The sequence below is a fragment of the Sulfidibacter corallicola genome, from assembly GCF_017498545.1.
Taxonomy (GTDB): Bacteria; Acidobacteriota; Holophagae; order Acanthopleuribacterales; family Acanthopleuribacteraceae; genus Sulfidibacter; species Sulfidibacter corallicola.
Map to the genome: position 1 here is coordinate 11,559,136 of NZ_CP071793.1, position 115,343 is coordinate 11,674,478.

The window sequence follows — 115,343 nt, forward strand, 5'->3', positions numbered from 1 at the left end:
AGCATCCGTAGGACAGGGGAAAAACGCCCGACTTTTTTTGAGGCTTCAGCCATGTTGATTTCCGCACACAACTAATTCGCCGTCAGGCTTTATTGCGGATCCCCTTCGCCCGCTTTCTCCGCGGGCCATCACAATGAAACGGTTTTCGTTTTCGGCGACCCTTCCCGATTGCGGGAAACCATGACGCCTGCCTAATCGGCCGGCACTACCGAACGGAGGTTTCGACCATGTTTAAGAACCATGCCACTCACGTTGTATCCACAAGAAAATCAGGAGGTTGGCCATGGGCAAGGGACAAGGTTTGCAACTCGTGTTCAATAAGGTTTCGTTCACCTATCCGCGTACATCAAAAGAAGTATTGCTTGATATCAACCTGCAGTTGACGCCCGGTTGGACCGGGTTCGTCGGAGCCAACGGCGGAGGCAAGACGACCTTGCTACAATTGGCCTGCAACAGGTTGCGCCCCCAAACAGGAGTGATCACCGCGCCCGCGCATCACCAGTACTGCCCTCAACGGACCGATGCGGCGCCGGAACACTTTTCAGCGTTTCTGGCATCCCAAAACGCCTATCGCTATATGGACGCGCTGGCCATTGGTTACGATTGGGACCAACGCTGGCATACCCTGAGCCACGGAGAACGCAAACGGGCGCAATTGGCGGTAGCCCTTTGGGTAGAACCGGATTTGCTGGCGGTCGACGAACCGACCAATCACCTCGACGAACACGCCCAACAGTTGATATTCAAGGCCTTGGCCGGGTTCAGGGGCATCGGTTTGTTGGTGAGTCACGATCGCGATCTCCTCGACCGGCTGTGCCTCCATACCGTGTTTCTGGATCAAGGCCGCATCGACAAACGAGTGGGCAATTACAGCGAGAGCACGCTGGAGGTCGAACGAGAAGCCTTGGCGCAAAGGCGGTGCTACGAGCGAACGCGAAAAGAGCGGCGGCGTCTGGAACGAGAAGCGCACAAGGCGCGAGAAGCGGTCGCCCGATCCTCGTCCCGTCTGTCGAAGCGCAACGTGCACAGAAACGACCGCGATACGCGCGCCAAAATCAACCTGGCCCGCCTGACCGGCAAGGACACCGTACCCGCACGCCTCCAAAAGCGCCTGGAGACTCGGGTTCACCGGTTGGCGGCCCGCGAAGGCGATCTGCAACCCAAGAAGGAAGTGTCCCTGGGAATTCGATTCGATGGGCATCGCGGCAACCGACAGATTCTGGCCATCGAACCGGGGAACCTGGTCTTTGGCGACGACAAAGAAATGTCCGGCGCACTCACCTTCCCGGCCCTGGTCCTTCATCGCGGCGAACGCGTGGGCATCAGCGGACCCAACGGGTCGGGAAAAAGTACGTTTCTTCGCTTTCTCCTGGGAAAGTTACCGGCCGGAAAAGGCCTGTTCTATTTGCCCCAGGAGGTCACCAAAGAGCAGGGGATCGCCTTGCTGAAGGAGATCAAGGCGCTGTCCGGACCGGCGCGCGGCCGATTGATGCAGTTGGTCAGCCGATTGGGTTCCGATCCAAAACGGCTGCTCGTCTCTCACTTACCGAGCCCGGGAGAAACCCGCAAACTCATGCTCGCGACGGGTTTGTTGCAACAGCCCTCCCTGCTGGTATTGGACGAACCCACCAACCACCTCGATCTGCCTTCGGTGAACTGCCTGAGCCAAGCGCTGTCCGAAACGGAATGCGCCCTTGTCCTGGTGTCCCACGACGCACGATTGCTGAGCACCCTTGCCGATCGCCGTTGGCGGGTTCGGGGCACGGCACCGAAATTCCACCTGGAGGAATGAACGCTGGAGATCGGGACACCCAACTTTCTTCGCGCAAAAACGATCCCGCGATTCGTGGGGGTCGCCGTCATGCCCGGAGGAAACCTGTCCCGGCTCGCGTTGAAGGTGCGAGCCGGGACAGGCCCATCCCAACATTGCGGTATGCTGGGATGGGCATCATCGCGGTTAACCGAATGTTCGATGGTTCACCGTTCGCGGCCAATCCTGAAAGGATGGCCGGCCGTATGTTTGGACCACCATACATAAAAACGCGGGCCGTAGGCACGCCACCAGCGGGCGTCCTGAAGGGACGACACAGTACAGCGAAGGGTTAAGGAGCCGGAGGCGACGCAACCCTGGTTGTCGGGGGTTCCCGAGCACCAGCCCCAACGGGGCGGAACTATGCGGTCTCTCGCGGAGTTCCCGTCACCTTCGTGGAGCCCTTCGCAGAGCCGCTATGCGGTCCCTCGCGGAGTTGACGTCACCTTCGAGGAGCCCTTCGCGGAGCCGCCCCTTCAGGGCTGGATGCGGGAACCCCAGGCAACCAGGGTTGCGTCGGCGTTGCCTCCTTAACCCTTCGCTGTAATGTGTGACCCTTTCAGGGTCCCTGCTGGTGGCGCGCCTTCGGCACGCGTTTTTTATAAATGGTGGTCCAAACTGACGTCCGCTCGCACCTTCAGCGCGAGCCGGGACAGGCCCATCCCAACATTGCGGTATCCTGGGATGGGCATCATCGCGGTCAACCGAATGTTCGATGGCTCACCGTTCGCGGCCATCCACACATAGGTTACCCACCGGCACCGTCCATCCACACAGGGGTTACCCACCGGCACCGTCCATCCACACATGGGTTACCCGACAACACCGTCCGTCCATTGGGGACATCGCCCTCGACAGGAAATGCTCCGGGTCGCGCTGGATCGTCCCGATCCGCTGGACCTCCGATCGAGGCTCGGGCTCTTCGCCCGAGCCTTTCCGACCATCGCCTACCCCGAAGCCACGTTGCCGTGCTCGCGATCTCAGGTCGCGAGGGTCGCCTCCTCGGGGGATGCCTCGACCGCGGGTTCCTCCTCCGAAGTCCGAAACCAACTGCCCACATCGTGGCCCACATGGACCAGAATGGGCACGATCATCAGGGTGATCGGCGTGGCGAAAATTTCGCCCCAGGCCAAGGAGATCGCCGCGGGGATCAGGTACTGCGCCTGCTCGGAGGTCTCCGACAACAACGGCAGCAAGCCGCACGAGGTCGTCACCGTGGTGAGGAAAATCGCCCGGAACCGGCTGCGGCCGGCTTCGATCAGCGCCTGCCGGAGCGGCACCCCGCGCTCGCGGATCTCCCTGAAACGCGTCAGCAACACCAGGCTGTCGTTGACGACCACGCCCGTGACGGCCAGCATGCCGAAGAATGACAATACACTCAATGGCGCACCGTGGAACCAGTGCCCGATGACGGCACCGATGAAGCCGAAGGGGATCACCGCCATGATGACCAACGGCTTGACGTAGGATTTGAGCGGGATCGCCAGAAGCACGTAGATCAGGATCAGGATGAAGACCAGCGCCCGTTTCAAGCCGCCGCGCATCTCACCCATCTCCTCCAGCTCGCCCGCACCGCGAATCGACAGATCGGGATAGGCACGGACCAACTCCGGCGCGACCTCCGCCTGAATCCACGCGAAGGCTTCGCCCGCACTGATACGGCTCTTATCCAACGCCGCCCGCACCTGCACCACCCGACGGCCGTTTTGGCGGTTGATCGAGGACGGTACGTACCCGGTTTCCAGGCTCGCCACCAGCGGCAACGGCACCCACTCCCCCGTCGCGGTGCGCACCCGCGTATCGAGGATGTCGCGCATATTGCGCCGTCGTTGCTCGCCGAATTGGACCATGATCTTGACCTCCTCGGCACCGCGCTGGATCCGCTGGACCTCGTAGCCGCCGAAGGCATCGCCGATCTGGGCGGCGAGATCGGCCGTGGTCAGCCCCAAATGGCGCGCTTCCGGTTTGAGCCGCAGCCGGATGTTGGGCGACCCACTGTCCAAATCGTGGCGCACGTCGTTCACACCGCCGCGCGTTTCCAGGCGCTTGCAAAATTCCGATACCGCCTGCTTCAGGATCTGCTCCTCGCGCGCCTCCAACTCCACGACGAACCCGCCGCCGGTCTCGAAGGAGCCGCTGAAGGTCAACTCTTCGACCCCCTCCAGGCGACCGACGCGCTCGCGCCAACGATTGAGGGTCTCCATCGTACCCAGTTGACGGTGCGCCTCGGGCTGCAGCTCGGCGAAGATCTCGGCATCGAAGGGTCCGGTCAACGCGGTCATGATGCGGGCGATGGGTGGACGTTCGCTCTTCCCCGCGTCAAGCACCTCGCGATTCAGAGCTTCCGCGGCCTTTTCGATCGTTTCGATATGGGCCGTCGTCAAGTGGAGCGGGCTCGACCCTTCCATCTTGAGGGATACCGAAATGATTTGGCCGGGTACCTCGGGGAAGAACACCGTCCGCACCCATCCCCTGCCCATCGCACCCAGGCCCGCCACAGCCAGTGTCAGGAACAGCAGAAGCGCACTGTAGCGATGCCGCAAAGCCTTGCCCAGCAGCGGTTGATAGAGTCGCCGGTTGATCGCTTGAAGGCCACGCGCGGCCAGCTTCTGTAACCGGCCCCACCAGCGTGCCAGGATGAACGTCGGTCGGCGGTCGAACCGAACCGCGGCCAGGTGGGCGGGCAGGATCAGCTTACTTTCCACCAACGATGCCAGCAACGACACGATCACGACCACCGAGAAACTGGCGAAGATTTTCCCGATGTCGCTGTCGATCAGAAGCAACGGCGCGAATGCCGAAATGGTGGTGAAGCAGCCGAACACGGTCGCCGTGGAGACCCGATGCACCCCGGCGATGGTGCCGGCCTCGGGGTCCGGATTGGTTCCGCGCTCCTCGAAGACGCTTTCACCGACCACGATGGCGTCGTCGACCAAGATACCCAGGACGATGATCATGCCGAAGGTCGTGATGTCGTTGAGCGAATAACCCAACACGCGATCGCCCATGACCACGAGCGCACCGGCGATCGAAATGGGAATCCCCATGGCCACCCAAAAGGCCAGCCGCACTTCGAGGAACAGGGCCAGCAGCACGAACACGATCAACAGGCCCTGCCAGGCGTTGGTAGCCAACAGGGAAAGCCGATCTTTCATGTAAATGCTGTATTCGCCCCAGATATCGATCTGAACCCCTTCCGGCATCTGGGGACGCAGCCGCGCCATCACCTCGTGGGCCGCTTCGCTGACCTCGATGAGGTGGCCCTTCTTGCTCGTAAAGACCTGCATGCCGACCGCCGGATCGCCCTGGAACCGCGAGTACACCGGTTCGGTCGTGAAACCATCGATGATGGCCGCCAAGTCGGCGATCGTCACACTGCTCCCGTCGGCGGCGTTTCGCACCGGAATCGCGGCGAAATCCGCGTAGTGCAGGGCCTTCTGGTCGGCGCGTACGGTCACCTTGCCGGCCTCGCTTTCGATCGATCCGGTTCGGTAGTCCAAGGAGGCGTTGTGGATCGCCTGGGTGACGTCCGTCAGGGATAGGCCGTGGGATCTCAGTTTGTCGTCGTCCACCTCGATCCGCACCTCGTAGGCCCGCAGACCGAAAGTCGTCATTTTGGTAATCTTGGGATGGGCCTGCAGTTCGTCCCGCACCTGGCGGGCGACCTTCTGCAGGGTATCGGTATCCACCTGGCCGTAGACCTGCACCAACAGGGCTTCCACATTGAACTCGTCCCGACTGACAATCGGCCGTTCGGCCCCCTGGGGCAGGGTGGCGATGGCATCGATGCGGGTCCGAATCTCGTTTTGGAAGCGGTCCATGTCGAAGCCACTCTCCTTTCGCGCCCACACGGTGGCGACGCCTTCTTCGGAAAACGAGGCTGTCTTTTTCAATCCCGGCATGCCCTCCAGGGCTTTCACCATCTTGCGGGTGAGCCCGCGATCGACCTGCTCCACGGCCGCGCCCGGATAGATCGTGGTCACGGTGACGGAGCTGGGCGGCAGCGCCGGAAAACCTTCGATACGCATCGTCTGAATCGTGAAGACCGCGGCCACCAGGGCCAGGATCGTGAGCAAGTTGGCGGCGACCGGATTGCGGGTAAACCAAACCGTCAAAGCGTGCATCGATCACTCCCCCTGCCGCGGCTGGACGGCCAAGCCCCGGGTGAACCCGGCGTGGGGCGCGATCGCGATCCGCAAGCCGTTGGCCGCTTCCTGGGGCGGTGCGACGTAGACCGAACCCTCGCCCCAGAAAAGAGCCTTGGCCAGCCAGGCGCGCAGCCGATCCTGACCGTCCACGTACCAGATCAAACCCTGTTTGGTCAAAGCGCCTTCGGGTACCAACAACACGTTTTCCAGTGATTTGCCGGTGATCTCGGCCCGAACGAAGGTCCCGGGCAACAACGGCGGCGATTGAGCGAGCGGGCGTTCCACCCGCAGGTACAGCGTGCGCAAACGCGTGGCGCTTCCCAACCGACGACTGTCGCGCACGGCCGAGGCGCGCCACCGCAGATCTCGCTCCGGGTCGACCAGTTCGATGGTGGCCGACTCGAGCGGCCGCGGCAACAGTGACCATTGTTCCGCATCCAGTTGAACCGCAACCTCGGCCGCGTCCAACCCGACGAGGTGGGCGACCTCGTCACCGGCGAACAGCGAGGCGCCGGGATTGACGAACCGTTCGACGATCAACCCGTCGTAGGGCGCGAGGATGGTGGTCTGTTCCAACTGGGTGCGGGCGTGCTCGACGGCCGACTCGGCCGAGGCGACCTCGGCCCTGGCCGCTTCCACCTGGGGCACCCGCAACACCAGGTCCGATTCGGGTTCGCCCTCGATACCCGATCGCTTCCAGTTCGCGCGGGCCTCGGACGCCTCGCGCTCCTCGCGCAAGAGCTGGACCCGCGCCATGGCCAGGCGACCGCGCGCCTCGTTCAATTGCTGGCGGTAGGCGCTGTCCTCCAGTTGCACCAGAGCCTCGCCCTGGCGAACCTCGTTTCCTGGCAGTAGTTTGGACGAAAGTTCGATCACCCGACCGTTCACCTGGCTCTTCAGCGCGGTCTGCCACAGGGGCGTGACTTCACCCAACGCCGTGATCAGTGCCGGATGCCGGTTCGGCGATACGGTCCGAACGGTGACCGGCATGCCGGTGCCCGCCCGATCGGTGCGTTCGTCGGGCGCGGCCTTCTCGCCTTCCTGGAACACGAACCCGAGCACCAAGAGGGATATCAGGGCGGAGCCCAAAAAAACCAGCCATGTCTTCTTTTTATTGCGCGGCTTGTGGGGCGCGGGTTGCTTCAGCGTATCATTCACGGTGTCACTCCTACCCAAGGTCGTGTTTCGGTGCCCAGACCAGCGGCCAGGGCCAGGTCGATTCGGTTGACCAGACGCGTGGCCTGCAGGTTCTCCCACTGCAAACGCACGCTGATTTCCTGCTCCCGAGCGATCAGCAGGCTTTGCAGGCTGTCCAAGCCCTCGCGATACCTTTTCTCGAAAAAGGCACTGCTGCGATGTGCCTCGCCGAGCGCCGTATCCAGCGATTCGATTTGGGCGGTCAAGGTCCGCTCGCGGTCCAAGGCGTTCTCGACTTCCTCGAGCGCGCGCAGCACGTGCTCGTAGAGATCCATCAGGGCCGCGTCGGCGAGGTTGGCTTCCGCTCGGGCGTTCAGGGCCAGGGCGCCACCGTCGAACAACGGTTGGAACAACGAGCCCAACAGGTTCCAACCCGTGGAGGCCGAACCGAGGCCGTCCAGCCGGGCTGCCTCGCGAAACACCTGACCCGACAGCCGCAATTGCGGGTAACGGGCCTTGTCGGCCGCCGAGGCGGTGGCGCGCGCCGACGCCAATCGAGCCAACGCGGCACGGATGTCGGGCCGGTGAAGCAGGACCGTCGCGGGAACATCCAAACCGGTGGCGCCGATCTCGGGGAGTTCGGTGGCGCCGGGGATCTCGGTTCGGGGCACACGACCCAGCAACACCTCCAAGCGACGTTCGCTTTGGCGCACCGCGTTCTGTTGCGCATCCCGGTCCGATTGGGCCAATGCCGTCTGGGTCTTGGCCGTGGCCAACTCGTCGTAACTGGCGAGTCCGTTGCGGTAGCGCGCCCGCCACATGTCCTCGACCTCCGCGAGCAGGGCCAGGCGACGTTCCTGAACCGCGACGGCGCGACGCTCGGCAACCACGGTCACCCAGGCTTGAATGATGCGCGCGGCAAGGGCGTCGCGAAGGGCGAGCCAATCCGCTTCCTGAGCCTGGTAACCGGTGTCGGCGGCCCGACGTTCATCGGCGAGTCGGCCCCACAGATCCAGTTCCCAGGAGAACGAAAGCGCGGGGCGCAAGGAGTTGGCGGTGCGGGTGCCGCCCGTCTCCGGATCGAGGCTTCGATTGTCGCGGGTCGCCTCGAAGCCTGCGTCGACACGCGGCAGGTGGCGGGCACGGGTGACTCGGGCCAGCAACCCAGAGGCCTCCAACCGCAGCGCGGTGGCCGCGAGATTGGGATTGTTGGCCAGTGCCTCTTCGACCAGGGCAGCGAGTCTCTCGTCATCGATCAGATCGAGCAAGGCGTCGCTGACCGGCAAATCGCCGGCGGGTTCGCGCCAGGTTTGGGGCAATTCGGTGCGCACCTCGGGGGGAAGTTCCAGATCTGCTTCCCTATGGGCGGCACAGCCACACACCGCCAGGGCGAGCGCCAGGCCGGTGAACCTTCCCAGGTGGCGGGTGGTCCATCGAAGGAAGGATTCCAATATCGCCATGCTCAGGCCTCCAGCGAGGGATTGGCGGCGGCCAGAACCAGGGTGGTGATGTGCTTGGCCAGCTTGTCTTTTTTCGCGAAGGCTTGGTTGAAGCCGGGCAGCGTGGCCTCGGTCAGGTGCCCGTAGAGGCCGAAGGTTTCCAGGAGCGCGACCATGGTGAAGACGGCGAAACCGACGTATTCACTGCCTACCGGCTGATCGGTGGCGGCGGCCACGATTTCCGAAGCGAAGGCCGCATCCGGCCTGTAGTACCGCTCGACCACTTCGTCGAAGGCTTCGCTGCCTTCCCAGGCGGCCCGGTTCAGCAGGGCGTTCTGCCAGGTGTCCACGGCATCGTCGCGATACTCGCGCAGGCTTTCCTTGATCATGATGAACAGGGCCTGACGGGGCTTCAGCCGTCTCAGGTCGCGTTGATCGGATTCCGAAATGGAGGCGCCCTCGGCGGCAAAGGCGAGGACCTCGCGGTACAACATGTCTTTCGATTGGAAATGGTAGTTCAGGGCGCTGAGGTGGGTGTCCGCGTGCTTCGCGATGTCGCGGACGGTGACGCCCTTGAAGCCGCGTTCGGCAAACAAGCGACCGGCGGCGTCGATGATTTTGGCGCGGGTCAGTTCCGATTTCTTGGCGGGGACCATGGGAGCTCCTTCTCGAGGGTAGGGGCGTCGAGGCATCTCGAACGCTTGTTTCGAACATTTGTACGAAACACTTGTTCGAAACCCTGAGCATTTTTTTCAAAAAACCGCACAAAATCCACAAACCGCTTCATTTAAAACCGTTATGAATGCAGCAATGGGCCCGAGCTTCATCGAAAATGCTGTTCCGGTCGAGCTCGATCGCGGCCCGCCAGTATGATGCGGGTCATATCGATGGTGCGGACGGAACCGATAAAGTCGGCTCGTTGGACCTCGAACCAGGGGAAATGGTGCTCGTTTGGTAACACATCTCCTTCCGCGGCCGTGGTACTTTCGCCAAAACTGCCGGGTAGGATCTCGACGTAAGGGACGGGAGGTCGAACATGGAATCGGATACGGCTTCGTCGGCGCAGCCGAAAGTCATCACCATCATCGGTGGCGCCGGCGGCATGGGGCGCTTGTTTCGTCGCGAATTGGAAGCGGCGGGTCACGAGGTACGGGTGCTGGACAAGGACGATTGGCACCGCTGGGAACCGTTGCTGGCCGACGTGGATCTGGTGCTCTTGAGCGTGCCGATCGAACACGTGATGGAAGGTATCGAACAGCTTGCGGGAAAACTGGGGCGAGACCAGTTACTGGCGGATGTCACCAGTATCAAGGTCAAGCCGATTCGCAAGATGCGGGAGGTCCACGCGGGCCCCGTCCTGGGCCTGCACCCCATGTTCGGGCCCACCACCAAACGGTTGCAGGGCCAATTGATCGTCGATTGCGGCGGGCGCCGGCCGCACGCCTTCGCGTGGTTCCTGGAGACCCTGCGCGGCTTGGGCGCCAAGATGATCAAGGCCAGCGCCGACGAGCACGACCGCATGATGGCCTTCGTCCAGGTGGCTCGACACTTCGCATCGTTCGCCTACGGCGTGCACCTGTTCGAGGAAAACGCCGACCTGGACCGCATGATGGCCTTCAGCTCGCCGATCTACCGGCTTGAAATGGGCATGGTCGGACGGTTGTTCGCCCAGGATCCGCACCTGTACGCCGAAATCATTTTCTCCTCCGAGGTGGGGAAACAGCAGCTCCGTCACTACCACAACCACTTGGGTGAAATGGTCGAATTGGTGGAGCGGGGCGACAAGGACGCCTTCATCGATTATTTCAAGAACGTGTCGGCGTGGTACGGCGAGCTGGGCCGGCAGTTTCTGGACGAAAGCAGTTACATCATCGACAAGCTGACGGAATACACGCGTGAGCCCGCTGCGGAGGAGGTTTCTTCGTAGCCGCAGGGCAATTCATTTGTCAGTTTTTTACCACAAAGTCGTTGCCCAGGCCGGGGGCCGGATTGCCGGACCACCGGGTTTCAGGTGGGTAACTAATCGAAGCGAATCGTTTGGGAGTTCCCGCATTTGTGAGAGGGGCGTCGTTGCAGTAAGTGCCGGGCCCACCCAGGGCGCCGGGCCGACATTTTTCGACGAACTCCCCGCACATCCGCCTTTTTAGGTTTTTATCTTTATCTTCGAACTTTACAGAGTTTGTTACATATAGATTCCACGGAGATCACAGAGATAGAATAGTATGTCGAAGATGACCTTGCCTCCCTGGATAGGATACAACGTGCAGGTGTTACTGGGAGGTCTGCAGAGAATGTGGACGGAACTTTTACCAGCCTGATTGCGCTTGATACGCGTTGGAATCCACCTTGGCACGCACCAAAAATCCTATTCCTAATGACACTGGCACCACATCAATGAATCAAAGAAAAAATATAGCCGTCCAAAAACCAAAAGCACGAGCTCCCGGGATGATTTCCAGTACCGATGCGGGAGAAGGCCCAGAGCCAAACCAAGGCACAAACACCTAAATTCGAAATGTTTACAACAAGCCCTGTTTGACTCCGCGGCCTCCGCGACCTCCGTGGTAAAAAGCCGAAGTCACCGTTGCTCGGGATGGGAACGGTACTCCGAGGACTCAGGAACCCTTGCCGGACTTGATGAACTTGAGCGTCATGCGGTCGCTCTCTCCGATCGCGATCCACTTGGCTGGGTCGGCGTTCTCACCTTCGTGATAAAGGGTGGGCGGCAGGGTCCAAACGCCGTAGGGGTGATCCTTGGTGTCCTTGGGGTTCGCGTTGATTTCGGACTTGGCCACGAGCTTGAAACCGGCCTTCTCGGCCAAGGCGACGACCACGTCTTCGGTGAGGTAGCCCCGTTCGCCCAGGGGGCCCGTTACGGTTTCGGCGGAATCCCGGTGCTGGACCACGCCAAGAATTCCGCCCGGCTTGAGCAGGTCGTGGAACATCTTGAACATGCCGTCCGGATTGCGGTCGTGGGTGATGAAGTTGTGAACGTTGCGGAAGGTCAGGACCATGTCCGCCGAACCGGGCTCGATCCCTTCCGCCTTGGCGTTCCGGATCTCGGCCGTGCGGACCTTGCTGTAGATGGGATTGGAAGCCAGTTTTTTGTCGAACACCTCGTGGCCGTTCTGGATGTGCTCGTTTTGGGAATCTCGGGGATGGCCCATGGCCACATAGGTCCCCTTTTCCTGGAGGTAGGGCGCGAGCACTTCCGTGTACCAGGCCTTGTTGCCAGGATGGATCTCGACGACCTTCATGTCCGCCTCGATCCCGAAGAATTGGAGGGTTTCCACTGGATGACGGGCGCCGTTGCGCGCCTTGTGTTCCTCGGATCGATGAGCGCCGTTGGCGATGTCCGCGAGGGACCCACCTCCGAATGCCGACACCGCGGCTGCGACACTCAGTGAGAGGGTGAGCAAGATCTTGGTTCCGTTTTTCAACATGTTCCTTCCTTGAATTGGGCTGGTGAGCGAGTTTGGGAATGCTCGCGAACGAAGGAAAAGGTACAGGATTCTTCGGTCAAATCGGTGGAGCGCGGGTCAAACGATGACAAAGAGTTGTCAAGATTTGTAAAGAAGGAGGATGATTGGGTGACGGCCCGCTGTCAGGGTCGATGGCAAGGTGAAGGATATGGCGACGCTGGCGAATCGAATAAAAAAGATGGCTGACCGGCAATCCCCCAGAACGGTGGTGTGGTTGGCTACCGGCCTCTTTTGCCTGCCCCTGGCGGTCCTTCTCCTCATGCAGTACCGCTGGTTGACGCACATGGAAACGGTCAACCGGGAAGCGGAGCGGGCCAACATGAGTCACTACCTGGACATCGTCGCGGAGAAAACAGAAAACCACTACCGGCTCTTGGCAGCGGGCTTGGTACAGGTTCCCGCCGATTTATTGACCGGCGACTTGGCGCCCATCCTCCTCCATTACCGAAGCATCCCGCGCGAAAAGCTGGCGCCGGTCAGCTACCTGTTCCACATGAGTTTCGTGGGAGACCGCGACCGGGAGACCTACCTGTTCGACCCCCAGACCGGAGACTGGGCGGCTCAGGTGCCCGACAGCTACTACAAAAAGGTGAACCTGGCGGGAATTCACTGGTGGGCCTGGCATCAGAAGAAGCTGGATGGGGCACCGGAAGGCCTGGTGACCAGCCACTATCTTCCCAATCAGCCGATCATCATGCACCTGATCCCCGACGAGAACGGCGAGGTGATCGGCCTGGCGGGCATGGTGCTGGACGACGATTATTTCGGCCGCTTCCTGGCCGACATCGTGCCCGACACCCTGAACGCGACCTTCCCCGGACGCGGTATGCGGGCGGAGGTCCTCGACGGCACGGATGTACGGCGGCTGGAGACGGAAACGATCGGAGCGATCGAGTCGGAAGACAAGGTGGTGAGGCCTTTTTCCTGGGTGTTTCAGGACTGGCGCGTGGCCATTCACCGAAACGGTGGGCGAACTTCAGGCCTGGCAGAGACCACCGTCATGGCCAACGGATTGGTTTCGTTGGCATTGGCCATCATTCTGGCCCTGGGCGTGTTGTTCAGTATGAGAACGGCGGTCAACTACCGGCAACTATCCGATATGAAATCCGATTTCGTCTCCAACGTATCCCACGAGTTGCGCACCCCCATCGCGTCGATCCGGGTGTTCAGTGAACTGATGCGCGATGGAAAAATTGGCTCGATGGAGAAGGTCGTGGAGTACGGCACCGTCATCGAACAGGAAACGCGTCGATTGGGTGGTCTCATCGAAAACATTCTCGACTTTTCAAAGATCGAATCGGGCCAGAAGCAGTACGTCCTGGAGGAAACGGACCTGGTCGGCCTGGCGGAGGCGATCGTACAGGGCTTCGAGCAACGGCCGGATTTGGCTGGTATCCGCTTCGCACGAACTTTTCCCGAACAGGTGCCGGCACTTCCCCTGGACCGGGGCGCGATCGGCCAGGCATTGTTCAACCTTCTGGATAACGCGATAAAATACGGACCGGCAACCCAAACCATCGAGGTCGGGGTACGGCTCGAGGAGACTCGGGCCTCCGTGTGGGTCAAGGACCAGTCCGGCGGTATTCCCGTTCACGAGCGGGAACGGGTTTTCGATCGATTTCACCGGGTGCATACCGGCGCCGTCCACCAGGTACGCGGGAGTGGATTGGGGCTGGCCATCACCAAGCACATCGCCGAGGGCCACGGTGGTAGGATTGCACTGACGTGTGAAGAAGGTGTGGGCAGTTGTTTTGAGATCTACCTGCCCTTCGGGGGGAAAGAGCGTGGGTGCAGAGCCGAAAAAACGGGTGCTGTTGGTTGAAGACGATCCGGCCTTGATCCTGGGGTTGAAGGACGGCCTGGCTTTCGAGGGGTTTGAAGTTTTGCACGCACCCGACGGCGAAACGGGATTGGCCATGGCGCGCACCGGGAACCCGGACCTGGTGGTGCTCGACATCATGCTGCCCCGAAAGAGTGGCCTCGACGTGTGCCAGGCCCTGCGTGCCGAGGGCAACACCGTACCCATCATCATGCTGTCCGCCCGCGGCACGGAGATCGACCGCGTCCTGGGCTTGAAGATCGGGGCCGACGACTACGTGACCAAACCCTTCAGCATGGCCGAGTTGGTGGCGCGCATGGAAGCGATTTGGCGTCGCAACGGGTTCCTGAACCAACATCCGGATCGACAGGAACGCCTGCATTTCGGCGATGTCGAGGTGGATTTCGAGGACCATTCCGCCTGGAAATCGGGTCAGCCATTGGCCCTGACGCCGCGCGAGTTCCTGATTCTCGCCCATTTCGCCAAAAACCTGGGCAAGGTCATTTCCCGCAGGGAATTTTTGCAGGAGGTCTGGGAGTACGAGGGCGCCGCCGTGACCCGGACGGTCGACACCCATATGGCCAACCTGCGCAAAAAGATCGAACCCAACCCCGAAAAACCAAACCACCTGATCACGGTTCACCGGTTGGGCTACAAGTTCAAGCTTTAGGATTGGCTTGCGGCAACCGCCTAAAAAATTTCCATTGGTTGCCCGTCGGCGATTTCCGAGCGGTCGCGCCGGCCTGACATGTGTTTTTCGGAATGCTCGCCATTTAAAATGAGGCGGTACCGCCCGATGTGAGCGCCGCTACGCAGAACCCCGGTGGGAGGCAAACATTGAACGACCCTGAATGGCCAAAGGTGAAAGCGTTACTGGACAGGGTTCTGAACCTCGATCCCGACGAGCGTGAAGCCATCCTCGACGATCCCGATTTGGCTCCCGAGGTGGTTGCCGAAGTTCGCGCGCTGCTCGACGTGCCCGACGACGAGCTGGATCGGTTCGAAGAGCCGATCGCCTCGTTCGCCCAGCGAGCGAGCCTACTCTCCCCGGGCAACGAATTGGGTCCCTACCGCATCGAGCGCGAGCTGGGGAGCGGTGGCATGGGAACCGTATTTCTGGCAACCCGCAACGACGGCGAGTTCGCCAGGGAGGTGGCGATCAAGGTGTTGCGGCCCAGCCTGGCCTCCGACGTGGTCGTGCGCCGCTTCCGAAACGAGCGCCAGATCCTGGCGGACCTCGATCATCCGCATATCGCCGCCTTCTACGAGGGCGGGACGACGCCGATGGGCCTTCCTTACCTGGTGATGGAGTACATCGAGGGTCTTCCGCTGCACCGTTTCTGCGACGTCAAGCAACTCGAATTGAACGAGGTTCTCAGCCTCTTCATTGGCATTTGCGAAGCGGTCCATTTCGCCCACAGCCACCTCGTGGTTCACCGCGATATCAAGCCCGGCAATATTCTGGTCACCGCACAAGGCATTCCCAAACTGCTCGATTTCGGCATCGCCCTGCTTCAAGACCGCGAGGCCGGGCAAACGCTGACCCGCACGGGACAAGGCATGCCCCTGACTCCTGGCTACGCGGCTCCGGAGCAATACCGCAGGGGTGGCCTGACCACCGCCTGTGACATCTATTCGCTGGGCGTGGTGCTCTACCAGATCCTGACCGGATCGATGCCCGATACCGGTTGGTCCGAAACCTCATTCGAAACCTATCACATGCCGGATCGACCCAGTAAAACGCTGGACCACAACCAACAGCACGAGGACCTGGTCAAATCTTGGGCCCCACGCGACCTGGTCAACGAGCTGGACTACATCGTCCTCAAAGCCCTGCGCGAGCATGCACAGGACCGCTACCCATCGGTTCAACAACTGGCCGAGGACCTTCGCCGCACCTTGGAAGGGAAACCGGTCGCCGCCCGCACCAGCACCTTGCTCTACCGCAGCCGTCTCCTGATGCGGCGGCACCGGAAAAGCGTGCTGACCGCCGCCCTGATGCTCGTATTGGTCGTCGGCTCGGCGGTGGGGCTCGCCATTCAAAACCGCCAGATCCGCATGGCAAGGGATCGCTCCGAAGCGATCCGAACCTTTATGGAAGGCATTTTTTCCGCCGAACACCGCGACAAAGACGAAGCGGTCATCGATGCCGAGACCCTGCTCGATCGCGCTTCCCTTTCCCTGATGCAGCGATCCGACCTGGATCCGACGACCAAGGCCGCCATGTTGGAGAGTGTCGCCAAGGGTTATTTTGGATTGGGGCTCCAGGAGTCGGGCGAAATGGTGCTGGTGCAGGCCCTTCGCATTACGGTGCGGGCCGACAAGGGGCCCGATGCCTTGGCCCGTTCGATCCGGAGAGCGGCCGAACTCGCGGGTACCACGCCTCATAGCGTGCAACAGTGGCTCGACAACCTCCCCGATCCGCGGGCTTTGGATGGGTCTCCCGGAGAGGCACCCTCCCTCGAACCCATCTACGATTTAATTGATTTGGCGATCGGCCAGTACGCCGATGGTGACGTCGACAAGGCAATCCGCACCCTGCACCGCATCGCCGTCGACCCGGCCACCGCCGACAAGCGCACGCGCGTCGCCTATCGGGGGGCTTTGCGGCAACTCGCATCCATCTACAAACACCGCGGCGATTTGGATTTCCATGCAGAGACCCTGGAACGCTTATTGGAACTGGATGGCTTGATTCACAATATGTTGACGCACCAGTCCTTCAAGGATCTATTCAACACTTACAGGCGAATGGGTCGGTTTGCCACCGCCCTGAAAACCATCGAAACGTGGTTGCCGCGAGTCGAACCGAAAGAGCGCATCGTGATGAAGTTGCAAGGAGTGGTGTTCCTCCTCGATCAGGGTGATCTCGCTGGTGCGGAAGACGTCCTTTCGGATTTGGCCGCCTCCGATCCCATGGTTCGGCATCCGCATATCCGACGCGAATTTCTGGCTTTGAAGGGCGAACTCCACCAACGAAGGGGTGAACACACGCTCGCGATCGAGCAATTCGAGACGTTGCACAAACTTGGCGTGCCGCCGAACAAAACCTGCTATTGTCTGCTTTTTCCCACCTGCTTCAGGGGAATGTTCGGCATGACGAAGTACCAGCTTCTGGAAAGCTACCTGGCCTCGGGAGACCTGGCATCGGCGAGGCGACTCTATTGGGAAGGCTCGGGTTCGCCGGATCGCAGTTCGAGAGAAATGATCCGTGGGCTCTATGATTATGGCCGGGAGTTGGCGGAGTTGCAAAGATGGTCGTCGTCCCAAATGCTCTATCACTGCGCCCTGTTGGCGCACGAACTGGAGGATACGGATGACGACCTCTCCCATGCGATGTATCTGGGTACTTGGGGATTGAGTCTGCGACGGCGACACCAGTTTCAGGTAGCCATCGATCCACTCTCGCGGTCCCTGGCGATTTTCGACGGATTGTCCGACCGTAGCGCGGTAGTAGAACGCGCCCGGAAAGACGTGAGAATCGGGTTGGCCTGGGCATGGACCGAAAGGGGTGAATTCGAAGATGCCCATCGGCTCTTGGAGGACATTTTCGATTCGGGAAAACTCACGACCCATCAATTAGTGGATAGTCAGTACCTATTCAGCCTTTTCGATTTGGAGCGGGGTCGTTATGACCAGGCCGGGTTTATGTTGAGGAATGCGATCAAGTATCAGCAGGAAAGGCGGGATGCCGGCAAAGCGACGGGTGACAACCTTTGGCGCATGCGTCGGGCCTACGTGGGCATGCTCGAAAAGACGGGCCAGTTCGACAGGGCCCGGACCTTCCTTCGGCGGATGGGTGGGTTCCCCGGCCCTCCCAAAGCGGGCCCTTCCAGCCGTTGACGCACTTGACGATCCATTTCCATCTCACAAGGAAACCGAGTTTGGAACAATGATGCGCCCGCCCTTCCGGCAACACACTACAATAGGAGAAGGACCGTGATTCCTGGCAGGGCGCCGTTTTGGCCCAGATTGCCGCGAGAGGTGAAAGGCATGACCCACGAACAACCCGGTGACGAAGCCATTACGCGGCTGTTGGCGGCTTGGCGGGATGGGGACCGCGACGCCTTTTCCCGTGCCATGCCCCACCTTTTCGACCACCTTCACCGCATGGCCCAGCGCCTGTTTCTGGCCGAGAAGAAGGACCACACGCTGCAGCCCACGGCGCTGATCAACGAGGCCTACCTTCGCCTTCAGGCCACTCGCGACATGACCTTTCAAAACCGGACCCACTTCGTCCAATTTGCGGGACAAATCATGCGCCGGATCCTGATCGACCACGCGCGCGCCAAGCTCACCGACAAGCGGGGCAAGGGGGAGACGCCCGTCCCCATCGAAGCGGCGCCCCCGGTTCCGGAGATCACCCGCCTCGACCCTGCCACCTGCTTGGCGATCGAGCAGGCCCTGGCCCAGCTCGAGGACGTCGATCCGAACCAGGTCCGCCTCATCGAAATGCGTTTTTTCCTGGGGATGAACCTGGACGAGATCGCGGAGATGCGCGGCGTTTCCAAATCGACACTGAGCCGCGAGTGGCAGATCGCGCGCCGTTGGCTGGCGCGCCATCTCGCTTCTTCCGAGGGTACCTGAGCCAAGGGCTTACGAGCACGGGTACGAGCACGGGACAGTCACGATTCGCCTTTGACCCATGCCAAATCGGGGTGCCCAATCCGGGACACCCACGAGATCCGCGATCGAAGCACCCACCATTCGCCTGCGAGGATGATGGGTGTCCTCATTCCTCGAGCGCGATGCCGGTCCCTTCGGAGATGCCGAAGGCCTGGAACACCTTGGCCCGCAGCTCGGGTGAACCTTCGAGGCGGAGGCCCTGCGCTTCCAGCCGTTCGAGTGGGACGCCCCGATGGAAGAGTGCCGCCACCGACGGCAGAGTCCCCACGAGAACGAGGTCGGGTTCCCAATAAGTGCCGGACCGCACGGTCAGGTCCCCATCTTTGGCGTGTACCTGGTGCAGGCTGTCTTCGGCTCGGATCTCCAGGGTCCAGGCGCCGACGGTTCCGGTGAAACGGCGGTGCAGGGCGACCAGTGCCCAGCCCACGTCGGTACGGTCCTCGGGGCCCGGCGCATCCATCAGGGGCCAACCCCAGCGGCCCAGAGCCATCAAGACGTCTTTCAGTTCGGCGCCGCGCGGCGTGAGTTCGTAGACCATGCTGCCCGCGGGCGGCGGCAGGCGGGTTCTTCGAATCAGGCCGGAGGCCGCCATGTCCTTCAAACGCTTGGCGAGGAGATTCGTCGTAATGCCAGGCAAACCGGTCATCAGGTCTTTGAACCGACGCGGACCGAGAAAAAGGTCGCGCACGATCAATAGCGTCCAACGCTCCCCCACCACATCCAGGGCCCGCGCGATGCCGCAAAACTGAGCATAGGTCCTTTTGTTGGCAGGCATCGCCACCTCACTTTAAAAATGAATACCGTGCGCTCTCCATTAAAACACCAAACGGGCATCGAGCGTCCAGGCCGTTCAGAACCGCACCCGTTGACGAGCAATGGACATTTTACTTTATTTTTTAATAGTAACTAGTCACAATTAATAAACAGGAGGATGTTATGGCCGATCACGCGAGCGAGCTCTTTTTGGGAACCACCGTTTTGTTTGTCTCGATTGTCGCCGTTGTCGCGATTCTGTTCGTCCTGGCGTTCGGAAGTCACCAGACTCGGCCCTGGTGGCGCCGTCCCCAGACCTGGGCTCTGTGCCTTTGGCTTTTGGCCGGCGGCGCATTGGGAGCCAGTGGTCTGGTCGGCCGCTTCGAGACGGGTCTGCCCTCGTTGCCCCTGGTTCTCGCGGGCAGTTCACTGGCGACCGCCTGCTTGGTGTTCTCTCCGTGGGGCGCCAGATTGCTGCATCTGGTCCCTTGGGTCGTGGGCCTTCAGGCCTTTCGGGTTCCCGTGGAAATCGTGCTCTATCTCCTCCACCTGGATGGCCGGATTCCGGTTCAAATGACCTTCGAGGGTTACAACTTCGACGTCCTCAGTGGCCTGTTCGCACTGGGGTTGTTCCTGAAGTATCGCACCGGACCGATGCCCAAGGCCGCGCTCTGGCTCTGGAACCTGGTCGGGTTGGCGCTGCTGGTCAATATCGTCACGATCGCGGTGCTTTCGGCGCCGCTGCCGATCCGCATGTTTCACAACGAACCGGCCAATACCCTGGTCGCCTTCTTCCCCTATATCTGGTTACCGACTTTCCTGGTTCAGGCCGCCTTCGGGGGCCACCTGTTGGTGTTCCGCTATTTGTTGGGTCGCCACCCGTCGTGAAGGTTTCATGCCCGATCCCCCATTGAACCCGCGACCACCATTCGAAATAAAACTTTTTTAAAACATGACACTTACATAGAAATCCAATTGCACATCGGGTCACTTCCGGCTCCCGAGCGGCGACTGGGAAAAATCCTTGCCTTTCGAATCCCACCCCCGTATTCTGGTTGACGGAGACTGTTTGTCACCGTCACATACAGAGGAAGGTTGGCGTCGATCGCCCCTTGTGGTGTCCATCTTTAGGGAAGAAAATCGGGACGCCACATGGCTTCTTGCAGGCCACTGATTTTCCAGCGCGCTGCATACCCTAAAAATTCCACCGGACAGTGGTCGGGTATGTGTCGCAGTGCCTTCCACCGCGTTTGTTGCCCGACCCCTGTCGGACCAGGGGTATTCGGATGCACTTAGAGACCTTTCAACTGGAACGACGTCAATCACTTTGGGAAAACCGCGTCGCCTACAACCTGACGGAAACGGGCATTCATCCCTTCCGATTGAGAGAACTCCTGAACGAATCGGAATGTGCGGAGCTGCTCGACCTTCATCAGGGCTATGGCCAAACCAACGGCTCCATTCCCCTGCGGGAGTCCATCAGTCGTCTGTACCCGGACTGCCATCGAGACCGGGTGCTGGTGACCAACGGGTCCATCGAAGCCAATTTCGTGGCGATCTGGAGCTTGCTGGAGCCAGGCGACGAGCTGGTGTTGATGCTGCCCAACTACATGCAGATCTGGGGCTTGGCTCGGTCGCTCGGCGTCGAAGTGAAACCCTTCTACCTGAAGGAATCACTGGGTTGGCAACCGGACCTGGACGAGCTGGCCCGCATGATCACACCGAAAACGAAGATGATCGCGGTCTGCAACCCCAACAACCCCACGGGTTCGGTGCTCAGCCAGGAAGCACGGGAGAGGCTCGTGACCCTGGCCGACTCGGTGGGCGCCTGGCTGTACGCGGACGAAATCTATCGCGGCGCGGAGCTCGAGGGACCCGAAACACCGTCCATTTTCGGCACCTACGAGAAGGCCATGGTGTGCGGTGGCCTTTCGAAGGCCTATGCCTTGCCGGGGCTGCGCATCGGTTGGCTGGTGGGACCACAGCCTCAGATCGAGGCCGCCTGGGCCTGCCGCGACTACACCACCATCGCCACCACTGCGGTGAGCAACTATGTGGCGAATCTCGCCTTGGAACCCGCACGCCGTGACCGGATCCTGACCCGCAATCGCCGGATGCTGGTAGAGAACCTGGACCACCTGCAGCGCTGGGCGGAGGCCCAAAACGGCCTGTTCCGGTTCCGGCCACCCAGCGCCGGCGGCATGGCGTTTCTCCATTACGACCTCGCCATCAACTCGACGGACCTAGTGGAACGGGTCAAGCGAGAGACCAGCACCCTGATCGTGGCCGGCGATTGTTTCGGCATGGACCACTGGGTGAGGATCGGGATCGGCTCCGAACCGGATTACCTGCTCGAAGGTTTGGACCGCTTCGAACGGGTTCTGGCCTCCCTGAAAGAGGAGGTCCCCTGATGCACGTCTACCAACGGGACCAGATCGAGGCGGCCTTGTCGGGAGCCGATGTCGTTGCCGCAATCGAGGCCGGCTTCCGCGCCATGTCGCGTGGCGAAGCCGTCATACCACCGGTGGGCGAAATGGTGTTCGATCGTCCACCGGGCGAAGTCCACATCAAGTATGGCTACCTGCGTGGGGACGACTTCTACCTGGTGAAGGTCGCCTCGGGTTTTTATGAAAACCCACAGCGGGGCTTGCCCTCGAGTTCGGGTCTGATGCTGCTGTTTCGGCGCGAAACCGGTCAGTTGGCGGCGGTGCTGAACGACGAGGGATTCCTGACCGACCTACGAACCGCAGCGGCCGGCGCGGTCGCGGCCAAACTGCTGGCTCCCAAGCGAGTGGATCGCATTGGCGTGCTCGGCACGGGAACCCAGGCCCGCTTGCAATTGCGAATGCTGGCGGAAGTGACGACCTGCCGCGAGGTGCTGGTGTGGGGTCGCGATCCGGCCAAGGCGGCCGCCTATCGGCACGACCTGGAGCCGATGGGCTTTCGGGTCGAGATCGCGGATACGACCGCGGAAGTCGCGACCCAATCCGATCTGATCGTCACCACCACCCCCTCCCACGCACCCCTGATCTATGCGGATCAGCTCAAGCCCGGCACCCACATCACCGCCGTCGGCGCGGATACGCCCGGAAAACGGGAACTCGCCCCCGAAGTCCTGGCCCGGGCCGACCTCGTCGCAGGAGATCGCCTTTCCCAGTGCATCACGCGTGGCGAGATCGCCCACGGTTTGCGAACCGGTTGCGTGTGCCTGGATGATTGTGTCGAACTGGGCGATCTGCTGTTGGGATCCCAACCGGGACGACCCTCGCCTCGAGCGATTACGGTGGCAGATTTGACCGGCGTCGCCGTTCAGGACATCCAAATCGCGAAGCTCGCCTACCGAAGGTTGCGCGAACGCGAAGGGGTGCGTCATGACTGAGACCCGCTTGGACCTGGTGGGGGACATCCTCGCCGCCGAACGTCGCATCGGCCCCCATATTCGCGAAACGGCGCTGGAATACGCACCGTTTCTGAGCCGAACGACGGGCGCCGAGATTTACCTCAAGCTCGAGAATCAACAGGTCAGCGGTTCCTTCAAATACCGGGGGGTGGCCAATTTCCTGCTCTCTCTGCGCGAGAAGGATCGGCGCCGCGGAGTGGTCTGTGCCTCCACGGGAAACCACGGTGCCGCCCTGGCCCGCTTTCTGGAAACTTTCGGCGAGCGGGGTACGGTTTTTCTACCGCAGAACACGGAACCCTCCAAGGTCGACGAACTCCGCGAACAGGGCATGGACCTGCATATCGGTGGCGACAACGTGACCGAGGCCGAATCCGAGGCCCGACAATACGCACGCCGTCATCATCGGACCTACGTCCCGCCCTATAACGACCCCCGGATCATTGCCGGCCAGGGAACCATCGGGCCGGAACTGGAGCGGCAGGCAGGCACCTTCGATGTCGTGCTGGCACCGGTTGGCGGCGGCGGCCTGATTTCGGGTTTGGCGGCGTACCTCAAGCCACACCACAACTTGTCAGTCATCGGATGCCAGCCCAAGCACTCCGCCGCCATGGCGGCCTCCATCGAAGCCGGCAGGCTCGTGGACGTCGACCACGAACCGACCCTTTCCGATGGAACCGCGGGCGGTATCGAATCGGGATCCGTGACCTTCGATCTGTGCCGCAGGTACGTGGACGACTTCATTTTGGTCAGTGAGACCGAGATCGGGCGCGCGATGTTCCTGCTCTTGAAGCACCATCAGTTGCTGGTCGAAGGCGCGGCCGCGCTGTCGGTAGCGGCACTCCTCCAACAGAAGTCGCGCTTCTTCGGGCAAAAACTGATCTTGATCGTCAGCGGAAAGCGAATCGGCTTGACGACCCTGGATTCGGTTCTCCAAATCCCCGGCCCGACCTGTGCCTGACCCAAGGAACCCGGAGCCAGGTTCGGAATCGAGCGCCGTGGTGAAAAAAGGCTCTTTCCCATTTCCTGGCTCCCCTTCCTTCCGGAATCCCACATTCCATGACGAGACGGCGAGCGGCCGGCCGCCCGAACACGGCAGCCGGTCAGGACTCGGTATCGTGCACCAACATCCATTGAATTTGGTAACGATCGCACAACATGCCGAAATTGCCTTCCAGCGGCATGATCACATTGCCGCCTTCGACCAGCTTCTCGAACGCCGAAACCTGTCGCTCTTTTTCCGCGAAGGTCACGAACAGGGCGAAGTTCGTGCCGTGGACCAATTCCTGGTTCGGCATATTGTCGGAAGCGCGAAAACGGACCTCACCTACGCGGAACTCGGAATGAAACACGCGATGACTCCAAGCATTGTCCACCTTCAGCGGAGATTCGCCAACGGTCTGCAAAAAGGCAATTTCTCCGCCCAAGCAGTCACAATAGAAGGTCAGGGCCTCCTTGCAGGTTCCCGGAAAAATCAAATAGGGCATCAACTGGTTCGCCATTCCATACCTCTCGATTCAGGATGATCTGGATGCGCCGAAACGCCGCATCGACATCCAGCCTACCCGTCCGTCACCGAGAAAAATTGTACAAATTCGAAATCCGATGCGTCGGCCCGAACTTTTGGGCGAAAAAGGTCCGGGGCGGGCAGTGGGCCAGCTTCTTGAAGTGGCGAATGAAATGGGATTGGTCGTAAAACCCGGCGATCTGACCGAGCGTGGTCAGGTCCACCTCCGGGCGATAGGCGGCGAGCACGTACTGAAACCGAGCGATGCCTGCAAAGGCCTTGGGTGAGAGACCCACGTGCTGGCCGAACAACTGCTCGATCCGCTTTTGACTGAGGCCCAGTTCTCCGGCGGCATCCCGCAGCGAGAGGGTTCCACGATGGGTGATGATTTGCCCCAACAGGTACTGAATGCGCCGGTCGATGACCAGTCGCGAACGGGTGAACGCATTCAGAAAAAACCGATCGAGCACTTGTTTGATTCGAGCCGGCTGCGCACTCGAGTCCAGTTGCTCCAGAGTCTCCCGAAAGCATCGGCCAAACACCGCTTCGGCCTCCAGGACCGGGGACACCCCTACCTCGGTGCCCATGAGTTTGTAAAGCGCCAGGGGATGGAGCCGCGCCAAGGCCGTGTGAATCCGGCCCAGGGGTCTGATGGAAAGCGGTCGGGGGCTCATGGTCATGATGTTGCTGTCGATGGCCCCGGCAGGGGCGCCACCGGAGGCGTTCTTGATCCATCGATCACCCAGGTTGAACTCGATCATGGGATAACCCAGGGGATACATGCTGGCCTGGCCGACGGTTGGATCGGCCTGGCCTCGCAACACCCAGTAGGAATCCACCAGGTCGGCCAGGCGGGGGTGCGGCATCAACATGACCGAGGAAAACGAGTTTTCGTGAGAATCCATACCTTTGACATCCGCGGCCTTGGCCGGCCTGCTCTGCGAGGTGTTCAAAAAGAGCCTCCTCCGTTTGGTCGATCACCGGGCAAGGCACCAGAACCCGTTTCGGTGCCCGTTGCAATGCGATGGTTTTCAAATCGGGAACTGATCCATAGTGTAAGGGTTTTTTCACGCGGTTCGAACCCGACTTTCCAGGAAGCGATCAAACGACCCGGCGTCGGGTGGGCAGCAGGTCAAAACGTTGGCGGAGTGAGCCAAGATGCAAATTTGCTTGGGGTTTGACACAAAAATGATAATGCTATATCGTTTTCATGAAACGGCTCTTCCATTTTGGGACCTGGCCATCCGCTCCATGGTCCAGGTCCCCTTACTTTGGGAGCCACACAGCCGCAGCGACGCGCCCAACCGGTCCACAAGGTGGTGGAAACAACATGCGACGCCCTTCCAACCAATGCACCTCGGGAGAAGACCACCCCACCTGCTGCGCGACAAAAAGCCCGCACCCAGCCCTGGACGTGCTTGGCGTGGGACTTTCGACACTCTGCCTGGTCCATTGCCTCTTGCTGCCGCTGCTCCCCCTTCTCCTTGCGATGCCCGCCTTGCCGGAGATTCACGACGAGCGAGTCCACACCGGTTTCCTGGTCGTCATCGTGCCGATCGCCCTCGTCGCCTTGTGGCGTGGTCTCAGGCACCACGGCAGGATCGCCGTCGTGGTGTGGGGCGCCCTCGGCACGGTTCTCCTGGTTCTGGGGGCGTTGGCCGAGCGCTTCGGGATGGGGCATTCCGGGACACCCACCGTTTTGGCCGAACATTTCGAGCATTTCGGGACACCCGTCGAAACGTCCCTTACCGTGCTGGGATCCGTTCTCCTTTCCGGCGCCCACCTTTTCAACCGGAGATGCATTCACCGAGCGGCGACAAGAACACTCCAAACTCCGTGAGGCCAAGCAAGTTGCCGGTCTCGAACCGGCACTCGAAGTAATGGGGAGTGCCTGGGGACATCCACAACCAGCGATTGGGGAGCAGCTATTGGGGACACCCACCAATACCAGCTATTGGGGACACCCACCAATGCCAGCTTTCCCCAAGTGTGGGCAGTTCTCGATCGGTCTCCATGATTGAAAGTCCCCTATCACTTCGCCCAGATGACGCAAGGTGTTTATCCTCAACCACTTGAATTCATTTCGACCTGTGTCTTGATGGCCCCTTGCTTCCATGGCGTGTAAAAAATATTTGACCAAAAGTCAAACATGCCATACTTTATGTCCAACAGACACGACTTCGTGTACAGACATTCAGACACGAGGAGATGGACATGTCCTACCAAGAAAAAAGCGTCGTGGCTTCACTCGCGAGCGCCCTGATCGTGTTCGCGTTCTACGCCCTCTACGTGTTCGGCATGCACCAGGAAGGTCGCCTCGTGGGCCCCGAAGCAAGCAGTCTCGTGGGCAAGAGTTCCTTTGTGTTGATGGTGACGACCATCGCGGTCACCGTGGTGGTGCAGGTCGTCCTCTCCGTCATCCACACCGCGGTGACGAGAGAGACCGAAACCATCCTTACCGACGAGCGCGAACAGCTCATCGCCCTCAAGAGCATGCAGGTCAGTTCCACGACCTTCAGTTTCGGTTTCCTGGCTGCGATGGGCATCCTGGCCATCGAGATTTGGGAACCCCACATGGTGTTCCTGCTCATCATCACCTCGATGTTCATGGGCATGATCGCGGGCTACATCGCCAAACTGATCCTATACCGTCGAGGGTACTGAGATGGCCAAATGCAGAATCCGCAACAACATCCGTAAACTGCGCTTCGAACACGACGAGATAACGCAGAAACAATTGGCCGAACAGGTCGGCGTCACGCGGCAAACCATCGTCGCCATCGAGAACGCCAAATATTCGCCCTCCCTGGAGTTGGCCTTCTTGATCGCCAACGCCTTCGACCGACCGCTTCAGGAGGTCTTCTCGTTCGAAGCGGACAGTTGAAACCCTTCAACCTGCAACAGATCGTCAAAGGTTGCCAAAGATTGCCAGGCGCATTGGGCAAGACATGGAATCAATGCGGAAAGGCTCGGTATCATGAAAGCGATTGTTCGTGAAAAATTCGGATCCTCCGACGTGCTCGAATTGAGAGAGGTCCCCCGCCCCAGCCCCAAGGCCGACGAGGTCTTGATCAAGGTCCACGTGACCCACATCAGTACCGGCGACTCGAAAGCCCGCAGCGGCAAGACTCCCTGGCCGCTCATGCGAGTGCCCGCGCGCATGATGATGGGCATCGTCAAACCCAAACAGGCCATTCTCGGCGGCGAGTTCAGCGGGCAGGTGGTCGATGTCGGCGAGCGCGTCAGCCGCTTCCAGATCGGCGACGAAGTGTTCGGCTTTACCGGCATGCAATTCGGTGCTTTTGCGGAATGGGTGGCCATGCCCGAACACGGCATGATCACCCACAAACCCGACAACGTGAGCCCCGAGAACGCGGCGGCCATCGGTCCCATCCACGTCGGCACCTCCCTGTGCTTCATGCAGAAAGCCAACATCAAGCCGGGACACAAAGTGCTGATCAACGGGGCCTCGGGCGGGTTGGGTCGGCCGGCGGTGTTGCTGGCCAAACATTTCGGCGCCGAAGTGACCGGCGTGTGCAGCACGGCCAAGATGGACATGGTTCGGGCGCTGGGAGCGGACGAGGTGATCGACTATACCCAAGAGGATTTCACCCGGAACGGCAAAAGGTACGACATCATTTTCGACATGGCGGACCTCACCCCCTTCGCCAAGTTCAAAGATTCGTTGACACCTAGCGGCATCCACATCCTCGCGATGTTCGGCCTCCGGCACCTATGGCAAATGTACCGAACGTCCGGCTCTGGTGGAAAAAGGGTCATTTGTGGCCTGGGCTCGGAAAGCCCGGAGGTACTCGATTCCATCCGCGACCTGATGGCCGGCGGCGCCCTCGTGCCGATCATCGACAAGATTTTCCCCCTGGAACGAACCGCCGAAGCCAGCCGCTACATCGACAACGGCGAACACCGGGGAAGCGTGTTGGTGTCGATCGACAACGAGATCCCGGCCGAGGCTCGAGCCCGTTCGGAACGGGAATTGGCGGCCGTCTGAAACGAAGCGTCGAGGCGAGCCCTACCCCGAAACCAAAGTCATGGCAAACGAGTTCTGGTTTTCGGCACGACCGCTACCTTTTCAGAACAAACCCCGCAACGGCAACGTTTTCCTTCTTTATCACCGGAAATCCACGAGGATGGGGCGGATATCGCCGGATCCTGCACCCCGCGGGTGAGCGGGACGATGTGCGAAAAAAAAGCGATAATGCCCTTGCGTCCCGAACCCCACCAGGTCCTCGATGAATCCACTACCAGACAGGGAGGAACCGTCTTGAAGATACGACTCGGTTTATTGTTCGCGTTCGCGATGTGGAACATGTGTAGTTGGGCGGCGCTTGCCGGCGACTCCGACGGCAAACCCGATTTAAAGGCCATCACAGACGTGGCCGCCGCAGACAAGGCCGCGATTCTGGCCGCCGTACGCGACTACCAGGAGGGCCAATTCACCTCGAACCCGGAACGTGTGAAGCGGGCACTGCACCCCAACTTGTTCAAATACCGCGTAAAACCGTTACGCAAATCCAGCCAAACGGAAACACTGGACATTCTCAACGCTCAGTGGTTGATCGCCTTTGCTGCGGAAAACGAGGCCTGGGCCAAAGGCCGGTCGGTGCGCGAGTTGAACATCGTCTACCAGGACAAGGCGATTGCCGTGGTGCACGCCGTGGCCGACGACTTCTACGACGTGTGCATGTTGGCCAAAATCAACGGTGCCTGGCGAATTACCGCGGCCGCGTGGGACTTCCACGAGGGATTCGCGGATTGGAAGCGGAAATGATCGAAACGGAGCCATCCATCAGTTGGTGCCCGTCCTGAAACGAAATCCAATTTACAACCCAAGCGGTCCGGCTGGATAGGCACGCGATCAGGCATCAGGTCTCGGCAAGATACCTGTTCATCGGTGATGTGCTGACACCTGATACCTGAGTGCTGATACCAGTTGGTGTTGGCAACCCAGCCGATTCAGAGATACCATTCCCGAAAAATCCTGTTTCTGGATGAACACCAGTTAGACCGCCGCACAAGAAGAAGCTCGGCCAGAGCCGAATAACGACAGCAAATACAGGGACACCCGTGGATTATCCTCGATGGGTGTCCCTTTTTTATGGGCAGGGGAAGAATTAAACAGGAAAATTCAAAACCTTCCTCGAAATCAACCCACTCACACAATGACGAACCAATGTAAAATTATCAAAATTTAAGCTATCAAGGAAATTCGCAACCACTACTTTCCAGTTGGCTGCGCTCCTTCAAATTTTGGATTCGTCCTTTCCCACGAACACCTTTCGTATCGTTTCAGAATGCCGAAAACCGGAGTCGCGACGCAGGCGGTTGTCGCCCGGCGTTGGCGAGCCGGCACTTAAGAATCAATGTCAAACCATATAGGTGTTTTTTGCACAAGGAGTAACGCAAATGAAGACCATGCTCCAAGTCATGTTCTCCGTTCTGTTCTTCCTGAATGTCGGTCCTGTTTGGGCCCAACCCTTTCAGTTGGACGAGTACCTGTGTTACCAGGTCGATCCCCAAAGGGTGGGCGCCAGAGTCGAGTTGTTCGGTCAATTCGACCACGACTGGCAACCGGTATACGTGTATGAGTTCTACAGATTCTGTAATCCCGCCGAAGTGAACGGCGACCCGATCAACGACAAGTTCGCCCACTTGAGCTGGTACCACTTCGATCCCATGGGGGATCCCGAGCCCAAGCGGCGCGTAGTGGTGCAAAACAAGTTCGGGACCTTCGACCTGACGATCGGCGAATCGTTTTGGTTGTTGGTACCCACCGAGAAGATCGAGCCGGGCAGTGAGTTCCCCCATCGTTTGGATCACTACAAGGTCTACGAGGTGTTGCAGGGAGAGCGGGTGAACAAGGACGTGTTCATCCGCGACCAGTTCACTTCCGAAGGAAACGTGGCGATGCGGCCACGCTACTTTGCGGTTCCGGTGGAAAAGCTGCACGACGACAAGCATTTCCCGATCAACAACCCAAAGGACCATATCGTCTTCTACGACAAGGATCCCATCACCCGCAATTTTTATCGACCCACGGTGGACCAGTTCGGTCGCAAGCCGATGAAGACGCGCGTGAGTGAACTGTTGGGCTGCGCATCCGCCAAGTTGTTCTGGGAAGCGTACTGAACCCGGCACGCATGAAACGCTGAAGCGGACGGCGGGGGTCGCGAACGATCCTAAAGATCTCCTGCCGTCCTTTTTGCGCCGTCGCCACCCGGTTTACCACAGCCCCCGGAGGTCTCGACCTCACCGTTTGGAAAACAGCAGGGTCCGCTTGTCTCCACGCACCCGCACAATGCGAAACTGCGTCGGGTTGGCGATATGGCGTTCGAAAACGACCAACGTTTTGCCGCGGGACGCAACGGCCGCGGGCCGCCAGCCTTTCGGTGTCGAAACGGGCAGCGACTCGCCCGGATTCCATCGCATCAAGCGCGGTTCTGCGCCTGCGAACGCAAAAAACCCCATTTTGCCGTCCCAGGTCAAGTCGCGCAGGTTTCCGCGCGGGGAATCCTCGATCCGCCAGGGAAGCGTGCGTACGCCACCGTCGGCTTTCAAAAGGCGAAGGCGATCCCCGTCCAAAAAGTGAAGCGAGCCCTTGCCGTCCCAGGACATTCCGGCGACCTTCCCGATGCGGGCCTGCTTGCCCTTGCCGTCGCGCGTCGCCGGAGCCTTTGCCGCGAGAGGGCCGCCACCGCGATCGCCGGCAAATACTTCCATCGTCTTGCCGGGTTCCCCCCGCATGATGACCGATCCGAAACTCAGGAAGAAACGCTTTTCTCGGTCGACCGCAAACCATTCGAAGGGACCCAAACGCCGCCAGGTGGGCCAAACCGTCTCGAGCACCGGCGCGGCATCGCCTCGGTCGACGCGCCAAATCAACACTTCATACTCGCCCCATCGACGGTAGTCGCGGGTCTCGGCACCGTACAGGACGCCGTCCGGATCATGGCCGAACACGATGCGCTCCGCCTTGGTTTTCAGGGGAAGCCGGTGGGCCTGCCGGGTGGCATCCAGGTAGTACAGAACGGCGTGGCCGGAGGAGTCCCCGATCGTGAAGAAAAGCCGACCGAGTTGGTCGTAGGCCATGTCGACATGGGGTTCGACAGCCGCTCCTGGCAGCAGGCCGACAAAAAACAACAGGGTGGGAAGATACACCGAACACCCTCCCGCCACCGCAAAGCGGCGAAAAACCGAAGCAGACGTGCGCCAAGCATACCAGATTGCGTGGACCGGAAATCGGGAGAAGCGGGCCTGCACTCGTCTTCCGAGCTTTGGAAAACGGAGTCGTTACTCAGGCCGGGGGCCTAGGTTTCAAGTGGGTAGCTAATCGAAGCGAATCGCTTGGGAGTTCCCGCATTTACGCGAGGGGCATCGTCGCAGTAGATGCCGGGCCCGCCCAGGGCTTGAGTTCTCAGGTCTAAACCACTTGATTTGATCAGCTTGCCATTCTCTCCGTTTCACTTTCCGCCCTATTTCCGACAGAACAGTGCGTTACCAAGCTTTTACAAAAGACAGGCTGGTTTTTACAAAGGGAGTTGGTTTTGGTGGCTGGGTCAATTTTTTGGCCTTTGCCCTCAAAAAAAAAGAAAAAGCCCCCTCTGGGGGAGCTTTTGATAAAAGACGATGGAATGTTGGAACTGTTGGGGATTAGGGACGAACCTGAGCGAGAGAGTGGTTGACTTTCGTTTGCAACTCGCGCTTGAGCATGGGCTCCAACTGCTCATGTTCGGCAATCCACTTCTCGATATCGGAGGGTTTGTAGAAAATGCGTCCGTTGCGGCCTCCACCAAATTTGTAGTACGTCGGCCCCCTTTCGAGATAACGCATGTTGCGCAGCTTGCGGACATCGAGGAACGGCCAGCGCTTTGATACTTGCCTCTCGGTCAATAGTTCGTCTTGGCTGGTGTTGGCTCTTTGGAATTGTTCAAGAGTGGTGTCGATGAGTGCATCGAGTTCTTCCGGGGTGGAGAGGATGCGGGCTTTGAGGATGGCATTGACCATGATGTTCTTGAGGACGTAATTTGTTTCTATTTTCATTTTTCCGGCTCCTTCTTCAGCGACATTTGTGGTTGCAGGAAAGTAAACCTTGCAGAGCGGCGGTTCGAATCGGGGAATGGTGGTTTGGGTTCAGTCAGCTGGGATCGATTTAGGCCAATCACTTGTGGTGTTGGTATTTGAAAGTCCCCAGATCTAGAACTGTCGGGCGCCTGAAATAGAGGCGGTCCCAGGATTAAACCGGTGCCACGTTGACCACTGCGGGAAGTCACCAACACTTCGACTTGGAACGGGGGAATCGGGAGGCATCACTCAGACGACTTCATTTTGGTCTTGTGGCCTTTTGTTCGCTCTTCGTTGACGTTGACCCAATACATAGGCTGTTCCGGCCGACGTTCACGCACAAAACGTTTCTCCCGGCGGGTCGCCCGTTTCAGGCGGCGGACACATTCCGGCTGCTCGTACCAAGGGGTTGTTTCCAGTAATACCGGCGGGGAATTTCGAGCCACGAGTAACGCTTTCCGTTCGTCCAGGGCGCGAACTTCCGCAGCACTCAGTAGTGGTACTTCGTAGACCGGATCCAAAGGGCTACGCCAGAAGGCCTCCCCTCGGCGCCTGCCGATGATGCGTTCAACATAATCGGCCGTCTCTGCCTCGGCTGTTCCAAAAATCTTGGTACCGATGCCGCCCTGTAGGATTGTTTTGGCTTGGGAAGCTCCGTAGCGGTCCTCAAGCTGAGAGAGCGACTGCAAGAGAATCGATATCGACACGCGATAGGCCCTAATGGTCGTGAGGGTCGATCCGAAGTTGGGCAAGCTCATATTCCCGAATTCATCGAGGAAACAGTACACGTTCAATTCTTTTTTGCTTGGCAGACGTTGCATCAGAGCGTCAAAAAGTTGGCTCACAAACAAGTCCACCATAAGTTGATACTCACTCGAGTTTGGAGGGATGCACAAAAACACAGCGGTTTTCTCGGTTCGCAACGTTCGGAAATCAACGTCGTTGCTTCCAAGCAGCCGGGCGAAATCGACATCGGCCATCCCTCGAAGTGCGTTGCCGGCAACGGTTACAAAGGTCTGGATACTGCGAGCGTTTCCCTCCACGAACCCGAGATACCGGTTGAACAGGTGATCCTCGCGGTTACCTTGGTTGCAGGTCCTAACCATGAACGAATCAAGGGGGCGTCCGTCACCCCCAAAGTTCAACAACAGCCGATAGACGTTGTGAAGCCCTGAGCATCTCGATCCCCTCCGGATCAGGGCTTCGGCCAAAATGGAGAATATCTCCACTGCGCCGGCTATCCAGAATTTTTCTTCTTCTCTTGAGCTGTCCTTCCAGCCCATGATGACGGCAGCCATTCGGTTGAGGTCTCGACTGGAACGGATATGCGCGAAGGGGTTGTAGCGGTCGCTTGCATCCACATTGGCGGGATTCAATACCACCACGTGGAATCCACGTTGACGCAGGTACCCACCAATCAGGGCGTGAATCTCCCCCTTGGGGTCGGTTACTACGAGGCTGCAAAGGGATCGAGCTAACCGATACAGGTTCGGGATGACAAAAGAAGTTGTCTTGCCCCACCCGGTTCCAGCGATCAATGCACAGTGATTGAAGCAGGATTTTTCGCTCAGTCGCAGCTTGTACCCATCCACCACAAGTCCTCTGTGCCTGTGGGATAAAAGATGGCGCGCCTGCCAGGGCCTGAGAAGCTTTCCGCCCTTACGATTCGTCAAGACGTATCCCACCCCGAACTTCGCGGCACTTTTCACCGCATTCCAAAGCATCTTTTGCTCCTTCTTCTGTTCCTCTACCGGGAAGGATTGGAGCGGCCGACCGGCATGAGAGGGCACATCCAACACCATTGTGGACCAATGAGTTGGCGATTCTTAGAGGCTGGTCGACCCTCTTCAATAGCTTCTCCGGGCAAAGGTGGACGTGCTTTACTGAAGGCTAGGGAGTGGGATCCCATTCCCGGAGATAATCCGGAGAGTCGCGCGTTTTGCGTCGTTGCATCCGGGGGTCGCGTATGGGCTTTTCGATTTTGGCTTGTCTGGGTTTAGTTGCACTCGCTCCGCACCAGGGCTTTGGATCAGAATCCAGATCAGAGAGGTCTTCGAAGCGATCCAGCCAGCGGTTCGGGGAATAACGGCTTCCCGAGACACGGTATACGGCTTCGGCCTGAGGATCATGGGTATCGTATACTTCCGGATCGCGATAGTATTCGTTTTCGGGGTCTTTGGTATTCATGCGCTTCTCCCTTTCTCTTTGTGATTGCATGTGGGCGTCCGCTACGTCGAAGCGACCATCCGGTTCCTGTTGGTCTTCCAGAGCCTTTTCGAATCGAACCCAAAACTGATGCTCGTTCATGGATCGCACCTATTACCGATCCGGCTCAAGGGAGTCCTCGTGTCCACGGGAGCATTCACGCATGCGACGATCCAATGCCCGTAGGTGATCGACGGATCGTGCATGGTGTGTTTGGAGAGTTTGGCTGAGCTCTTCTCTCCAAGACCGCAACCGCTCTTCGTACTGGGCAATCGGGTCGTTGACACGCACGGGTTCTCGGATGGGAGCGGTGCCGGTTTCCATGCGATCGAAACGAAAATTGTTGAGTTGGTCGGTCATCTAGCCCTCCTTCTTGTGGGGTTATCGTTCGAGGTCAAAAAAGCGATCTTGTTCTTTCTCCAGTTCCTTTTTCCGTTGCTTCTGCCGGTCACGCATGGCGCAAAGCTCCTCCCACCGCTGCTTTTCGAGCTTGGATTGGAGGTCCTTGGAGAGATCCCGATTTTGGTTGGATCGAAAACGATCGCGCATGGAGCCTCCCTGCAGGCTGGTATCGGAGCCTGTTAAGTTGCCGAATTCTTTGATGTCGGACGAACCGGGGTTGGATCGATCACTGTCTGCTGACGGCCCGTTTCGCCAAAATTCCTGTCTTTTGGCAAACGCCGCTTCGACTTCCAAGGTCCCAAAGGTGTACTTGCGGCCATCTTCGAGACAGCGCACGCCGGTGTGCTTGCGCCTGTGATACAAAGCGAACCCTTCTTGCGAAAGGGCGGCGTCAAGTTGTTCTCGAGAGCCAGCCACCTCCAAAGCCTCGAGGACGACCTCCTGGACGAGGCGCTTCCGGGACTTGCGTCCAGTTCGACGCTCGTATTGACGGGCATGGTGTTTTATGCGCCCCCTTGCCCGATTCTTTCCAACTCCTGGCTTGGTGAAAATCGCAGGTTGGTCCAGCTCCGGATACCGTTGCAACACATAGGCTTCCATCGAACGCTGTATCTGACCGAAGTCCTTGCGAGACAGCCAGTGCCGCCGGGACTTTCCAACCTCATTGGCGCTGACGACCAAATGAAAATGGATGTGTGGATTGTCCGGGTCAAACTGGTGTTCAGTATGGAGACGACCATACACCAGGCAGCCGGGGGCGCGCATGCGTATGTAATCGCCGACCAGGTCATGCAACATCCGGTATTGCTGCTCCAAGGGGATGGCGTTGCTTACCCGCAGGCTGACCACTTCGTGGTAGAGCCGGTTGCCATTGCGACGACGCTTGACCAGGCGCGAATTTTCCTCGAATTCCACGGTCATCGCCGCGTGATCGCTCCCGAACAGGTTCCATACATACATATAGGGCTTTTGACGAGAGGAGGACGCACCCCGATCGATGTACGTGATGAGCTCTCCGAATGAAGCGGTCTTGCGGGACATTGAGTGAATGATCATGAGGGCTTCTCCGCCAGCGCTCGCAGTTCGTCCATCAGATTCTTGAGAAGGGCAAATACCCGGCCGTCATCGACGACGTAGGCCACCTGCGGAGCGTGTTGCGCTATCTCCCGAATGGCGTTGACAACCTCCCGAACAGCGGTATTGAGACGGACCCACTCTGCCACCACTTCTGGAGGAGTCTCCCGACGATGTGCCATTTCTTTGGCCGCAGCCGTACGAATGAACTCAGAAATCGACATCTTGCGCTGCTTGGCTGCCCGCGCGAGGTTCGTGAATTCACCACGGGCGAACACGACGTTGACCTGCTTGTTGAGGCGTCGGTATCGGCGACGATACCCGGCCATATATGCGCGGCGTTGTTCGTTCACGGCGTCCTTCCTTATCTCCTTGAGTCCGATGGGTTTTGGGACATGAGAAGGCGTGGTTCTGGGTTAGCGTTCTGGTTCACGATCCGGCCCGCTGTCATATTGAAAAAAGGTTATCCTCTCTCGCGGACGCGCCGGATCCCGCGGGAAGAATTGCGGTTCTGACTTGGTGGAGCCCTTACCTTTGCTCCGCTCTTGTTTTCCGGCTCGTTCGCCTTTCGTTTTGTTTCGGTCTTTGCATTGCGGCCTGTGCTTGCACCAGAACCAGGGCTTTTTTTGTTTTGGAGTTGGACCGGTAACGAGCAGGGAGAGCAGTCCCTGAATTTCTTCTCCGATGGTGTGGTTCAGATCATACAAAGCGTCGCGTATCCTCTCTTTCGCATTGGCTGAATGATCGTCGGACATACTTCCTCCTTGTTCCGAAGCCAGCAATTAATGGCGAAATCCGCTCGATTGAAGCGCTTGACTGTAGGCCACTGATAGGCGGCGAAACTCTTCGGCAGCTGCGGCCTGTAGCCGAGGGGAAAGGTGGCTGACGCGATCTGGATGACAGTGCCCGGCGCGGCGCTTGTAGGCGCGTTTGATTTCGTCCGGTGTGGCGTCCAGTGATACGCCCAAAATCTGATAGGGGTCATCTTTGTGGACTCGGTTGTCCCGACCAGTCCGGGAAGTGGTGTTCTCAAATGGCGAATCTTCCTGAGACTGCTCAGAATGGCCGGAGCCGGGATTGTATTGTGCCTGGCCAAAGGCGGGAGCATGGGGGGTCTGGGTCTTCCCATCGGTGATGGTGATTATCGACGCAAAGAATCTCCAGATTGCTCGAGCAATCGAAACCACGAAGCGCCGAAACCCGACAAGGGCCATCCCAATCCATGCCACCGGCCACCAACAAGCGCGGATCAAACATTGAAGGACAGCTCCCATCCCCCCGGTCTGCTCCCGCAACTCGAACCATCGATCCTCCGTCCCGTACGACAATGCCATCAGCATGTCCCGGAGGGCCCAGATTACGCCCGCTGCAGTTGCGAGCATCCACCATCCCGTCGGCATCTCGCCGGTCTCCAGCTTTTGTAGGAAGGGGAGCACGAACACAAACAAAAAACAGAGACGAAGGAGGGTGAATCGCAATACCCTCCAAAGGAGTCCGCCGACGTAGCCGAGAATGAAGAAGAAGGCGTAGACAGCCAACACATCCGTTAACATGACTCCTCCCTGGAGTTTAGCGGGGTGATCGGAACGGTCCCGGAAGGAATTGGCCCGAAGCACCAGGACGCATCAACGAACATTGCGTCCGACGATTGCGGCAGGATCAATCGTTACCCACGCGGAATGATCGGGTGTGTTCCTTCCTCTCGCACCACTCCCAGATCCTGGCGGAAGTGAAAAAGATCTAAAGTAGATTGTGGAGCCAAAACGAATGCGGATCTCGGCTTGGATCGGATCAGAAGTTGGGCCCGCAAAATGGTTGATGGCGATCGGCTGAAACCCTTCAATGGTCATGGGACTGTGGTAGGACACTGTCTCAAACCCGCGTTCCCCAAAACGTCCCGGAGGAGAGACCAGGTCGCGGTGAAAGGTACCCGCTTGCGTGGCCCGATTGCGGAAGCTCAGCTCGCCGTCGTCATCGCTGTGGGTCACATATATGTCGAGGTCTACCGAACCGGTTGAGGACCAGGCAATACCGATTTCCACCGGCTGCGGCTGCCCACTCGGTGATGGCGGAGGTGGATTCTCTGTGACCGGCTGCCACAGGGCTTCTTGCTGTCGGGTCGCTTCCTCGGCCATTGCCGGCGTTTCCATCACGATCGAATCCATTTTGTCGACGCTGGTATCGACCTCAAAGGTGACGGCCGGGTAGTACGCAGATTTCAAGCGAGATAGGTGATCGAGGTTGTTCTTGACCCCGACAAATTTGCCGCCACAAGCGGCAACAAACAGTCCCCAAAAGCGATTGACACCCGCAAGATGGGTATCGATCGCATATTCACAGAAAACCCGTTCGGTGGAGATGATGTGGACGGTGACTCCGGCAAGTGTTCCGGCGCGATTTTTCACTTGGTAGATGGATTCTTGGTCCGACAGGTGGGCATCATTCGGATAGCGGCACGGAGCCATGGAGAAGACGGGGTTGGGGTCGAGTACCAGCGGAAAGCCCACAAAAACGAAGTGAATGTTTTTGCCGGGGAATTCTGCCCGTCGCGTCGAAAGAGCATCGAGCGATCGCAGAAGGTGGGGGGCTTGGTATGATTCAGATTGCTCAGCAGCGAGCGCCCGCAGGAATCTTCCCAAGCTGGAGAACTCTGCGCGGTACTTGGCAGGGATCATCTTCCGGCGCAAAGCGGGAGACTTCGCCCCGACCTGTTCATCAATTACGAAGGTGGCGACCCGGTTGCGGCTCAGCCCCTCAGTAATGATGAGAACGTCTCCGGTTGTAAATGTCTCAAACAGCCAGTGACCCACCAGTCGCTCGACGGCTCGCGCATCAACCGGTGGAGCGAGTGAAAGCTCAACGAGGTCGGTTTTTTCGTTCCCAAAAGAGACGAAGGTTAAAGCCATCAATACCAAGGTGCTCATGATTCACTCCTTATTCAGATCTTTCAACAGGTTGTTTTTCTGTGCGTTGGCGGCTTGTGTGAGTCGCCGGCAGAAGTCGGCGACTGCTTGGGATACAAAGGTGTCTGCCGAGCGAGCTTGCGTTGAGAGATACCGGTCGATCTGGGTAAGCTTGGCTTCTATCGCGATGTGCTCCTCCTCCAAGCCATCACGTTCGCGTTCCAAACCTGCTCGATGAGGATTGCGAACGTGAATAACCGTTTGGTGGTGCCGGCCACGTGAGTGCCAGAGTGAATCCATAGACAACCAAAGGATTCCGGAGAGGAGCCACTCCCACAGTATTTGTAGCGACAGCGTCAGCCGCGGGAGGAACATCCCCGAACCCGGGTCATCAAATAGTCCGGAAGCGGAAGTGTCAGCCATGTTTGCCCAGACAAAACAGAACACAAAGGGAATAAACAGGAGGAAAAAGCCCCCGAACAGGGCTGCGAGCAACTGGCTTTTGGCTTTGGTGGTTTTAAGATGTCCGTGCAAGGCCTTGATCGCAAAGGAACTTAGAACCATCGCCAAGCCGTACACCAAAGAACCGAAAATGGCGGTGAGGTTATCGTCCATGTACGCGAGATTATTCGCCCTTAGGAACAGCGAGACATTGGTGATTCCATAGGCTTGTAACACGCAAAATACCAGCACGTTGAAAAGGAACTGGGCGCGCGAAAGAGCATCCCAGTTGTAGGTGGCTCGTTCAACAACGCGATCGATGGTTTCCGGATTCTGATTGATGAGCGATTGGACGTGTCGGATTTTGTCTTCGGTGAGGGTTTTCTGGTTCGCGAGCCGAGATCTTTCCCCTTGCCAGCGAATAACGTCCGGTTCTTGTTGGTTAGCGATTATCCGACGGTGCTGGCTCTCCACCCGCGCCAGCCCTTCACTTGTTGAGAGGGCGCCCGACACGACTGCATCCACAACGTCTTCGATATACACATCATCTTGAATCGGGAACCCGGTTGCTTTGGATGGCCGGTCAGGATTGGATGGGGACAGCCCTTCGAGATTACGAAGGAAGTCTTCTGTTGAATTAGAAGTCAGTTGTTTCATGCGACCGCTCCTTGAACCGGCCGCACGCACCTATGTCGGCTGTGGATGGACCGGGCCAGTGCATGCCTCGAAAATGTTCTGATAAAAGCTCGTTGTCTCGGTGTTGATTGGGTAGGCGGGTCGACCAAACTGATCAGGTCCAATGGATCGATTGACTGCTAGCGAAAAAGTGTGCTTTATGTCACATAATATCCTGTTGATGATTAATGATGTTTTGGAAAATTCAAATTTATCCGTTTTTAGTTTAAAAGACAGAGTAATCAATTTAGAAGATGTTTGAACGTTTAACGTTAAGTAGCTACTTGCCTACACACCCGAAAAGGGTGAAATGTACGGCTGAAAGCCAAAAAAACTACCCGGCCCTCAAAGTCCTTCCATCCGAATGAAGCGAATACGTGGAGGCAGCTCGTGAATGAAGGGAAGCTATTGGGACTACTTGAGGCATGGCGCATGGGTAAGCCGGGTGCACTGGATGCGCTCTTCGACGCCGTTTATTTCGACCTCAAAAAACAAGCTGGTCATCTGCACCGCAATTTCTGGAAGGGAACCTATTCGGCGAGAACCATCAGCCCAACCAGCATCGTGGCTGAGTTCTATCTACAATTGCTAAAAAAGGACAAGTTTAAGGAATCCTGGTCAAATACCCGTGAATTTTTCGGCCTTGTCCAGGTCGCCATGCTGCGCATCATCCTCAACTACCGGCGAAAGCAGGCGAAGAGACCCGAAGGGAATCGGCTCTCCCTCGAGGAATGGGAACAGTTCAATGGAGGAACAGAGACATGCTTCGACCTCGATTATCTGGCGATCAAAGAGGCTCTGGGGGATCTGAAGCGGGTCGATGCCGACCTCTATCGGGTGGTTGACCTACGACTTCAAAACCATTCATTCAGAGAAATCGCCTCTTTGGTTGGATGCGGAACCGCTACCGCCCAGGCGCGTCTCAAAAAGGCCATGACTTGGCTTCGAACCAAACTCGCGGAGGTGCCGAACCATGTTGTCTGATTCCACCATCGCGAGAGAGCGCCAAGTGATGGCCGCGGTTGACCACGCTGAGGGAATGGACCAAACTTCCGCCGTGGCCTATCTTGAGGAAAGGTTTTTTGGAAATGTCAGCTTGAAGGAGCAGGCCATTCGCCAGCTGCACTGCCGTTGGGAACTGGCTCAAGCCTTGGCGGATTCAGAAATTGGGAACGAGCTTATACCCGGAGCGATTTTTGGGGATATTCGGGTGCTCAAAAAGCTCGGACATGGCGGCATGGGGGTAGTTTATCTGGGTGAGGAGCTGGAGCCCGCACGAACGGTCGCGGTGAAAATGATCACCCCTTCCCTTGTGGGCAGTTGGGGGCAACCACGATTCCAGCGCGAATACCAGGCCCTGGCGCGCATGAACCATGAAAACATTGCTCATTTTTATAGGCTGGGTCAACACGAGGGAATTCCCTACGTGGTCATGGAATATGTGGAAGGCCAGCCGATCACCGAATTTTGTCGGGAACGGAACCTGGATGTGGGCAGCCGCCTTGCTCTCTTCCTTCGGGTTTGTGATGGGGTGGCGCATGCCCACCAAAACTTGATCATCCATCGGGACATCAAGCCGGACAACGTCCTCGTCCAGGTGTCCGACTCGCACGTGAAACTCGTCGATTTCGGTATTGCCAAATTCCTGGATCGGGAAGAGCCTGACTCGGTTATGTCGGAACACCAAAGGCCGCAGCGTCTCACCCATACCGGCCAGTTTGTTGGAACACCGGCCTACGCCAGTCCGGAAGCCCTCAACCGAGAGCCGCTGAATGTTCGTGCTGACATCTTTTCGCTTGGCCTCCTGCTTTACGAGTTACTGGTGGGCGTGAACCCGAGAACCGCGCGGATGGATACCACCGATGACGCCAAACCCACAAACCCTGCGGCCGGTTTCCCCAAACCGAGCGAGCTACGACCATTCCCTGAACGTCGGCAACTGTTTCAGCGACGCGAGCCCCATATTCCCGTCGAACTTGATGCGATTGCGACCAAAGCCACTCGGGAGAAGCCGGACGATCGCTATCAAGAAGTCAGGGAACTTCGTGAGGACATTGCACGATTCCTCCGAGAAGAACCTGTCTTCGCGCACTCCAACACATGGACATACGTGGCCCGCAAGTTCGTTCGCCGCTGCCGATGGCGGGTTTTTGTCGCCGCGGCGATGCTCCTTCTGGCGGTCGCAATTCCCACGGTCCGATACTTCGCGGTCACAAAGGAACAAAAGCAGACCAGGCTTGAACGTGATCGCGCCGAGGCGACGGTGGATTTTCTGATAGACCTTTTTGAGGTGTCGGATCCTGAGAGAGGGGAATTACCGAATCTCACCGCGCTTGACATTGTGGAAAGGGGCGCAAGTGATATCGAGCGCCGTTTTCAGGCGCAACCCGAGGTGAAGGAAATTCTCCAGGAAACCATTGGCCTCGTATTCCTGAGGATGGGTGTTCATGAGAGAGCACTCTCGTTGTTCCTGAAAACACTCAGCAGTCGGCGTGCGCGATTGGGAAAAGAGCATGCCTTTGCAGGCACCTCCCTTGACAATCTGGGTCTGGCCTATCACGAAATGGGTCGATTTGAGGAGGCAGAAAAGTGCTACCGAGAAGCCTTGGAAATAAAACAGGCTCACTGGGGACTCGATGCTCCGCAGGTGGGAACTAATATGAGCAATCTTGCCGGGCTCATGAGAGAGTTGGGCCGGACGGAAGAAGCGGAAGCCCTATATTGGAAAGCACTGCAAATTTTTGAGTGTCACCCGAAAAAAAATGAAGACGACATAGCCAATTGTCACAACAGTCTCGCCATTTTGTATGGTTCAGAACCTGGGGGACTTCCTCTCGCCAGGCGACACCTCCAAAAAGCAATCACCATTCGGGAACGGCTGTACAAGGCCAATCCGAAACTGGCACTCACCTACCACACTTTGGCCGCCCTGCATTATTTGAGTGGACACTTGGAAGAGGCTGTTACCTCTGAACAAAAAGCCGTTGAAATGTTCCGGAAGTTCCATAGAGGCAAGGAAACACCTGGTTTTGCCACGGCCCTTGACAACCTTGGGATCTATTTAATGCGAGCCGGCAGATACCAGGAAGCGGAGTCGGTCATTACCGAGGGGTTGAACCTTCGAAAGGAAATTTGGAACAGCGTGCATCCCGATCAATTACTGAGCCTCAACAAATTGGCATTGAGTCATCGTTTCAACGCTGAATACGAAAAGGGCCTTGAGGTGTTGGAGGAAGCTCGGATCATCGTTGATGAATTGACGGGAGGAGATTGGAGGCATCTGCAGGGCGAACCGCGGGTATTTTGGGGCTGTTGCTTGAATACCAAAGGACTTCTCGAACATGACCTCGGCCAGTTGGATCTGGCTGGCGAGAGCCTGCAAAAATGCTTGAAGTTTTTTGCGCCAGGATTCAAGCAAAAGCCCACCTCTACCTGGAAATTTGATGCGGCTTTGGCCAAGTATTATCTGGAAAATGATCGGATCGAAGAAGCGGAAAGAATCTACGACTCGCTTCTAGAAAGCCGCCTTGAGGTGTTTGAACGCCAGCATGTGGACGTTGCCTTCAGTATTTGGGGCTTGGGACAGGTGGCATTCAAGCGAAGACAGTTACTACAGGCCGAATTGCTCATTTCTGAGGCGCTGATGATGGCGCGCGCCAAGTTACCATCCCGGCATTATAAGATTGCCCGAATGGTCGAACACTTGGCCTTGGTCTCCTTGGCCCGGGGAGATCTCCAACAAGCGGAAAATCGTGCGAGAGAGGCCCTCGATCTATTTTCGGCAACTTTTGGGACGGATCATCCATGGACAGGTGATGCGCTGATGATGTTGGCTCAGATTGAACTGGCTCAGGATCGATTCGATGAGGCTGCTGTATCAGCCCATTGTGCACTGGATATTTTCAATCTGCGGTTGCCGGAACGGCATTGGAAGCAAGGGAAGGCGAAAGGGCTATGGGAGGCTGCCACCTCCAATATGGGCCGATACGCAGAGGTCGAGCCGAATAAACGACCCAAAAGCAATATCTTGCATTACGAAGTTCGCTAAACGGCGGCTTGGTACGAATGGCACAAGAGCAAGAAATCTCGGGATTACGGAAATATCCTGAGAACCATTTGTCCTGATTAATCAACAATCGTTGCTATGGACCAAACTCTCTTAAAACCAGATTTTTAGGTTATGTAAAGACGGTAAAGAGGGGGTGGCTTTACTCATGATTAATCACCATATATCGTGAGGATGTAAGCCGAGTGTATGACAGCATGCCCGGCGTTGGGAAGCGCTTCCCCCAATCTTCTGGGGGTTTTCCATGAAATTTACAACACGATGTCTTCAATAAGCAACACTGCCGCCGGGCAAGAGCTTTGTCCGGGTGAGTGATGCGGCTACGCCTGGCCTTTTCTGCAAGATCGGAAAACAAAAATCCTGTTTCTACCTGCAAAAACGCATCAAAGGTCAAAAGAACCCTGTCACGTTCTTTGTCGGTAACCTTGCATATATGGGGGTGGATCAGGCTCGCAAGAACGCGCGCGCGCTGGCGGCGCAATGCGATCAGGGCAGGGACCCACGTGAAGAAAATAAGAACATGGTGGGGTTTACGGTGCTGGACGCGTGGCAAAAATTCTACGACATCAAAAAGCAGGTGCTTCGCAACTCCACGCTGACTGTGTACCGCCATCTATTTAATAATCACCTTTCAAGGTGGGCGAAACTCGACTTGGAACAGGTAACGGCGAACATGATGGCTCAAGCTGTTTTGGAATCATCAGACATGACGAGTCTTAGAAGCGCAATGAGGCTATTCAATGGGATTTGGGAGCTTAACCGGAATGTCCATCTGCGTTATGGCGTGCCGATGTTGCCCCAAAGCCCTTAAAACCAAATGAAATTTATTTTAGGTGATGCCTGGAAATACGAACCCAAAGAAGGCGCGGTGGTGTGCTTCGAAGATTTGGGTAAGTATGTGGCCTTTTTAGAGTTTTGGATTAAAAACTCGCGGCGAAAATCCGCACTTAGCCATTACCGCGCTTATTTGCTTTGCCTCTTTACCGGGCTTCGTTTTCATGAAGCGGCAACCCTGACTTGGGATTGTGTGAACCTTCAATCGGGCGTGGTAACCATCACCGCTGAACACAGCAAAACCAAGCGTCCACACATGGTGTACCTCACTCCTCATACCAAGGAATTGCTTTTAGAAGCGCGCATGAGATCGCCGGTGGTAAGCCCTATGGTGTTTCCGCCTGTTGGGGGGGGCAAAAGCCCGCACATTGTGTTGCAATCGCATTTAAGCCGTGAGATTGAAAGCACCATTTTGGGCTATCCATTTTCAACTCATGCTCACCGGCGTACCTTTTGTTGTTATGCACAGGTGGGTGTGGGTATTTCATTCCCTGTTGTGCAAAAAATGCTGAATCATTCAGCTAGGGGACAATCGGTAAACGAGCGCAGCTATTTTATGCTCCAGCGCTTTAAACCCGGCGCGTTGCGTGATGAATTTGAGGCGGTTTCCAATGGACTGGTTGAATTGCGCAACGAATGGCTTGCCGAGCATCAAAGCGAGTTATGTTTGCCTGGCCAAGCTGAAGTGGTGAAGCTCGCCAACTGGGAACGTGAACGCGTGGAACTGTTGCCGATGGCGGTGGGGAGCATGTGAACTGATAGTGCCGGTGCTGCATATGCGGCGCTGGTGTTAGCCATTGGGAAAGGAAGCGGTGGAACCAGGTTAACAACGGTAGGTAGTTGACCACATTGCGGCAGGTTGAACCGGGTTCCACATGTATTCATATGTGCAAAAGCCTGTGATTTTCCGTCAAAGAAAATGAAAAAAGCGCGGCTGGGGGAATTCCCGGCCGCGCCTTCTCTGGTTTTCGCTGAGTTTTAGGTGAGGGACAAGGCGATTTGGTTGGCTAGCTGGTCTATTTCAGTGTTGCAAAAACCACGTTCCGTTTGAGTTGCATCATAGGTTAGGCCAGTGTGTTCCTTGGCTTGCGCGTAAAGATGGAAAGCAGCCGAATCGGTTTTGGCTGCCCAACCTTTAGCAAGGTTGGGATTGATATGTTCAAGGTGGCGTTCAATTGCTTCACTTATCCATTGGAAATCTTCCCGTTCCCATTCACCTGCAATTTCGGCTAGAAGAGAGTCGTCAAAGACCGGAGAGTCATGGAGGCAATAAAGCCCATGTGTCTCGGCTAACCCTTGTTCGATGAACACCTGGACGGTGTTTTGACCCCAATAGGCTTTAAAAAGCGGTTTTCGTATGTCGCTGTCTGGATTGTGTTGGCCGATCCTATCCCCGCGTTCCTCAAAGGGATGCCAATAGATTTTTAATCGTGGGTCGTTGTCATTTTTGGCAGGCGGGTTAAGAAAACCTAAGCGTTCCAAAAAGCGAATGTTCGCCGCCTCGCGGATTCCGCCTGAGAACTCCCCAAGGCAGAGCAGCGGCGAGGTGAGATAGGTTCGGTTTTGAATAGTGATTTCGCTGAACACGCTGTTTGCCTCCTGTGTCTCTAGAAGCTGGATAGTGCGGGGGTCCCAGTTGAACGGATAAACGCGGTTACCTCGGCGGTATCCGCCACACTGGGTTGTGGCCATGTGTGTTTTGGCGGCCTGGTCCGATTCCAAAATGAGATAGTTCAGGGTGGCGCCGTTTTGTGTGGCGCGTAGCTGGGTGTGAATGAGCTGAATTTTGCGTGGGCGAATCATGCTTTGCCCTCTTTCGCCTTGCTGTGGAGTTTCCAGGCGGTTGCGATCATTAAGGCGGGGTCGTTTTTGGTTTGTTCCAGGAATGCCTTTTGCTTTTTGGAAGAAAGGGAGTCGAAAACCTGAATGACCCAACTCATAGAAAATACGTCCAGCCGTTGCTTTTTATGTTGCACAGCGCACCCTTTTTCAGTTGCCTTTCGGAATTTGGCTAACCAATCAATGGGGGCGAGTGGGTCATGTAGCTTTTTCATGGCCTCAAAAGCGTTGAGTTCTTCATCCGTGGCTGGTTTAAGGGTGTTGTTGACGCTATCGGCAACGAACCCACCTTTGACCCGGAGAACGAGACCCGGGCGATGCGCACATGTCGCATGCTGAGTTGACTCGAAGTCGGGCTCTGGGCATAAAAAAAGACCCCCAATGGTGGGGGCCTGTGTTTCTCATCGTGTTGTCGTGAGGATTATTCGGTGAATTGAGTTGGGTCTTCGGGGAGGTTCATCAGTTCCATCAACGGCTCCTCGTACAACGCCCAGATCAAACGGTGGATTTCCTCCAACTGTTCGAGGAGGTTCCAGATGATCCAAATCGGTTCAGAGGGTCCCGGCTTGGAACGATCAGTCATGAGCGCCTCCCGCTTCCGCCGCCTCGATTGGGTGGGGATGCTGAGGGGTTCGCAGCGACGGCCCATTCATTTTGATCGTGATGCAATGGTGGCGGAGTCGATCCAACAAGGCATCTACCAAGGGCTTGCGATTGAATAACTGATACCACTTCTCGTAATCGAGATTGGTAGTGATGATCGTGGCCTTGTTGCCGTAACGCATCTCGGTCAACTTGAAGAAGGCATTGACCTGTTCGGGCTTGAGCGAGAGATAACCCAACTCGTCGATCACCAAGAGGTCGTAGGAAGCCATCGACTTCAAAACCCGCGAGGTACTTCGGTCCGCCAGAGAAGCGAACAAATCGTCGAGCATGTCCTGGGCGTTGTAAAAACGGACCCGATAACCGTCGAGCAACGCTTTGCGCGCCAACCCAATCGCCAGACCGGTCTTGCCCGTTCCCGGCGTGCCGATGAATACGACGTTCTGCGCCCGTTTGAGGAAATCCAGGGTCGCCAATGAATAGATGCGCGCGCGATCGACCCCAGGCTGCAGGTCAAACGGGAAACTCTCCAGCGCCCAGTCCCGGGGCAGCTTGGCCTGGCGTGTTCGGTAAGCCATGGCCCGCTCGGCGCGAGCGCGGGACTCTTCGCACAGCAACTGGTACAGCACATCCTCCAGGGGAAGGCCCTCGACCTGGGCGCGGTCGAGTTCGCGATCCAATACCGCAGCCATGCCCCGGAACTTGAGATCTTCCAAGATCGTCTTGAGCTTCAACCTCATTGAAAATCCTCCTCGCCCGCAAGCTGAAATTAATCCCCGGCGACTTCGTCGAGAACCAACTTCTCCAATCGATGCAGATCGAAGAGCCCGTAATGGTGGGCGTGCTGGAGGGCGGTGAAGAAGGCCTCTTCGGGATAGGTTCGAACCAGATGCAACAAGCGCTTCATGGCGTGGACGCCGCGGCCGGGCACGCGTGTCTTCAAGCGGTCGAGGTAAGTGTCGAGGAGTGGGTTGCAACCGCGTAAAAGATCCTCCTGGGCCGAGGTCCCTTGGCGCGATTCCCGGAGAAAGCGTCGCTGGCGATGGGCGTCCAAGGTGATGCGCTGGTCGCGCTTCTCGCAGAGACCGTGTTCGGCGACCAACGCCCCGCGAAAATACACCTTCAGTTCGGAGAGGGTGCGGTGCACCTCCAACCGCTTGCCCACCAACCGTTCGGGCACGGAATAGCGGTTGCGCTCCACGTGAATGTAACCGGTCGTGTCGACCATCCGAAACAGCGACTCGTAAACCGGCGGGCATACTTTCGGAAGCTCGCGAAGCGCGGGCTTCTCCATGAGGTAGGCCGCCTGCGGGGACATGCCGAGCACCCGTTTGACCTTGCGATTGGCGACCTGATCGCACCAGTCCCGAACCGAGGCGTTGAGGTCCTGCAACGACGCAAACGCACGTCCTGCCAGGAAGTTGGTTTCCAGGTAACGGAATGGCCTCTCGACGCGCCCCTTGCGCTCGGGATGGTTGATGCGATGGGCCGCGAAGGCGACTCCGTAGGCGCGGGCGAAGCCCGCCATTTCAGGCGAAATCTGCGCGTTGGCGCCGCTGCCGGCGGCCAGGACGACCGAGGTGTTGTCGATGAGACAGGTGCGCGCGGCACCGTCCAGATCGCGAAACGCATTGGCCAGGAGGCATTTGGCCTCGAATCGTCGAAATCGGCGATAGTAGGCGGCGAAGAGCGTGCGCGAGTAGGCCAGGACCAAGGCGGCACACTGCAGGGTTTGGGTGCGGCCATCGATGAGGACTCGGTGAGGCGAGGTGTCGAACTGCATCTCCTCGCCAGGCTGGAAGGTATACACCCCTTTGCAAATCGGCGGGTTACGCAGGTGAACCTCGCGGAGAAACCGCGTCAGGGTGCTGTAGGCGACCCGAATCCCGTGTTCCTGTTCGAGGATTTCGTGGACACGTGTCCCGTTGCCGCGACAGCGCAAGAAGATTTCGTGGATCAGCTCGCTGTGGCGGTGGAGTCGACTCGTGGCCGGAGGTGGCGCCTCTTCCTTCTGGCGCCGGATCAGGCGCCGAATCGCATTGCGCGAGACACCCGTCTGCCGGCTGATTTCTCGTAATGGCGTGGCCTGTTGGTGCAGTTTCTTGATCTGTTCCTGAATGGGTTGTGACAACTTTGACAACATCGTGCTGTCTCCTTTCCAGTTGTTTCTGCAATGCCTCCCATTCCCGCGTCACCTTCGCGACATCGCGCATCACGGCGGCCCAACCCGCGTCATCCAGACCCTGGCACAGAATCGGAAGCTGCTGACGCAGACTCCGAAGTCCACTTGTGAGACGGCGACAGGTTGTCCGCCACTTGCCCTCGGGTCCCTCGGCGAGTTCGCGACTTTTACGAGCCAGCGCGTGTTCTCGCTTGGCTTCGATCCACAGTCGCGGCTGGTCGACCAAACGCTGTCGCACCACCTGATTGGCTCCTTGGTAGGCATCGAACCAATCACGCCACTCGCGGCTACTGAGCCCATGCTTGGCCGTCGCTTCAATGACTTGGCGAGCATGCGCTGGATGGGCTCGGGCCAACGGCGCCATCACCCGAACGGCGACCCAGGGAGAAAGCCGTCCCTGCATCACCGCCGTGCGGCCTTCCTCGGGCACCTCCGAGACCAACCGCAACCGACTCCGCACCCAACTCTGACTGCGGCCGGATTGCTGCGCGATCGCTTCAGCCGTCATGCCCCGTTCTTCGTGGAGATAGCGCAGGGTCAGGCCTTCTTCGAGTGCGTCCCAGCAACGGCCGCCCATCCGTGCCAGCAGGGTCAGGAGACCCTGAGTCGGGTCTCCCGGCCAGATTTCGCACTGCACCGTGTCACGACGCAGCTTGTCGAGTGCCGCCAACCGACGGTAGCCGTCCAACAGCACCAGTTGGCCGTCGGCGCCTCGAGCCACCGAGACCGGTACAAGTTGGCCTCGGCGATCGAGATCGCGAGCAAGTGCATCGATGGCGGCACCATCGAAGATTCGGTGATGGCCGAAGGGTCGTTGGAGTTGATGGACTTCCAATGCGCGGTGAAGGGGTTTGGTGGCAGTCATGCGTCCCAGCCTAAACGGTGCGGCGGAGGATGGGCACGAGTCCTCATTGACACCGGCGTGTTGCTGGTCGATCAACATCCGGTAATAGCGGTGAATTCATGCAGTCACGCATCCTCATTGACCGCTGCCATACCGCTCACGTGGATCCGTATAAGATGTTCACTTTCAGCAGGTTGGCATCTCGACACGTCCTCATTGACGCGCATTCTGTCGCCCTGCTGTCCCAGAACCTGAATATTCACAGTGAGTTGCTGTGTTGACGCGTCCTCATTGCGATCGCGATGAGATGGTCGGCCTGCTTGGGTTGGTTTACGCGGCTTGGGGACTGGTGCAAACTTCGCCGGAGGGCGCTTCCGGGGTGGGCGGCGGCGCCAGTAGTCGGGGTTTCGAGCCCGCCACACGCGTTGACTTTCGCGATCATTGGCCCGGTAGTCAGGATCTGACTTGCGTTTTTCCTTCTGCCACAAGGATTTGCGTTGACGCTGACATTCTGGCTTGCTGCAGAAGCGTTGATTGGCGTTTTGGGGACGTCGACGGAAGTAGCATCGACATCCACGACACCTTTGTTTGGCCATGCCTGAGCTCCCGGGTTTCGGTAAGCTGGCATTTTCATATGTTCGACCTGACTGCGCCGATGCCGGGTCAGGTTTTGAGCACCCTGCTCAGCAGACGGACCCAGGGTCCTGTACCGAGCAAAACCCGGGTTCGTTTAGGAAAGCGTCAACAGTGTTGCGTGCGGCCTTGTCAGTGTTCCAGTCATCCTGGTATTTGCACCAATGGCGGTAGCTGACGCTGTTTCGATTGACGCGCAAAATGTGGCCGATGGTGCGGTGATTGCCAAATGGAACAATGGCCACCACATCACCTTTTTAAAGGGGTAGGGTTTAGAAGCCTCGCGCGGTTGGCGGCTGGGGTCGTATTGCACGTAGATTTTATCAACGGCGTGGGTGCTGCCGTCTTCCCACTCGGTGGTATAGCTTTTTTTATTCACTTTCACCACGTAGCCTTTGCCAACCGCCCAACCGTGGCGAAGTACCGGGGAACCGACTGAAATGGTGTTGTCTCGCTCAATGCGAAGGGCTTGATATTCGCGCTCGGCATCACCCTTGACGCGCGGAGTTTGGCGAAGACTCTGGGCGCGGCTTTCGAGTGCAGCGGCCTCTTGCCGGTGTTCTGCGGCTTGGTCCATCTTGGCGCGAACGCGATTTCGGTGGTTCTCAAATGCTCGGCCGCGGCTAGTGTGGGTCATGGCCGGCTGAGTCCAAAAGGCATAGTCGTGGTTATTGCTGCCGGTTCTTGCGTGGTTCTCTAAGTTAGTGCCCATCCTGAAACAGGGGTTTTTCAAAATAGGTCCTCTGATTTAGCCCCCTGCTCATTGCGAACTGGTATCAGCAGCCAGGTGTCAGGTCTCAACTAATTACCTGTAAACAAGTGTCTTGCTGATACCTGACGCCTGAAACCTGAAGGCGTGCCCATCCAGGTGAACCATCTCCGAAGTGATGAGTCTTCCCTTTCCGGATGGGCACAAGTTAGAGGCCTTGCCGCGTTTGGATGCGGCGCGCGATTCTAAGCGTTCGGCCTTGCGTGTGTTGTTCTCTGCTCGGCGTTGGCGAATCTCTTCGCGCTCAAGCTCGCGGAATGGGTTCTCTTCCACCGTGAGGGTGGTTTGTTCCGCATCCAACCCGTATTGTTCCACCACTTCGCTGATAGCCTCAAGCTTTTCAATTGGGACATACCAGGTGGGTTCCGGCTCTTTCTCAAAATGGGTGAAGCGTGGCCCCCCGACAGCACGTTTTAATGCGCGCCGGGCGGGGTAGGTTTTGCCGGTAATGGCGATAACGTTGATGTGCATCATGCTAGCCCCTCCTCTTTAGCAGTACGTTGGTTTAAGTGTATGGCTTCGATCAGTGCGTAATTAAGCGCGTGAAGTGCCTCTTTTGATGCCGTTTTAGACAGTGCAGGCCACAAACAAGCACACAAATAGAGATAGTGGGCTTTCTCGTATTCTTCAGGTGGTTTTAGAGTTTCAAAGAGAATTTCGGCTGTAAGGCACTTCAGTGCCGCAGGCATAAGCAAGATTGGCCACTTTTTGACAAATATGCTGTTTGGTGTCCACTCGTGTTTCGCGGATCTCAAAGGCTTCAATGCTGGCTAACAGTGCCCAATCTTTAGGTTTAAAAGAAAAAGGGGCTTGGTGGTGATTAGGAAACACCGAGAACCTGGAATGGTGGCCGCAATTCGGACAACTGCACGGCAAGGTATGGTTAAAGAAGGGGTAGGTGTAAAACTCGTGACATTAGAGCATACATCGAATTTTTTGCACACACTCTCACAAGTACATGTATTTATGTCGGGCCAATCTCGATAGTGCTCATTAATGCCTACTTCACTTTTGGCTTTCGGCTTACTCAATGGTGTCGATTTGTCATTCATGTATACTCCATGTAAGACTAGATAACAAGATGGTGGTGCGTAACTGACCACGATCCTCCCGGTTCGCGACCGTTTGCTGAACAAGATCACGATATGGCCGGTGGCTGTATTCTTCTTAAAGTGTAAGAATAAGGTGTACCTGGTTTGACAGCGTTATTTCTTGCTTCGCACAATAGATCTCTATTTTTTCTTACTGTGATCTTCCTGCCACCGCCCTTTCCATTGGAGAAAGTCAAATTCTTTTTTTTCAAGGTTCATTGAAATCGCGAAAACTGAGTCTAAAATCATCTCTTCCATATCGCTGATTACATCACCACCCACCATAGTTCCGATTATCGTTCCACCATTTACTCCCACTTCGAATTTTTTCCAGTGATAATTGAATCTGCTTTTTATAAAACTGGAAATATATGATTCAGCGCCTTCTTCGCCAAAATGGTTTTCTGGATAAAATTCCGCAAGACGCAACCAAGAATACTCTAGAAAATTTATCAGATCATGATTTGCTTGATTCATTTTTGCGGTAACGCCCGTGTCCCATCCCTTATGAGCTTCTTTGTAAGCAGTTTGTCTAAAGGCTGGTAGAGATTCGATGAAAAGGAAATGAGGGGGATTGCTCCATATACGTCGATTTTTGCTATCTAACTTAGATATTTCCTTGTGCTGATCAAATGAAATACTTTCCTTAGAGTTTGCTAAAGGATTTATTTCATTGATGTGGTAAACAATACCAGGCCCACCGTGGTGGGTTTTTGTTGCCATAAAATAGCCTACAATCGGAAATTGAACAACCCCGGTGCCTCCACCAGAAAGGGGAAGCTTTCTTCCATTCAGAAAATTAAATTTCAAATATTTCTCAACACCGTCATCTATATACGTATCAATTGGGATTTGAATCCCAGGATTGTCTCGAAAATTATCTATTCCAAAAGATTCAGCTACCTTGAAACTTTCTTCAGAAGAAAGACTCATATCTAGAACAGATAAAATTCGAATAACAGATCCAAGATTTTCATCTAAAAAATTGATAAACTTACCATCATCAGGGTAGGTGATACCTATACCTTCCTTATAAATAGATATTTGTGCTGTTGAGATCAATGGATGGTCTGATTTAGAGATAATGCCGAGCGCCTCCGCTTCATCAAGAGAGAGTGTGAGGTTCTTATCTTCAGGCCGGGTGAAGATAAATGCACCTTCATATTGCGGATCAGCCCAGAGTTTGGGTGTAACACGTCGATCATTGTTTACTGAAAAATTCGCAACTTGTTTTTGTATGTACCCAAATATTTCGTAAGTTGAAAGCATTGTACATTGATTAGATGGTTTAGGCAAATTGCGAAAGGAGTTTAAAAAAGCTCTGGTAAAAATACTATATCCGCGTTCTCCTCTATCCCTGAGCACATACGTTTTTTGATTGGCAGTCCCAGCTGTCATAATTGCACGGCTAGTTTTTCCGCTTAAGGCCCCCAATACTGCACTTTTACAGTCCTCAGATCCAGATTTAGCTGAAATTGCAAGTCCAGAAGCACAGCAATCAAAGATTAAAAGTTGATGACTAGCCTTTTTTAGATTTTTGCTCCAAGCATAAATGCTTTTAAGTTCTAGTACCTGGGAACCCCAAAATTGACCTTTCTTTGCTCCACTAAACTGCATATAGCCAGTATGACCTGCATCGTCAGCTCCATGTCCGGAAAAATAAAAAAGGAGGCGATCACCTTCTTTTAAGTATTTAGGTAATACATCTTTAAAATATCTCTCCAACAGATCTCGATTGACGTATTCATCCTTTACAATAAATAGTTCATCAAATCCACCTTCTTTAAGTAAGAATTCCTTCATTTGCTCAAGATCATTATTTACAGATGGTAATTGTGGTGAGATATTTTGATATATACTAACGCCTACTAAGAAGCCAATACTTCTTTTAAAGGGAAGGTGTTTCCCTACAGCGACATTGTACGCTGACTCAATTTGTCGGAAAAACCAAGGCTTCGATTCGCCCTCACGATAGTAGCGAACAACGCCATAATCCATTTTCTCTGTTTTGACATCTTGTCCATAGAGCAATACAGGTGTAAAAATTATTAGCCACATTTTAATCATTTTTATCTCTTTTCTGTTTGGTTCGTTTTTCGAAAAATTCTTTCCATAAAAATCCATTCTCAAATGCGACAAAAAAAACCATCAAACGGGCAGCATCTAGATTGGCCAAATCGATATTGGCGTTTTGTAATGCGCCTAATAGGGGAATGAATACAAGAGGGGAAACGAATATCGGTGAAAGAAAACTGGACCAATCAAATGCAGGTCGTTTCTTTTTTGACTTTTGGAAACGCTGAAAAACAAAACTGGAGAACATGCCAAGCAACATACAAATATATAAGGCCACTACATACCCTAAATCTTCCTCACCTTTCGAAACAGGTTGGGAACGGCCAAAAAGTCGCCATACACAGGCCGCAGCAAGCAATATGATGAATAGATTCAAGCTCAAGAGCTTGAGGTTTCTGCTTCGAGTAAAGCTCAAAACCGACATAAAGACAGTTCCGGCCAGAGAGAAAACTACAATAACTAAGTATATTTTTGGCATCGGTATATCCAAGATTAATGGGTACTCCAGCCTGACGTCAGGCCATCGGGCAGTTCGGCGTCAGGTTGGGGTGAATCCATATTTTCTCACGTTCGGCACTGACGGTCTAGAATAAAGCTTACACATTGCGGCAGACAGAAATGGTTCGTTTTCTTAACAAGGTAATCTCTAAACCTAAGCCAGTTCTGGCCTATAAAGTTTCTTATCCAGAAAACTATGTTTGGATAATCTGTCGCGAATATGCTGTTTGTTTGTCTAGATTCTCACCTGATTTCGCGTTCCGGCCATCGGCTTTTCGCCAAACGGCCAAGCTGTTTTGCAGGGCGGCCAGAGTTCGCCCTCAGCCTCGTTTTGTACGGTTTGTTTCGTCACTATTCATCCTGAATCGTGCTGATTGGGCTTAAGGGCTTTATTCAGCGAAGTTAGCGCATGCTTTGCTGTGTGCGCTAAAAGCGAGTGGGGACGGGTATGACGGTGAATTTTACGCCCTGTTATAGTGCAGATTCGGCCAAGAGGTATTACCGAGGGGCAGATTACTACGACCAGGAAATGGTGGGGCAGTGGTTTGGCCACCTGGCCGACACGCTTGGGCTTAAGGGCGAAGTAGACATGGCTTCCTTTGACCGTTTGTGTGAAAACCGGCGGCCGGACGGCTCGCGGCTGACGCCAAAAACCGTGGAAGGGCGCATGGTGGGGATGGACATTACCTTTAGATCCGTGATTTCCGAACAGCTTACCGGAATTGCAAGGCAGGTGCGCGGCATGACTGAGGAGCAATTTAAAAAGGAGGCTCCCGCTTTAATAAAAAGTGGCGAGACGCGCATTCTAGAATCGGTTCCTGACAATCATGCAAAGCTTCGTGAGGTGTGGCCGGATTCGAAGCGGATTTTTCATTTTGATAAAGAGCCGATGCTACAGCTTGGTCCGCAACAACACCTAGGCGACGATCAAAAACACCGAGATTTGGGACATGATGAGCCGGATTTAGAGCGTTGAAGAGGAAATAGTCAATATTTCTGGCGGAATTCTTGGCCAAAATGCACATAGGAAGGGTGCAGATTAATTGTAAGCCCACCATTGACCACAGGTCGTGTGGCTGGCGCAGTCTGGGTACCCTTCGATATGAAAATGATCGGAGGGCAAGATGGGAAAATTACGTTTGGTTCCGAAGACAACAGAGCCAGGGTTTATCAAAGTGGCGCTTCCCCTGGAACATGAGCCGAAACCGGAAAAGAACCGTGAAAGCCACCTGAGCATCCGTACTCGGCGCGGCACCGTGGTTCACGTCGAACGCACCATGCCGTTGAAGCAGATCGCGCGGCTCATTCGCATGCTGGAAAACGGCCATGGTCTGGGATAGCCGTGTCGACGTCCACGTCTATAACCAACCCACCGACATGAGAAAAAGCCACGACGGGCTCGCCGCCCTGTGCCGCCACGTGATCGGCAACGATCCTCTGGGTGGCCATGTCTTTGTGTTCATGAACAAACGGCGCGATCGCGTGAAGGCGCTCTACTGGGATGGAACCGGGCTGTGTCTTCTCTACAAGCGTCTGGAAACGGGACAGTTCACGAATCTTTGGGATCCCGATCAGCCGCAGCGACTCTCGACGATGGAGTTGAGATTGTTAATCGAGGGAGCAGAACTCAAAGGGAAGTTGCCATTGACGCCTCCGGAGTTTGAGATATAGAAAAAATGTGAATTAATGGATATTGCATGATTTACCTATTTTAATGAATTCGATCATGCGGTAGTATTGCCTTATGATCAAAGAGAACGTTCTCGACTTTGTCGCCAAACAACCCGAACTCGCCAAGAAAGTGGTGCGCAGCCTCGAATCCGAGGTGGTTCGCCTGCAAAAGAAGTTGGCCAAGGCCACCGGCTACGACGGGGAAACCGGTCTTCTGGAAGAGGTCGCCGAGTGGTTGGTGGCGCGGGAACATGAGAACGAAATCCTGAAGGATAAGCTGTACGGCCGTTCCGCCGAGCCCCATCCCCATTCCGATAGTGCCGACTCTTCGCCCAAAGCTAAGTCGCCCTCCAAAAGGTCGCGCAAAAAGCCCCCAAATTCAGGTCGCCGTAAACACAGCGACGAGCTCCCTGTCGAAACCGAAGATTACACGCTGTCCAGCAGCCCTTGCGACCTTCCCGCAGAGGCACCTGCCGACAGCCCTTGCCCTTGCGGATGTGCGCAACCCTTGAAGCCCATGGGTCAGGCCGAAGTGACCTATCAGCTCGATTACAAACCCGCTCAGTTCATCGTTCGCCGAGTGCGCCGCTGGAAATACAGCGGGCCTTGCGGCACCATCCTCACCGCACCGGGCCGCACCACCCTGGTCGACAAGGGTCAATACGGAATCGACCTTGCCGCCGAGATCTGCGTCCGCAAATATCATGATCACATGCCGTTCGAGCGACTCGCTCGGGCTTTTGCCCGCGATGGGTTCGCCATAGCGACCAGTACCATGTGGAACCAGTCGCGGCATGTCGCCGACGTGTTGAGCGACGTCTATGAGGCGATTCGTCGCGACATCGAGTCAGGATTCTTGAGGCATGCAGACGAAACGCGATGGCGGATCATCGAAGGGGTCGACAACAAGACCCAATACGTCTGGCTGTTCCGCAATCAGAACCACGCGTTTTTCACGATCGAGGACACGCGCTCCGGCGAGGTACCACGGCGCGTCATGGGCGGTGCCGCCGGGGCTCTGGTCGCCGATGATTATGCGGGGTACAACGCGTTGGTTTCAGAAAACGAACTCCTACGCGTGCAGTGCTGGGCGCACACCCGCCGGCGCTTTTATGACATCCGCGAATACTACCCGGCTGTCGAGGTCTTCTTGGATCTGGTTGCCGATCTATACCGCCTGGATCGAGGGTTTCGCGCCGGAGCACTTCAGACGGCCAAGCAACGTCGCCGTCTTTGCGAACCCATCATCAAGGCCATCGATGCGTGGCGAAAAAGTCAGACCTGCCTGCCGAAATCTAAAATGGGCCAGGCCCTGGCCTATATGAACGACAACTGGAAAGGGTTGACGGCGTTCCTGGATGACCCGGAGCTGCCACTGGACAACAATCCCGCCGAAAACGCCCTACGCCAGATCGTACTGGGTAGAAAGAACTTCATGTTCAACCCCTCGAAAGAGGGTGCGCGTGTGACAGCGATTCTGTACACCATTTGCGTTTCGTGCGCGATGTGCGGGGTCAACCCGAAAGACTATATCCGAGAAACGGTGTTGCGGATTCGCAATTGCCGCGGCTTCCAGCTTCCCATAGCGTTTGCCAATCAACGTGAACACTGCGACCTCATCTAAGAGAACACGATCGCCGCGTCCAGTTCCGCTACCTTACCATCGACGACCTCGTCTCGCGGAGACGTGGTCAATGGTGGGTTTACCCAAAATCACGCGGCCCGGATCACTGAGCGAGGGGGGAAGATAGGTAACGTACTCTTGGAGGTCAATCGGGACGGAAAACGCACCTGTCGCCGCATCGACCGAGAGCGTTGCGGACTGACCAAGCAGGACATTCCCGCCGGTACAGGTGGCACAGGGAAGCTCATTAGCCTGTTTTCCGGAAGATTGGGCGAAAGATTGGAGCGGGAATGCTCCGACTGTCAAGGTGCAGAACAACACCAGTAAGGTGCGGATGGAACACAATGGTACCAAGAGAACCTCCAAAGAGATGGGGCGTCCCGGAGCTCAGGAGCTCACAGAGGACTTGTATGCGTTTTCTTATTGCCGCGTGCTGGAAAAATAACCCTAAAAAACGGGCTCAAGACCTTAAATAGACCACTTCACGCCCTTGTATATTCTCATAAGTTGGCAGGAAACGGGAGCGTTTTTTGGGAGAGCCGGAAAAATCAGAGTTTCCGGGAACCAAAGATTCTCCTAATCCGGGCAAAAGAAACGAAATCGACCCCCGACTCTAGGCCATGATTTAGGAGGGTCGTCGAACTTCGCGAAATGCTTCACTCAGTTGGAGTGCCGCGCTCCGTCGGTCACCCATGTCAACAAGTATGTCAAGAATGCTCAGATACTTTTGAGCCAAATTCAATTCCATCGGAGCATCACGATGCACAAAGTGCTGTACCAGTTCTGCAATTCGCGCCAGGACAACCGTGTCATGCTCGACAGAGTTCACGGGATTTTTGTCTATTATGGAGAGAACTTGATCCGCAAAGATATTGGCCGGATAGCGTTCTCTTGCTCGTTCACAAAGCGTTAAGAATGAGTCCATAACGGGGAGAGCAAATCCGCCAGCACGTACTAAACGATCAATAATCGGAAGGATTCGATCAATTTCGGACCAGTCACCATTGACATAACGGACGGCATGGTCACTGTGTGGTACAGAAACAAACATTAAGGTATACGTCAGGTCGCGTAAATGAGAACCAAAGAATTGACCTCCCTGGTGCGCATCATGCTTAAAATATGGAGCTTGAAGTATTCGTTCAAGGCAGTGCTGAAGGGTGAGGACCAAGTCGGGAGGAACTACCGGCGAATCATAAAGAAAGCAACAAACGTAGTTGCTCAAAAATTGCGACAGGAGATCCCAGCAATCATCATCCCTAAGCTTCAAAATCGGCTCTAAAAAACGCGCACTCAAATCGTCGAACGGGAGAAATCCCGCCACATACCCGAGATTCGCGCTGAGTGTATTCTCCCACTCAAAAGACCGAGGTGATAGAACGTTTTGCAAGCCGGGTTCCATCCAGGGAGGAGATTTTTTCCGTATTGTCCAATCGAGAATACCTGAAAGAAAATCCAAAATGGAGTTTTTTGCTTTGCTCTTCAAAATGGATTCAAAGGGAATGTGACGGAGAATTCTAGCAGCATGGGTCCTGTGCCAACGGGTGTCAGAATCTCTCCATTCCCCAGTTATATTCATTGAGTCTATGGCGCTAGGGTGCCCATTGTTATCTTGTTGCTCATTTTTCTTCCTTGAATCAACCTTTACCCAGGCCGGCGGTGGCAATGGAAGCGATGGCCACTCGCTTCCATTCACGTAGAAATCAAGCGCTGTGTGAAACAAGACTTGCACCTCATTTGGCGAGTGAAGTGGCTCATTATGGCCGCGGACCTGATCGTATGGTCGTTTCTGAATGTGACAGAGGGATAACGCCAAGAATAAGGCGGACCAAGTCAGTTTGGGATCCTTTTCCCAAAGTCTGCAAGTTTCTTCGAGGGCAACAGTTGAGACGATCTCAAGTGGATGGGCAATCAGCCCAAGAAGGTGCCGCCCTGCGTCACTGAGAGCTGTTTCTTCCTGAATTTCGGCTGAAATACCACGTGCTACATAAATCGCATGGTGCCATGAGGTTGGAGAATTTGGCATCCATCTAGGGCCGATCTTTTCAGGCAACCGAATCGCACGCATTATTACATCGCGAGCCCATTCTAATTCTCCTTGGGATCGACCTACCCGAAAGTGAAGCACCATAGCTCCGATAGAGGCGACCGCCCCCCGACACACACCCAAGAATTCTTCATCGATTTCGTTTGCTTTCTCCTCGAACAAATTATGGACATCGATTTCTCTAGCCAAGGCAATTGCATCTGGCATCTTGAATGTGTCGCCTAGGATCTTCTCTTTAAAAGAGTCCATCGCCCAGAGGCAAAGCTTGATTTGGATCAGCTCTTTTGACACCGCGTCTATTTTGGCAACGATCTCAGGTTCAGCTGCAGAGGGGCTGACATGAATCAAGGAGACCGGGCCCGAGCATCCTTCCGGATGGGAAACCTGGTAATTTTGGGGGTCTGCTAATTCAGAAAATCTGTTAGCTTGAGCAGTGAGGTGGCTCTTCTTTTCCTGATTGGTACGATGTTCTTCGTATTGATACGGCAAAAAATTTTTAAAATCCAAAAGTGCCTTTCTGGTGCGGTCACCAATTGGCTGATTCGAAAAGATAAATAATGACACCAACCAGGAAAGGTCAATTTGGCGAACTTTTCTGGAATTGGCTGTTTGGATGGCCTTAAAGTGTGCCATATCCGCCGGAGGCTCGAAGCCTATAAGGTTGGAAGGAGAAATCGACATTTCCTGGATGCGTCGGTTTTGATCTGCACCGAGCAGACGCTGTGAAGTGACGAGCGGAAACGTTACTTCGGAGACTCGCTCAGTATGAAGAGCAAGCATCGACGCAACACCCAAGATGGCCACACACTTGTTCCCATCAAGTATTTTCTGAATCAACTCATCTACGGGCTTTCCCTGCTTAAGTTCGGCAAAACACCATTCCTCAAGCGCCATAAAACCACAACCTAAAGCTTGGGGCGCACAAGTTGATCGGAACCAAAGGTATTCACGATCAGTACCCCAAAACGTTTGAACCCCCCAGGGAAAGGTTAGTTCTAGCGGTATGGGGGTACCGAAACTATCTCGAGAATATCGATGTTGTTGTCTCCATGCATCAATCGCGTGATTGCACAGTTCTGTAAGGAGTCGTAACGCCTGGTCTGGCGATGACTGGAAAAGCGAAAAAAAGGGCTCCCGAAGCGCCGATTGAGGAACGAAGCATTTAAAGCTTTCGCGGATTGAGTGACCCTTGTTGTCCCAAAAACTGGATACGTCGACACCAAGTGGCATTCCGTTTTCAAGAATCATTCGTTCTTGAGGGGTTCGCTCGGACTCCGGTTTGGCAAGAACCGCCTCGCGCCAAGCCAGGTTTGCACGATGCCGTTGATCTTTACGGGCTTGTCTCTCATCCGGAAGTTCCTGGCGGAGGTAAGCAAGGGAAAGCTCCACAACTAGCTTTGGCAACGTCTGCGCGAGGATGGGAGAGAAAGTAATGATAGTTCTAAATGTATCGTCGTCAATGCGGTTTGATGATATAACTCGCCGGAGGTAGTCGGCAGCAGATGTCGGTTCAGCGAGAGAGGATCGCAAAAGAAGCTGCACCAAAGATTTTTGAAAGATGCAAGTATCGGGAACTTCCGCAAAAATGCCCGAACTCTGCTCAAGTACATCGTGTGAGTTTCTGGACTCAAGATCGCTTAGCCAATCGGCACATTGCCTTAGAAAAGCCCTGGATGTCGAATTCGGAGTACCGGAAAGAGCATTCTCCCAAACCTCAAAAATTGTCAAAATGTTCGGGTAAAGCTTTGATGAGATGTCGGAAATATGACGTAAAAGGAAATCAATGAGGCGACGCCATGCCCAGAAATCGGAGGGCCATCCGAGATATTCGGCGAACCAAGGGTGGTTTTCCAGGGCAAGATCGAAAATCTGAATGTGGGGATTTGGTGAAGTTTTCTCTGCCTGAAACCAAACTAGCAATTTCTCCAAGATTCGAAAATTATCAGCAAAAACAACCTTTTGAAACAGTGTTTCTTTAGCTTCAAATTTTGCATTTCCAAGTGGGCCAAATAGCCATGCACGAAGCCACTGTGATCTTAGATTGGCATCTTGAACTCCAGCCAAATGTGTTTCCCAATCGCTCCCGTTTACATACTCCCACTGAGAAACAAGTTCAACGACGCGTCCAACAACTGGAGGCTCACCAGCGTTTTTGATTTCACTGATCCAATCTGAGCCCCTGTCTGCGAGAACATAGAAAAAAGTCCACTCAAAAAAAATATCGTGGGCAAAGCGAACAGATATACCATTTCGAACACTTTGAAGTATGCCGTCTGCTCTTAATTCATCAATACGTGCAACTGAGGATAATTGGCTTAGATGTATTGGTTTACTCAAGTTTTGTGAACAAGTGGAAGCGAGCTCAAGAAGTTGACACTGCCGTTCAATCGCATTCTGGCCAGTCTCGTCGTACCCTCCTCTGAGCCACCAGTTCTCAATTAAATCGAGTTCCGATTGAGGGGAAATTGTTGGTACTTCTGGATCAGCCAAATGGCTTTGATTGAGTACCTTTGCAAAAAAAGGTCGACGGACAATTCTTTGAACCTGTGGCGATCCGAACAATAGTGGCCTCAAATGTGGTTTTGCTTTTGCCAATTCCTTGGCTTCATCATCGTTCAACTGGTCAACTCGAAGCGTCTCGACCGAGATTCCCTTGGTGAGTATATGGCCTAGCCAAATTTTCAGACATCCAATCTCACTGTCTCGAAGAGAGAAAACGATTCGCCAATTTATCAGAAGTGGGGACTCAAGTATCGCGCGAATCAAGTCAAGAACGATGGGTTGGTGAGCCTTCTGTACGCGGTCTATCGCATCGATAAACAGCAGGGGAGTTCCTACAGCACCGACCTCCACAAGAAAGTGTTCCACAGGCACGCCTGAAAGCCCCTGTGTTGTGGCGAAACTGATCCAGCTATTGCCTTCTAGTTGCTCGGCCTTCAGAAAGAGAACGGGTCCTGACTTCAAGGCACGCTGCACAGCTCGCTTCATTACTACTGATTTTCCGCTTCCTGGTAGACCACGAATCTGGATAACGCGGGCCTTGGTGAGGGAGGTATCTAACTTCTCAAAAAGCGACTTTCGGTCTAGTTTTGTCCCACCAACATCATCGGGGATAAGATTCGCATAGCATCTTGCGAGTTCTGACAGTTTACTTAGGTCTTGTTGGAAGGAAGGTGCGCCACGGAGGCGTGCAATCGGCTCAATTAAGCATACCAGTCGAGCCCGGTCAAATTGACCGCTTTTCCCGCTGATTCCCGAGCTAACTGAACCATTTTGGACCAGACCAAGGGTGCCTTCTGGGATTGATTGGGATCAAGGCAATTCCGAATATGATTTATTGCTTCAGAAGTATTTACAACTCCTTCTGAATGAACGGGAAAAGAGATGAGTACAAAGTGGGCAAGAAATTGGTGAACATCTTCCTGGGTACACACCACCTCACTCATTTCGTTAAGAAGGGAAGTTATATCGCTTTTAGCAGTCCGGATGTCTTTATTGGAATTACCGTCTTTAGCAAAACGGTCTTCGAAATGTTTCGTTGTCAAGCTTTCGCGAGCCCATCCACAAAGGGTGTTCATTGCTCGCTCTTTTGCGGGGGTCACCGTACCAACAACGGCTCCATATCGGTCGACATATTTGCAAAAATCGGCTTTTCGAAATGTCGCCCAACTATCGCGGATAATTTCACGAAAGTCAGTATTGGTTTTTGCTTTACTAATTATGAGCGAACGCTTGACTTGAAGACTGAGTCGCGCGTTATTATGGTTGGTATCTTTAAAGTCGACTATTATATCATCAAGTTGCTCACCAAAATCACGCTGTTGCACAGATACATTGGCAACTACTCGATCCTTTATACCCGGTGCACTCGCCTCAGCGAGTAGAGCAGTGAGGTAAAAAGCGGCGACGTTACCTTCAAACGTAAAACCTTCGCCACCAGAAAGTTCTGGAGATTGAGCCATAGTTTCTCCGTGATTAGAGAGTTGGTAATTGTAGTTGAAGCGTTAGCCTTATAAGGTGTTTTAATTAAATTAGTATTTTGATATCCCCTACAAACCTAGAAACAAATTATCAGTTATCAGGGCTAAGTAAATTTCCTTGATTAATTTTAGTGTATTAAAAGAATTTTCCAAACAGACGACAGAACTATGTAAAATGAAAACCCAAGGGCGTCGCATGCAGACGAAGATAAAAGGAACATCGCATCTTAAAACTTTAAAATCGTAAGCAATATGTTAAATAGCATTAGTTATCATGCATTCCAAAGAGAAAAAACTCAGATGTTAATTCGGATTGCTTAGCGACAAATTCAGGCAACAATTTGTATGAAATTAAAATGCTATACTCCGTGGATACACAGTAACACATGCATAAGCATTGTATTATTATCTAAATGAAAGTTTGGATAATACAAAACCTACATCATCTTTACTTAGCCTAGAGCCACTTGCTAAAGATATAATGGGTTTTTCCTGCTTCTCCCTATTGCGGTAACATATGCTGGCGGAGTGCCAACTTCATCTATTTCTGCGATCCAAGCATCCTGATCTTTGAAAATGTTGAAATACCGCTCCCTCAAAGCAATCTCCTTGACGAATGCGTTAGCTTACATAATAAACTTGAGCTCCGAAAAAGTAAAGCAGATCTCAAAGGCGCAGAGGTTATCTTAATCACCTTGCTTTGGGATTTGAATTTCAAGAAATATTCATGTCCTGGAGTGGCTGCCGTTTTTGCCCAGGGAGGGGGGGGAGGGCGAAAGTTTTTACGACTCGATCCACCGCGGTCGAGTGGTCCCTTGCTCTCTAGCAGTCAGAATGGCCCTAAATATGATCCATTTTCGCCAAATTGATAAACCCTCTCAAAGACCTTTCGAGCATCTTGATCGACAATCCGGCTAGGTATAGTCCTGCCTGCGATGGTGTCCTTCACACCTGGCAAGATCCTGTGTCTGATGGGACTCACTAGCCACAGCCGAATTACCAGAGGTGAGTAATGTTCGAATCGATCCTTGACACCCGTTATGAAGACGTCCAGTGGATTTATGTGCTCTCCAACCCAGCGTATCCCGACTCCGTAGAGATTGGCGAGGTCCACGCACGCGGCCGAAGGCCTGAGGATCGCGCCAAAGAAGAATCAAGTCGTCCCGACGTCAAAGATCCGTTTTCAGTAGAAGGAGCCTGGCCTGTATGGGACAGTCGCCTGGTTGAGCGAGAAGTACATGACCTGCTCTCCGAGTACCGGCATCGCCCCAATCGAGAAATTTTCAACCTTTCCGTCGACCGAGCCAAGGAACACATTTCGGGATATTTACGGGATCACGAAATGGCGGTCGACAGGCCGGGGTGGTTGAGCTTCGAAATTTTGAAGCCCGTCGCCGATTTCACGAAAGAATACGTCAATTTTCTATCAACTGAGGAGGGCCAAGACCTTCCTGAAGAAGTCCGACTGGTTCACATAGGCTGGCTTATCGAGGTAGCTCGATGGCGGTACCACAATTACCTTATGGTTTCGAGGTCGTTACCCATGCTTATTATTTTGGACAATAAAAAACATTTGCCTTTTTGGATTATTGGAAAGGATTCGGCTGGAGTCTTTTTACGGGCAAGTTGTGTTACTTCGTAAATAAAACAAAAGCATTGATCATTGTTTTGATTTATTTGGGGATTCCTCGTGGTGATTTTTTGCCATTTTCAATTAAATGTTCTTGATTTTCTATCTCTGGTTTTTTCTAAAGCACGAGGGTCATTCTGAGGCCTCCCGCACTTTTACAAGTAAACGATAGATATCTTTTCTCAGATTTTATCAATGGTTCGCTTGAAAATATTAAGCCTTCTTGATCAAAGTGGGGAATATTAAGAAAAACCTTTGATTGAAGTCACTTCAAATCCTTTACTGTAAGCAGCTGACAGGAGAGTCCATTCGATGTCATCTTTATGTTCCCAATCCGACACAAAAACTTCGGTATATACTACTTTACCAGAAGAATCTATGACATCACAGATTACTTCTCAATCGATCAAGTTCCATATGTATTCAATAGTATGCATAATTAATTCAGTTATAAAACACCTTCAGAGAAACAAACCTGGATGAGTTCTATTTTATTTCTTTTTCGTGTATTTTCAAGCCCGACCAGGTATGAAAATCGGTTAAGCTCTGCGCCATTCGGAAGTGAGGTATCACACTCAACGCTTCCCAGTATACCTCGCATCGCTGGTGTCAAGAGGAGTCGGCACAGATCGGTGGAGCGCGTCAGCTGCGGATTCTTAATTGGGTCGCCAGGTGATGAACGGTCGTTTTCCGCAGGACGCGCAAGCCAACGCTATTCTGCCTTGGTCCTCTTTGACACTGCGCGCATTGCCGCTTCGCTCTCGGTGTTTGGTAAGCGTCTAATTGTGATAATTAGACCTATTATTCTTTACCAACATGCTTATGTTACCATTTTCTGATCAAGTGGAGCATCGACTCTGCTTTGCTTATACTGAAGCGGACTGCTCCTTCACGGCTCGAACGGTTGCCTTTATGGGTCTCCACATACTATCTGACGATTATTGCTTATGGAAGTATGGTAAGGCCAGGTGATTAACGGTAGGCGGAATGTGGACCGGCGTATTGAATCCTTGATATCAAGAATATGCAATCAATACTCGTGATCATGATATGCCCTACTGGCTGACCGATTTTTACCAAAACCGTTGGGAAAAAATTGGCGGACAATGAGACAATCCCCACAAGCGCAACACGTCCGTACATATAGGATATGAGGATGATGCCAGAAGGGTGACGCGACAAGAGCTTCGGTGACTCCAACTACGGTACCCTTGTGCCACTATTTTATCCTCGATGGGAGGAAAGAAAGGCGCCTTATAGACATCTCCTTTCAGGAGATACGAAAAGGCTGGATGGTCGCGATCGATATTCAGGTTCAATAGGAGACCTTCGGGTCTCTTTTAATTTTTCACTTATCAACTATGGCTTACTCTATCAACCAAAATGGGGCAATCTACAATGGAGATTGCATCGAGGTTCTCAAGAAGTTTCCGGATGATTCGATCGACCTTGTGCTTACCGATCCTCCCTACCTGGTCAACTATCGCGATCGAACGGGACGATCCATCGCCAATGATCGTGACAGCGCTTGGGTGAAGCCTGCTTTCAAGGAAGTTGCCCGAGTACTCAAACCGAATCGGTATTGCATCAGCTTTTATGGCTGGAACAAGATTGATGTGTTCTTGCCGATCTGGCGTGCGTGCGGATTCACCCCGGTGGGTCACTTTGTTTTCTCTAAAAAGTACGCTTCCGGCGGCAAGTTCGTACGGTATTGTCACGAATCGGCGTATTTGCTGGCGAAGGGCTCCCCAGCGAAGCCGGAGGAATTGATCTCGGACGTTCAACCGTGGCGCTACACCGGCAACAAGCTGCATCCGACCCAGAAGCCGCTGGAATCGCTCACCCCGCTGATTAGAGCATATTCCCGCCCAGGGCAAGTTGTTCTCGATCCCTTTATGGGTTCGGGAAGTACCGCGCATGCTGCCGCGAAACTGGAACGCCGCTATGTGGGAATCGAGCTTGATGCAGGCTATTTTCAAAAGGCCAAACATCGACTCATGTCAGGGGACCAACAAACAGAAGGGGGCCTTTAGCCCCTTTTTTTGCGATACCGGCAGCGAACTCAACAAATCTAGACGACGGTATGGGTTGACGCCAGACGGGCTCCCCCTTCTTTGGGGGCTCGTTGTCCGAGCCCATCTCTTCCGATCGTATTTGCCCGTCGGAACCTGTGTTTCTCTCTCAATACCCACCAATTGTACCTCGCATCGCTGGTGTCAAGAGGAGTCGGCACAGATCGCTGGAGCGCGTCAGCTGCGGATTCTTAATTGGGTAGCCAGATGATGAACGGTCGTTTTTCCGCAGGACGCGCAAACCAACGCTATTCTGCCTTGGTCCTCTCTGACACTGCGCGCATTGCCGCTTCGCTCTCGGTGTTTGGTGGCTGTCTTGAGAGAGATTCACTCAAGACGTTTTACCTTTTTACTTTTTCGCTATGAAAAAGCTAATGACCAAAAAAATCCTGAAGGATTTCAGGAGATTGGGGCGTCAAGAAGACGTGGACGATCCCATCGTGGTGTGTAGGTTCTTTACTCCGTTTAACCGTTGGAGCTGGTATCCCATTTCATTCGATGAAGAAGCCGAGGTGTTCTTTGGACTTGTGGACGGCATCGAGGTCGAGTGGGGTTCATTTGCACTGGAAGATTTGGAGGCATGCCGCGATCATCGAGAGCTGTTGATCGATCGCGACAAATATTTCAAACAGGCGCCCATTTCTGTGATTCAACGACAGATAAAAGGAAGATGTATGATGCTATAGATAATCTCATTTCAACTATTTTTTATATAATTATTAGTTTTACTATGATATCTAATATTTTTTCCGAACTCCAGAAACCATTCCATTTCGAAGAGATAGAATGGCGAACACAATCGATTGCCAAGAATGGAAGCTGGGCACGCATGGTGCCCTATGTCGCATCTCGCGTGATCATGCATCGCTTGGACCAGGTGTTTTGACCACTCGGATGGTCGACCGCGTTTGCCGAATGCAGCAATGGTTTGCGGTGCCGCCTAACGGCCATAGACCCTACAAATCCGGATCGACACGCGTTTCGGGAAGACGGCGCTCCCTTTACCGAGACTGAACCCCTCAAAGGGGCGTTCTCAAGCGCCCTCAAGCGCGCGGCTGTTCAGTTTGGCGTGGGTCGCTATCTCTACGAACTGGATAGTGTCTTTTTGCGACTTGAGGATCGACACTACGAGACCAGTGCTCACAAGGACAAGATAAAAATAAAATCAATCACTCCTGCCGGACGAACGGCTCTCAAAGATGCGTACCGTCATGGTCTTATGAGGATCAAAGAGACGCACGACTTGAGAAAGAAATATCGCAAGGAGCCTGAAGCTCAAAATGGAAATCAAGCTGACTCATCATCACAACCGGGGGTATAAACCCGCGGTTGATGATGAATATTTACTTTCTTATCAACCAATCATGACCCGATGAACAGTATATCTTATTCTTGATTCACAAATTTTAGAATCAACCGAATTCAATGGAGACATGTCTCCGAGTGGATTTTGATGTATTATGATGGATTTTTTGACCATGGTTACAGACGAAGCCTCACTTCGTCGCAAACTCCTGATCTTCAATAGCTGCCGACATTGCTACCCTAAGGACGAAGTGAGTACGCTTGCGGTACAACCACTGCCCTTGAATCGTTGGATTTACATGACCGAACGAAACTATTGTGTTCGGTATTTCTCCGATTGGACATTCTGGAAAAACGCGTCTGCTCAAGTGAGCACCATCCGAACCATAGATGGTGCTGTGGTTACGATTCCTGCCGGCGGCTGTGCTGTTCTGGATTGCGGCAAGGCTTGCTATAGATTCCTCGCTTCCGGTGGTACCACCGTGATCCAAAATGGTCGTCAGCTCGAGCCTCTTGCTGATCTCCGATGGAGGCAATTTTAGTTCGCCCCTCTTTTGGGGCAATGATTCCAAAATTGCTACTAGGCTTTTTTATACTGGCTAAATTTGTAAACTATGAAACCTACTTTAAACGACTTCTCTGACCGACTCAGGGAGCAAACCTCCCTAGTAAACGATCTGTTGCATATTTGATTTTTTTCATGGGGCGACATTTACAATCTGTGAGGAAATGAATGAAAATCTGTAGAAGAGGAAATTTTTCAATGGCTCGCTTTCGATGAATATGACTCTTGGATTCGGTCCCATCTTGATATGGCCAATATACCCTACTTGTTCAATGATTACGGTATCTGGATCTGAAGAACGTCATCTGGTCAAGATTGGAGGTATGACATTACCCCTGACCTGATCTCAGCTTTTGGTTGGGAACATCTGTACAGGTCCGATGAGCTATAGCAGGTTAAAGTTTCACGATTATTATATAATATAATTTTACACAATATGAACCGATGAACAGCGTATCTTGTCTTGAATTCGCATGTTTTAAAATCAACCATATTCAACGGTAACATGCACCCAGACGGGTATGGATTCACCATGATGGATCTTCTGAACATGGTTTGGGACGAAGCAACATTTCTTGACAAACTGCTTATCTTTAATGCCAGCCGGCATGGCTATCCAAAAAAAGAAGTGTCACGCCTGTTACGATTGCAAATAGAAAGTTTTCCAATTGCCAATATTCCCGAGGGCTACTGCTTTCGAGATTGTTATTGAGATTGGACGTTTTGGAAGAACGCTTCCGGTCACCAAATCATCAAATACACCATTGATCAGGAAATGGTCACTATACCGTCAGGTGGTTGTGTTGCCCTGTGTTTTGGAAAGGCATCACTTTGATTTCTAGCCTCTGGTGGTGCTGCGGTGATCAAGGATGGTCGTCGACTTAAGCCGATCTCGGATTCTCGATGGAGCGGCAATTAGCCAGCCCCTCTTTTGGGGCGCAAGATTGAGATTTTTCTAGGAACTTCATTCTTTCTAGAAAACGTTTCTAGAAAGCCTAGTGTGTGAAATTTTTGGATAGCCGATTCAATCGGGTTGATCATATTCATGAAGCATCTGTCGACTTGACGGGTCGACAGAAGAGTATCTACTTTATAACCCTAAAACGGACAGTATTCAGGTGTCATTTTACCAACCAAGGTGATTTTGTTTTTGTAGGTATGATACCATTTTGGTCTTTGTTATGAGTTGATTTCCTATGCCATCATTCGGGGATATCGAAACGAATATCGCCTGCTCGCATCGTTTCCTTTAGCCCCTGAATGCTATTGATGACCAAGCCTCTTTTGATCGAGTCTATGCACCGATACCTTTCGGAAAGCACTTTGTCCCGCCTCTCTCAGGAGACCGGAGTTTGAACACGAACCATTACCAATATCATTAGCAATCGACGCAACAAAGTTCGTACCCAAACACTCGATACATTGTACCGATTTTTCGGATTGGAGCGTGATCGGTACTTTCAAGAGCGAATGAAGCAGTGGAGCTCACCGACGCAATCGGTATTGTGAACCTTCATTCGCCTCAAACGTACGGCAAAAACCCTTTCGATTTCCCAGCTCTCAAAGCGATTCAGATGCTCCGAGATGACCCTCAAGCGGCTGGAAGCCGGAGATCGCCTTCCATGGGTTCGGGCCGACACCATGCAAGCCATTTTTGACGAACTGGCATTCACAGAAACAGAGCGCGCCATTACTGAAACCCACATCCGAAGTACTCGCCAGTTGGTGACCCTGACGAAAGCCTATGATCGTGTGCTCTCCACGCCTGGCCACTATCTCATGCCAGAGAATGATCGCTGGCTGAATTTGGATAGGATTTAGCTCCCGAGCGTCTTGATCCCTATTGCCGCCCAAAACGACTGCCGTATTGGGTGTTTATTTGCTTGTACCTTTCCGGCGGGATCAAATTCGGCCGGCAAAAGGCTACTCTCGAAACGCCCATGCCTTGACTTGACCGGCCCGGAAATTATGCACTTTCGAGAACACATTTTTTATGTGATTGCAAATGTATTGGCAGATCGGTACACCAGAGGAGCTTACAAATAACCCCGTTTTCTATGACCAAGAATATGTTGTCCTCAACGCCGGATGAATACCACGAAATGGGCCTCGACCATAAGCACGATTCGTCCTCTCAGGCCTTGACCAAGACGCTCTCGGATTCGGTATTGGAGGCGACCAGTCGCCTTGTTCCGGCACCGGAGCAACACCAGAAGTGGATGCCTCCGGCTTTGAGGAGTGCCATTTGCACTCACCTCGATCGGATTTTGGAGGACTTCTCCTACAACGTAAAAACCAATGGTGTTGCCTCATGGAGCGATCTGCACGAGATTGTTTCTTCAACGTACTGGGATGACACGCTGGTAATCGCTCTGTCACTGGAAGATCGCCTGTCGGCAGTAGAGACACACTGCGATGATGATCTGCCATGAGAGGTACCGCTTGCTCACATTCGAGGCACGATTGAATCTTCAGCAGCAAGAACAGTGGCACGACTCGCTCAAGAGCGAGCGCACACCTTCATCAACGAACTGGAAGATTTCGCCGAGGAGCACGATCTCACCATTGATGACCTCACCGACTCCAATTCCTATGAATGGGCACGACACTTTGACGAATCGTATCCAAATGAACACTGCGCTATTTTCCACTACCGAAACATTGAGGGAGAGGCCATTCATGTTGATGTGTACGAGTATCGTTTTGAATCAGCGACGCTGTACTTCGAGAAGGCAATCGATGATTGAGACGTAGGCAACCAAGCGCGTCAATTTGACGCAAGCTAGTTCGCAGCTCTGCAAGTACTCCCGTCTTCCAAGATCAATGCTTCCAGTTACTTTTATCTTCTTTCTCTTTTTCTATGCCCCAACAAGAAGTCCTCTTATCTCCGAAACCCTCTCAATCACTCGATCATCCCTCATCGGAAGTATCGTTGCCCGGCAACCCCGACAGCCGACAGCTTCAAGATGTCGTCGCAAGCCAAGCGGGAACAACCCTTGACCAAGCTTGTGATTGGTACCAACAGTTGCCACTCGGGCTCAAACAGGCGGTCGCCTCACACGTGGAGGTCATCACCGAAGAGGTGTGGTGGAAGTTTGCCAATCAATGCGTCCTCTCATGGGCGAAGCTCAAAGAATCAGTCAGCGACACGTTCGCCAGAGATCGTCTCGTTGAAGACCTGAGTATGTCCGAACAGTTGGATGCCGTCCTCAACTATTTCGACGGCACCATTGGGTCAACCAGTCTCCCTGACCTCCGAAGATACGTGAGAACCCTCGCAACCATGACCGTGGTGCAATTGGCTGAAAGACGGGTTCGGGAATGTCTCAACGAATTGGAAGAAGGTGTCCGTACCCATGACTTCGACCTCGAACACTTTGTTGAGCACAACCCTCATGGGTGGGCTCGACACTATGGAGAAACCCATCTCCGTGATGGGGGCACCATTTACCATTACCGCAATCTCGAAAATGAACGGGTACATGCAGATGTTCTCGAATATGAGATAGCCGGCTCCCTGTTCATCTTCGAGCGTTTCCTTGAGGACGAAGAAGTCAGTGAATACGAACGAACATTTGATGCGTCTTAGGGTCCATCATGTTGCCAGATTTCGAAATGTTTCTCAGACAACCCCGCTCCCGTCATCACTTTATTTCCTGACCCCATTCTTATGACGACATCCATATCCACCGCCCAAATGACCTTATGATCGGTCGCATCATCCAACCGCATGCCCCAATCTGCCACCAGGGATATTGCCAGAACCTGATTGCCGACCTGCTGCTTTCCCGGCAGGACGTTGCCAAACAGAGCCCTCAGTACGCATCAATCCAGGGTTCTCCGATATTTTTCCGCGTTTTCCTGAATCGGCGGCTTTGAGGCCGGGTTCCCCAGTCACTGGCAGTGTGTCGGCCACTCGGAAATCGATCGATTCGCCGCTTCCATCTACCATTACCATTTCGCCCATCACAACCATGGAGACATCACAACACTCGACCTCACGAGCCTGCCTGACTTCGAACTCTTATGCGGCGGGTTTCCCTGTCAAAGCTTTTCAAACTACGGACACCGCAAAGGATTCCGGGATCCGAGAGGACAGGTCTTCTTCCACTTGGCCCGAGTCATTAAGGCCAAAAAGCCTCGATGGCTGCTGCTTGAAAATGTGAAGAGCCTTGTCTTCCATGATCGAGGAAAAACGTTCCAAACGATCTTGGAGACCCTTTTGGCATTGGGGTATTGCGTGGAATGGAAGGTACTCGACAGTCAAGATTTCGAGGTTCCGCAATCCCGTGAGCGAGTCTTCCTGGTCGGGCATCTTGGAAGACCAACCAAACAGTCGGTATTTTTTGACCCCGCAGCGGCGAGACGCTCTCATGCAAGAATTCAAGTCCCGTGATCGTCAGGGTTGAAATTAACGAATGTCACGCGTTCTTGCCAAGCTCTGGATGAAACCCCAAAAGGGCTTTTTGACCGTCGGTCTGATATTGGAGCCACTAATCAGGAAAAGCCCCAAAACCTTGTCATTCCAGTGCGTGCTCCAAAAACCCGAAATTTGTCCTTTAACAGGCGTCGGTTTCGCCAACCAGGCGATCCAATATTTACCCTTACCACCAGTGATCGCAGTGGAGTCTGGTACCGAGATCAAATCCGTGAATTGACCCCTCTCGAGTGGGAGCGCCTACAAGGGTTTCCGGATCACTGGACTCGATTGGGGCAAGATGTTCACGGCCAAGTGGTTCCCGTATCGAATACTCGCCGGTACAAAGCCCTCGGTAACGCCGTTACGGTGCCGGTCATCCGGTGGCTAGCTTCCCGCCTGAAATGGGTGATGGAAAATGAATAACGAAGGCCGGTTTCTAATCCTGTCGCATGCGAAGGCAGCCCTGCACGATGTCCTTGCAAACCTGAATCGGTTGATGGGGAAACAACCAAACACCGAAAAGGGTTGTATCGCGGAAGACGCCGTCCTGAAGGTCTGAATCGCATTCGTCGATTCTTTGGATGGTACAACCGATGGTAGGCCCTACCGAATGCTCGATGGAAGGTATCTCCTCAACTTCGACACCGAAGACCAGCGTTTGTCGAAGATGTTCACAAAAGGCAATCGATGAAGGGCAACTCTCCAACACAGTGTCTCCTATTTTCTAACGCAATTATCGTGCAGCGAAAGCAAAGCCCTTCCGGGGCAATACCGCACGCCAACCTCTCCAGACTTGATCGTTTCGGTCACCTGGGAGATGTCTTGGCGCGAAAGTGGTTCGGCCGCCTGGTGCCGGCGAAAGAGCGAACCAAACACACCTACCTCGTCGGCGAATCGTGAGCCGGAAAATCCGAACTCCTCAAATACCTCATTCTCGAGCGCCTGGTCGACCGTCAATCGTCTCTGGTGCTCATTGATCCGCATGGGGACCTGGCGAGAGAAGTGACTCGCCATCGCCGGGTTGGTGGCCGAGATGATGTGATCATCCTCGACCCGACACTGACGGAGTCCATCCAGGGGAGTAATGATCGCCATACCGATTTGCATTTTTGCATCAACCCCTTCAACCTTCCCGGCCTCGCCGCCGATACCGCCGATGTCTATGCTCAGCTGCTTGCCCACGCGTTTACAGCAATGCTCGGCGACGGCAATCAGTCGCTCTCACTCCAAATGACGACCTTGCTCCATCCATGCCTTCGTGTGCTGGTGGAGCGCCCGGGATCGACCCTGTTCGATCTCCAGCGGTTCATGCTCAATCACACCAACGAGGACCTCGTTGAATGGGGAAGCCAAAAGGGTCCCAAAGCGCATCGTCGGTTCTTCCGGGAACTCTTTTGCGCAGACGGCTATGCTGCGACCCGTCATTCGGTCGCCACCAAATGCCAACACCTCCTGAACTCGGAATGGTGTACGCGTTTGTTGGCTTCCGGCAAAAGCACGATCAACCTCTTTGACGCGCTCAATTCCGGAAAAAAGATCGTCGTCAACCTCGCGAAGGGCAAAGTAGGTGGTCAAACCGGTCAGGCTTTGGGGCGATTCCTTGTCGCCATGATCGCCGGCGCGGCATTTTCCCGTCACCGACAACCCCGATCCGCTCGTGTGCCCATCCACCTCTTCATCGACGAATGCCACACCGTGATTTCTGAGGACCTGCAAACGATCCTCACCGAAACACGCAAATTCGGGCTGCATTTGACGCTGGCCCAGCAATTCGTGGGACAGGGCATGGACCGCCACCTTCGGGAGGCAGTACTCACCAACTCCGGCGTAAAGGTCCTGGACGGCCGAGCGCGCACCAACCGAGCCAGTCTAAGTACCCACTTCCAACTTCCTCCTGACGAGTTTCCCGATTTGCTCCCCGGTAGTTTCCTGGCGCATGTCGGGGGTCGCAATGTCCGAATCACCTTGCCTCGGCGTTCGCTCGGCCATCGCCAATCGGTGTCGCAGTGACGGTGGGAGCAGGTCGTGACCGAACAGCTTGAGCGTCACTATCGGGCGCCGGACAAAGACAGTGAAGGAGGGTTCCGGTCGAGCTTTCCCGAAGGACAGCGATCCTGGTCACACCGAAGGAAAGTCAGAGGTCGAAGCCCAAAACGTCGACGTCCTAAATCGCTTCCGGAAAAACGGTGGCTGGCTCGGCTGCCGCCTGCACCGCGGTACCTCAAGCGTTCAGGTCAGGACCAATCACCATCCGTAAACGACCCATTTAGCCAGTAATCTTTCCGTTTATGAACACACTCAGTCATACGCAACCGACTTCGGTTGCCGCCAAACCTCAATCTCAACGATCGAAGAGACCAGTCTCCGCCGACCGAAAACACCTCACGCCTCTTCAAACGCAGATACTTGAGAAACTAGCAGTCTTCATGTATTTGACCAACACGCAGTTCCAACGACTGGGCGTGTCTCGCAGCGCTCGCAGTCTTAACGCATTGCTGAATGATCTTGAGCGACGCAAGCTCATTCGAGCCATACGCTTTGACGGAGTTCCCCGACGAGAAACCTTCTACTGTCTCGCAGAAAGGGGCGCATCCTGGCTTGAAGTCGAAATGGGGAACGAGGTCAAGCTCTCTCTTTATCCAAAAAGCACTCGAGGATTCGATCGTGACTTCTTCCATCGCAAACTCACAGTGGACTTCCATATCGCACTTGTGAAATGGATTCGGAAGAAAAATGACCCTTTGGGACAAGAGCAAGGTCATCGCAGCCGACACCAGCCCCTCTCGTTGCCTGTGTTTGATCGGTACTTCGACGTGACGGGCGCTAATCGTACCCATGACCCCATCCGGTCACGACTGGCCGCTAAAACCCGTGTCCTCATCGATCGCAAACGCAAGGTCATTCCGGATGTCAATTTCGTGATGGCCGATCGCCGATGACCACGCAATGAAGTCCTCCACCTCTTCACGCTTGAAGTGGCGAGAGGACGTGACGCTGGTCGCAACCTCGACCAGATCGTCAGACACATGGAGTTGATGAGCCTCGGACACCTCCCGGAGAAGTACGGACTTCACCAATCGTATCGGGTGTTGTACTTGTTTGAAGAGGTGGGACTCGCGAAAACCGTCATGCACCGGTTTGTGGAAATGGTGCCAAAGGTGTGGCGTGATTACTTCCTGTTTGGAATGGCTTCGGAGGTGTTGAGTGACCCGGTGGGAAGCTGGTACACGGGGGATGGGAGAAAGGTGGGGTTGTTGGACGATCATATTTCCTAACTGTTTGATTGTATGAATGTTTGCAACTGATCGAGTCTTGGGCTTGCTGATTTGTTTGTGCAGTTTCTTGCCGATTTGGAGTTTGAGGGGGCGAAACCGGCGACGTTGGCGATGCACCGAGGGAACTTCCGGCAGTTTCAGCATTTCGGAATGACCGATTTAGCTGATTTTCACAAACGCAATATCAAACGCTTTTTGATGGAGCGGAGAACGGCGGGCAATCGGACGAACACCATTCGAAACCACTTGAAGACCTTCCGCCGATTTGGAAGGTGGCTGGAGTGTGAGCAGTTTGTGACGGAGAGTCCCTCCCGAGATGTGCCCTACCCTCGACAAGAGCGAACACCACCGGTCATCCCGACTCTTGAGGAGTTCGTCGAGATCAAGGCTGCGGCGAAGACTGTCTCTTCCAACACTTGGCTTGCTAGACGGTTCGTCTACTTGATCGACTTTTTGGCATTGACGGGGGCCCGGATCACGTCGGCACGACAAGTGCGACTTAGAGACATTGACTGGGGACGAGGGATCATGAAGCTCGATGACCCCAAGAACAACACGTATTACTATTTCCCGATTGATGGAAGACTGGAAAGTCTGTTGCAGAGATTGCTGGCGTTTCGTCGTGAGTATGCCCGAGTCTATTTGAAGCTGGGGGCATTTGAAGAGTCCGAAGATGATTTTTTGTTATTCGGGAAACATCCGAGCATTGCCCTGGGAGACAAAACCATTCGACGGCAATTTGGGCAACTTTCTCAAAAGCTGTGACGACGAGTCCATCCGCACATGCTCCGGAAGTACTTCGCCCAGCAGTGCTACCTTGCCGGACTCAATCAGTACGAGATTCAAGGACTCCTCAATCACTCGGATGTCAAGATGATTCAGGCGTACACCCAGCACGATCAAGGACACTTACGAGCCTCGCTTGATCGGGCGTTTGGGAGTCACCGAGGTGGTCGAATGGCAAGAGGTGGCTTTGGTGCAGGAGCCGTAGCAGATTGAAACAGATCGAGGGGCTGGCAGGGGCGTTAGTAGTTGATCTCTCGGTGCTACTGTGCCTTGCACGTTTAACTTGAAGAGTTTCATGGATCGTGCGACTATATACGACGTCGTATTAAAGAATGGAGGTTGCTGCAACAACCCCCATCCGGTTTGAAGTCACAGGTTTTATTTCAAATAATGACCGCTTCCCGATTGGGAGTGGTCATTTTTCGTTTCTACTCCTGATTTGAGCGGCTTGAATGGTGCTTTGGGATGTGAGCGCGCTTGCTCCTATGTAGCCGCACGCCATAATCAAGCTGCCGATCACTGTTGCAGTGATTGCCGGTGGCACACTGAAGTCGAGGAATATCTCCACCGAAATCACCTCCGTTAGTGGATTATGCGCCTTTTTAGGCAGCCAGAACGGAAGTCACCTAGCCTGTCCGCCCTGACCTTCTTGCGAAACATGAGGCACATTATATCGGAAAGTTTAGACATAGTAAAATCGGGAGACAATCAAGGTTAAACACATCGCTAAGCAGTTTGTATCAAGTCAGCAAAAAGAAATGGTTGCGTTATTTGCATGCAAGAAAAATCAACGACACTCAGGACGGGTTTCTATGCAAAAAACGAGGAACTAACAAGAAAATGTTGTGCTCTTTCAATTCGGCGAAATGTCACGATGCACACCTGCTTGGTCAGACCGGGAACGGAGCTAGTAGTCAAGCACGTCAACGGTCTGCCGGAGGTCTTCGGGGATGAGCTTGGCGTACATCTCGGTGACCTTGGTGGAGCTGTGACGCAGGAGCTTGGAAATCAGATTGATGTCAACGCCTCTGCGAAGCAATGAGGTAGCGTTGGAATGACGAAGAGAGTGATACCCTTTGAAGTGGGGATAGATGGTTTCTTTGATGAATTTGGTCAGCAAATGATAGCGTACATCGCTCAAAGGATTTCACCAACGAGACACAATGAGATAGTAGGAGTCCAATCACATTTTGTCCTTTACGCGAAGGTATTGTTCCAAGTCAAAGGCAACTCGCGAGGAAAATGGCAGAAGCGAAATCCCCTTGTTTTTCTGTCTGGTAATGCGAATGAGCTTCTTTTGAAAATCAATTTCTTCGAGTTTAAGCCTTTTGATTTCTCAAAGGCGCAAACCAAGGCCATATGCGAGTGAGTAAATCGCGATCGCGCGGGTTTTCTCAAAGTCGGAATAGAAAAGAGTACACCGACGCAGGTTTCCAAAGAATTCTTGTACTTCACTTTCCATCATGAACTTGATCCGAGGCTCGTCCTTGCCGGGAAACTCCAAATCAAGGAATGGATTTATCTCAATCACTTTTCGTTTCTTGAGCCAGTTGAAAAAGGCTTTGAGGCTGCGTGCTTTTGTGCGAATAGATTCCGTTCGATTGCCGTGCTCGTTAAGGTGATAAATAAAATCCTGGGCATCCGCTGGAGTTACGGATCGAACGTCGGTTATCTGTATGGTAGTAATGAATCGATTGATACACTCTTTGTGCCAGACGAGTGTCGCTTTGACGCTTTTTTTAAACGTCCTGTGATACTCCAAATATTGGACTAAGTATCCGGAAATATTGTTTTCCATAGAAAAAAGGTTACGACCACCTGCCTTCAGGCTTGTAGTCGTAACCCTTTTTTGAATCGTCGGTTCTTGGCTTATTGGTGGGCCAGGCGGGATTCGAACCCACGACCACCGGCTTAAAAGGCAGACTGTCGCGGAAAATCATTGATTTTGGCTTCACAAAGCCAAAGATTGAAAACAGGGTATGACCACTAGCCTTTAGGCGTTGTGGGCAGAAATAAGTATCGAAACATTACTCATTTTGATATGATTTTCAACCTTATCTTTAAGAAAATCCCACTTTTAATACTAGTTTCGATTAGGTTTGGTTCGCCGCCCTGCTCCGACACCACTTATTGCCTTTAAGGAGCCAAGGACAGTGTTAGTTGAGGGCGATTCCTTTTTCCCTCTGTTTGACTCATTTGGCTTCAGGAATAAAATAATTGCCAAATATCCATAAAACGGATGCCATGAGGAAGCAAGCAAAGTGATTCTCGCTGGTGGAAGTGTTGATCGTCATCATTGTATTGGCCGTTCTCTCAGCACTCGTGATTACCGCTCTTGGGAATTATCAGGCGACACAGCTCAACTCCCGTAGAGTTGCCGACCTCGATCATCTCATTACCGTCGTCAACAGCCACTATGAGATTAACGACACGATTCCCGACCCAGACGGAAACACACGCAAGTTTGACCATAATGGAAATTACACCCACTCCTACACGGATGCGCTCGGTATCAGCGGATACGTCGGGTCGTCCACATTTCCCAAGACCTTCTTGGCGATGCCAATATTTGATCCGTATACAAAACATTTATACGCTTACGGAAAACAATATGGAGAAAAACCACACTTCGATTTCGGCACCATCATCAACCGGCAAGGTGAATATATATCGTATATTACCGGGAACTTTTCGGGTGAATTACTCACCTCACTTATTAAAGATTTCAACAGTCCACATTTTGTTGATGATGGCAGTCCCGATTTTCTCCCCTACGACCCCTACGATCGCCGGGTTACGGGGAGATTTTGACCGATTGACGGTATCGTTTACCTAAACGATCAGGAGCTGGGCGACCCGTCCAGTGTGGTGCTCGTGCAAGGCGACAAGGTCACCGTTCTCATCGAAGGCCGCGCCATCATTTACCTATCTGATGGCTCCGAACTGACGTTGGGCAATGACTACTCGGACACCGAGGTCGATTTCGAACTGCTCAAGGCCTCCGATAAGGGCGGGATCACCGATGTAATACTCAAGCTCGCGGTTGGCGAGGTGTGGGTCAAGGCTCCGGAGTACGCAGACGGGAGCAACTTTCGCATCAAGACCGATTCGGCCTCAGCGGCCGTCAGGGGCACTGTCTTCGGGCTGCGTGCGACTTATGGCGCAGAGGAGGAGGCGTACACCGACATCTACTTACAGGCCGGTGCCTTGCAAATTGCCACCGATGAAGGAACTCCGATTGCGCCAAATCAGGCCAATACACAAAATGGAGTACAGATCGAACTCGATGAAAACGGAAACAGCCTTATCCGAGTCGATGAGGGTGCCGACCCAATTATCTTAGAGATCGACGACAATAACCCAAGCAACCCAATACCAGATGTTTCGGGTGACCTCATGGATGAAGATCAACAAGAACACATGCACCGACAGCTTTCTCAAGGTCTTCGTTTCAACAGTGGAACCAAGCCAATCTTAACAAGCCTTGCTCGTCCGGACTTTAATACACTGGTAGTCGAGGGGGAAAACTTGGGGGCTACCACACTCGAAATTATTCCTCGATTGCATGGGCTGCTTACCCTTGACGCGAACATCTTAGAAGCCTATGGCATCAACCCGGCGGCGCATCAAAACGATATTGTCAGTATTGCGATTGACCCGAATAAATTGCGCTATACAATTACGACCAACATCTTTGCCGATACGCTTTTGCCACTCCTGCAAAGTGATGATTTTCCATATGCTATTACGGCCTATTACCGCCTGTGTAACTACGATGTTTCCGCTGAATGTAGTGGGAAAATTTCAATCTCTTTACCATGAGTCGGCGAACGCTACGACCACGTCCGTCATACACTGCGAGAAACCCTATTACCCAATATGGGGGTCGGGGCTTGCTGGTCACCGGGTGATGAACACTTTTTAACCTTCGGCTGTATTAGTAAGTATGCTGTCTGGCACGCACCATTTGATGACCCCGGAGACGTGTATTTGTACGATCGAGAGGGAACGGCCACGGCTGTTGAAGCCCCGGGCATTGCCGAGTATGACCAGGCAGGAATTGCGCAGGGAGCACCGAACACCTGCGTACCGACAATTGCCGCAACCACCGTGGAGGCATGACCGTTTGCAAATCAGACTTGTCAGCCATTTACTCCCGAAAGCATTGCTCGACTTCATGAGCGCAATTTTTCGTTTGATGTGGATACTTCTTTTCTGATAACGCCAACCGGACAACGTGGTATTTTCATCGACAATGACAACGAGGCAGAACAAGACGGACTCTACTACCAAATCGACAGCGACACACTCGGCGATGAGTATGGCTTTGAGATCGCCGTGCGCGGTTCAGCACTGAAACGCGATACCACGCACTATTTGTGGGATCAGGGAGAGAGGAATAAGGGGTTAGTGTCTCAAGATTTTACTACGAAAACAAATTTAATACGATTCGTCTCAATTCAGAATATTAGCAATGATTTTTATTGATGTGATAACGCCACCTTTAACGCCACTTCGTGTGATCTAGTCGCTCCAACCGAAAGATTGATTGATCACGAAATATATTACATCACTTATTATGTAAACTCTTTTGGTCAAGTTACCGGATGACTAGAGTGACCTAATATTGAGGAAAGTATACAATTTCGCATCCTCAACACCGTGAATGAAGATGGTTTTGCAATCGGTTCTCGGCATCAAAACGGACAGTTTGACTATCAGTGGAACGACATGATAAACAGGCTGTCTGTACTAAGAAATTAATTCCTAGAATGGTCAGGCGACATTGTTTAAGATTATTTGATATCGCGGACTTGTAGCACCTTCCGAATCCTCTATACTATATTCAAAGCTCACATCTCCAGCAATAAGCTCGGTGACTTCTGCAGTAAACTCTGTGCCATTCCATGTCACCGTCCCCCATGTTGGGTTTTCTTCGGTCTTAAGAATAAGCGCTGAATCAGGGTCTTCAGCGTCCGAAACAAATTCTGACATATCTTTCGTAACAATCGTCGCACCACCACCATTAAACGTGGCATCGGCTCCGACAGGAGGTGTGTTGTTTTCGTTGGGCACGGTATGAGTAAAACGCGCCGGAAAGTTGTCGATGCCTCCGTCGCCAACCACGCCATCGAAAATGACCACCTCCAGTGTGTCGCCCTCTGTAAGCATCAACCCTACGAGGATTTCAAACGCATTGCCACTGGGAAACTGGACATTGACCGGTAGTGGGTTTTCGGTATCGCCATTGAGGGTTGCCACGACCCGGGCATTGGTTGGGTCAATCGTAAGGGTATTATCAAAAACACCGGTAATGAATGGTTTTCCATTTATATTGGTATCAAATGGGTCAAAATGTGCCACGGGCGCATTTTCATTGATGGCCTGGGAAAGGTCGAGACTATTGGTATACCCATCATTGTTTAAGTCCGGTCATCCTCCGTGGGTATGTTCGTTTGTAGACCAATAGTCTATTATTTCGCCGGGGGTGGGGAGATCGCCGATCTTTGTTCCGGAGGCAGTGGCGATGGGAGCGACGGTTAAGACAGCCGCACCGACCAGGTTTTTGACACCGTTAATGAGCTGGTGTGTGCGCGACCTGTGGGGCGGTGTTGGGACATGACCGGTGGATTCGAGGGTATTGTTTGACATACGGCATTGATTAACTGTAAAGATGGCTTTATATGGATTTCCGCCTGATTGTCAAGCATTGCCGCAAAGACAAGCCGCTACAGGCATAGTCGGCCATTGTACTTTCCGGATGCGATCAAACAAGAACCCACGACCAAAAAGACCACCGGGCACGTTTGGCGGTCTTTTTGAAGCTGATTTGTCTGGGGAAATGGTGTCGGTGGAGAGGGTCGGCGACTGAATACCTATGATCCGGATCCAACTGAAAACACAAAGTTAATAACCGCATTCACGATAGGGTACGCGGTAATCATACCGATAAATCCGAGTATTGACCACAGAATCACCCTTCGAGCTTGTTTCGTTCTTTCTTCATCTCCACCGTAAACCACAAAAATCATGCCACAAAACACAATGTTTCCAATGGAGAGTATAGCGCCGAGCGTGATGAGGTTGTTGACGACCTTGGTCAGGCGGGCTCGAAGGGAGGTTTCGCCGACACTGGTCAGGCTGTAGTCTTCGATCTCTCTTCCGATCGAGCCTTCCGGCCTGCACCCTTCAAGCAATTCCTTCACGCTTCTCTCCGCGCTGAACTCACAGTCTTCGGATGCCTGCGAGATATTGAACGGCAAAAGCAGAAAACCGATGCAACCAAAAGACACAAAACGAAGAATGCCTGCAAGCATAGGATGAGTGTAATGTGATATTTAGACGATTTCAGAGGGCATTACTGGCTTTGGGAAGTCCCCTTGGCATGTCCCGTTGGGTGGACTTTCCCAGGATTGGCTTGCTCTTTCTTTCTGTACTCGATTGCAAAATGCATTTTTGAAAAGTCGAGATCAAATTTTCCACCCCTGGTCACAAGAAAGCCAGATTGCTTTAAGGCACGCAAAAGGTATAGCTGATCGATTGGCTGACCGTCATCATCAAATTCGCGATACTGGCGAGCGTTTTCTTTCAAGAGCTTCATATCCAATGCGGCCTCCAAATAGCGCACGAGTGCAATACTATTTTTCGGGTGATAATCTCCATAATCAATTTCGCGACCACCATGGATCTCCGGAAATTGTGCCAGCTCGCTCGGCCATTTATGAATAGACTCTGAAGTAAATGGTGTCAACCAAAGCCGGGTCATATCTTCCGCATAGCGTTCGTGAGATTTCATATTGTAGGCGATCATATCGCTCGATTCAGAAAGATCGACCTTGAAGCCAAACGCCGTGTAGCGCAACTCCGGGTTTCCATCGCTATCGCGACCAATCTCAGCGATCTCATTTTTCCCCTTGCCCGCAATAACGAGATTTTCTTGTTCATCACCGGTCACCGCAAACCCCTCTCGTCCGAGAAACATATTTGTCGCTTTTTCCACTTTTTCTCGGTTCTCGGCATCTGAAAAAGACTGCGTGAAGTCTTCCACTTCCTTTTGAGAAAGTGCTTGCATGGCATCCAATGCCGCTTCATATTGGGGTTTCTTTTCAGGGGCAACATTGCCAGCGAGCGCACTGCCAAACAACCCAATCAAAAGAATATCTTGCCGTGTCTCGGGCAACCGTTTGATGTAGGCCTGTTGTTCTTTCGGCAAGGTCGCGAGCTTCTCGGCAAGCAGGGCTTGTGCTTGTTCCTTCCCGCCCAACGCGTCGTAGATCGCTTCAAGTCACTCGTTGAATGTTTCGGTTTTTTCAAGTTTGAAGGACCTTTCTTTCATCTTCGCTTGATCCCCCTCGGTTTCTGAAAAGTCGGAAAAAACCTCCGTGACGTCTTTTGCTGTCAGTGAACGTTTTTGTTGCAGTTCAATTTCCATACGTTTCGCAACAAGGCGAGCCTGAAACTCCTCACCCACTTGAGGGTCAGCCCAAAGCCGGTCAAAGGCTTCCAATTGTCCCGTAGTAGCCAACGCTTCGCGGAGTCTTGTCAGTGTGGCTTCATCAAGCGTGGGTGCGGTGTTTTCGTTCTCCACAGGTGCATCCAACGAAACCGGTGCACCCGCCCAGCCGGTCAGGTCGTCGGTCGAGAGACCGCTCGGCTGATCGTCGGCATCATCATCCAAACGCAGGTCGCGTCCAAAATCCAAATCTTCGAGGAGTTTGGACGCTTCGCGTTGGTCTTGCTGTCGAGCTATTGGTTCTTTGGCAAGTTGCTTTTTCATCTCGGTGCGCGAATCGGCAAGCGCGTTTTGTGCTGCTTGCTCGCGCTCTTCTCGTTGCTTTCTTTGTTCTGGCGATTCTTGCTCATCTCGGGCTGACTCGGGGTCGAGTGGCAATCCACCTTCGATGTCGTCGCGTCCGCCGCCGGATGCGCCTCAAAACTCTACACTCATAACTGTTACGGTTATTGGATATCGTTCGATAGTATTGGATTAATCGTGAACTTGAAGCCAGTGTGCCACAAAGTGGCACAGATTGCAAAAAATGGACATAAACATAGCTCCCGCCACCAGAGGGAGCTATGTGCGGATACGCCTTGGTGGGCTACCGAGAAGCGATTTGGAAATTGGTAAGGTTGGCAACCTCCATGAGCCTTCGATATTCATCAAGATGCATGATATACGCTTCGTGTTCTCGTTCTGGGTCGGACATATTCGCTTCCATATCTCGAGCCATTTTCTGATATTTTTGGAGTGCTTGCTGAACTTGGTCGCGAGTAACTCCTGGCTTACCTTGAACCAGTTGAGCAAGTAGGGTGACCGCTTCCGCTCCAGCCGCACTCACCGGATTTACCTTTGCGTAAACCCCCAACGAATAATCATTTTCAATGTTCCCAATCCTATGGTCTATGAAGCCTTCAAAGAAAGTATCGTTGAGGCTGGCGAGTGTTTGTTTCTCAGTGTCGGTGAGCGCGACTCCAAACACGCGATCAAAATATGCCTGGTTCCACGGAGCGAGTTTCCAAATACGTCCGTCGATCGTGATTTCGCTGGCTCGGTCGGCATAGGGCGACTCTCCGAGTCCGATCATGAGCGTGGCGGCACTATCGGCTCGGTACGCAAGAATGAGTTCATCAGATTGTGCGATTCTGGAAAGCGTAAAGAGGACGGAGGCGTACTGCGTGCAGATTTTGCGGGCGATGTAGGGGTTGATTGCCTGTTGGTTCGCGTCGACGTAGGAGCAGAGGTGGTTGAGTCCGTCGATGAGGCGGGGAAGATCGCCGGACTTGTCCATGCGTTTGAGGGTATCAAACCAGCGCTTGAACAATTCCTTGCTCGCGTCGAGGTCTTTTTGGATTGTCTCCATGTCGACCTGACCATTGTCGAGCTTGAACTTTCCGGCTTCAATGAGGAGAAGATAGTATTTCTTGGAACTGATTGTGAGCGCCTGAAAAACCTTGGGAATGTTATCACGGGTTACTTCTTGACCCTCTGGAAGACCCAACACTGTGCGCATCGCGACCGGTTGGGCTTTCTCAAGCCCTTTTTCAATAAGTGAACCGGGATGATCGAAACCGCCGACCTTGTCGACGTTGTGGAAACGAATGTTGAGCTGTCGCACTGCTTCCGGGCTGTGCTTGAGGGCTGCCATGTACCTCTCGGAGTAGGCACGGATGGTTTCGTTGGAGACGATGCCCTGCAATCCGTTCAGACCACTCACGAATGCTTCCGCTTCAAAGTCTTTTCCTACTATTTCAGCAAACGCTCGGTCAGCGTCGGCGGTGTTCGCCTTGAGTTCGTTGCGCTTTTGGTCGGCGTGATCGTCTAAATCTCGATTTTCGGGATTCGCAGCCAATGAGGGCACAAATGAGGTGGCGACCACTCCTATACCCACGGCGACCTTGTCTGTGGCTGACTTGATCTTTCGCGCACGGTCTTGCACGTCGTTCGCCAAATCGTCCAAAAGTGTCGTCGTCTCCTGCCGAAAGGCATCAATGGTTTCGGCGAGCTGGCCGGTGGATTCGGTTGGCGGGATACCCAGCTCGGTTTGCGCCTCCTCGGTGGCGATGAGATTGATGGTTTTCATGGTGGAGCGTGTTATGGATAAAGTGAGTTTGTTTTTAGTCTTCTTGACCCTGTATTTTACCGATCCACCGAAAAATGCAAGTCTCTCGATTTGGTAACGCATGGCAACCTCCAACGTGAGCAAAAACAAGAAAAAGTCAAGTGCCTTGATATAAAAGCTTTGTCTGGTATATTGGTTACCAGAATTACCATTATGGAAACCAACCATGACCTGACCAGGAACTGGCCAATCCAAGCTCTTCCCGGGGGAATCCATCGGAGAAAGAAGGACCAGAGCGACTATGACGACGCTACTTGAGCGCTTCCTTGCCACCAAACGATCACCGAACACCCGCGCCGCCTACAGAGGCGACATCACTGCATTTTTGGCCAAGTTCGGATGGGGAATGCTGGCATATCCAGACTTTTGCCGGATTTCGGCGTCTCGCATGTCAGATCAGGTCGGAGCCTTCTTAGCTGGCGTTCGGAAGATCGATGAGCACACCGGCCGGGTGCTCAACCCCCAGACCTGGAACCGCAAGCGCAACGCCCTATCTTCCTTCTTCGGATACTTGGTGGACTGGCATCGGTACCCGCGGAATCCGGTGCGAATCTTCAGATTGCTACCAACCCGCCGAAAGAGCAGCACCCAGGGGCTGAATGCTTCCGAGGTGCGAACAATCCTCGACCACCTTCAACACATCCGCGACGATCGGAAGACCGAGAGTTCCGCACGGGATTACCTGGTCGTTTTGTTCCTGTTCCACTACGCTCTCCGACGCAGTGAATTGGTTTCGCTGCAATGGTCGGACTTCCATCCGAGACAAGGCTTTTTCGAAGTGGTTCAAAAGGGTGGAGAACCACGGCTAAAGCCTTTGGTGAACGAGGACTGGGCTGGGCTTTCCGAATTCCGCCAGCGATATCCCTGCGATTGTCCCTATGTCTTCCACGGTGTCCGGCGGCATCCCAAAACAAAACGCTATCACCCGCTCTCGCCAGCGTACATCTTCAAGATGGTGACAAAGGTTGCCTGCGAAGTCTTGCCTTACAAGCACATCACCCCCCACTCATTTCGATGCTCGTTTGTAGGTATAGCTCTTGACCTTGGCGTCGATCCGGTCAAGATCGCGCACGATGGGGGCTGGGCGGACCTGAAAATGATCGGCTACTACGATCCTCGGGATTACCAGCAGGACAGTGCGATTGCTATGGTGGCGTGTCATCAAGGACGGGCAAAGTGACAGCAAGCCGAAGACGACATAAATGGAAAGGGCTTGTTTTTGACTGACTCTAAAGGACTTGGTACAATCAACACGTAAGTGGTTGCTATAATGGTAATTATCGAAACCACGCGAGGAAAAAGCAAGTCGGCCCGAGAATCTTTCGGCCTGAACGAAAGGGAAGGCGGGAAACAAGACCCAGCTCGTCGAGGTTTCAGAGTAGGCCGGCATTAATGTTGCCGATTTCTTGCCACGGGATCGACCTTGTTGCTCTAGATGCAAAACGTTTGCGCGCGATTTAAAACGAATACTTGCGCGAAATTCAATCATTCTTGATAATTTGGATTACCGTCACAAGATTGTAATCCTGTTCAAAATATCGCGTCAACCATTGCCTGATGATTCGACAACATCTATTCTTCAAGGCGTCCCCGGTTTTCTCGATTCCATCACCCTCACCACTCTACGATTTCACCAACGTCGTGAATGGCGTTGTGTTTGAGGTAATCGCGGGTGTCGTAATATTTGACCATTTCGATTGTCGAATGCCCGGTTGCATTGGCAATCGAAACAAGATCATTTCCGCGGGTCAAGGCCAGCTCGACGAAAGCTTTTCTGAACGCATGCGGGCTAAAGCAACTGCCGGGCAGCGCCTTCTTCGTGATGGTTTGGACAATTCCGTAAGCGGAAGATGCCGACAAGGGACGACCGGCAGGTTGTCGAAGACTGATAAAAACCGGCTCTGGAACGGAATGCGAGCCCTCCTTCAACCCGCTACGGTTTAGGCGGAGATGAGTGGCAACCTTCAGATCGATCAATAGACTATGAAGGATCGGTGGTATCGGCAGGTGTTTCTCGGTTCCACCCTTTTGAGTGAGCCGCAGGGTTTTGGAATGGAAATCGATGTTCGACCAGCGAAGATTGACAGCTTCACTTCGACGAAGGGCCAACAGAAAGCAACAGCACAGCAGAGTCGTGTTTCGAAGTTCTCTCCATCCCTGGGTTCGGTATCCGGATAAAAAAGTGAGTAGGATGCTGATCTGGTCGGCGCTCGGGCTTTTGGTGGAGCTTTTTCGTGGCATAGGAGCCGGATCAAGAACTTCGACGGGGTTCCTGGATAACCCATGGGCTTTTTGGAGAAATTGGAAGAAGGAGGAGAGTGCATACAGTCGGCGGTTGACTGAGCGCGGGTTGGTGAGACGCCCTGTGGCGGGATCCGTCTTCTTGCTGGCCGCCACGTATGCTGACACTGTGTCGCAAAGTACTGAAAACGGAAAATCAAGGATGGATCGGCCTTGGCTTGAAAGAGGCAGCAAGTCCTGGGATGCCTTGATTCGATCGAGGAATCCCACAACCTCCCGCCGGTAAGCCCGTATCGTTTCGGGGCTTCGTTTCGTTGACAGAAAAGACTCGAGGAGGGCATCAAGCTGAATTTGCGTGGGGCGTTGTGAGGGCATATGGTGCGGTCAAGAACTCCAGAGGTGGGATCACGGTAATCCAAATTACCGTGAGTTTATGCAAAATCTTGCACCACTCAAAAAAGGAGCACTCACTCATGGATAAAACTTTATGTACCAACGCCTTGCCTTTAGCGTCGTCACATCACGGCGAAAGCCCTTTTGGGTTGCCGTCTCCTGACGCCCATCAAACAGCCGATGATCAGCCGCAATCTGAGCTGCAGGATCCCAAACAACAGCGACGCGTCATCGGGAGGCCGATGAAATATCGCCCCTTTATCGAAGCCCTTGAGGACGACGTAGTCTACACCCCCGCCTCCATCATCGATTGGGGTTATGAAAAAGGTGTCCTCCTCAAGGAACCAGGCTCAAAAGAAGGTCGATCCCAACGCGTCAAAGTCCGGCATTCTCTTGCTCGGTTTTCCAAAAACCACGGCTTCCCTGATGAAGGAGATGGGGTAATTCGGCGAAAGGGACAACAACCTGCACGCGGCTGGAAGGGTAGTCGATGGAAAGCCTCCTTGCGCAAAGTGGAGCCCGGCACTCCCAATCACACAAAGCCTTCTGAGGAACCTCTCCCGACGGCATCTGTGAACAAAACACCGGTCTGCATCCCCGCAATCGTATAGCCAATTGACCTGACCGGCGGAACCTCCACATTCCGAGTATGTTCATTCAAAGACCTGACTGGGTTGCCCGTCAGTCAGGTACAATGCGGTCGCCGTCCCGCCCTTGGACACCCCTTTGGGGTAGAAGATGCAACACCAAGGGTGGGTCGGCGTCCGAATCCTTCACCCGTGAAAGGAAAAATGCTGTCTAGTGGTTGCTCTTTACGAGTCGAGTACTGCGCTAAGCTCCACCCAGACCGGCGGGGTTCCGTTTTTCAAGGGATGGCAGCCCACGAGACTACAGCTTACGTGTGCATCCTGAATTGCTTCGAAGTGCTTCCGGGTGGAGCGTCAATTACCCAGGTGGGATTCGAACCCACTGAAACCATTCCCCTTGGCAGGGAGAACACAACAATCCCGCCGAAAACGCCCTACGCCAGATCGTACTGGGTAGAAAGAACTTCATGCTCAACCGTTCGAAAGAAGGTGCGCGTGTGACAGCGATTCCGTGCACCATTTGCGTTTTGTGCGCGATGTTCGGGGTCAACCCGAAAGACTATGTCCGAGAAACCGTGTTGCGGATTCGTAACTGCCGCGGCTTCCAGCTTCCCATAGCGTTTACCAATCAACGTGAACACTGCGACCTCTGGCCGTTGGGTCTTGTCAGCAACCATGCCTGATAGGCGATGATGTCGCGATCCTTGATGGTGCGGACCTTTCGCGTCGATCCAAAATATTCGTTAATGGTCCGCCATCACCGCTGAACTCGGTTCCACGTATGGAGTATTTCCTTTTTGGGTTGGGCGATCCTCATGATCTGCGCCAAGGTGGAATCTGCTGATTCAGCGGCCTCGACTCCCTTGCGCGATTCGACCCGCTTCTCTTCCAGCCAATTGCGTGCATCCTTCACGGTCTTGAAGGGCTTCTCCGGTCGCTTGTAGCGTTTTTGGCCTTTGGTGTCGAGGTAGGGTAGTACGTTGGCCCCTGCAATTCAACACCCAGCAATGCGCGGCATTGGTGCTCGCCCACTCACGCATGCTCTTCGCCGCCTACTATCGACAATTCCGGCGGTTCGAAGCCAAATGCTTCCTCGCCGATGCGTTTCACTACCTCAATGGCACCGCAAAAACCTGTCTCATCGACAACACTTCGGTCGTCCTAGCCGCCGGGAGCTGTGCCAATGCGCAGATTTCGTCCGAAATGGCGGGCTTTGCGCGGGGGTACGGCGTTACATTCGCGGCCCATCGCATCAACCATCCCGAACGCAAGGGACGTGTCGAGCGACCATTCCACTATCTGGAAAACAACCTCCTGGCTGGGAGCACTTTTTCGTCCTTGGATGACCTTAACGCCTCGGCTTCCGATTGGTGTAACCAGATGGCCAACGACAAAGTCAAGCGATCGATCGAGATGTTTCCGAAGTCCGCCTATCTGATGGAGAAACCCTTTCTCCTTGCGCTACCAAAGGTGTGCCCACTGGTATACGAGTCATTGTTTCGCGTTGCCGATACGACCGGCTACGTCCATGTAAAACGCAACCGCTACTCCGTCCCTGATCGGTTGGAGGGTAAGCGTCTAGAGGTACACCACTACTTCAACGAGTTGAAGGTCTACTTCCGCAGCGAGTTCGTCGCAACGCATCAGATCTGTGAGAAGCGCGATCAGCGGATCGCAGCGGGAGGCGTCTCTGGAGCGGAGAGCTCCATGGGGCTTCAGCTTAGGAGGCTCTGCTTCGCGGTCGTGATCCGCTTCTCGACACCTACCTCGACCAAGCGAAGCCGCGCGTGCCTGGGCGTGGTGTTCATGCGATGGAACGCCTACTACACCTTGTGCGCACCTATTCCGAGGACGTTTTTTACGGAGCTCTGAGGTAAGCCCATCACTACGGGCTGTTCGATCTGAATCGTCTGGAGAAAATGATTCGCGATGAAGTGACCGGCGATTCGGTTCAGGTTGCGGGCGAGGAGGTTATTTTATATTTAAGTATATTAAAACCAAAGTTTTTAAAAAAACCAATTTTGCCCTTGATTGACAACCGAAATCTGGTTCGCTCTACGGGTTACAATACTCAGGGTCGCTTACGTTAACATAGAGCAAGTCACGCACATCTATAAACCCGTCGCCGTTGGGGTCATTGGGGATGGCATAGAGCCAGTCTTGGATAAGTAGATAGAGATCTGTCAAGGTATTACAGCCGTCCCCATTAACATCTCGATAAAGGGGATCGAGAGCAACCAGGATGGTTGTTTGTATAGACACTGTTTCCGTTTCATCGCTAACGGTCAGGTTGAAGCTCGTGGTCGCCTCGGGCAGGGGATCCAACAGAAGAGGGTTTTGGCTGGTGATCGCACCGGTCATATTATTCTCCCATGTAAGGCTAAACGGTGGACGGGAACAGGAAATCCGGGCTTCCAGTAGGGGGGGATCAAGGCCCAGAGCGCCGGGAGATTGGATCATGGCGGCCAGAGGACCATCCGCGGTCAGGGTTACCGGGGTCGATGTTCTGCTGCCGCAAACGTTGGAAACCTCACAAACATACACCTCCTCGTCACTCACAGCCACGGGCCTGAAAGATATGCAGGGGGTTAAAGCAACAGGACTTCCGTTCTTGTACCATTGATAGAAAAGAGGCTCGCTGCCACTTGCCGCGACACACCATGTGAGGTCTTCTCCAGGACAGATAATAATATCACGGGGCTGCAGAGTCAGGGTTACCGGCTCATTGACAGTCAGCATTACTGAATTGGAGGAAAAGGCGCCACATGGGTTGGTGACGATACAACGGTATTCTCCAGCATCAGATTGATTTCCCACATCCAGGACCAGGCTCGGACCAGTGGCATCCGGAATATCGATACCGTCCTTCTGCCAAAAGTAACTCATCGGCTCAGTGCCGGTTACGACGACATTGATGTTGACTTGATCGCCGAGACATGCTGCTTGGCCCACTGGTTGGGAGACAATGTCAATCGGCTCGTGTACAGTCAAGCCTGCAGGGTTGGATATGGAGGCAAAGCATGGATTGGAAACAATACAACGATATGCACCTGAATCGTTTGTTGTCACGGAGTCGATACAAAAATTGGGCTCATTGGCGCCACCTATATCATGGCCATTGAGCTGCCATTGATATGTCAACACATCATTGCTACCGGTAGTCACGCTGAAACATGCTGATTCTTCAGTACAGGCCGTCAGCTCTACTGGATGAGTGACAATCGAAATCGGCTCACTCACGGTGAGTCTTGCCGAATTGGAAGTGAGCGATCCGAATTGGTTGCTGACCAAACAATCGTAACTACCGGAATCGCTCGATACAACTGACGAAATGGTGTAGCTCGGGTTCCTTGCACCTTGAATCTCGAAGCCGTCTTTACGCCATTGGTAGGCAAGATCTCCCGAGGCACGTGCAAAGACAAAAAAAGAGGCCTCACCTTTGAGACAAGCGGAAGCGTCACCGGGCCCCTGCAAAAGTTGAGGAGGGTCCTCGTCAGCTATTTCGATAGAGAATGTTTTTCGGTGGCTGATTTTGTTGGCGCTGGTTACCTGAATGTCAAAGGAATAGAAGCCTGGCTGTACCGGAAGACCGGAAATCTCCCCTGTCTCAGGAGACAACCCCAACCCTGGAGGTAGTGATCTTTCTACGAGGGACCAGACATGAGGATGCACACCACCGTCGGCAACAAGGGCTGCGTGATATGTCTCCCGATTCGACCCCCTTGGCAATGTGGCCGTAAGGATATTGGGCGCCTCCCCCTCGGGCGGGTCGAGCACAGTTGCAAATAGTCCGCCTCCCGCGGTAGAGGTGTGGACTAAGAGGGGGCTATCCGGGGAACGCAATGCCCCTTCCGTCTCACGGGAGATGTGGGTTACCTTGAGCGAGGTCAGTCCACCACTGTAAGGCTGCCAGGCACCATGCTGATTACCCCCTCGAAAAACACCACCGGCAACTTCGGAAGAAAAGCTGGCCAGCAGCGCTCCCGATTGAGGATCAAAGGACAAGGACGTTGCGGGCACGCCTGCCGGCAAACCGGCGTTATGCGGTGTCCAGTGATCTCCCAAATCATCGCTGTAATATACACCGCTGGAACCAGCGATCCAGATCCTTCCGACAAGAACTGGATCTACAATGAGGTCGTTCACCCGATGGTCCGTAAACCCATTTCCCGCCCCCGAAAACCAATCGACCCCACCATTATCTGACCAAGCCACGCCATCCCCTCCGTGCATTCCCACCCAAATACGAGTTCTGCCACCGTTGCTTTGGATCTCCAGCGCTGTCAGTATTTGTGATGAGAGGCCCTGGTTCGAAGATACAAAGCTCAAGCCGCCATCCTCGGAAATGAAGAGGCCGTCCGTAAGCGAAACCAGGTAAATCCTTCGTGGCTTGGTGCCCCGATCGATGGCAATATCGGATATTGGAGCCCGGGTCAGGCTGGTCGGCAACCAGGTCAAGCCTTGATCATTGGTGATATAAAGGCCGTCTTCGGTTCCGGCATACAGTGTATTCGGGTTGTCCGGGTCCAGTTGTAATGCATTGACATAAAAGTTATCGAGCCCCGCGACCCTTGGCTCGAAGCTTTGCCCACTATCCGATGACACCTGCACCCCAAAACCTTGTGTGCCAACATAGATCGTTTCGGTATTGCCTAGCGCTCTCGTTGAAATATTGATCTGGTCGGCAACCGAGCTAAACTGCCTGAGATTATCCCATGTATCACCGCCATCTATTGTGCGATAGACACCTTCCCTGTTGGAGCTGGCATATAGAATACCTGAATCGGTTGGATGATGCACCAAACCATTGATGTCCTGGTTATCAAAAACGCCGTTATCTATCCTAAACCAGCTTTCACCCGCACTCTCGGTTTTATACACACCACCTCCATTATCACAACCAACATAGGCGACCAAGGGGTTTGAAGGGTCTATGGCCACACTGAGGGCTCGGGCACTTAAGAAAAAATCATGCCATAAATCCGTATAAGGATTATAAGAGTGAATTCTATTCGGACCTGCTGCATAGATGAATTCCGGATCGATACCAGATGCTTCGATCGCGAAGTCCGGATAACCTGGCCAGGAAAGGGTTTTTATGAGTTCCCAATTCCTTCCATAATCATCTGTTTTATATAAGGCTCTATCAAAACTTGCTAAAAGTTTCCCTTGCTTAACTTTTGAAAAAATCAAAGATGATTCTGACAAACTGAGCTGTGAGTAAGAACAGGGCCGGCAAGGACTCATCATCTGTTCCCACCTCACTCCTCCATCAATAGAAATCCAAGAAAAGCCATCTTCATCAAGAGAAACCAATCGGTTTTCGTCAAACGGATCCACTGCAAAATCAACGAGTCTTGCCGCTTTGTTGTTCAGGCCGTTGCCAAAACAAGGATTGGGTTGATACCAAGTAATACCCCGGTTATCTGAACGCCATACGCCATCATAATATACGTAATAATATCTATTAGGCTCCGAAAAAGCAATTTCAGGAAGGGTATTAAAATAAGGATCGGATCCCCTTCTGTCAGTTCTAACCCATGTGTTACCAGAAGACCTTGTTAAAAAAACATCTCGACTAGGAATAAGCAATTCTTTTGGGTTGTTTTCATTGATAGCAATTCCACTTAATGGCATGGATAGTAGCCCTGAGTTCTTTTGCTGCCAATTCGCCCCATCATCGTCACTCTGCAGGAGTCCATAATGCCTTGACCATATGAAAACCCTGTTCAGGCCCGGTCCATCGAATACTGGGTCTCGGGGTGACCTTCGAACATTTTCGGTCGTTATATTTCTCCATGAAATCCCGCCATCTTTGCTTAATAAAATACCCTTACTTGTACTTGCCATCATGCGTGATGCGGAATCGTCGTCTCGCACAATGGAGGAAATGCTATAAACGTCTGGAATATACAAATCCGCCCAAGTTTGGCCGTAATCTGTGCTTTTCATGAGTTTATTAGATTCGGAAAGGTATTTTTCATATTTTATTATATCACCCGGATCAGTCTGAGATATTTCAATTTCTTCGTATATATTTTCAACAGGTATATTGTCCCACGTGTGCCCTCCATCTTGACTATAGACACTAATTGAATTATCAGGACAAGATGGGATACAGGAGCCATAGACATATGCAGATAAATACATATGCTCAGGATCAGCGCGATACAAACTCATATTCTGACGAAATCCACCGACGGCGGATGGGTATGGAAGCTTCTCTCCTTGTGATACTATCCCGCTTATGTCAATGGTAGCAACTGTATTGTCTAGAACAACCTTTTGGTCGCGGCATTGCAACCGCCAAAAAAATGCAAAAAGACGCCCATCTGTAGAAAACTCGAGTGCTCCTGCTCGGGTTCGGTAATCGTAATCATCACAAAAGTACCAGTCCTCCCATCGATTTTCGATACGATTAAAATACGCTGGAACACGCCAGTCTCTGGAAGCCCAAATGGATCCGTCAGCAGGAGAAATAGCTAGGTTCGCTTCTAAGTCATAACCAATGGTATCCCATGTTTCGCCGCCATCCCATGTTTCCTTTGTCCAAGTCTCATAACTATGTAGTAGGGCCAGCATGTGCAAAGGGTCACTGGGATCGATAACCAATTCCCTTAATTCTGGATATGAGGTGCCCTCGAAACGCCAGGCACCTTGATTTTCACCAATTACATTCAAATTGTAACTTTTTCGAAAGGCCATCTCATTTTTATCGAGAATTTCTATGGTAAAGGAAAATTCGCCCTCTTCTTTGGTATAACCGATCAATGTACCATCCGGTCTCAGATCGATTCCTTCTGGGAGAATTCCGGACCATAAGTGCCAAGAATAAGGTGGTACACCCCCTTTAGCCAATAACGTTTGACGGAATCGCCTTCCTTTCTGAGTAACTTTTATATGATCACTGATGATAGTTGGGTTTGTGTAAGCAATTACCTGAAGCGTTAGCTCTTTTGAGTGAATTTGGGGTTTTGGGCTTCCATCCTGGACCATTATTGTGAAGCTCCAGTTTCCTTCTTTTTCACCATTGCCGGTAATCAAACCATGACTCAGCTCAAAACCTGGTGGTAGCTCTCCATCAAGGATAGACCATGTATATGGCTTTGTTCCACCAGATGCCACAAGAGAGTGACTATACTCATCATCCATCCGAGCGTGGGCGAGAGCAACGGTCTCAATACGGATATTATGGTGTAGAATATCATTCAATCCCAGAGTTAAGTCCACCTTTCCGAAACCCCATTCAGGGTTGGGGACAAAATCCGTAAAATCGTCTTGCCAAGAGGATTGAATCACCATATTACGAGCTTGAATGGCATCCAAGCCAGGATCTCTGGAAAGTAAGCGGGCAACTAGCCCAGTAACCACAGGAGCCGCAAACGATGTCCCCTCTAGTACCCCGTAGTTGCCCTCCGATGTAGATGAGATGATCAGTGCCTCCGAGTGGTCCAGCTTGTGATGAAGGTAAATTGAGTGTGGGGAGGTCCCGGGAAACGCGGCCCTGCTGACAGCCCCTATCACAAGCTCTCCCGGCGCCGTTGTATCCGGTTTGAAGCGACCATCTCTGGTTTTACCCGGTGAAGAAAACTCGGAGATGTCGCCGATGAACGCCGAGGTATCCGCCTGGTCCGTCCCATTAATATCGGTCCAAGCTGTGCGAAAGCGGGTGCTGTCGATGTGCTCGGCAAAGCTCCCAACCGCGATCCCGTTGTAAGCGGTAGCCGGTTTACCGATCAGATAATGATTATCCGCCGCCCCGGTGAGATAAGGGTCCAGGCCGCCGACGAGGGAGAAATCACTCAACCATCCATGGTAATGGCCACCCGCGTTTATTCGTGCCCCATGAACTTCCAGCCGCCAATCCCCTGCCGCCGGTGCATTGTAAAGGTCGTCGTGAATCATGATGATCGCCTCTCCGCCTCCAGAGTTGCGCCCCATGGTGGACAGGAAAATCCGGCCGAACGGGGTATCACGGCTGACATGTTCGAAGCCGCCGATGCTGACTTGAGTCTTACCATCAGGTGCAGTAATGCGAAGGCTGAGTTGGTCATTGCTGTCGAAGAGGATTTGAACCACAACCAGATCGTTACCCGTGCCCGGCTGGGGAAATGAATACTCGGGAACGTGAAGAATATGCTCGTTCCACTGACCAGTATAGGCCTTACCCTGAAAATGGCGGAACCGGGTGCCGTGATTGTCGGAGGCATTGCCCGCGGCGATGACCACGGCCTTCCCGGGCTTACCCTCTCCGACCAGGGCATCGATGGCCCTTTCTTCGAGGGCTCTACCGTCATGGCCACTGAACATGGTGCCCAATGAAAGATTGATGACATAGGGGTGGGTTCCCGCCATCTCGTCGATAAAGGCCAGGCCGTTGATGATGTCGGAGGACTCAAAGTCGAGCGTGCCCGCATGGCGGGTTCCCTTAACCACAATCAAATCGGCGCCCGGCGCCATGCCCGGCATCTCCGGGGTGCTGCCCGCCGCAATGGAGAGTCCGTGAGTTCCATGCCCGGTGGTGTCGATAGAGGGAAAATCGCTGCTGTTGGCCAGGGCATCGTTGATTTGGGCTCGAGTGAACAAGGTGCCACCAAAAGGACCGGGGCCGTCCAGCAAGCCATCGCCATCCGTGTCTCCTGGTAGGGACAGGTCCAGGATGTATAGAATACGGGTTGTGCCGTCGGCTTTTCGAAAATCGCGGTGGAAAATATCGACCCCTGTGTCCAGGTAACCCACAATTGTGCCTGCTCCCGCGTCCATGGGGATATTGTTTTTTTCAGCACGCGTCGGATAGGGGACGGCGGGACCGGGATGATTTACCGGTCGCCAAATCGCTTTCATCAACTGGCTCATGCGGGCCTGATCCAAGCCCTCCAAAGCGGCTAAGTCATGAAGGCGATCCAACGAAATGGTTCCGCTGTAAATGGATCCAATCCCTGTCTGGATTTTGAAACCCGATTGCGCCAATCGCGCTCTGTCACCGTGGAAATCGATCAATACAGGCAGATAGGTCTCGGAAGGCTTCTTTAAAGCATTGATTCGACCAACGTTACCGGTGAGCCCCGCGACGGTGGACCAGGCCCGCTGCCAATTCTCGGCAGCTTTTTTTTCCGAAATCCCCTTGTTCGTATCTTCCAGCCGGTAGAGGACCCGGAGGGCCGGGCCAAGCCGGTAGACGTAGGAGGTTTCCGTGAAAGCCATGCAGGTGGCGGGCATTGTGATCAACATCCAGACCAGCGGCAGACTCAGAGGTTTTCTTCCCAGTGCAAACAAATAGATCCCTATGTTCAGACACCACATACGTCAGGCTCCCCTTCTTTCCCGCGAGCAGGGCGTATCTCAATCGAGCATCTGTCAAACCTCATGAATCCTCCATTAATGGCTTTTGTACTTATAGGGGAAAAAGGCAACACCAGAGGATCAACTGTTATTTATTTTTTTTAAACTTGATTTTTCAAGAATGGTGATTTTATTATTCTCGACACTTTGATGAGCCAAAAGGGGTAGGAGGAGTATGTTATCTCCTATGAATGAAAAAACTGGAACCATAACCCACCTGCTGCGAGCCTTTCAAGGTGGAGATGATCAGGCATTCTCTAAATTGATCGAGCTGTTCCACCCTCAGCTGGAAGAGGTTGCCAAAGCCTGCTTGGCCGGGGACGGCATGCATGACTTCATGCAAACCCAATCATTGGTTCAGGAATACTTTCTGCGTCTCTCAGCGACCAACCAGCTCCAGCCCTATGACTCGAAGGCTTTCAGGAGCTTCGCTTACAAAGGGATGCGGCGAATTGTGATCGACAAGGCCCGTCGGCAAAGAGCACGTATCAAAACCGTGCCTCCGACAGAAGAAAATGATGCGATGGACCATGATCCCTCCTTCTCAGATGTGGACCGGTTATGGCTGGAACAGGCGTTGGAACGCCTGGATGAAGCGATGCCCGGCATGGGGGTGCTGGCCCAGCTCAAATACCTGGGGTATTCCAAGGTGGAAATTGCCTCGATCCTCGAAATGTCGCCAACCCGGGTCGTGCGTGAATGGAACAAGTGCAAGCTCTTCCTGAAAGCCCTTCTCGTGAATTAATCCCCCCGGAACCGGGTCCGGAGGGATTGGATCAAGTGAATCAACCGGGGTCAGCCCTGATGGTTACCTCCATTTCCATCCGGATCATCCGCCGAACCATCGGTTTCGCTGATGCGGTCTTCGCTCAGGAAGCAGCCACATATGGAAGGACGCTTTGCGTCTCGAACTTTTCTCTTTCTGCTATCCCGGCAGCACCGACATTTGTCGGGGTGCTCGCCAGTGTAGTGGATTCCCAGTGTTTTTTCTTCCTTGTTCTCAAGGTGTGCCGAGGTGGCGACGTTCCAGGACGAGTTTGAAAGAAGCAGGATCAGAATCAGGCAATAAATGAGGCAATTCGATGATGAACAAAGCATGGCATGAACTCCGTTTAGAGCGGGAATCCCCCTTGCTGTCTCTGGGCGCAATGGTTTCGGACGACCTGCCTGGTCGTCGATCAGGACCCGATTCGGCATAAAGGCATCCGCCGCGAAATAGGCCCGGCATCCGGGCGCACCAGAAATGCGCATGCCTCGAATTTTCGGTCCGCATTTTCCGAAAAAAAACTCGAATAACCTATAAAACCTTACAAACAGGAAGCTTACTATCCAGCACACCGAGTCATAGTTCGCCAAAGAGGATTTTGAGACATTTTTCGTGACGCCAAAGCGCGAAGACCACACATAATTGTTGATATGTTAAGGGATGAGCAATCCGACGCGAAAAATGGCCAAAATCCCCTTTGCGAATTTACGGTTCGGTGTACTGGCTCCCCTGTAATTTTTCCCATGCCCGGCATAGCCATTCGGGCTCCGGCAATCCGGATGACCTGAAATGAGCCTCAGAGATGGATAGGAGCTCAGCGGCCTCGTTTCTCCGTCCAAGGAAGATGAAGCAACGCGCCAGGTAGACGCGGTACAGGTGGGTGCGTTGGTCGCCGGCGTCTAAATAGTCCTCTGCATACATCACGGTCTGCCGAAAGAGTGCTTCTGCCTGTTCCGGACGACCCGCCTGCTGATAAGCTTCCCCCAGAGTACACAGCGTATCCAGTGTGGAGCGCGCAGAAATACCCAAGCTCTGTTCCTTGAGCAAGAGGGTGTGTTGCAACAAGGGAATGGCCGCGGTGCTCCTCCCCGATCTCACCATCAGGTCACCCAGGTTGTTGTAGGCACGCAGACTTTGGGGATGGGTAGGAATGCCCCTGCTCTCATATACACCGATGATCTGCCGGAACATCTCTTCGGCACGTTCGAAATATTCAAGGCTGTTGTATAGAACCGCTAAGTTGTTCATGGTGGCCAGGGTTTGTTTGTGATGGGGCCCGAGTGTCTCGCGGCGTGTTTCCAGCACCTTGGAAGCCAGCCGGTCGGCCTCAACCGGACGACCGCTGAGGTAGAGAACCCGCGCGAGGCCGTGCATGGTGCTCAAAGTATGGGGATGGTTTTTGTAGAGCACGGCTCTTCGTGTTTCCAAAACCTTTCGATACCAGCGTTCGCTCTCTGCATATGCACCGCGACCAGCCAGACTGTTGGCCAGGTTATTCTGGGCAACCAGAGTACGGGGATGAGTGGAACCTAGAGAGGATGTCAATGCCTCGATGGCTTCCTCAAGCAACGCCTCGGCCTCCGAAAAACGGTGCAGGCCGACCAGAGCATTGGAGAGGCCCACCATGGTTCCGGCGGTATCCTGATGTCGATTGCCCAGAACCTGCTGTTGGACTGTCAGCAGGTGCCGCGCCATGGGTTCAGCTTCCTCGAAACGCTCCATGCTCACCAGGGTAGAGATCAGCTCGTTCCGGATTCTCAACATTAGAGGGTCGTGCTCGCCATTATGGGCGATCCTTTTTGACAGGAGCCTGTCGAAGAGTACCTCGGCCCGTTCTAAACGGCCCAGACGTCTCAAGGTCCTGGCGAGGTAGTCAGTGATCTCGAGTCGTTCCTCCGGGCTGGGATAGACGCTTCTAGCCGCCATCCGGTCAGCCTGCTCCAGATGGTTCAGCGCGCGATTGTAGAGCCCCCAGCCATAGGCGACCCGACCTAGAATCAAGTGATGAGCGGCATCCATGGGTTGGTGAGCGGGTATGGAGCCGGCAAGCAACTGTTCCATATCGTCGAAGCGTTGCTCTGCATCCCGGTGCTCTAGGTCGGGATCAGGTGCGGCCAGATAGTCCATCAGAAACTGCTTACTCGCCTTGACCCTGTTCAGAGCCAACCCGGTTTCTCGGCGTGCTGTTTCCGCGTTCGACCACATTTGGGTCACTGTTACAAACCCAACAAGAATCAAGAGCCCGAAAATGAGGGTCATGGACACGATAAAAAAATGGCGTGCCAGAAATTTGCGAAATATGTACCAGGGTTTACCAGGGGCGGCGTGGACAGGACAGGCGCATTCATGGCGTTCCAAATCGCCATCGAGCTCCGAGACTGACGCATAACGATCCTTTTTCTTTTCGGCCAAAGCCTTTGCGGCGATCCATGTCAAGTCTTCCCGTACCGCTCGTTTCAGGGCTCCGGGCGTAGTGCCTCTGTTGTGAGCCACCTCAGTCAGGTCGGTGATTTCATCCAGGAGCTGTACTGCTGACGATAGCCTGGAGCGGTGGAAAGTCTCGATTTCTTTCTCGAGTCCCGCTTTCTCCCGCTGTTTCGGGTCGATGATGGGATGGCCTGTCAACAGCTCGATGAGTATGGCACCCAATGAATAGATATCGGTGCGGGCATCGTGGTCTTCCCCACTGTTCAAACCCTCCGGGCTCATGTAGGTCATACAACCGAAGTGAGAAACCGGATCGGCCGCCCACTGGTGGCGCGACCAATCGATTTGCCTGGCAATGCCGAAATCGATGATCTTGGGGACCGCCTTACTGCCGTGAAAAGTGACCAACACATTGGACGGTTTGAGGTCCCGATGAATGATCCCTTTTTGATGGGCGTGTAACAAGCCATCACAAACGCCGCGAAAGAGAGCCACCCGTTGCTCGATTGTGAAGCGGTGGTGATCACAGAAAACAGTAATAGGCATTCCGTCGATATGCTCCATGGCAAAATAGGGGCGGCCGTCCTCGCTGACGCCGGCATGGTAGATCTGGGCGATATTGGGATGGCTCATGATGGCCAACATCTTGTATTCCAGCTCGAAACGATCTACCAATGAAGCGTTGCCCGGGATCTCGCGAACCACTTTGAGGGCAACATCCCGCTCCATGGGTTCGGTCTGATGGGCCAGATAGACCACGCCCATGCCGCCGGATCCCAGCTCTTCAATGATCTGAAAAGCACCTATTCTCGCCGGCGTGGGGGTTTTTGTGCCCGCTTCCTCCGGTTCGGAGCGGGGACCTCTTTCGAAGACGGTGTTGACCACCGTACTGTGAATCGGGTCCATCATATTTCGCCAGTATTCAGCCGACCCACTGCTCTGATCCAACATGGTTGCCAGCTCCCTGGCCAGGTCGGGGTCCTCGAGCCTGGATTGTTTCAGGAATGCCTCTCGATCCTCTCCCTCCAAGGATTCTGCATGAGCAAACCATTCCTGAAGAAGCAGCCATTGTTTATCCCCGCTCACGAATCGGGCTCCAGAGAGCGCTTGTAGATCCAAGCCTTGGCAAATGACCACCTGCGTTTTACCGTGGCGATGGAAATACCCAGACTATCGGCTGTCTCCTGGTTGGTATAACCGCAGAAGACCTTGAGCTGAACAATCTTAGCCATGCAGGTATCCTGGAGCTCCAACTCGCGTAGCAGGCTGTCGAAGAGCAGCCAATCCTCGGCAGTGCCGCAGCCCGAAAAAAGCAACGTCTCATCGGCCGACACCAGGTCTGCATCGCGTTTTAAAGCTTTTCCTCGCCTGGCCTCGTGAATGAGGGCACGCCGCATGGCAATGGAGGCGATCTTGAAGAAGTGATTGCGATCTTGCCAGTCAATTCCGCTCTTTGTCCCCAAGTCCGCATAAATCTCATGCACCAATCCGGTGGTCTGGAAAGGTTTGTTCTTTTCCAATGACATCACGTTATGGGCAATCGCGCGAAGTTCGGCATAAACCTGATCAATCAGGTCTTCGAAGGCGCCTGGCTCGTTTTCTTGCCAGCGACTCAGGAGCTTCGTAATGGAGGATGGCGATCTGCTCATGTTGCCCCTCCCTCCGGTTTTCATCTGATCTTGAAAAAATGATAAGGACGCTTTCTCTGAAAAATCAAGCCGAGAGGAGACAAAAAACACCCCATGCTGATCCTTTCCACTCGTGTTTTTCCCCTGAAAGTATAAATACCCGAGTGGAGGAATCATGAATCATCAATGTGGCAGATATTCCATTATCAGGCCGTTGGGTACAGGTGGAATGGGCGAGGTGTTCCTGGCCCGCGATCCTGTTTCCAACCGTGAGGTTGCGGTCAAGGTGCTGAAAGAGGCAGGTGACTTGAACAAAAAGCTCTTTCTCAAAGAAGTCAAGCTGGCTGCAAGCCTGAATCACGAGAACATCGTCACTATCCATGATGCAGGAGATGAGAAAGACCAGGTTTACGTCTGCATGGAATACATTCGTGGAGAAACCCTGAAGCAAAAGTTGGCGCGGGAAAGTGCCCTGGACAGGGAGCTGGCGCTTCGGATTCTGACCCAGATCGCTGACGCATTGGATTATGCCCACAGGCAAGGTATTGTTCACGGTGATCTGAAGCCTGCCAATATCATGGTGCAAGGTGATCTGAAGGTAAAAATCATCGACTTCGGCGTCGCGCGAGGGGGTCACAGCGCTGTCACCCACGTGTCCGACCAACCCGTCTATATGGGGACTGTAGAATACTCCAGCCCCGAGCAATTATTGGGAAATACTCTGGACGGTCGTGCAGATCTCTATGCGCTGGGGATTCTTGCCCATGAGCTGTTATGGGGAATGCGCCCCCAATTGGTGCCTGATACGAAAGCACTGACCCCCCATGCACATGCCGCCGCACCCAGGACGTACGATGACGGCATCGATGATTTCTTCCTGCGTGCCCTGCATCCAAAACCAGTTTCACGTTTCGAGAACGGCAAGACATTCGTTCGGGCATTGGAGAAAGCACTCAGCGGCCATGACCGGTCGGATTATTGTTTCGTGGGTACGGGCTCGTGGCCCCAAGCGAAGCAGCCCGAAAACTCTAGGCGATCCCGACCGTTCGGCTGGAAGCCCGACAGGCGCCGTATTTTGGAAACTGCGATCGCCGTGCTCGGTATTGTCGTTGCTCTCTGGGGTATGTGGTATCAGGTGGAAACTAAAGAGGAGGGAGTCGACCCGCTCTCAAAACTCCCATCATTGCGGGATGTCAAGGGTTCTATCTTTCTGGGCGATGATCCCGCCGAATATGTAACAGTTGCCCTGATCGGTGTTGATCGATTGGATAATTCCCGCAGCCTCGAACCTCATCATCACGGTCATTTTCGCTTCGATCAGGTGAACATATCTGGTCCCGTGATGCTTACCATCGAAATCCTGGGATACTATCCCCAGACCGTGGTGTTACCCGAGTCCGGTAAGATCATGTTGCAGCCTGAGCAACTGCGCAGACGACCTACGCTGCCGCCGGTGGATATCGTGGGTCACATCACGGTTTCGGGAACGCCGCCCACCCGGGCCCTTATCCGTATTCTGGAAGCAGAATCCCTGGATCAACAGATGCTAGAAAAACGGGATGGCGGTCGCTTCTCTTTCACTGCGGTTCGCGGCTTGAGAGAGCAGCTGCGGTTGGGAATTCTGGTCAATGATTGTTCTCGTGAGCTCTTTCGCACGCTGCCATTTCGCCCCAATGTGCCCATTGATATCGATTTGAGTCTCGACGAGCACTGCCGTGAGGTAGAACAAACATCCTCGTGGGGCGATTTCAGCGGACCCATTCCCGTCGCGCTGCTGGGTTTCCAGAATCTCACTGGAGACGAGGACCGTGATTGGATCGGTGACTCCCTGTTGAGCATGCTGCCCATTCAATTGGGCGCTGCGGGAAGGTTCAAAACCGTCTCCCGAGAAGATACGGCCCTATATGAGAAACACGACCTCACCCAATTGCGGAAAGATGATCTGGATGTCTTTGACCTGGACCGCATCAGGGAAACCCTGTGTGCTGAACTTGTGCTCTACGGCAACTATCAGCGCTCGACAAGCGGTGAGCTCTTTCTCAGCTTTTGCCTGCGTGAAACCAAAACCGCCGCCTATCACAGCCGGTATACCGTCAGTGTGCCCACAGAGCATATGGATCATATCGATAAGCTCGTCGTGGAAACGGATGCTCTGGTTCGCAAAGAATTGGGGCTGCCACCGGTGTCGGCAGAACAGCAGGTACAGGTGCTAAGTGCTTTCTCCAATCACGAGGCCAAGCGATTCTATGCTTTGGGCTCACGAGCACTCCGGGAATTCAAACCTTTTCAGGCACGGGCTCATTATCAGAAGGCGGTAGACAGCGATCCCAAATTTGCTCTGGGTTTCCTCGGTTTGTCTCAGGCTTGCTCAGCTCTGGGCTTTGCGGAAGAAGCCGCGGATTTCGCCGAGAAGGGCTTTATGTTGTCCAAGGCGCTCGATCAGAAGCAGCTCAACGGGGTTTGGGTGAGCCTGCAGGGGCGTTTCCTGGAAACCACCCTTCAATGGGAAAAGGCGGTGGACTATTACACGGTGCTCTGGCAAACATCTGTTCACAACGACCGCCCGGATGGAGATCACGGTCTTTCTCTGGTCCGGGCCCAATTGGGCGGAGGCATGCCCGATAAGGCGTTGGCGACGCTCGATGCAATCAAGAGCCATGATCGTAATTTTTCCACCGTTCTGAGGATCCGGTTGGCGCTGGAGAGAGCACTGGCTCACGGACGAATGGGGGCTTTCGAGGAACAGGAGCGCACGGCTTCACTTATTCTACGCGATCTGGATGATGGGAGCGTCGGAGGGTTGAACACGGCGCCCTTCCGCGCTAGGGTTGAACTCTTGTTATGTGCCGCCAGGGTCATGGGTGGAGGGGCACAGGATCAGTCCTGGCAGCAGCATTGTGACCTGGCAGCCCAGATTTACCAGGACATAGGCGACACAAATGCTCTGGCCAAGGTCAAATCCATCAAAGGCGTTGGCCTGGGTTACAACAACGATCACTTCAGTGCCCTTGCCGCCTTTCAGCAGGCCGAAGCACTTTTCCATGATATCGGCAATCCGAGGGGCCGTATCGAGCAATTATCCAATATTGCGCTCACTCACAGCATTCTCCGCGACCTGGATGGCACCCAACGGGCGAGCAACAAGGCCATCGAACTGGCCAAACAGCTTTCGGCCAAGGGGTTGCTGGCTCACCTCTACCTGAATACCGCGGGAACCTATCTCGAGCTGAATGCCTTCGATCTGGCCGAGGCCATGTATACAGCAGCAATAGGTTCATACAAGAGGCTGGGCACCCCTCTCTATGTGGGTATTGCCCAGGCGGGCATGGGGTATCTCTATCACAACGAGTCTGTTGCCTTAATTGCTCGAGGGGAAAAGGCTCTCGCACGCAAAAGACTTTCCCGTGCGGCCCATTTCTACCGCCTGGGTCTCGAGAGCGGCTGTTTACACGAGCCTGACACTCTTTTCTTCGCCGACAACCTGTTGCGCTATGCCCGCCTGCTGCATGACCTGGACCGCGGTGAACATGCCGCCGACGTGCTGGCCTTTGCACGGCTGCGTTACGACTTGCTGAAAAACGAGGTTCGTGAGCAACAGTTGTTGCAGAGCATTGAAGAATCCCTAAACGGTCCGGACGCCGCACCGAACTGGGTGGCGGTGTTGCTGCCGGGAGACGAAGAGGCGGGAGAGCGATACGTATGCGGCAAATAGGTTTTCATTATATATCAGTGCGGCTTGAGGTGACCCTGTTGGCTATCTCACTCGCTGCTGCCGAGCCCAGTAACCCTCATCATCAGCTGGGGCCCGCAGGTGATGAGGGTAGGTATTTCAATTTCATGGCCAATCCTTGTCCGCTTGTCCGCGATTTCAATGGCGACGGTTGTACCATCGCTGAAGATCTCTACCTGGCAGCACAGCGATGGCTCAAGCCGATAACCGACGATGTGACGGAACGGTGTTTATGGACAGACCTGACCTGCTCTACATCAATGTCAGCTAAAGCACCCTGTCAAAGGTGAGGTAATCAATGAGCTACAACTATTTCCTCCTGATTCTACTGGTCGGCTGGGGCTTGGCAGCCGATGAAATCACCTGTAGCCGGAAATTGGGCCCGGCGCTTCGCATAATCCATCGGTACACATTGCTGCCTGAGAAAAGTAAGACAAGAGGCAGGCAGAATTGGGTCAGACACAGGGTAGCAGCCCTCACAGGCTATCCGCCAGCTTTCAGCGTCTCCGGTGATGCCGTGCTACCGGTTGTCCTGGATTACCACGGTGACCCGGCTCGTCTGGCTCTTAGCGGTTTCCATGCCCAGGCCCGTATCGGCTCTGTGCATACGGGGACCATCGCCGCAGGCAGGCTGTCACACCTGATTGCCCTCGAAGGATTGGACAACGCACGAATGAGTCGGGTAATGAGCCCTGGAAATCAGCAGATCCACGTGCAGAGCAGACTGGAATCGGAGAAAGCACCTCTTGTTGGCGGGGCACCGCTGGACATGGATGTGGGTGCCGGTGTAATTGTGGCCTACCTCGATACGGGAGTGGACATCACTCACAGAGATTTTCGCAATGAAGACGGCTCGACCCGAATTATCTACATCCTCGACCTTTCTCTGCCCGGCGATACGGATGGTGATGGCATTCTGGATGGGAACGGACCATTTGGTGGGACCCTTTTTTCCAGAGCCCAGATCGATCAGGCGCTGAGCAACACAGAAGATTTTCCATCCGTTGATACCACGGGACACGGTACTCATGGTTTGTCCATAGCCGCCGGCAGCAATCCCCTCTTGCCCGGTCTGGCCCCAGGTGCAGATCTGATCGTGGTCAAGGCAACCCGAGTGGAGGGAACACTGGATTTCCATTCCATAGATGTGATCAACGGCATGGCTTTTATCGATGAAGCGGCGGGAGGCCAACCCTATGTGATCAATCTCTCATTGGGAACGATATTCGGCAATCACGACGGCAGCGCCCCCGAGGAAGCGGCCGTCGATGCGCTTACAGGTGTTGGCAAACCGGGCAAAGCGGTAGTGATCGCCGCCGGCAATGCTTCCCAGAACAAAGGCGATCGTTTCAGGCACATCGTTGATAAGGCATTCAACGGCTTGTCAAACGAGCACGTGCTGCATATTCCCCCGTACACCGAACCGATGCCGGGAGAAGGCAATGATCTGGTGGTGATTCATTTGGTCTACGAGGCCAACGATGCGCTGGAAATTTTGCTCACTGCTCCAGACGAAGAGATCAGCCTTCAAGTAGGTGCTTTCGCCCATATCAGCCAGACCACCGAAGCCGGCCACATTTTCATGTCGACCATGGGCGCCAACGGAGGTGCGCGTCAGGCGGTCATCATGATCAGCGAGCAGGATGACGTGACTCCAGCTGCCGGCCATTGGCATATCAGAGTGCAAGGCAGCCGCATAGGAGAGGAAGGCCTGTATCACGGTTGGTTGAGTGAATCTTCGATGGTGGGTGGCGGCTTTCCCCGTTTCGTCGCGCCCGCCGACAATTCCTTTTTGATAGGCAAGCCGGCGGGGGCGTTCAACGGTATTGCTGTGGGTAGCCATGCACATCATGATCCCGGCACCCGGTTTGTGACCCAGTGGATAGACATTAACGGGCGTTCCCGAGTCGACCAGTATGCTGTTCCCGGAAGCATTTCCTCTTTTTCATCTCCAGGTCCAACTCGTGACGGTCGAATCAAGCCCGATATCACCGCACCTGGCGAGCTGGTTCTGGGAGCCGTGAGCAGTCGGGCGATGCCACTGAGTTCGCCCTTTTCCATGTATCGCAATCACAACCTGGAAGATCCGCAGGCATTGCTGACAGCGCCTTTGGGGCAGGCCTTTTATGCCGTCTCCGAAGGCACTTCGTTTGCTGCACCCGTGGTGACAGGATTGGCGGCCCGTCTCCTGTCTCGTTCGGGTGATCTGGATTCGATTCAGATTCGCAATATGTTGCGACATACAGCTCTGGCCGACAAGCAGACTGGGAGCCTGCCCAATGGGCGTTGGGGATATGGCAAGGTAAGCACGGATCTGGCGTTGGATCCTGCCATTCCTCTGCCGTCTGGCCTTTTTATCGAAACAGTTTCCCTGCCAACGACCGCAGAAGGCAGCCAATACCGACAGAGTCTGAGAGCTTTGGGCGGCAGCGCGCCGTATCGCTGGTCTTTAATTGAGGGCACATTGCCTCCAGGACTCACCTTGGGCACCGGGGGGCTGATCTCTGGGATGTGTGTTCAGCCCGGTACTTATGATTTCGTGGTGCGCGTTACCGACAAGGCCACCCCACCTCTCAGTGAAGAACGACCCTTTCAACTGAAAGTACACGTGTTGGAACAGCCCGAAATCGTATCCCGACATCTCGGAGATGGACGTCTGAATCGCTATTACTCCGGCCGATTGGAAGCGAGAGGAGGGGCCGCCCCTTTGACCTGGTCGTTGCAGGGAGGCAAGCTTCCCCCTGGTTTGACATTGAAAGATGACGGCTCGATCGAGGGCATTCCCATCGAAACCGGTTTGTTTGCCATGACACTGGGGGTGACGGATATGGATGGTGCTGGTGATCTTCACAGCTTTACTCTCGATGTCTTCGAGCCCGGAGATCCGGATTGGTACAGCTTGGGGAACCAGTATCTCCAGATCTCGGGAATGAGCTTCGATCCCACAAACCAGGAGCACCTCTTGACCTATTACCGGAAATCACTGATGGGATATATCAAGGAGAGCTGGGACGATGGAGATTCATGGCAGGCGGTCAGTTATATGACGGCATCTGTGGGCGATATCTGGGGAAGTGGAGCCTATGCCTGGATAATAAGCCCTCTGTATCTGTCCATGCGAAACCTGATCAGGCTCGACCTGGAGCGTGGATCTTTTGGAGTCTGGTCTTTTTGTAATGTAGCTACCGGGGGAAAGCTCATGGACCTCACCAGAACCTCCGACGGCCGTACGTTTGTGCTCGGCGATTCCCTAATATGCTCCAATCCACCGTTTTCGGATCCCTATGAGGTAATTTATTCCGAACTTGATACAGATATCTGGCACCGGACCGAGCCTATCGATTTCAATCTTGAGATCGACCCATCCACCCGGGAAGGAAACATAAGCATATTCGACCCGAACCCGGACCATATCTATGTATCCTTCAGAGGCAGATGCCAGGGCGATTGTGACGGTCCCGGCAGCAATCAGACTTATAGGGGCCGGTTATTTTATTCGGCCGATCACGGCAACAGTTGGCAAATGCTGCAGACACCGCTACCGCTTCCACTGGAGGTAACAGTTTCCAGGAACGACCCCGCCGATGTGTTGGCCTTTCCGGTCTGGCCATACTATAACAATGTTCTCTTTCGAAGTCTGGATCACGGTTCTACCTGGCAGATTATATCGATCCCCTACGTCCAGGATATTTACCTCTGCAAAAAATTCGGTGAGCGATTTGTTGCAACCACCGATGAGGGGATGTTTTCCAGCAACGACGGCGGCGCCACATGGACCGAAGTAATGATTCCGGGGATCAACGACATACCCTCGATTCTCGATTTTCACCCTCTCGAACCCCTGTCTTTTTACGTTTATGTAGAAAGTCAGGGTATTTTGAAGACAGAGGATGGTGGCCTGTCCTGGAAATCAAAGAATGGAGGCTTGTTGGATGTACAGCTCAACGGAATGGCTATTGACAGATCGGATCCTGATTCCCTCTTTGTCTCCTCCGTGGACAAAGGCATCTATCTGACAAGAACCGACGGAAAGAAATGGGTTTCCTCGCAAACCGGGTTCCAGAATTACAATTACGGCTCCGGTTTCATCAACACGCTTCCCGTGATTCTGGAAACAGATCCCAATGTGTATGTGTTGAAGAATCCCAATGGATTCTGGGTTTCGAAGAACCGAGGTCTCGAGTGGTTCAGGCCAAATCTCGAATTCGGCAACCGCAATGTCGTCAATAATGGCCGTTATGGACAGGTCGTCGATTTTGCTATTGACCCAAACGATTCCAGCATCATTGCACGTCTGGTCTGGGTGTATCCCGGCAACCCTGCCGTCTATGAGATCGGTGGCCTGTGGGTCTCCGAAGATATGGGGGAAACCTGGAATGAAATCCCGGATATCGACGTGCCGCCGGACCCTTATCAGTCACTCCTGTTTCATTCGGGCGAAGGTATCTCTCGTTTTTCCCGAGCCAGACCCGGGACCTTTTATACCCTGGGGCAAGATGGGTTATATGTTACCGAAGACAGAGGACAACAGTGGTCGTTCCTGAAATCACTGGGGCCGCATTTCTCTTACACCCTGGAGATCTCGGACTCTGCGCCACACTATATTTATGTGGGAGGCCTGACGGGAGTCATGGCCTACGATCCCATAATCGACGAATGGCATCACGGTACGGCCTCTCGCATCAAAAGTCTGGTGGTGAGCCCGAACGATCCGACCCGGGCCATGGCTGGTCTGGTAGGCAGAGGCGGTAATACGGGATTTACCGAACCTGGCGGGCTCATATTAAGCGAAGATGCCGGTCGCAGCTGGTCTACTCTTGCCACCATACTCGACCACCAGAGCATCAGCTCCCTGATCAGTCATCCGACCCGGAGCGGTACCTATTATGCGGCAACCCATCAAGAAGGGGCATTCAGATCTACCGATGATGGTCAGACCTGGGAAAAGCTCATCGACTTCGGCACTGTATCGGATCTGGTGAATGTTTCCGCTGCTTTGGAAGATACCTTACTGATCGGAACGCGAGGCTATGGCGTGCAACTATCCGTGGATGGAGGAAAGACGTTTCTCCCCAGCAGCAATGGTCTGTTGAACCATTATATAAATGCCTTGCTGATCGACACGGAGGACAACCAGACCGTCTACGCGGGAACCGATAAGGGTCTTTTTATTTCTGATGACTTGGCGGCTTCGTGGTCGCCGACTACTTTGACAACCCCACAGATTGCCGATATCGCCATAGACAGGGGTACGAAACCCAGGCGCATCTATCTGGTTTCCCTTACCGATGGGTTCATTTACTCCAACGATGGAGGGCAGACCTATACAACATCGAGTTCAGGGCTCCCTACCCTCAGGCTCACAGGTGTAGAGCTACAGGAGAAAGCCTATGGAAATCGTATCTGGGTCAGTATGATCGGAGGAGATGGGATCGCCTGGTCTGATAATAAGGGTCTTTCCTGGAATGGTGTGTCAGGTCATGGCTCACATGATCGGTGGGTTCTGGATATCATGGTCGATCCGGCTTTACATAACCGTCTCTGGATTGCAGGTATTTCCGGTGTGTTCTATACCGATAATGACGGTGAGCACTGGCATGAGCTCGATCACGGGCTGCCGGCAGGGGTTCCTGTGACTTCATTGTCTTTCGACCCGTTGAACGGAGACCTGTTGGCATCCCTGTATTCCGAAGTAGCGGGAGGTGTTCATCGACTCGGTGGTTTGGGCAAAGGGTGGAGATCCTTTCAGGAGGGATTGACCGAGCCACTGGTCAGCCGACTATCCAGACCCGGGCATCCGAGTGAACGAACACAGGTGGGAACCCGTCCCATCTATGCGGCCACCGCCGGCAAAGGTTTGTTTTCCAGTCTTCTTGCTCAGCCTTCGGAAAATTCGCCAAGC

The 115,343-nt window shown here is 53.9% G+C and carries 86 protein-coding genes and 4 pseudogenes (1 of these 90 running past the window's edge); 48 read left to right on the top strand and 42 right to left on the bottom strand.

Annotated elements, in window-relative coordinates; all coding sequences use genetic code 11:
- Window positions 1-283 precede the first annotated feature (283 nt).
- Window positions 284-1,792 (top strand): ATP-binding cassette domain-containing protein, encoded by a 1,509-nt coding sequence (locus J3U87_RS34125; protein WP_237380545.1) that lies wholly within the window; start codon window positions 284-286, stop codon window positions 1,790-1,792.
- A 998-nt stretch (window positions 1,793-2,790) separates the two neighbouring features.
- On the opposite strand, the gene J3U87_RS34130 is transcribed toward J3U87_RS34125, so the two are convergent.
- From J3U87_RS34130 to J3U87_RS34145, 4 genes are read right to left on the bottom strand one after another with little or no spacing between them, the layout of a single operon-like run.
- Entirely contained in the window at window positions 2,791-5,934 is a 3,144-nt protein-coding gene (locus tag J3U87_RS34130; protein ID WP_237380547.1) for an efflux RND transporter permease subunit, read from the bottom strand.
- Window positions 5,935-5,937: 3 nt separating this feature from the next.
- Complete coding sequence (locus J3U87_RS34135) at window positions 5,938-7,116, bottom strand: efflux RND transporter periplasmic adaptor subunit (protein WP_237380549.1); 1,179 nt, start codon at window positions 7,114-7,116, stop codon at window positions 5,938-5,940.
- A complete protein-coding gene (locus tag J3U87_RS34140; RefSeq protein WP_237380550.1) occupies window positions 7,113-8,555 on the bottom strand; it encodes an efflux transporter outer membrane subunit in 1,443 nt (480 codons plus the stop codon). The genes J3U87_RS34135 and J3U87_RS34140 overlap by 4 nt, the downstream gene beginning before the upstream one ends.
- A gap of 2 nt (window positions 8,556-8,557) precedes the next feature.
- Window positions 8,558-9,190, bottom strand: a complete 633-nt coding sequence (locus J3U87_RS34145) for a TetR/AcrR family transcriptional regulator (protein WP_237380553.1) — start codon at window positions 9,188-9,190, stop codon at window positions 8,558-8,560.
- Between the two features lie 380 nt (window positions 9,191-9,570).
- Here J3U87_RS34145 and tyrA point away from each other — a divergent pair, with 380 nt between their 5' ends.
- Window positions 9,571-10,461, top strand: a complete 891-nt coding sequence (gene tyrA / locus J3U87_RS34150) for a bifunctional chorismate mutase/prephenate dehydrogenase (protein WP_237380554.1) — start codon at window positions 9,571-9,573, stop codon at window positions 10,459-10,461.
- A 688-nt stretch (window positions 10,462-11,149) separates the two neighbouring features.
- On the opposite strand, the gene J3U87_RS34155 is transcribed toward tyrA, so the two are convergent.
- Window positions 11,150-11,977, bottom strand: a complete 828-nt coding sequence (locus J3U87_RS34155) for a class I SAM-dependent methyltransferase (RefSeq protein ID WP_237380556.1) — start codon at window positions 11,975-11,977, stop codon at window positions 11,150-11,152.
- 253 nt (window positions 11,978-12,230) lie between these two features.
- Between J3U87_RS34155 and J3U87_RS34160 the strand changes: the two genes are divergently transcribed.
- From J3U87_RS34160 to J3U87_RS34175, 4 genes are all read left to right on the top strand, one after another.
- Window positions 12,231-13,838, top strand: a complete 1,608-nt coding sequence (locus J3U87_RS34160) for a sensor histidine kinase (protein WP_237380558.1) — start codon at window positions 12,231-12,233, stop codon at window positions 13,836-13,838.
- Window positions 13,801-14,505 (top strand): response regulator transcription factor, encoded by a 705-nt coding sequence (locus tag J3U87_RS34165; protein ID WP_237380560.1) that lies wholly within the window; start codon window positions 13,801-13,803, stop codon window positions 14,503-14,505. The genes J3U87_RS34160 and J3U87_RS34165 overlap by 38 nt, the downstream gene beginning before the upstream one ends.
- Window positions 14,506-14,672: 167 nt before the next feature.
- A complete protein-coding gene (locus J3U87_RS34170; RefSeq protein ID WP_237380562.1) occupies window positions 14,673-17,678 on the top strand; it encodes a serine/threonine-protein kinase in 3,006 nt (1,001 codons plus the stop codon).
- A 150-nt stretch (window positions 17,679-17,828) separates the two neighbouring features.
- Window positions 17,829-18,422 (top strand): ECF-type sigma factor, encoded by a 594-nt coding sequence (locus J3U87_RS34175; RefSeq protein WP_237380564.1) that lies wholly within the window; start codon window positions 17,829-17,831, stop codon window positions 18,420-18,422.
- Window positions 18,423-18,567: 145 nt separating this feature from the next.
- Here J3U87_RS34175 and J3U87_RS34180 read toward each other — a convergent pair whose 3' ends face one another.
- A complete protein-coding gene (locus J3U87_RS34180) occupies window positions 18,568-19,236 on the bottom strand; it encodes a winged helix-turn-helix transcriptional regulator (RefSeq protein WP_237380566.1) in 669 nt (222 codons plus the stop codon).
- Window positions 19,237-19,397: 161 nt separating this feature from the next.
- Here J3U87_RS34180 and J3U87_RS34185 point away from each other — a divergent pair, with 161 nt between their 5' ends.
- From J3U87_RS34185 to J3U87_RS34200, 4 genes are all read left to right on the top strand, one after another.
- Complete coding sequence (locus J3U87_RS34185) at window positions 19,398-20,102, top strand: hypothetical protein (protein ID WP_237380568.1); 705 nt, start codon at window positions 19,398-19,400, stop codon at window positions 20,100-20,102.
- A gap of 398 nt (window positions 20,103-20,500) precedes the next feature.
- The gene (locus J3U87_RS34190; protein ID WP_237380570.1) at window positions 20,501-21,625 is read left to right on the top strand and encodes an aminotransferase class I/II-fold pyridoxal phosphate-dependent enzyme; all 1,125 of its coding nucleotides are present in this window, start codon (window positions 20,501-20,503) and stop codon (window positions 21,623-21,625) included.
- On the top strand, window positions 21,625-22,593 hold the full coding sequence (locus tag J3U87_RS34195; RefSeq protein ID WP_237380572.1) for a Rossmann-fold NAD(P)-binding domain-containing protein: 969 nt from the start codon (window positions 21,625-21,627) through the stop codon (window positions 22,591-22,593). Before J3U87_RS34190 ends, J3U87_RS34195 begins: the two co-directional genes overlap by 1 nt.
- Entirely contained in the window at window positions 22,586-23,572 is a 987-nt protein-coding gene (locus J3U87_RS34200) for a threonine/serine dehydratase (protein WP_237380574.1), read from the top strand. The genes J3U87_RS34195 and J3U87_RS34200 overlap by 8 nt, the downstream gene beginning before the upstream one ends.
- 142 nt (window positions 23,573-23,714) lie before the next feature.
- Here J3U87_RS34200 and J3U87_RS34205 read toward each other — a convergent pair whose 3' ends face one another.
- Window positions 23,715-24,113 (bottom strand): VOC family protein, encoded by a 399-nt coding sequence (locus J3U87_RS34205; RefSeq protein WP_237380576.1) that lies wholly within the window; start codon window positions 24,111-24,113, stop codon window positions 23,715-23,717.
- A gap of 70 nt (window positions 24,114-24,183) precedes the next feature.
- Window positions 24,184-25,071, bottom strand: a complete 888-nt coding sequence (locus J3U87_RS34210; RefSeq protein ID WP_237380577.1) for an AraC family transcriptional regulator — start codon at window positions 25,069-25,071, stop codon at window positions 24,184-24,186.
- Window positions 25,072-25,448: 377 nt separating this feature from the next.
- On the opposite strand from J3U87_RS34210, the gene J3U87_RS34215 reads away from it, so the two are divergent.
- From J3U87_RS34215 to J3U87_RS34240, 6 genes are all read left to right on the top strand, one after another.
- Window positions 25,449-25,958, top strand: a complete 510-nt coding sequence (locus tag J3U87_RS34215; RefSeq protein ID WP_237380579.1) for a MerC domain-containing protein — start codon at window positions 25,449-25,451, stop codon at window positions 25,956-25,958.
- 374 nt (window positions 25,959-26,332) lie between these two features.
- The gene (locus tag J3U87_RS34220; RefSeq protein ID WP_237380581.1) at window positions 26,333-26,782 is read left to right on the top strand and encodes a hypothetical protein; all 450 of its coding nucleotides are present in this window, start codon (window positions 26,333-26,335) and stop codon (window positions 26,780-26,782) included.
- Between the two features lies 1 nt (window position 26,783).
- Window positions 26,784-27,002, top strand: a complete 219-nt coding sequence (locus tag J3U87_RS34225) for a helix-turn-helix transcriptional regulator (RefSeq protein ID WP_237380583.1) — start codon at window positions 26,784-26,786, stop codon at window positions 27,000-27,002.
- Between the two features lie 93 nt (window positions 27,003-27,095).
- Window positions 27,096-28,127: an NAD(P)-dependent alcohol dehydrogenase gene (locus J3U87_RS34230; protein ID WP_237380584.1), complete on the top strand. Its 1,032-nt coding sequence runs from the start codon at window positions 27,096-27,098 to the stop codon at window positions 28,125-28,127.
- A gap of 273 nt (window positions 28,128-28,400) precedes the next feature.
- Window positions 28,401-28,907, top strand: coding sequence for a nuclear transport factor 2 family protein (locus J3U87_RS34235; RefSeq protein WP_237380586.1), 507 nt, complete (start codon window positions 28,401-28,403; stop codon window positions 28,905-28,907).
- Between the two features lie 635 nt (window positions 28,908-29,542).
- On the top strand, window positions 29,543-30,265 hold the full coding sequence (locus J3U87_RS34240; protein WP_237380588.1) for a DUF7450 family protein: 723 nt from the start codon (window positions 29,543-29,545) through the stop codon (window positions 30,263-30,265).
- A gap of 120 nt (window positions 30,266-30,385) precedes the next feature.
- On the opposite strand, the gene J3U87_RS34245 is transcribed toward J3U87_RS34240, so the two are convergent.
- The 10 genes from J3U87_RS34245 to J3U87_RS34290 form a co-directional block, all read right to left on the bottom strand.
- Window positions 30,386-31,294: an SMP-30/gluconolactonase/LRE family protein gene (locus J3U87_RS34245; RefSeq protein ID WP_237380589.1), complete on the bottom strand. Its 909-nt coding sequence runs from the start codon at window positions 31,292-31,294 to the stop codon at window positions 30,386-30,388.
- Window positions 31,295-31,786: 492 nt separating this feature from the next.
- The gene (locus tag J3U87_RS34250; RefSeq protein WP_237380591.1) at window positions 31,787-32,176 is read right to left on the bottom strand and encodes a hypothetical protein; all 390 of its coding nucleotides are present in this window, start codon (window positions 32,174-32,176) and stop codon (window positions 31,787-31,789) included.
- 266 nt (window positions 32,177-32,442) lie between these two features.
- On the bottom strand, window positions 32,443-33,921 hold the full coding sequence (locus tag J3U87_RS34255; RefSeq protein ID WP_237380593.1) for a type IV secretory system conjugative DNA transfer family protein: 1,479 nt from the start codon (window positions 33,919-33,921) through the stop codon (window positions 32,443-32,445).
- Window positions 33,922-34,087: 166 nt separating this feature from the next.
- Entirely contained in the window at window positions 34,088-34,504 is a 417-nt protein-coding gene (locus J3U87_RS34260; protein ID WP_237380595.1) for a hypothetical protein, read from the bottom strand.
- A gap of 279 nt (window positions 34,505-34,783) precedes the next feature.
- Window positions 34,784-35,860, bottom strand: coding sequence for a relaxase/mobilization nuclease domain-containing protein (locus J3U87_RS34265; RefSeq protein ID WP_237380597.1), 1,077 nt, complete (start codon window positions 35,858-35,860; stop codon window positions 34,784-34,786).
- A complete protein-coding gene (locus J3U87_RS34270) occupies window positions 35,857-36,231 on the bottom strand; it encodes a hypothetical protein (protein ID WP_237380599.1) in 375 nt (124 codons plus the stop codon). Before J3U87_RS34270 ends, J3U87_RS34265 begins: the two co-directional genes overlap by 4 nt.
- A gap of 63 nt (window positions 36,232-36,294) precedes the next feature.
- Complete coding sequence (locus J3U87_RS34275; protein WP_237380601.1) at window positions 36,295-36,633, bottom strand: hypothetical protein; 339 nt, start codon at window positions 36,631-36,633, stop codon at window positions 36,295-36,297.
- 27 nt (window positions 36,634-36,660) lie between these two features.
- Window positions 36,661-37,431 (bottom strand): J domain-containing protein, encoded by a 771-nt coding sequence (locus J3U87_RS34280; protein WP_237380602.1) that lies wholly within the window; start codon window positions 37,429-37,431, stop codon window positions 36,661-36,663.
- 72 nt (window positions 37,432-37,503) lie between these two features.
- Entirely contained in the window at window positions 37,504-38,802 is a 1,299-nt protein-coding gene (locus J3U87_RS34285) for a hypothetical protein (protein ID WP_237380604.1), read from the bottom strand.
- A 3-nt stretch (window positions 38,803-38,805) separates the two neighbouring features.
- Complete coding sequence (locus J3U87_RS34290) at window positions 38,806-39,879, bottom strand: hypothetical protein (RefSeq protein ID WP_237380606.1); 1,074 nt, start codon at window positions 39,877-39,879, stop codon at window positions 38,806-38,808.
- Window positions 39,880-40,287: 408 nt separating this feature from the next.
- Between J3U87_RS34290 and J3U87_RS34295 the strand changes: the two genes are divergently transcribed.
- From J3U87_RS34295 to J3U87_RS34310, 4 genes are all read left to right on the top strand, one after another.
- Complete coding sequence (locus J3U87_RS34295; RefSeq protein WP_237380608.1) at window positions 40,288-40,881, top strand: ECF-type sigma factor; 594 nt, start codon at window positions 40,288-40,290, stop codon at window positions 40,879-40,881.
- The gene (locus tag J3U87_RS34300; RefSeq protein WP_237380610.1) at window positions 40,871-43,945 is read left to right on the top strand and encodes a tetratricopeptide repeat protein; all 3,075 of its coding nucleotides are present in this window, start codon (window positions 40,871-40,873) and stop codon (window positions 43,943-43,945) included. The genes J3U87_RS34295 and J3U87_RS34300 overlap by 11 nt, the downstream gene beginning before the upstream one ends.
- 325 nt (window positions 43,946-44,270) lie before the next feature.
- Window positions 44,271-44,774, top strand: a complete 504-nt coding sequence (locus J3U87_RS34305; protein ID WP_237380611.1) for an integrase arm-type DNA-binding domain-containing protein — start codon at window positions 44,271-44,273, stop codon at window positions 44,772-44,774.
- A gap of 6 nt (window positions 44,775-44,780) precedes the next feature.
- Window positions 44,781-45,551 carry a tyrosine-type recombinase/integrase gene (locus tag J3U87_RS34310; RefSeq protein ID WP_237380613.1) on the top strand — a complete coding sequence of 257 codons (771 nt, stop codon included), beginning with the start codon at window positions 44,781-44,783 and terminating at the stop codon, window positions 45,549-45,551.
- Window positions 45,552-45,775: 224 nt separating this feature from the next.
- On the opposite strand, the gene J3U87_RS34315 is transcribed toward J3U87_RS34310, so the two are convergent.
- From J3U87_RS34315 to J3U87_RS34360, 10 genes and pseudogenes are all read right to left on the bottom strand, one after another.
- Window positions 45,776-46,600 carry a hypothetical protein gene (locus tag J3U87_RS34315; RefSeq protein ID WP_237380615.1) on the bottom strand — a complete coding sequence of 275 codons (825 nt, stop codon included), beginning with the start codon at window positions 46,598-46,600 and terminating at the stop codon, window positions 45,776-45,778.
- A complete protein-coding gene (locus J3U87_RS34320) occupies window positions 46,597-46,851 on the bottom strand; it encodes a hypothetical protein (protein ID WP_237380616.1) in 255 nt (84 codons plus the stop codon). The genes J3U87_RS34315 and J3U87_RS34320 overlap by 4 nt, the downstream gene beginning before the upstream one ends.
- A 206-nt stretch (window positions 46,852-47,057) precedes the next feature.
- On the bottom strand, window positions 47,058-47,219 hold the full coding sequence (locus J3U87_RS34325) for a hypothetical protein (RefSeq protein WP_237380618.1): 162 nt from the start codon (window positions 47,217-47,219) through the stop codon (window positions 47,058-47,060).
- Window positions 47,212-47,979: an IS21-like element helper ATPase IstB gene (istB, locus tag J3U87_RS34330; RefSeq protein WP_237380620.1), complete on the bottom strand. Its 768-nt coding sequence runs from the start codon at window positions 47,977-47,979 to the stop codon at window positions 47,212-47,214. Before istB ends, J3U87_RS34325 begins: the two co-directional genes overlap by 8 nt.
- Window positions 47,980-48,008: 29 nt before the next feature.
- Window positions 48,009-49,382 (bottom strand): IS21 family transposase, encoded by a 1,374-nt coding sequence (istA, locus tag J3U87_RS34335; RefSeq protein ID WP_237380623.1) that lies wholly within the window; start codon window positions 49,380-49,382, stop codon window positions 48,009-48,011.
- Window positions 49,383-49,749: 367 nt separating this feature from the next.
- Window positions 49,750-50,364 (bottom strand): annotated as a pseudogene (locus J3U87_RS35525) (ParB/RepB/Spo0J family partition protein); the annotation flags it as partial.
- 631 nt (window positions 50,365-50,995) lie between these two features.
- The gene (locus J3U87_RS34345; RefSeq protein ID WP_237380626.1) at window positions 50,996-51,631 is read right to left on the bottom strand and encodes a hypothetical protein; all 636 of its coding nucleotides are present in this window, start codon (window positions 51,629-51,631) and stop codon (window positions 50,996-50,998) included.
- 72 nt (window positions 51,632-51,703) lie between these two features.
- A complete protein-coding gene (locus tag J3U87_RS34350; protein WP_237380628.1) occupies window positions 51,704-52,141 on the bottom strand; it encodes a hypothetical protein in 438 nt (145 codons plus the stop codon).
- 758 nt (window positions 52,142-52,899) lie between these two features.
- Window positions 52,900-54,825: a caspase family protein gene (locus tag J3U87_RS34355; RefSeq protein WP_237380630.1), complete on the bottom strand. Its 1,926-nt coding sequence runs from the start codon at window positions 54,823-54,825 to the stop codon at window positions 52,900-52,902.
- On the bottom strand, window positions 54,818-55,324 hold the full coding sequence (locus J3U87_RS34360; RefSeq protein ID WP_237380632.1) for a hypothetical protein: 507 nt from the start codon (window positions 55,322-55,324) through the stop codon (window positions 54,818-54,820). The genes J3U87_RS34355 and J3U87_RS34360 overlap by 8 nt, the downstream gene beginning before the upstream one ends.
- A 456-nt stretch (window positions 55,325-55,780) precedes the next feature.
- Here J3U87_RS34360 and J3U87_RS34365 point away from each other — a divergent pair, with 456 nt between their 5' ends.
- From J3U87_RS34365 to tnpC, 4 genes are all read left to right on the top strand, one after another.
- Window positions 55,781-56,308: a relaxase domain-containing protein gene (locus J3U87_RS34365; protein WP_237380634.1), complete on the top strand. Its 528-nt coding sequence runs from the start codon at window positions 55,781-55,783 to the stop codon at window positions 56,306-56,308.
- A gap of 148 nt (window positions 56,309-56,456) precedes the next feature.
- Window positions 56,457-56,672: a hypothetical protein gene (locus J3U87_RS34370; protein ID WP_237380636.1), complete on the top strand. Its 216-nt coding sequence runs from the start codon at window positions 56,457-56,459 to the stop codon at window positions 56,670-56,672.
- Window positions 56,659-57,003, top strand: a complete 345-nt coding sequence (tnpB, locus tag J3U87_RS34375; RefSeq protein ID WP_237380638.1) for an IS66 family insertion sequence element accessory protein TnpB — start codon at window positions 56,659-56,661, stop codon at window positions 57,001-57,003. The genes J3U87_RS34370 and tnpB overlap by 14 nt, the downstream gene beginning before the upstream one ends.
- Window positions 57,004-57,076: 73 nt before the next feature.
- Window positions 57,077-58,627 (top strand): IS66 family transposase, encoded by a 1,551-nt coding sequence (tnpC, locus tag J3U87_RS34380; RefSeq protein WP_237380640.1) that lies wholly within the window; start codon window positions 57,077-57,079, stop codon window positions 58,625-58,627.
- A gap of 625 nt (window positions 58,628-59,252) precedes the next feature.
- On the opposite strand, the gene J3U87_RS34385 is transcribed toward tnpC, so the two are convergent.
- Window positions 59,253-63,650, bottom strand: coding sequence for a hypothetical protein (locus tag J3U87_RS34385; RefSeq protein ID WP_237380642.1), 4,398 nt, complete (start codon window positions 63,648-63,650; stop codon window positions 59,253-59,255).
- A gap of 227 nt (window positions 63,651-63,877) precedes the next feature.
- Window positions 63,878-64,636 (bottom strand): hypothetical protein, encoded by a 759-nt coding sequence (locus tag J3U87_RS34390; protein WP_237380644.1) that lies wholly within the window; start codon window positions 64,634-64,636, stop codon window positions 63,878-63,880.
- A gap of 1,030 nt (window positions 64,637-65,666) precedes the next feature.
- Between J3U87_RS34390 and J3U87_RS34395 the strand changes: the two genes are divergently transcribed.
- The 15 genes and pseudogenes from J3U87_RS34395 to J3U87_RS35490 all read left to right on the top strand — a co-directional run.
- On the top strand, window positions 65,667-66,296 hold the full coding sequence (locus J3U87_RS34395) for a GIY-YIG nuclease family protein (RefSeq protein WP_237380645.1): 630 nt from the start codon (window positions 65,667-65,669) through the stop codon (window positions 66,294-66,296).
- 1,349 nt (window positions 66,297-67,645) lie between these two features.
- The gene (locus J3U87_RS34400) at window positions 67,646-68,317 is read left to right on the top strand and encodes a DNA methyltransferase (RefSeq protein ID WP_237380648.1); all 672 of its coding nucleotides are present in this window, start codon (window positions 67,646-67,648) and stop codon (window positions 68,315-68,317) included.
- A gap of 413 nt (window positions 68,318-68,730) precedes the next feature.
- Window positions 68,731-69,042: a DUF2958 domain-containing protein gene (locus tag J3U87_RS34405; protein WP_237380649.1), complete on the top strand. Its 312-nt coding sequence runs from the start codon at window positions 68,731-68,733 to the stop codon at window positions 69,040-69,042.
- 242 nt (window positions 69,043-69,284) lie between these two features.
- Complete coding sequence (locus tag J3U87_RS35475) at window positions 69,285-69,677, top strand: Rad52/Rad22 family DNA repair protein (protein WP_420038243.1); 393 nt, start codon at window positions 69,285-69,287, stop codon at window positions 69,675-69,677.
- Window positions 69,678-70,758: 1,081 nt separating this feature from the next.
- Window positions 70,759-70,938, top strand: a complete 180-nt coding sequence (locus J3U87_RS34410) for a hypothetical protein (RefSeq protein WP_237380651.1) — start codon at window positions 70,759-70,761, stop codon at window positions 70,936-70,938.
- An 872-nt stretch (window positions 70,939-71,810) separates the two neighbouring features.
- Window positions 71,811-72,047, top strand: coding sequence for a hypothetical protein (locus J3U87_RS34415; RefSeq protein ID WP_237380653.1), 237 nt, complete (start codon window positions 71,811-71,813; stop codon window positions 72,045-72,047).
- 236 nt (window positions 72,048-72,283) lie between these two features.
- Window positions 72,284-72,658 carry a hypothetical protein gene (locus J3U87_RS34420; protein ID WP_237380655.1) on the top strand — a complete coding sequence of 125 codons (375 nt, stop codon included), beginning with the start codon at window positions 72,284-72,286 and terminating at the stop codon, window positions 72,656-72,658.
- Window positions 72,659-72,712: 54 nt separating this feature from the next.
- Window positions 72,713-72,973, top strand: coding sequence for a hypothetical protein (locus tag J3U87_RS34425; protein ID WP_237380657.1), 261 nt, complete (start codon window positions 72,713-72,715; stop codon window positions 72,971-72,973).
- A gap of 185 nt (window positions 72,974-73,158) precedes the next feature.
- Entirely contained in the window at window positions 73,159-73,815 is a 657-nt protein-coding gene (locus tag J3U87_RS34430; RefSeq protein ID WP_237380658.1) for a hypothetical protein, read from the top strand.
- Between the two features lie 333 nt (window positions 73,816-74,148).
- Window positions 74,149-74,551 (top strand): annotated as a pseudogene (gene dcm / locus J3U87_RS35480) (DNA (cytosine-5-)-methyltransferase); the annotation flags it as partial.
- Between the two features lie 203 nt (window positions 74,552-74,754).
- A complete protein-coding gene (locus J3U87_RS35485) occupies window positions 74,755-75,069 on the top strand; it encodes a DNA cytosine methyltransferase (RefSeq protein WP_420038339.1) in 315 nt (104 codons plus the stop codon).
- A 615-nt stretch (window positions 75,070-75,684) separates the two neighbouring features.
- A complete protein-coding gene (locus J3U87_RS34435; RefSeq protein WP_237380660.1) occupies window positions 75,685-76,656 on the top strand; it encodes a type IV secretory system conjugative DNA transfer family protein in 972 nt (323 codons plus the stop codon).
- A gap of 416 nt (window positions 76,657-77,072) precedes the next feature.
- Complete coding sequence (locus J3U87_RS34440) at window positions 77,073-77,585, top strand: hypothetical protein (RefSeq protein ID WP_237380662.1); 513 nt, start codon at window positions 77,073-77,075, stop codon at window positions 77,583-77,585.
- Between the two features lie 393 nt (window positions 77,586-77,978).
- Complete coding sequence (locus J3U87_RS34445) at window positions 77,979-78,686, top strand: tyrosine-type recombinase/integrase (protein ID WP_237380664.1); 708 nt, start codon at window positions 77,979-77,981, stop codon at window positions 78,684-78,686.
- A 15-nt stretch (window positions 78,687-78,701) separates the two neighbouring features.
- A pseudogene (locus tag J3U87_RS35490) lies at window positions 78,702-78,920 on the top strand (tyrosine-type recombinase/integrase); the annotation flags it as partial.
- Window positions 78,921-79,614: 694 nt separating this feature from the next.
- Here the strand turns inward: J3U87_RS35490 and J3U87_RS34450 are convergent.
- Both J3U87_RS34450 and J3U87_RS34455 read right to left on the bottom strand, forming a co-directional pair.
- A complete protein-coding gene (locus J3U87_RS34450; protein ID WP_237380666.1) occupies window positions 79,615-79,848 on the bottom strand; it encodes a tyrosine-type recombinase/integrase in 234 nt (77 codons plus the stop codon).
- 195 nt (window positions 79,849-80,043) lie between these two features.
- Window positions 80,044-80,505, bottom strand: coding sequence for a tyrosine-type recombinase/integrase (locus tag J3U87_RS34455; RefSeq protein WP_237380667.1), 462 nt, complete (start codon window positions 80,503-80,505; stop codon window positions 80,044-80,046).
- Between the two features lie 485 nt (window positions 80,506-80,990).
- Between J3U87_RS34455 and J3U87_RS34460 the strand changes: the two genes are divergently transcribed.
- The gene (locus tag J3U87_RS34460; RefSeq protein WP_237380669.1) at window positions 80,991-81,518 is read left to right on the top strand and encodes a hypothetical protein; all 528 of its coding nucleotides are present in this window, start codon (window positions 80,991-80,993) and stop codon (window positions 81,516-81,518) included.
- Between the two features lie 63 nt (window positions 81,519-81,581).
- Window positions 81,582-82,529: a FecR domain-containing protein gene (locus J3U87_RS34465; protein WP_237380671.1), complete on the top strand. Its 948-nt coding sequence runs from the start codon at window positions 81,582-81,584 to the stop codon at window positions 82,527-82,529.
- Window positions 82,530-83,483: 954 nt separating this feature from the next.
- Here the strand turns inward: J3U87_RS34465 and J3U87_RS34470 are convergent.
- The 5 genes from J3U87_RS34470 to J3U87_RS34490 form a co-directional block, all read right to left on the bottom strand.
- On the bottom strand, window positions 83,484-84,071 hold the full coding sequence (locus tag J3U87_RS34470; RefSeq protein WP_237380673.1) for an Ig-like domain-containing protein: 588 nt from the start codon (window positions 84,069-84,071) through the stop codon (window positions 83,484-83,486).
- Between the two features lie 512 nt (window positions 84,072-84,583).
- Window positions 84,584-84,913, bottom strand: coding sequence for a hypothetical protein (locus tag J3U87_RS34475; protein ID WP_237380674.1), 330 nt, complete (start codon window positions 84,911-84,913; stop codon window positions 84,584-84,586).
- Window positions 84,914-85,065: 152 nt separating this feature from the next.
- Complete coding sequence (locus J3U87_RS34480; RefSeq protein ID WP_237380676.1) at window positions 85,066-85,971, bottom strand: hypothetical protein; 906 nt, start codon at window positions 85,969-85,971, stop codon at window positions 85,066-85,068.
- A gap of 21 nt (window positions 85,972-85,992) precedes the next feature.
- Complete coding sequence (locus J3U87_RS34485) at window positions 85,993-86,598, bottom strand: hypothetical protein (RefSeq protein WP_237380678.1); 606 nt, start codon at window positions 86,596-86,598, stop codon at window positions 85,993-85,995.
- Window positions 86,599-86,806: 208 nt separating this feature from the next.
- On the bottom strand, window positions 86,807-88,390 hold the full coding sequence (locus J3U87_RS34490) for a hypothetical protein (RefSeq protein WP_237380680.1): 1,584 nt from the start codon (window positions 88,388-88,390) through the stop codon (window positions 86,807-86,809).
- Window positions 88,391-88,568: 178 nt separating this feature from the next.
- Between J3U87_RS34490 and J3U87_RS34495 the strand changes: the two genes are divergently transcribed.
- On the top strand, window positions 88,569-89,507 hold the full coding sequence (locus tag J3U87_RS34495; protein ID WP_237380682.1) for a tyrosine-type recombinase/integrase: 939 nt from the start codon (window positions 88,569-88,571) through the stop codon (window positions 89,505-89,507).
- A 434-nt stretch (window positions 89,508-89,941) separates the two neighbouring features.
- Here the strand turns inward: J3U87_RS34495 and J3U87_RS34500 are convergent, their stop codons facing one another.
- On the bottom strand, window positions 89,942-90,838 hold the full coding sequence (locus tag J3U87_RS34500; RefSeq protein ID WP_237380684.1) for a tyrosine-type recombinase/integrase: 897 nt from the start codon (window positions 90,836-90,838) through the stop codon (window positions 89,942-89,944).
- Between the two features lie 203 nt (window positions 90,839-91,041).
- Here J3U87_RS34500 and J3U87_RS34505 point away from each other — a divergent pair, with 203 nt between their 5' ends.
- From J3U87_RS34505 to J3U87_RS34510, 3 genes and pseudogenes are all read left to right on the top strand, one after another.
- Window positions 91,042-91,572, top strand: coding sequence for a hypothetical protein (locus J3U87_RS34505; RefSeq protein ID WP_237380686.1), 531 nt, complete (start codon window positions 91,042-91,044; stop codon window positions 91,570-91,572).
- Between the two features lie 401 nt (window positions 91,573-91,973).
- A pseudogene (locus J3U87_RS35495) lies at window positions 91,974-92,231 on the top strand (hypothetical protein); the annotation flags it as partial.
- 355 nt (window positions 92,232-92,586) lie between these two features.
- The gene (locus J3U87_RS34510; RefSeq protein ID WP_237380688.1) at window positions 92,587-93,420 is read left to right on the top strand and encodes a Mu transposase domain-containing protein; all 834 of its coding nucleotides are present in this window, start codon (window positions 92,587-92,589) and stop codon (window positions 93,418-93,420) included.
- Between the two features lie 183 nt (window positions 93,421-93,603).
- Here J3U87_RS34510 and J3U87_RS34515 read toward each other — a convergent pair whose 3' ends face one another.
- Entirely contained in the window at window positions 93,604-100,851 is a 7,248-nt protein-coding gene (locus J3U87_RS34515) for a S8 family serine peptidase (protein WP_237380690.1), read from the bottom strand.
- A 226-nt stretch (window positions 100,852-101,077) separates the two neighbouring features.
- Here J3U87_RS34515 and J3U87_RS34520 point away from each other — a divergent pair, with 226 nt between their 5' ends.
- Window positions 101,078-101,635 carry a sigma-70 family RNA polymerase sigma factor gene (locus J3U87_RS34520; protein ID WP_237380692.1) on the top strand — a complete coding sequence of 186 codons (558 nt, stop codon included), beginning with the start codon at window positions 101,078-101,080 and terminating at the stop codon, window positions 101,633-101,635.
- A gap of 50 nt (window positions 101,636-101,685) precedes the next feature.
- Here the strand turns inward: J3U87_RS34520 and J3U87_RS34525 are convergent, their stop codons facing one another.
- The 3 genes from J3U87_RS34525 to J3U87_RS34535 form a co-directional block, all read right to left on the bottom strand.
- Window positions 101,686-102,141, bottom strand: a complete 456-nt coding sequence (locus J3U87_RS34525) for a hypothetical protein (protein ID WP_237380694.1) — start codon at window positions 102,139-102,141, stop codon at window positions 101,686-101,688.
- A gap of 220 nt (window positions 102,142-102,361) precedes the next feature.
- A complete protein-coding gene (locus J3U87_RS34530; protein WP_237380695.1) occupies window positions 102,362-105,169 on the bottom strand; it encodes a serine/threonine-protein kinase in 2,808 nt (935 codons plus the stop codon).
- Window positions 105,166-105,732 (bottom strand): ECF-type sigma factor, encoded by a 567-nt coding sequence (locus J3U87_RS34535; protein ID WP_237380697.1) that lies wholly within the window; start codon window positions 105,730-105,732, stop codon window positions 105,166-105,168. Before J3U87_RS34535 ends, J3U87_RS34530 begins: the two co-directional genes overlap by 4 nt.
- 154 nt (window positions 105,733-105,886) lie before the next feature.
- On the opposite strand from J3U87_RS34535, the gene J3U87_RS34540 reads away from it, so the two are divergent.
- Window positions 105,887-109,423, top strand: a complete 3,537-nt coding sequence (locus J3U87_RS34540) for a serine/threonine-protein kinase (RefSeq protein ID WP_237380698.1) — start codon at window positions 105,887-105,889, stop codon at window positions 109,421-109,423.
- Between the two features lie 316 nt (window positions 109,424-109,739).
- On the top strand, window positions 109,740-115,343 hold the 5' portion of the coding sequence (locus J3U87_RS34545) for a S8 family serine peptidase (RefSeq protein WP_237380700.1). It continues 1,194 nt past the right edge of the window; only the first 5,604 of its 6,798 coding nucleotides appear in the window; its start codon is at window positions 109,740-109,742; the stop codon falls past the right edge of the window.

Coding starts and splice junctions, on each gene's coding strand:
- J3U87_RS34320 (WP_237380616.1), bottom strand. CDS start 46,851: ATGAAAAAGCTACATGACCCACTCGCCCCCATTGATTGGTTAGCCAAA.
- J3U87_RS34180 (WP_237380566.1), bottom strand. CDS start 19,236: ATGCCTGCCAACAAAAGGACCTATGCTCAGTTTTGCGGCATCGCGCGG.
- J3U87_RS34190 (WP_237380570.1), top strand. CDS start 20,501: ATGCACTTAGAGACCTTTCAACTGGAACGACGTCAATCACTTTGGGAA.
- J3U87_RS34405 (WP_237380649.1), top strand. CDS start 68,731: ATGACCAAAAAAATCCTGAAGGATTTCAGGAGATTGGGGCGTCAAGAA.
- istA (WP_237380623.1), bottom strand. CDS start 49,382: ATGTTGTCAAAGTTGTCACAACCCATTCAGGAACAGATCAAGAAACTG.
- J3U87_RS34200 (WP_237380574.1), top strand. CDS start 22,586: ATGACTGAGACCCGCTTGGACCTGGTGGGGGACATCCTCGCCGCCGAA.
- J3U87_RS34260 (WP_237380595.1), bottom strand. CDS start 34,504: ATGAACGAGCATCAGTTTTGGGTTCGATTCGAAAAGGCTCTGGAAGAC.
- J3U87_RS34215 (WP_237380579.1), top strand. CDS start 25,449: ATGCGACGCCCTTCCAACCAATGCACCTCGGGAGAAGACCACCCCACC.
- J3U87_RS34125 (WP_237380545.1), top strand. CDS start 284: ATGGGCAAGGGACAAGGTTTGCAACTCGTGTTCAATAAGGTTTCGTTC.
- J3U87_RS34255 (WP_237380593.1), bottom strand. CDS start 33,921: ATGCTTTGGAATGCGGTGAAAAGTGCCGCGAAGTTCGGGGTGGGATAC.
- J3U87_RS34350 (WP_237380628.1), bottom strand. CDS start 52,141: ATGATGCACATCAACGTTATCGCCATTACCGGCAAAACCTACCCCGCC.
- J3U87_RS34370 (WP_237380636.1), top strand. CDS start 56,457: ATGGGAAAATTACGTTTGGTTCCGAAGACAACAGAGCCAGGGTTTATC.
- J3U87_RS34240 (WP_237380588.1), top strand. CDS start 29,543: ATGAAGACCATGCTCCAAGTCATGTTCTCCGTTCTGTTCTTCCTGAAT.
- J3U87_RS34440 (WP_237380662.1), top strand. CDS start 77,073: ATGTATTTGACCAACACGCAGTTCCAACGACTGGGCGTGTCTCGCAGC.
- J3U87_RS34130 (WP_237380547.1), bottom strand. CDS start 5,934: ATGCACGCTTTGACGGTTTGGTTTACCCGCAATCCGGTCGCCGCCAAC.
- J3U87_RS34220 (WP_237380581.1), top strand. CDS start 26,333: ATGTCCTACCAAGAAAAAAGCGTCGTGGCTTCACTCGCGAGCGCCCTG.
- J3U87_RS34495 (WP_237380682.1), top strand. CDS start 88,569: ATGACGACGCTACTTGAGCGCTTCCTTGCCACCAAACGATCACCGAAC.
- J3U87_RS34420 (WP_237380655.1), top strand. CDS start 72,284: ATGACCAAGAATATGTTGTCCTCAACGCCGGATGAATACCACGAAATG.
- J3U87_RS34505 (WP_237380686.1), top strand. CDS start 91,042: ATGGATAAAACTTTATGTACCAACGCCTTGCCTTTAGCGTCGTCACAT.
- J3U87_RS34515 (WP_237380690.1), bottom strand. CDS start 100,851: ATGTGGTGTCTGAACATAGGGATCTATTTGTTTGCACTGGGAAGAAAA.
- J3U87_RS34300 (WP_237380610.1), top strand. CDS start 40,871: ATGTTGTCTGATTCCACCATCGCGAGAGAGCGCCAAGTGATGGCCGCG.
- tyrA (WP_237380554.1), top strand. CDS start 9,571: ATGGAATCGGATACGGCTTCGTCGGCGCAGCCGAAAGTCATCACCATC.
- J3U87_RS34205 (WP_237380576.1), bottom strand. CDS start 24,113: ATGGCGAACCAGTTGATGCCCTATTTGATTTTTCCGGGAACCTGCAAG.
- tnpB (WP_237380638.1), top strand. CDS start 56,659: ATGGTCTGGGATAGCCGTGTCGACGTCCACGTCTATAACCAACCCACC.
- J3U87_RS34525 (WP_237380694.1), bottom strand. CDS start 102,141: ATGCGCATTTCTGGTGCGCCCGGATGCCGGGCCTATTTCGCGGCGGAT.
- J3U87_RS34195 (WP_237380572.1), top strand. CDS start 21,625: ATGCACGTCTACCAACGGGACCAGATCGAGGCGGCCTTGTCGGGAGCC.
- J3U87_RS34355 (WP_237380630.1), bottom strand. CDS start 54,825: ATGATTAAAATGTGGCTAATAATTTTTACACCTGTATTGCTCTATGGA.
- J3U87_RS34400 (WP_237380648.1), top strand. CDS start 67,646: ATGGCTTACTCTATCAACCAAAATGGGGCAATCTACAATGGAGATTGC.
- J3U87_RS34265 (WP_237380597.1), bottom strand. CDS start 35,860: ATGATCATTCACTCAATGTCCCGCAAGACCGCTTCATTCGGAGAGCTC.
- J3U87_RS34250 (WP_237380591.1), bottom strand. CDS start 32,176: ATGAAAATAGAAACAAATTACGTCCTCAAGAACATCATGGTCAATGCC.
- J3U87_RS34535 (WP_237380697.1), bottom strand. CDS start 105,732: ATGAGCAGATCGCCATCCTCCATTACGAAGCTCCTGAGTCGCTGGCAA.
- J3U87_RS34415 (WP_237380653.1), top strand. CDS start 71,811: ATGACCCTCAAGCGGCTGGAAGCCGGAGATCGCCTTCCATGGGTTCGG.
- J3U87_RS34310 (WP_237380613.1), top strand. CDS start 44,781: ATGAAATTTATTTTAGGTGATGCCTGGAAATACGAACCCAAAGAAGGC.
- J3U87_RS34315 (WP_237380615.1), bottom strand. CDS start 46,600: ATGATTCGCCCACGCAAAATTCAGCTCATTCACACCCAGCTACGCGCC.
- J3U87_RS34390 (WP_237380644.1), bottom strand. CDS start 64,636: ATGGCTCAATCTCCAGAACTTTCTGGTGGCGAAGGTTTTACGTTTGAA.
- J3U87_RS34280 (WP_237380602.1), bottom strand. CDS start 37,431: ATGTTAACGGATGTGTTGGCTGTCTACGCCTTCTTCTTCATTCTCGGC.
- J3U87_RS34140 (WP_237380550.1), bottom strand. CDS start 8,555: ATGGCGATATTGGAATCCTTCCTTCGATGGACCACCCGCCACCTGGGA.
- J3U87_RS34455 (WP_237380667.1), bottom strand. CDS start 80,505: ATGGAAAACAATATTTCCGGATACTTAGTCCAATATTTGGAGTATCAC.
- istB (WP_237380620.1), bottom strand. CDS start 47,979: ATGAGGTTGAAGCTCAAGACGATCTTGGAAGATCTCAAGTTCCGGGGC.
- J3U87_RS34325 (WP_237380618.1), bottom strand. CDS start 47,219: ATGACTGATCGTTCCAAGCCGGGACCCTCTGAACCGATTTGGATCATC.
- J3U87_RS34155 (WP_237380556.1), bottom strand. CDS start 11,977: ATGTTGAAAAACGGAACCAAGATCTTGCTCACCCTCTCACTGAGTGTC.
- J3U87_RS34410 (WP_237380651.1), top strand. CDS start 70,759: ATGATGGATCTTCTGAACATGGTTTGGGACGAAGCAACATTTCTTGAC.
- J3U87_RS34145 (WP_237380553.1), bottom strand. CDS start 9,190: ATGGTCCCCGCCAAGAAATCGGAACTGACCCGCGCCAAAATCATCGAC.
- tnpC (WP_237380640.1), top strand. CDS start 57,077: ATGATCAAAGAGAACGTTCTCGACTTTGTCGCCAAACAACCCGAACTC.
- J3U87_RS34490 (WP_237380680.1), bottom strand. CDS start 88,390: ATGCGTTACCAAATCGAGAGACTTGCATTTTTCGGTGGATCGGTAAAA.
- J3U87_RS34365 (WP_237380634.1), top strand. CDS start 55,781: ATGACGGTGAATTTTACGCCCTGTTATAGTGCAGATTCGGCCAAGAGG.
- J3U87_RS34275 (WP_237380601.1), bottom strand. CDS start 36,633: ATGTCCGACGATCATTCAGCCAATGCGAAAGAGAGGATACGCGACGCT.
- J3U87_RS34185 (WP_237380568.1), top strand. CDS start 19,398: ATGGCCGATCACGCGAGCGAGCTCTTTTTGGGAACCACCGTTTTGTTT.
- J3U87_RS34290 (WP_237380606.1), bottom strand. CDS start 39,879: ATGAAACAACTGACTTCTAATTCAACAGAAGACTTCCTTCGTAATCTC.
- J3U87_RS34510 (WP_237380688.1), top strand. CDS start 92,587: ATGCTCTTCGCCGCCTACTATCGACAATTCCGGCGGTTCGAAGCCAAA.
- J3U87_RS34520 (WP_237380692.1), top strand. CDS start 101,078: ATGAATGAAAAAACTGGAACCATAACCCACCTGCTGCGAGCCTTTCAA.
- J3U87_RS34230 (WP_237380584.1), top strand. CDS start 27,096: ATGAAAGCGATTGTTCGTGAAAAATTCGGATCCTCCGACGTGCTCGAA.
- J3U87_RS34540 (WP_237380698.1), top strand. CDS start 105,887: ATGAATCATCAATGTGGCAGATATTCCATTATCAGGCCGTTGGGTACA.
- J3U87_RS34285 (WP_237380604.1), bottom strand. CDS start 38,802: ATGAGCACCTTGGTATTGATGGCTTTAACCTTCGTCTCTTTTGGGAAC.
- J3U87_RS34225 (WP_237380583.1), top strand. CDS start 26,784: ATGGCCAAATGCAGAATCCGCAACAACATCCGTAAACTGCGCTTCGAA.
- J3U87_RS34175 (WP_237380564.1), top strand. CDS start 17,829: ATGACCCACGAACAACCCGGTGACGAAGCCATTACGCGGCTGTTGGCG.
- J3U87_RS34395 (WP_237380645.1), top strand. CDS start 65,667: ATGTTCGAATCGATCCTTGACACCCGTTATGAAGACGTCCAGTGGATT.